At 69.0% G+C, this 113149-nt stretch carries 104 protein-coding genes and 3 tRNA genes (1 of these 107 cut by a window edge); 60 read left to right on the top strand and 47 right to left on the bottom strand.

The annotated features are described in order from the left end of the window. The 7 genes from D1610_RS12775 to D1610_RS12745 all read right to left on the bottom strand — a co-directional run. Positions 1 to 9169 carry the 5' portion of a filamentous hemagglutinin N-terminal domain-containing protein gene (locus D1610_RS12775; RefSeq protein ID WP_118864579.1) on the bottom strand. 1394 nt of this gene lie to the left of the window's left edge, so only the first 9169 of its 10563 coding nucleotides appear in the window; it begins with the start codon at positions 9167 to 9169; its stop codon lies beyond the left edge, outside the window. Positions 9170 to 9192: 23 nt separating this feature from the next. After that, the gene (locus tag D1610_RS12770; RefSeq protein WP_222927009.1) at positions 9193 to 10881 is read right to left on the bottom strand and encodes a ShlB/FhaC/HecB family hemolysin secretion/activation protein; all 1689 of its coding nucleotides are present in this window, start codon (positions 10879 to 10881) and stop codon (positions 9193 to 9195) included. Positions 10882 to 11159: 278 nt separating this feature from the next. Further along, positions 11160 to 11236: transfer RNA gene (locus tag D1610_RS12765), tRNA-Arg, on the bottom strand. A 35-nt stretch (positions 11237 to 11271) separates the two neighbouring features. Further along, the gene (locus D1610_RS12760) at positions 11272 to 11682 is read right to left on the bottom strand and encodes a DUF1178 family protein (protein WP_118864577.1); all 411 of its coding nucleotides are present in this window, start codon (positions 11680 to 11682) and stop codon (positions 11272 to 11274) included. Then, complete coding sequence (locus D1610_RS12755; protein ID WP_118864576.1) at positions 11679 to 12506, bottom strand: carbon-nitrogen hydrolase family protein; 828 nt, start codon at positions 12504 to 12506, stop codon at positions 11679 to 11681. The genes D1610_RS12760 and D1610_RS12755 overlap by 4 nt, the downstream gene beginning before the upstream one ends. Further along, on the bottom strand, positions 12503 to 12760 hold the full coding sequence (gene grxC / locus D1610_RS12750; protein WP_118864575.1) for a glutaredoxin 3: 258 nt from the start codon (positions 12758 to 12760) through the stop codon (positions 12503 to 12505). The genes D1610_RS12755 and grxC overlap by 4 nt, the downstream gene beginning before the upstream one ends. A gap of 34 nt (positions 12761 to 12794) precedes the next feature. Then, on the bottom strand, positions 12795 to 13592 hold the full coding sequence (locus D1610_RS12745; RefSeq protein ID WP_342768348.1) for a ComF family protein: 798 nt from the start codon (positions 13590 to 13592) through the stop codon (positions 12795 to 12797). Between D1610_RS12745 and D1610_RS12740 the strand changes: the two genes are divergently transcribed. Further along, on the top strand, positions 13564 to 14403 hold the full coding sequence (locus D1610_RS12740) for a methyltransferase domain-containing protein (RefSeq protein WP_245942219.1): 840 nt from the start codon (positions 13564 to 13566) through the stop codon (positions 14401 to 14403). The two genes, D1610_RS12745 and D1610_RS12740, sit on opposite strands and share 29 nt — an antisense overlap. Here the strand turns inward: D1610_RS12740 and D1610_RS12735 are convergent. Beyond that, on the bottom strand, positions 14400 to 14804 hold the full coding sequence (locus D1610_RS12735; protein ID WP_118864672.1) for a (deoxy)nucleoside triphosphate pyrophosphohydrolase: 405 nt from the start codon (positions 14802 to 14804) through the stop codon (positions 14400 to 14402). The two genes, D1610_RS12740 and D1610_RS12735, sit on opposite strands and share 4 nt — an antisense overlap. Before the next feature lie 72 nt (positions 14805 to 14876). Between D1610_RS12735 and D1610_RS12730 the strand changes: the two genes are divergently transcribed. Further along, complete coding sequence (locus tag D1610_RS12730; protein WP_118864574.1) at positions 14877 to 15050, top strand: Flp family type IVb pilin; 174 nt, start codon at positions 14877 to 14879, stop codon at positions 15048 to 15050. Between the two features lie 131 nt (positions 15051 to 15181). After that, the gene (locus D1610_RS12725) at positions 15182 to 15349 is read left to right on the top strand and encodes a Flp family type IVb pilin (protein ID WP_118864573.1); all 168 of its coding nucleotides are present in this window, start codon (positions 15182 to 15184) and stop codon (positions 15347 to 15349) included. A gap of 67 nt (positions 15350 to 15416) precedes the next feature. On the opposite strand, the gene D1610_RS12720 is transcribed toward D1610_RS12725, so the two are convergent. The 5 genes from D1610_RS12720 to D1610_RS17135 form a co-directional block, all read right to left on the bottom strand. Continuing rightward, the gene (locus D1610_RS12720; protein WP_484378252.1) at positions 15417 to 16883 is read right to left on the bottom strand and encodes a M48 family metalloprotease; all 1467 of its coding nucleotides are present in this window, start codon (positions 16881 to 16883) and stop codon (positions 15417 to 15419) included. An 82-nt stretch (positions 16884 to 16965) separates the two neighbouring features. Next, positions 16966 to 17913, bottom strand: a complete 948-nt coding sequence (locus tag D1610_RS12715; protein ID WP_118864572.1) for an acetyl-CoA carboxylase carboxyltransferase subunit alpha — start codon at positions 17911 to 17913, stop codon at positions 16966 to 16968. A 12-nt stretch (positions 17914 to 17925) separates the two neighbouring features. Further along, a complete protein-coding gene (locus D1610_RS12710; RefSeq protein ID WP_118864571.1) occupies positions 17926 to 18831 on the bottom strand; it encodes a tyrosine-type recombinase/integrase in 906 nt (301 codons plus the stop codon). Positions 18832 to 18833: 2 nt separating this feature from the next. Continuing rightward, on the bottom strand, positions 18834 to 20645 hold the full coding sequence (locus tag D1610_RS12705; RefSeq protein WP_118864570.1) for a hypothetical protein: 1812 nt from the start codon (positions 20643 to 20645) through the stop codon (positions 18834 to 18836). After that, positions 20626 to 20763 (bottom strand): hypothetical protein, encoded by a 138-nt coding sequence (locus tag D1610_RS17135; RefSeq protein ID WP_182466824.1) that lies wholly within the window; start codon positions 20761 to 20763, stop codon positions 20626 to 20628. The genes D1610_RS12705 and D1610_RS17135 overlap by 20 nt, the downstream gene beginning before the upstream one ends. Before the next feature lie 75 nt (positions 20764 to 20838). Here D1610_RS17135 and D1610_RS12700 point away from each other — a divergent pair, with 75 nt between their 5' ends. Both D1610_RS12700 and aroB read left to right on the top strand, forming a co-directional pair. Beyond that, positions 20839 to 21408 carry a shikimate kinase gene (locus D1610_RS12700; protein ID WP_118864569.1) on the top strand — a complete coding sequence of 190 codons (570 nt, stop codon included), beginning with the start codon at positions 20839 to 20841 and terminating at the stop codon, positions 21406 to 21408. 282 nt (positions 21409 to 21690) lie between these two features. Further along, the gene (aroB, locus tag D1610_RS12695; protein ID WP_118864568.1) at positions 21691 to 22788 is read left to right on the top strand and encodes a 3-dehydroquinate synthase; all 1098 of its coding nucleotides are present in this window, start codon (positions 21691 to 21693) and stop codon (positions 22786 to 22788) included. Between the two features lie 390 nt (positions 22789 to 23178). On the opposite strand, the gene D1610_RS12690 is transcribed toward aroB, so the two are convergent. Next, complete coding sequence (locus D1610_RS12690; protein ID WP_118864567.1) at positions 23179 to 23397, bottom strand: hypervirulence associated TUDOR domain-containing protein; 219 nt, start codon at positions 23395 to 23397, stop codon at positions 23179 to 23181. A gap of 77 nt (positions 23398 to 23474) precedes the next feature. Here D1610_RS12690 and D1610_RS12685 point away from each other — a divergent pair, with 77 nt between their 5' ends. Beyond that, positions 23475 to 24656: a glycosyltransferase family 4 protein gene (locus tag D1610_RS12685; protein ID WP_118864566.1), complete on the top strand. Its 1182-nt coding sequence runs from the start codon at positions 23475 to 23477 to the stop codon at positions 24654 to 24656. Positions 24657 to 24736: 80 nt separating this feature from the next. Here D1610_RS12685 and D1610_RS12680 read toward each other — a convergent pair whose 3' ends face one another. Next, a complete protein-coding gene (locus D1610_RS12680) occupies positions 24737 to 25021 on the bottom strand; it encodes a DUF2218 domain-containing protein (RefSeq protein WP_118864565.1) in 285 nt (94 codons plus the stop codon). Then, a complete protein-coding gene (locus D1610_RS12675; RefSeq protein ID WP_118864564.1) occupies positions 25018 to 25569 on the bottom strand; it encodes a PadR family transcriptional regulator in 552 nt (183 codons plus the stop codon). Before D1610_RS12675 ends, D1610_RS12680 begins: the two co-directional genes overlap by 4 nt. Before the next feature lie 115 nt (positions 25570 to 25684). Here D1610_RS12675 and D1610_RS12670 point away from each other — a divergent pair, with 115 nt between their 5' ends. The 18 genes from D1610_RS12670 to D1610_RS12590 all read left to right on the top strand — a co-directional run bounded on the left by D1610_RS12670 (position 25685) and on the right by D1610_RS12590 (position 40462). Further along, positions 25685 to 26986 carry a replication-associated recombination protein A gene (locus D1610_RS12670; protein ID WP_118864563.1) on the top strand — a complete coding sequence of 434 codons (1302 nt, stop codon included), beginning with the start codon at positions 25685 to 25687 and terminating at the stop codon, positions 26984 to 26986. A 163-nt stretch (positions 26987 to 27149) separates the two neighbouring features. Continuing rightward, positions 27150 to 28421 (top strand): mechanosensitive ion channel, encoded by a 1272-nt coding sequence (locus D1610_RS12665; protein WP_118864562.1) that lies wholly within the window; start codon positions 27150 to 27152, stop codon positions 28419 to 28421. An 8-nt stretch (positions 28422 to 28429) separates the two neighbouring features. Then, positions 28430 to 28771, top strand: a complete 342-nt coding sequence (locus tag D1610_RS12660; RefSeq protein ID WP_118864561.1) for an MmcQ/YjbR family DNA-binding protein — start codon at positions 28430 to 28432, stop codon at positions 28769 to 28771. Further along, positions 28686 to 29615 carry a hypothetical protein gene (locus D1610_RS12655; protein WP_245942217.1) on the top strand — a complete coding sequence of 310 codons (930 nt, stop codon included), beginning with the start codon at positions 28686 to 28688 and terminating at the stop codon, positions 29613 to 29615. The genes D1610_RS12660 and D1610_RS12655 overlap by 86 nt, the downstream gene beginning before the upstream one ends. A 19-nt stretch (positions 29616 to 29634) precedes the next feature. Continuing rightward, positions 29635 to 29710: transfer RNA gene (locus tag D1610_RS12650), tRNA-Thr, on the top strand. 57 nt (positions 29711 to 29767) lie between these two features. Beyond that, positions 29768 to 29938 (top strand): hypothetical protein, encoded by a 171-nt coding sequence (locus D1610_RS17130; protein ID WP_182466822.1) that lies wholly within the window; start codon positions 29768 to 29770, stop codon positions 29936 to 29938. Between the two features lie 47 nt (positions 29939 to 29985). Then, positions 29986 to 30684 carry an endonuclease/exonuclease/phosphatase family protein gene (locus D1610_RS12645; protein ID WP_118864560.1) on the top strand — a complete coding sequence of 233 codons (699 nt, stop codon included), beginning with the start codon at positions 29986 to 29988 and terminating at the stop codon, positions 30682 to 30684. Next, entirely contained in the window at positions 30685 to 32946 is a 2262-nt protein-coding gene (locus D1610_RS12640; protein WP_118864559.1) for a patatin-like protein, read from the top strand. Between the two features lie 62 nt (positions 32947 to 33008). Further along, positions 33009 to 33335: a LapA family protein gene (locus D1610_RS12635; RefSeq protein ID WP_118864669.1), complete on the top strand. Its 327-nt coding sequence runs from the start codon at positions 33009 to 33011 to the stop codon at positions 33333 to 33335. Continuing rightward, a complete protein-coding gene (gene pyrF, locus D1610_RS12630; protein WP_118864558.1) occupies positions 33332 to 34006 on the top strand; it encodes an orotidine-5'-phosphate decarboxylase in 675 nt (224 codons plus the stop codon). The genes D1610_RS12635 and pyrF overlap by 4 nt, the downstream gene beginning before the upstream one ends. 21 nt (positions 34007 to 34027) lie before the next feature. Next, positions 34028 to 34267, top strand: coding sequence for a hypothetical protein (locus D1610_RS12625; protein ID WP_118864557.1), 240 nt, complete (start codon positions 34028 to 34030; stop codon positions 34265 to 34267). Positions 34268 to 34313: 46 nt separating this feature from the next. Continuing rightward, a complete protein-coding gene (locus D1610_RS12620; RefSeq protein WP_118864556.1) occupies positions 34314 to 34664 on the top strand; it encodes a GFA family protein in 351 nt (116 codons plus the stop codon). 130 nt (positions 34665 to 34794) lie between these two features. Continuing rightward, positions 34795 to 35427, top strand: coding sequence for a phosphoribosylanthranilate isomerase (locus D1610_RS12615; RefSeq protein ID WP_118864555.1), 633 nt, complete (start codon positions 34795 to 34797; stop codon positions 35425 to 35427). Beyond that, positions 35424 to 36653, top strand: coding sequence for a tryptophan synthase subunit beta (gene trpB / locus D1610_RS12610; RefSeq protein ID WP_118864554.1), 1230 nt, complete (start codon positions 35424 to 35426; stop codon positions 36651 to 36653). The genes D1610_RS12615 and trpB overlap by 4 nt, the downstream gene beginning before the upstream one ends. After that, a complete protein-coding gene (gene trpA / locus D1610_RS12605) occupies positions 36650 to 37450 on the top strand; it encodes a tryptophan synthase subunit alpha (RefSeq protein WP_118864553.1) in 801 nt (266 codons plus the stop codon). The genes trpB and trpA overlap by 4 nt, the downstream gene beginning before the upstream one ends. Beyond that, a complete protein-coding gene (accD, locus tag D1610_RS12600; protein WP_118864552.1) occupies positions 37447 to 38301 on the top strand; it encodes an acetyl-CoA carboxylase, carboxyltransferase subunit beta in 855 nt (284 codons plus the stop codon). Before trpA ends, accD begins: the two co-directional genes overlap by 4 nt. Positions 38302 to 38439: 138 nt before the next feature. Then, positions 38440 to 39738, top strand: coding sequence for a bifunctional folylpolyglutamate synthase/dihydrofolate synthase (locus D1610_RS12595; protein WP_118864551.1), 1299 nt, complete (start codon positions 38440 to 38442; stop codon positions 39736 to 39738). Between the two features lie 295 nt (positions 39739 to 40033). Next, the gene (locus tag D1610_RS12590; RefSeq protein ID WP_245942215.1) at positions 40034 to 40462 is read left to right on the top strand and encodes a DUF6628 family protein; all 429 of its coding nucleotides are present in this window, start codon (positions 40034 to 40036) and stop codon (positions 40460 to 40462) included. Here D1610_RS12590 and D1610_RS12585 read toward each other — a convergent pair. Next, on the bottom strand, positions 40407 to 41801 hold the full coding sequence (locus D1610_RS12585) for an AmpG family muropeptide MFS transporter (protein ID WP_118864550.1): 1395 nt from the start codon (positions 41799 to 41801) through the stop codon (positions 40407 to 40409). The two genes, D1610_RS12590 and D1610_RS12585, sit on opposite strands and share 56 nt — an antisense overlap. Before the next feature lie 66 nt (positions 41802 to 41867). Between D1610_RS12585 and D1610_RS12580 the strand changes: the two genes are divergently transcribed. Together D1610_RS12580 and D1610_RS12575 are read left to right on the top strand one after the other, a co-directional pair. Further along, complete coding sequence (locus D1610_RS12580) at positions 41868 to 42998, top strand: aromatic ring-hydroxylating oxygenase subunit alpha (RefSeq protein WP_118864549.1); 1131 nt, start codon at positions 41868 to 41870, stop codon at positions 42996 to 42998. A gap of 15 nt (positions 42999 to 43013) precedes the next feature. Beyond that, positions 43014 to 43760: a prepilin peptidase gene (locus D1610_RS12575; protein ID WP_118864548.1), complete on the top strand. Its 747-nt coding sequence runs from the start codon at positions 43014 to 43016 to the stop codon at positions 43758 to 43760. On the opposite strand, the gene gspN is transcribed toward D1610_RS12575, so the two are convergent. The 14 genes from gspN to D1610_RS12505 form a co-directional block, all read right to left on the bottom strand. After that, on the bottom strand, positions 43757 to 44425 hold the full coding sequence (gene gspN, locus D1610_RS12570; RefSeq protein WP_182466821.1) for a type II secretion system protein N: 669 nt from the start codon (positions 44423 to 44425) through the stop codon (positions 43757 to 43759). The genes D1610_RS12575 and gspN overlap by 4 nt on opposite strands. Continuing rightward, a complete protein-coding gene (gspM, locus tag D1610_RS12565) occupies positions 44425 to 44901 on the bottom strand; it encodes a type II secretion system protein GspM (RefSeq protein ID WP_118864546.1) in 477 nt (158 codons plus the stop codon). The genes gspN and gspM overlap by 1 nt, the downstream gene beginning before the upstream one ends. Further along, complete coding sequence (gene gspL, locus D1610_RS12560) at positions 44898 to 45989, bottom strand: type II secretion system protein GspL (RefSeq protein WP_118864545.1); 1092 nt, start codon at positions 45987 to 45989, stop codon at positions 44898 to 44900. The genes gspM and gspL overlap by 4 nt, the downstream gene beginning before the upstream one ends. After that, positions 45986 to 46981, bottom strand: coding sequence for a type II secretion system minor pseudopilin GspK (gspK, locus tag D1610_RS12555; RefSeq protein WP_118864544.1), 996 nt, complete (start codon positions 46979 to 46981; stop codon positions 45986 to 45988). Before gspK ends, gspL begins: the two co-directional genes overlap by 4 nt. Continuing rightward, positions 46978 to 47754: a type II secretion system minor pseudopilin GspJ gene (gene gspJ / locus D1610_RS12550; protein ID WP_118864543.1), complete on the bottom strand. Its 777-nt coding sequence runs from the start codon at positions 47752 to 47754 to the stop codon at positions 46978 to 46980. Before gspJ ends, gspK begins: the two co-directional genes overlap by 4 nt. Continuing rightward, on the bottom strand, positions 47754 to 48149 hold the full coding sequence (gspI, locus tag D1610_RS12545; protein WP_118864542.1) for a type II secretion system minor pseudopilin GspI: 396 nt from the start codon (positions 48147 to 48149) through the stop codon (positions 47754 to 47756). The genes gspJ and gspI overlap by 1 nt, the downstream gene beginning before the upstream one ends. Next, positions 48136 to 48591, bottom strand: a complete 456-nt coding sequence (locus tag D1610_RS12540) for a GspH/FimT family pseudopilin (protein ID WP_182466819.1) — start codon at positions 48589 to 48591, stop codon at positions 48136 to 48138. Before D1610_RS12540 ends, gspI begins: the two co-directional genes overlap by 14 nt. After that, entirely contained in the window at positions 48566 to 48982 is a 417-nt protein-coding gene (gene gspG, locus D1610_RS12535) for a type II secretion system major pseudopilin GspG (protein ID WP_118864541.1), read from the bottom strand. Before gspG ends, D1610_RS12540 begins: the two co-directional genes overlap by 26 nt. An 11-nt stretch (positions 48983 to 48993) precedes the next feature. Continuing rightward, the gene (gspF, locus tag D1610_RS12530; RefSeq protein ID WP_118864540.1) at positions 48994 to 50217 is read right to left on the bottom strand and encodes a type II secretion system inner membrane protein GspF; all 1224 of its coding nucleotides are present in this window, start codon (positions 50215 to 50217) and stop codon (positions 48994 to 48996) included. Further along, positions 50210 to 51733: a GspE/PulE family protein gene (locus D1610_RS12525; protein ID WP_118864666.1), complete on the bottom strand. Its 1524-nt coding sequence runs from the start codon at positions 51731 to 51733 to the stop codon at positions 50210 to 50212. The genes gspF and D1610_RS12525 overlap by 8 nt, the downstream gene beginning before the upstream one ends. An 8-nt stretch (positions 51734 to 51741) precedes the next feature. Next, entirely contained in the window at positions 51742 to 53862 is a 2121-nt protein-coding gene (gene gspD, locus D1610_RS12520; RefSeq protein ID WP_118864539.1) for a type II secretion system secretin GspD, read from the bottom strand. Positions 53863 to 53891: 29 nt separating this feature from the next. Beyond that, positions 53892 to 54683, bottom strand: coding sequence for a type II secretion system protein N (locus D1610_RS12515; RefSeq protein WP_118864538.1), 792 nt, complete (start codon positions 54681 to 54683; stop codon positions 53892 to 53894). 94 nt (positions 54684 to 54777) lie between these two features. Further along, positions 54778 to 57507 (bottom strand): TonB-dependent receptor domain-containing protein, encoded by a 2730-nt coding sequence (locus tag D1610_RS12510; protein WP_118864537.1) that lies wholly within the window; start codon positions 57505 to 57507, stop codon positions 54778 to 54780. Positions 57508 to 57587: 80 nt separating this feature from the next. Further along, the gene (locus tag D1610_RS12505; RefSeq protein WP_118864536.1) at positions 57588 to 59120 is read right to left on the bottom strand and encodes a hypothetical protein; all 1533 of its coding nucleotides are present in this window, start codon (positions 59118 to 59120) and stop codon (positions 57588 to 57590) included. Between the two features lie 223 nt (positions 59121 to 59343). On the opposite strand from D1610_RS12505, the gene D1610_RS12500 reads away from it, so the two are divergent. From D1610_RS12500 to D1610_RS12475, 6 genes are all read left to right on the top strand, one after another. Next, entirely contained in the window at positions 59344 to 59799 is a 456-nt protein-coding gene (locus D1610_RS12500; protein ID WP_118864535.1) for a MaoC family dehydratase, read from the top strand. An 88-nt stretch (positions 59800 to 59887) separates the two neighbouring features. Beyond that, entirely contained in the window at positions 59888 to 61468 is a 1581-nt protein-coding gene (locus D1610_RS12495) for a putative bifunctional diguanylate cyclase/phosphodiesterase (RefSeq protein WP_118864534.1), read from the top strand. Next, positions 61465 to 62202 (top strand): LysM peptidoglycan-binding domain-containing protein, encoded by a 738-nt coding sequence (locus D1610_RS12490; protein ID WP_118864533.1) that lies wholly within the window; start codon positions 61465 to 61467, stop codon positions 62200 to 62202. Before D1610_RS12495 ends, D1610_RS12490 begins: the two co-directional genes overlap by 4 nt. Positions 62203 to 62278: 76 nt before the next feature. After that, positions 62279 to 63952: a protein kinase domain-containing protein gene (locus D1610_RS12485; protein ID WP_118864532.1), complete on the top strand. Its 1674-nt coding sequence runs from the start codon at positions 62279 to 62281 to the stop codon at positions 63950 to 63952. Continuing rightward, positions 63952 to 64968: a type VI secretion system-associated FHA domain protein TagH gene (gene tagH, locus D1610_RS12480; protein WP_118864531.1), complete on the top strand. Its 1017-nt coding sequence runs from the start codon at positions 63952 to 63954 to the stop codon at positions 64966 to 64968. Before D1610_RS12485 ends, tagH begins: the two co-directional genes overlap by 1 nt. Before the next feature lie 17 nt (positions 64969 to 64985). Then, complete coding sequence (locus D1610_RS12475) at positions 64986 to 65684, top strand: PP2C family protein-serine/threonine phosphatase (RefSeq protein WP_118864530.1); 699 nt, start codon at positions 64986 to 64988, stop codon at positions 65682 to 65684. Positions 65685 to 65778: 94 nt separating this feature from the next. Here D1610_RS12475 and D1610_RS12470 read toward each other — a convergent pair whose 3' ends face one another. Continuing rightward, on the bottom strand, positions 65779 to 66864 hold the full coding sequence (locus D1610_RS12470) for a PLP-dependent cysteine synthase family protein (RefSeq protein WP_118864529.1): 1086 nt from the start codon (positions 66862 to 66864) through the stop codon (positions 65779 to 65781). Between the two features lie 97 nt (positions 66865 to 66961). Here D1610_RS12470 and D1610_RS12465 point away from each other — a divergent pair, with 97 nt between their 5' ends. The 13 genes from D1610_RS12465 to D1610_RS12410 all read left to right on the top strand — a co-directional run bounded on the left by D1610_RS12465 (position 66962) and on the right by D1610_RS12410 (position 80369). Next, the gene (locus tag D1610_RS12465) at positions 66962 to 68458 is read left to right on the top strand and encodes a CoA-acylating methylmalonate-semialdehyde dehydrogenase (RefSeq protein WP_118864528.1); all 1497 of its coding nucleotides are present in this window, start codon (positions 66962 to 66964) and stop codon (positions 68456 to 68458) included. Positions 68459 to 68461: 3 nt separating this feature from the next. After that, positions 68462 to 69046: a hypothetical protein gene (locus D1610_RS17125; RefSeq protein ID WP_182466818.1), complete on the top strand. Its 585-nt coding sequence runs from the start codon at positions 68462 to 68464 to the stop codon at positions 69044 to 69046. A gap of 8 nt (positions 69047 to 69054) precedes the next feature. After that, positions 69055 to 69636, top strand: coding sequence for a hypothetical protein (locus tag D1610_RS17535; RefSeq protein WP_182466817.1), 582 nt, complete (start codon positions 69055 to 69057; stop codon positions 69634 to 69636). Next, on the top strand, positions 69633 to 70574 hold the full coding sequence (locus D1610_RS12455) for a polysaccharide deacetylase family protein (RefSeq protein ID WP_245942212.1): 942 nt from the start codon (positions 69633 to 69635) through the stop codon (positions 70572 to 70574). Before D1610_RS17535 ends, D1610_RS12455 begins: the two co-directional genes overlap by 4 nt. Next, positions 70571 to 71716 (top strand): acyl-CoA dehydrogenase family protein, encoded by a 1146-nt coding sequence (locus D1610_RS12450; protein ID WP_118864525.1) that lies wholly within the window; start codon positions 70571 to 70573, stop codon positions 71714 to 71716. Before D1610_RS12455 ends, D1610_RS12450 begins: the two co-directional genes overlap by 4 nt. A 160-nt stretch (positions 71717 to 71876) precedes the next feature. Then, positions 71877 to 72917 carry an enoyl-CoA hydratase/isomerase family protein gene (locus tag D1610_RS12445; protein WP_118864524.1) on the top strand — a complete coding sequence of 347 codons (1041 nt, stop codon included), beginning with the start codon at positions 71877 to 71879 and terminating at the stop codon, positions 72915 to 72917. A gap of 103 nt (positions 72918 to 73020) precedes the next feature. Next, on the top strand, positions 73021 to 73797 hold the full coding sequence (locus D1610_RS12440) for an enoyl-CoA hydratase (protein ID WP_118864523.1): 777 nt from the start codon (positions 73021 to 73023) through the stop codon (positions 73795 to 73797). Positions 73798 to 73902: 105 nt separating this feature from the next. Further along, a complete protein-coding gene (gene mmsB, locus D1610_RS12435; RefSeq protein ID WP_118864522.1) occupies positions 73903 to 74775 on the top strand; it encodes a 3-hydroxyisobutyrate dehydrogenase in 873 nt (290 codons plus the stop codon). Positions 74776 to 74833: 58 nt separating this feature from the next. Further along, the gene (locus D1610_RS12430; RefSeq protein ID WP_147414331.1) at positions 74834 to 75292 is read left to right on the top strand and encodes a hypothetical protein; all 459 of its coding nucleotides are present in this window, start codon (positions 74834 to 74836) and stop codon (positions 75290 to 75292) included. Between the two features lie 76 nt (positions 75293 to 75368). Continuing rightward, the gene (locus tag D1610_RS12425) at positions 75369 to 76193 is read left to right on the top strand and encodes an alpha/beta fold hydrolase (protein WP_118864520.1); all 825 of its coding nucleotides are present in this window, start codon (positions 75369 to 75371) and stop codon (positions 76191 to 76193) included. A 457-nt stretch (positions 76194 to 76650) separates the two neighbouring features. Further along, entirely contained in the window at positions 76651 to 77934 is a 1284-nt protein-coding gene (locus D1610_RS12420; protein ID WP_118864519.1) for an MFS transporter, read from the top strand. Beyond that, the gene (gene cysK, locus D1610_RS12415; protein ID WP_118864518.1) at positions 77931 to 78848 is read left to right on the top strand and encodes a cysteine synthase A; all 918 of its coding nucleotides are present in this window, start codon (positions 77931 to 77933) and stop codon (positions 78846 to 78848) included. The genes D1610_RS12420 and cysK overlap by 4 nt, the downstream gene beginning before the upstream one ends. A 225-nt stretch (positions 78849 to 79073) precedes the next feature. After that, the gene (locus D1610_RS12410) at positions 79074 to 80369 is read left to right on the top strand and encodes a cell wall hydrolase (RefSeq protein ID WP_118864517.1); all 1296 of its coding nucleotides are present in this window, start codon (positions 79074 to 79076) and stop codon (positions 80367 to 80369) included. 40 nt (positions 80370 to 80409) lie between these two features. Here the strand turns inward: D1610_RS12410 and D1610_RS12405 are convergent, their stop codons facing one another. Genes D1610_RS12405 through hisI form a run of 6 tightly spaced genes read right to left on the bottom strand, consistent with a single transcriptional unit; the run spans position 80410 to position 85467 of the window. Beyond that, positions 80410 to 81864, bottom strand: a complete 1455-nt coding sequence (locus D1610_RS12405) for a PH domain-containing protein (RefSeq protein WP_182466816.1) — start codon at positions 81862 to 81864, stop codon at positions 80410 to 80412. Further along, positions 81861 to 82349 (bottom strand): PH domain-containing protein, encoded by a 489-nt coding sequence (locus D1610_RS12400; RefSeq protein WP_118864515.1) that lies wholly within the window; start codon positions 82347 to 82349, stop codon positions 81861 to 81863. Before D1610_RS12400 ends, D1610_RS12405 begins: the two co-directional genes overlap by 4 nt. A gap of 9 nt (positions 82350 to 82358) precedes the next feature. Beyond that, complete coding sequence (locus tag D1610_RS12395; protein ID WP_118864514.1) at positions 82359 to 84161, bottom strand: acyl-CoA dehydrogenase C-terminal domain-containing protein; 1803 nt, start codon at positions 84159 to 84161, stop codon at positions 82359 to 82361. Positions 84162 to 84170: 9 nt separating this feature from the next. Then, on the bottom strand, positions 84171 to 84584 hold the full coding sequence (locus tag D1610_RS12390) for a MerR family transcriptional regulator (RefSeq protein ID WP_118864513.1): 414 nt from the start codon (positions 84582 to 84584) through the stop codon (positions 84171 to 84173). A 32-nt stretch (positions 84585 to 84616) separates the two neighbouring features. Beyond that, positions 84617 to 85111: a hypothetical protein gene (locus tag D1610_RS12385; protein WP_118864512.1), complete on the bottom strand. Its 495-nt coding sequence runs from the start codon at positions 85109 to 85111 to the stop codon at positions 84617 to 84619. Further along, positions 85108 to 85467, bottom strand: a complete 360-nt coding sequence (gene hisI, locus D1610_RS12380; RefSeq protein ID WP_118864511.1) for a phosphoribosyl-AMP cyclohydrolase — start codon at positions 85465 to 85467, stop codon at positions 85108 to 85110. The genes D1610_RS12385 and hisI overlap by 4 nt, the downstream gene beginning before the upstream one ends. Before the next feature lie 345 nt (positions 85468 to 85812). On the opposite strand from hisI, the gene purF reads away from it, so the two are divergent. Together purF and D1610_RS12370 are read left to right on the top strand one after the other, a co-directional pair. Beyond that, on the top strand, positions 85813 to 87270 hold the full coding sequence (purF, locus tag D1610_RS12375; protein WP_118864510.1) for an amidophosphoribosyltransferase: 1458 nt from the start codon (positions 85813 to 85815) through the stop codon (positions 87268 to 87270). After that, entirely contained in the window at positions 87267 to 87974 is a 708-nt protein-coding gene (locus D1610_RS12370; RefSeq protein ID WP_118864509.1) for an SDR family NAD(P)-dependent oxidoreductase, read from the top strand. The genes purF and D1610_RS12370 overlap by 4 nt, the downstream gene beginning before the upstream one ends. 156 nt (positions 87975 to 88130) lie before the next feature. Here the strand turns inward: D1610_RS12370 and D1610_RS12365 are convergent, their stop codons facing one another. The 5 genes from D1610_RS12365 to D1610_RS12345 are packed head-to-tail and all read right to left on the bottom strand — an operon-like array spanning position 88131 to position 94708. After that, the gene (locus D1610_RS12365; RefSeq protein ID WP_118864508.1) at positions 88131 to 89108 is read right to left on the bottom strand and encodes a GGDEF domain-containing protein; all 978 of its coding nucleotides are present in this window, start codon (positions 89106 to 89108) and stop codon (positions 88131 to 88133) included. Between the two features lie 51 nt (positions 89109 to 89159). Beyond that, positions 89160 to 90341, bottom strand: a complete 1182-nt coding sequence (locus tag D1610_RS12360) for a serine hydrolase domain-containing protein (RefSeq protein ID WP_118864507.1) — start codon at positions 90339 to 90341, stop codon at positions 89160 to 89162. Then, on the bottom strand, positions 90338 to 91606 hold the full coding sequence (locus tag D1610_RS12355; protein ID WP_118864506.1) for an SAM-dependent methyltransferase: 1269 nt from the start codon (positions 91604 to 91606) through the stop codon (positions 90338 to 90340). Before D1610_RS12355 ends, D1610_RS12360 begins: the two co-directional genes overlap by 4 nt. Positions 91607 to 91663: 57 nt before the next feature. Next, entirely contained in the window at positions 91664 to 92698 is a 1035-nt protein-coding gene (locus D1610_RS12350) for a 2-oxoacid:ferredoxin oxidoreductase subunit beta (RefSeq protein WP_118864505.1), read from the bottom strand. 18 nt (positions 92699 to 92716) lie between these two features. After that, positions 92717 to 94708: a 2-oxoacid:acceptor oxidoreductase subunit alpha gene (locus tag D1610_RS12345; protein ID WP_118864504.1), complete on the bottom strand. Its 1992-nt coding sequence runs from the start codon at positions 94706 to 94708 to the stop codon at positions 92717 to 92719. 189 nt (positions 94709 to 94897) lie between these two features. Between D1610_RS12345 and D1610_RS12340 the strand changes: the two genes are divergently transcribed. The 7 genes from D1610_RS12340 to D1610_RS12310 all read left to right on the top strand — a co-directional run bounded on the left by D1610_RS12340 (position 94898) and on the right by D1610_RS12310 (position 101657). Beyond that, on the top strand, positions 94898 to 95872 hold the full coding sequence (locus D1610_RS12340; protein WP_118864503.1) for an alpha/beta hydrolase: 975 nt from the start codon (positions 94898 to 94900) through the stop codon (positions 95870 to 95872). Between the two features lie 145 nt (positions 95873 to 96017). Next, positions 96018 to 96506: an RNA pyrophosphohydrolase gene (locus D1610_RS12335; protein ID WP_118864502.1), complete on the top strand. Its 489-nt coding sequence runs from the start codon at positions 96018 to 96020 to the stop codon at positions 96504 to 96506. A 55-nt stretch (positions 96507 to 96561) separates the two neighbouring features. Further along, positions 96562 to 97536: a DUF481 domain-containing protein gene (locus D1610_RS12330; RefSeq protein ID WP_118864501.1), complete on the top strand. Its 975-nt coding sequence runs from the start codon at positions 96562 to 96564 to the stop codon at positions 97534 to 97536. A 277-nt stretch (positions 97537 to 97813) separates the two neighbouring features. Further along, positions 97814 to 99004: a hydrolase gene (locus D1610_RS12325; protein ID WP_245942210.1), complete on the top strand. Its 1191-nt coding sequence runs from the start codon at positions 97814 to 97816 to the stop codon at positions 99002 to 99004. Next, positions 99001 to 100005: an arginine N-succinyltransferase gene (locus D1610_RS12320; RefSeq protein WP_118864499.1), complete on the top strand. Its 1005-nt coding sequence runs from the start codon at positions 99001 to 99003 to the stop codon at positions 100003 to 100005. Before D1610_RS12325 ends, D1610_RS12320 begins: the two co-directional genes overlap by 4 nt. A gap of 114 nt (positions 100006 to 100119) precedes the next feature. Then, the gene (locus tag D1610_RS12315) at positions 100120 to 101373 is read left to right on the top strand and encodes an N-succinylarginine dihydrolase (protein WP_118864498.1); all 1254 of its coding nucleotides are present in this window, start codon (positions 100120 to 100122) and stop codon (positions 101371 to 101373) included. Positions 101374 to 101438: 65 nt separating this feature from the next. Continuing rightward, positions 101439 to 101657 carry a hypothetical protein gene (locus D1610_RS12310; RefSeq protein WP_118864497.1) on the top strand — a complete coding sequence of 73 codons (219 nt, stop codon included), beginning with the start codon at positions 101439 to 101441 and terminating at the stop codon, positions 101655 to 101657. Between the two features lie 317 nt (positions 101658 to 101974). Here D1610_RS12310 and bla read toward each other — a convergent pair whose 3' ends face one another. Next, complete coding sequence (gene bla, locus D1610_RS12305; RefSeq protein ID WP_182466815.1) at positions 101975 to 102853, bottom strand: subclass B3 metallo-beta-lactamase; 879 nt, start codon at positions 102851 to 102853, stop codon at positions 101975 to 101977. 146 nt (positions 102854 to 102999) lie between these two features. Between bla and gcvA the strand changes: the two genes are divergently transcribed. From gcvA to D1610_RS12280, 5 genes are all read left to right on the top strand, one after another. Beyond that, positions 103000 to 103872: a transcriptional regulator GcvA gene (gene gcvA / locus D1610_RS12300; protein ID WP_245942209.1), complete on the top strand. Its 873-nt coding sequence runs from the start codon at positions 103000 to 103002 to the stop codon at positions 103870 to 103872. Then, positions 103869 to 104414, top strand: a complete 546-nt coding sequence (locus D1610_RS12295) for a (2Fe-2S)-binding protein (protein WP_118864495.1) — start codon at positions 103869 to 103871, stop codon at positions 104412 to 104414. The genes gcvA and D1610_RS12295 overlap by 4 nt, the downstream gene beginning before the upstream one ends. Positions 104415 to 104614: 200 nt before the next feature. After that, entirely contained in the window at positions 104615 to 106126 is a 1512-nt protein-coding gene (gene cysS, locus D1610_RS12290; protein ID WP_118864494.1) for a cysteine--tRNA ligase, read from the top strand. 426 nt (positions 106127 to 106552) lie between these two features. Next, positions 106553 to 107488 (top strand): D-2-hydroxyacid dehydrogenase, encoded by a 936-nt coding sequence (locus D1610_RS12285; RefSeq protein WP_118864493.1) that lies wholly within the window; start codon positions 106553 to 106555, stop codon positions 107486 to 107488. Between the two features lie 229 nt (positions 107489 to 107717). Continuing rightward, on the top strand, positions 107718 to 109091 hold the full coding sequence (locus D1610_RS12280) for a class II 3-deoxy-7-phosphoheptulonate synthase (protein ID WP_118864664.1): 1374 nt from the start codon (positions 107718 to 107720) through the stop codon (positions 109089 to 109091). Here the strand turns inward: D1610_RS12280 and D1610_RS17115 are convergent. Genes D1610_RS17115 through D1610_RS12270 form a run of 3 tightly spaced genes read right to left on the bottom strand, consistent with a single transcriptional unit; the run spans position 109088 to position 112525 of the window. Beyond that, a complete protein-coding gene (locus D1610_RS17115) occupies positions 109088 to 109261 on the bottom strand; it encodes a hypothetical protein (protein WP_182466814.1) in 174 nt (57 codons plus the stop codon). The genes D1610_RS12280 and D1610_RS17115 overlap by 4 nt on opposite strands. Next, positions 109258 to 110409 (bottom strand): PepSY-associated TM helix domain-containing protein, encoded by a 1152-nt coding sequence (locus tag D1610_RS12275; protein WP_118864663.1) that lies wholly within the window; start codon positions 110407 to 110409, stop codon positions 109258 to 109260. The genes D1610_RS17115 and D1610_RS12275 overlap by 4 nt, the downstream gene beginning before the upstream one ends. A 13-nt stretch (positions 110410 to 110422) precedes the next feature. Next, the gene (locus tag D1610_RS12270) at positions 110423 to 112525 is read right to left on the bottom strand and encodes a TonB-dependent siderophore receptor (protein WP_222927007.1); all 2103 of its coding nucleotides are present in this window, start codon (positions 112523 to 112525) and stop codon (positions 110423 to 110425) included. A gap of 208 nt (positions 112526 to 112733) precedes the next feature. On the opposite strand from D1610_RS12270, the gene D1610_RS12265 reads away from it, so the two are divergent. Next, a tRNA-Glu gene (locus D1610_RS12265) sits at positions 112734 to 112809 on the top strand. Positions 112810 to 113149 lie beyond the last annotated feature (340 nt).

Genomic DNA, 113149 nt, shown 5'->3' with positions numbered 1-113149 from the left:
GGATCGCGATGCTCGCGGCGGACAGCGAGCCGACGCCGACCGCGCCGCTCGCGTTGAGCGTGGCCGCGCCCGATGCCGTGCCGGTGCCCAGCGCGATCGCGCCGGCGGTGGCGTCGAGATCGATGATCCCGCCGCTCGCCGCGATGCTCGTCACGTCGATTGCATCGCCCGAGATCGTCACCCCGCCCGCGCCGTTGGCCGTACCGAGCAGAACGGTGTCGCCCGCCGTCACGGTCAACGCATTGCCCGCGCCTCCCGCGGCCAGGTCGCCGCGCGTGCCGGCCGCAGCGCCGGACACCTGCCCGGCGGCGGTCACCGCCAGGACGCCGTTGGTCGCGCTTACCTGCGCCAGCCGCGCATCGCGGCCGGCATCGATCGAAACCGCGCCGCCGGCGGTCAGCCCGGTCGAGACCAGCACGTCGCGCGCCGCGTCGAGCGTCGCCGTGGTGCCGGCCGTGCCGTTGACCGCAACATCGCCGGTCGTGCCCGTGACGGTGAGCGCGCCGCCGCTGGTCGCGGTGCCGATCGCCACCGATGCGCCGGTCGAGGCGATGCTCGATCCCTCGAGCGTGCCGATGGCGGTCGCGCTGCCGGAGGTCGTCACCGCAGCGCCCGTCGCGTCGATCGTGGCGGCGGTGAGCGCACCGCCCGCCCCCACCGTCGCCGCGCCGCCGCTGGTCAGCGTGGTGATCCCGACATCGCCGGTCGCATCGACCAGCGCGTTGCCCCCCGCTGCGCCCGTACCGAGGGTGAGGTTGCCGCCCGTTGCCGAAACGTCGAGCAGGCCCGCGGCCTCGGCCGTGGCGATGTCCACGCTCTGGCCGGTCACGGTGACCGCGCCGCCGGTGCTCTCGACCGCCGCGATCGTGACCGCCCCGGTCGCCGTCGCCGAAGCGTTGCCGGTGCTGGTGAGCGAAGTCGTGATCGTCAGCGGACCCGCTGCGTTCAACGTCGCCGTCGTGCCGGCCGTGCCGGTGCCGAGCGTGAGGCCGCCACCGGTCGACGTCAGGGACAGCGCACCTGTCGTACCCGCGGTGGTGACGTTCACCGATTGGCCCGTCACCGCCGCCGATCCCGCATCGATCTCCCCGATCGTCGCCGCGGCCGCGGCGTTGGCCGTCAGCGCGCCGGTGATGTCGAGCAGATCGGCGTCGAGCGCGCCGCCGGCGTCGATCGTCGCCGATCCCGCAGTGAGCGTGCCGATATCGATCGCGCCCGTCGCATCCACATCGGCCAGGCCGCCTGCGGTGCCGCCCAACGAGAGACTGCCGCCGGTCGCCGAAACATCGAGCAGCCCGTTCGCGCTCGCCGTGGTGATATCGGCGCTCGCAGCGGTGACGGTCACGTCGCCGCCGGTGCTTTCGATCTCCTCGATCGTCGCCGCGCCCGTCGCTGTTGCCGATGCATTACCGGCGCTGGTCAGCGAGGTCGTGATCGTCAGCGGACCCGCGGCGCTCAGCGTCGCCGTGCCGCCGGCGGTGCCCGTGCCGAGCGTGAGGCCGCCGCCGGTCGAGCTAAGCGCCAGCGCGCCTGTCGTCGCCGCGGTGGTGACGTTGACCGACTGGCCGGTCACCGCTGCCGATCCCGCGTCGATCGTGTCGATCGTCGCCGCGCCGCTTGCATTGGCGGTCAGCGAACCCGCGATGTCGAGCAGATCGGCGTCGAGCGCACCGCCCGCGTCGATCGCCGCCGAGCCGGCGGTCAGCGTGCCGATATCGATCGCGCCGGTTGCGTCGAGATCGGCCAATCCGCCGGCGGTTCCGTTGGTCAAGGACAGGTTGCCGCCGGTCGCCGAGACATCGAGCAACCCGGCAGCATTGGCCGCGGTGATGTCGGCGCTCGCCGCCGTCACCGTGACGTCGCCGCCGGTGCTGGTGATCGCCGCGATCGTGGCGTTGCCTACCGCGCTCGCGCTGGCGAGGCCGCCCGCCGTCAGCGATATCGTGATCGTCAGGTCGGCGGCCGAATTCAGCGTCGCGGTGGTTCCCGCGCTGCCGGTTCCCAGCGTGACGTTCCCGCTGGTCGAGGTGAGCGCGAGGCTGCCCGGCGTCGAGATGTCGGCGATGTCGATCACCGCCGAGGTGATGCTGATCCCGCCCGCGTTCAGGTTGGCGATGTCGGTCAACCCGCCCGCGTTGGTCGATACCGCACCCACGGCGGTGAGCGTCGTGCCCAGTATGTCACCGCCCGCGGTGAGCGACGCGCCCGCGCCGCTGTCGAGCGTGGTGAACAGGATGTCGCCCGACGCGCCCAGCGTCATCTGGTCGCCCGACGTGCCGGTGCCGATCGCGAGGTCGCCCGCGGTCGCGTCGAGATCGAGCGTGGCGCCGGCATCGATATCGGCCACGTCGATCGCGTTCGCGGTGATGTCGATCAGGCCGCCCCCGTTCACCGTCCCGAGTAGCGCGGTCCCGGCGATGTTGCCGGTGATGTCGCCGCCCACGGCGGTCGCGGACAGGTTGGCGCGGCCGCCGCCAAAGGCGGTGAGATCGCCGCTGGTCGTGGTGACGGCGATGTCGCCGCCGGTGGAAATGACCGGCGCAAGCGCCGCCGACGCGCCGGTGATCGCGATGTCGCCCGATGCGGTCAGCCCCGTCGAGACCGCCACAGCGCCGCTCGCGTTGATCGTCGCCGTCGCCGCGCTGCCGGTGCCGAGCGTCACGCCGCCGGCATTGCCGGTCAGCGACAGCGCGCCCCCAGCCGTCAGGTCGGTCGCGTCGATGCTGCCGGCGGTGACGCCGAAATCGGTCGCCGCGCTGCCCGTGCCGAGCATCGCCGCGCCGCCCGCGGTGACGCTCACCGCGCCGCCGGTCGAGCTGAGATCGGCGCGCGCGGCGCCGTCGCCCAGCAGGTCGCCGGCGGCGTTCACCGTCAGCAGACCGGTCGCCGTCGCCGTATCGACACGGACATCGCCCGCGCCGGTCGTCTGCAGCGTCACCGTGCCGCCGCTCGCCGTGCCGACCGAAAGGTCGCCCGCGTTGGCGCTGGCGTCGAGAGCGCCGGCTGAGGTCGCCAGGCTGTCGAAATCGACCGAGCCGCCATTCACCGTCAGGCCCGCATTGGCGTTGACGGAAGTGCCGGTGATCGCACCGGCCGAGGTGAACGACGCGGACGCCGCCTGCACGCTGTCGGCGAAGGCGATCGAGCCGCCATTCGCCGTGAAGGCTCCGCCGATGGTCGCCGGCCCGCCCACCGTCAGGGCGCCGCTGCCGGCGTTGAGCTCGGAGAAGCTGTCCGAATTGACCGATCCGGTGGTCACCGCGCCATTGCCGAAGATGCCCAGCTCGGCGCTGAAATCGAGATCGCCCGTCGTCACGCCGCCGCCGGTGACGAGCGCGTTGGGTAACCCGCCGCCGCCGATCGCCGACTGGAAGGTGCGGCCGGAAACGTCGCCGAACACCAGCACGGGCGCGGCGTCCACCGCTTCGACGCGGATCGCCGAGGTGCGGCCCGCGCCGCCCTGGATGACCGCGTCGCCGAACGCCAGGCTGGAGCCCGCGCCCAGCACGAGCGTCAGCAGCTCGCCCTCGCCGCCGCTGCTGTCGGAACGCAGCGTCAGCCCGGCCCCGCCGGTGAGCGCGCCGCCGGTCGCCTCGATCCGCACCGCGCCCGCCGCCTGCTGCAGCTCGGCGTCGCCGTCGACGCCCAGCGCCACGCTCGCGCCAGTCACATCATAGTCGCCCCCGGCGGTGATGTTGCCGGCGACGGTCGCCGCCAGCGCCGCGCTCACCCCGATATTGCCCGCCGCCGTGGCTGTGCCGAGTGTCGTGTTGCCGGCGGTCGAGGTCAGACTCACCGCGCCGCTGCCCGATGTGGCGTCGTCGACGGCCAGGTCGCCGAGCGCGGTCAGGGTCACCCCGGTCTCGCCGTCGACAGATCCGAGCGTCAGGCCGCTTGCCGTCGCGTTTAGCGTCAGCGAGCCGTTGATCGCGTTGAGCGTCGTCGCGTCGATCGAGGCGGCGGTGATGCCGATATTCTGGCTCGCGCTCACCGTGCCGAGCATCGCCGCGCCCGCCGCCGTCACGCTGACGCTGTCGCCCGTCGAGCTGAGATCGGCGCGCGCGCCGGTGTCGCCCAGCACACCGCCGACCGAGTTGACCGTCAGCAGCCCCGCCGCCGTCGCCGAATCGGTCAGCACATCGCCCGCGCCGCCGGTCGTCGCGAGCGTCGCCGCGCCTCCCGAGTTGACGGTTCCGATCGCGAGATCGCCCGCCGTGGCGGTGGCGGTGATTGGTCCCGCGGTCGCCGTCAGGCTGGCGATGTCGATTGATCCGGCGGAGAGAGAGGCCGAAGTGGCCGCCTGCATCGCGCCCGCCGTCAGCGCGCCGGAGAGATTGGCGGACAGGAAAGCGCCGGAATTGGCGGCGCCGTTCAGCGTCGCCGATCCGCCCAGCAGGTCGATGCCTCCGACCGCCGTCAGCGCTCCGGCGTTCGTGTCCGCGCTATCGAGCCGGATGAAGAAGCCCGAATCGATATCGCCCACGGTGATGGTGCCAGTGGTGCGCAGCACCACCTCGCCGCTGAAATCGAGGTCTCCCGTGACGAGCGTGCCGCCGCCGAGATTCAGCGAATTAGTGAAGGTCGTGACGCCATTGAACGATTGTAAGGTGCTGCCCGACACATCGCCGAAGGTGACCGACGGCGCCGCATCGACATAGTCGACGCGCACCAGCGAGGAGCGGTTGGCGCCGCCCTCAATGCTCGAAGCGGCGTCGAACGCGATGCCGGACCCCGCGCCCAGGATGAAGCGCACCGCCTCGCTGCCGGCATCGTCGCTGTTGCTGCGCAGCGTCAGGCCCTGCCCACCGGTGATGGCGCCGCCATTAGCGGTGACGGTTACGCCGCCGGCCGCCTGCTGCACCTCCGCATCGCCATCGACGCCGAGGTTCACGCTCGTCCCGATGACGCTGTAGCTCCCGCCCGCGGTCACATTGCCCGTCACGTTCGCGGCCAGCGCCGCATTCACCGTCACGTCGGTTCCGGCCGACGCGGTGCCGAGCGTCACGTTGCCCGCGGTCGAGGTCAGCGCGACCGCGCCCGCCGCCGATGTCGCGCCCGTGGCGCTCAGATCGTTGAGCGCGGTCAGGCTGACGCCCGCCTGGCCCGAAACATTGCCGACCGCCAGGCCGCTCGCCGTCGCGTCGAGCGTCAGCGAGCCGTTGGTCGCGGTGAAGCCGGCGCCGCTGATCGACCCGGCGGTGACCGCGATATTCTGGTTGGCGAGCAGCGTGCCCAGCGTCGCCGCGCCCGATGCGTTGACGGCGATGTCGTTGACCGTCGCCGTCAGATCGCCGGTCGTGACGTCGCCCGCGGAAGCGATGAGCGCGATCGCCGATGCGCTCAACGCGCCGCCGGTGAAGTCGCCCGCCGACAGCGTGACCGCCAGCGCACCGCCGGTCGTCACGTCGCCGACCGTGACATCCGCGTCATGCGTGATGGTCGCCGCGGCTGCACCGTGCCCCGGCAATATTTCCGCCAACACCTGCGCAGTGACGTCACCCAGCGTGATCGTCTGGCCGTCGTTCGCCCGCACGCCCACCACCGCGCCTGTCGCTTCCAGCGTAGCCGCGCCTGCCGCGATGCCGCCCGCGCCGTCCAGGATCAACCAGTTTCCGAAGGCGGTGTTGCCGCTGTTGCTGCGCAGCGTCAGCCCCGTCCCGCCCATCAGCGAGCCCACGGTTGAGGTAATGTCGACGATCCCCGCCGCCTGCTGCGTTTCCGTATTGCCGTCCACGCCCAGCGCGACATTGGCCGCCGAGACCCGATAGTCGCCGCCCGCGGTAACGTCGCCGCTGATCGTCGCCGTTCCCGTCGCTTGCGCGTCGATGCTCAGTCCCGCGCTCAGGGCGCCGACGTCGAGGTCGCCCGCGCCCGCGATGAGCGTCATCCCGCCCGAATTGGCGTTGATCGAGACCGCGTCGATCGATCCGGCGAACACCTGCACGCTGCCCGTCACATCGACCGTGTCGAGCGTCGCTGCGCCGCCGGTCAAGACCGTGAGGTTCCCCGTGCCGGTGGCGCCGCCGCCGAAGCCGATCGCGCCTGAGCCGGTGCTGGTCAGTGTCGCGCTGGCGCCCAGCGTCACCGCGTCTCCATAGCTCTGCCCGCCGGTGGTCGTCACCGCGCCGCCGTCGATCGCGGTGGTGCCGCCCGCATCGGTGGTGAGCGAGGCGAGCGCGGTCGTGCCGCCCACCGCACCGCCGAACCTCGTCGCGCCGGTGGTGTTGACCGTCAGCGCCTGCGCGCCGTCGACCGTGCCGTCCAGCTCGATGGAGCCGCCGCCGGTGCTGGCCAGCGTCGTCGCCGCGCCCAGCAGCACGGCGTCGTTGTAGCTCTGCGCGCCCGTGGTCGTGATCGCGCCGCCCAGCGTCGTCGTGCCGCCCGCATCGGTGGTGAGCGAGGCGAGCGCGCTGGTCCCGCCGACCGCGCCGCCGAAGCTCGTCGCGCCCGCGGTGTTGATCGTCAGCGCCTGCGCGCCGTTCACCGTGCCGCCGAAGCCGATCGCGCCGCCGCCGGTGCTGGCGAGCGTCGTGGATGCGCCCAGCGTCACCGCATCGCCGTAGCTCTGCGCGCCGCTGGTGGTGACCCCGCCGCCGTTGATCGCGGTCGAGCCCGTCGCGTCGGTGGTGAGCGAGGCGAGCGCCGTCGTGCCGCCGACGGCGCCGCTGAACGTCGTCGCGCCCGCGGCGTTGACCACGAGCGCCTGCGCGCCGTTGATGGTGCCGTTGAAGGTGGCGTCGGTCCCGGCGGTGATCGTCGTCGCTGCGCCAAGCGACAGCGGCCCGTCGATCGTCACCGATCCGTTCGCCGCGCTGATCGTGCCGCTGTCCGAATCGATCGTCCCGCCGCCGGTCGTGGCGAGCACGATGTTCTCGCTGGTCGACGTGACGGCGTCGAGCAGCGTGAGGCTGCCGCCGTTCTGCACGGTGATGCTGAGCGTGCCCGGCGCCGTGATCGCGCTGCCCAGCGTAAACCCGCCGCCGGTGTCGACGATGGTGAAGTCGCTGCCCGCACCGAGCAGGGTCGGATTGAGGCTCGCCGCGCCGATGAAGTCGAACGCGGTGACCGAGTAATCGCCGCCCACGGTGATGCCGCCGCTGGCGGAAACGTTGCTTGCTCCGGCGTCGAGCGTCACGTCGTTGGCCGCGGTCACGTCCGCGTTGAACGTGATCGCGCCCCCGCTCACATCCAGATTGTTGAGCGCGGTGCCCGACCCCACTGCCGCGTTGAACGTGCTGCCGGTGGCTGCGGCCACGGTCAGGTCCTCCCCCGCGACGCCGGCGTCGCCATCGACCGTGCCGTTGAAGATCACATTGCCGGAAGCGCTAACCGATGTCGCGGCGGACACCGTCACCGCGCCATTGACGACGACGCTGCCGTTCACGCCGTCGATGGTGTTGCCGTCGAATGCGATGGTGGCGCCGGTCAGTTCGACGCCCGTGTCTCCCGTCACGTCCCCGAAGCCGAGCGCGCCGCCGGCGGACAGGATCGCAATTCCGTTGCCGGCGACCGCGTTGCCGCCGATCGCGACGTCGCCGCCGCCATCCACGTCGACGAGGCCATCGGTCGCCGTGAGCGAGGCCAGGGTGACATTGCCGCCCGCCTGAACCCGGATGTCGTCGGCGGCAAGGAGCGCGCCGGTCGCGTCGACCGTGCCGGCCGCCGCGCTGATGTCGATGTCCTGGTTGACGCCCGTCACCGTCGCGTCGCCCAGCGACACATTGCCGGCATTGCTCGCCAGGACGAGCGAACTGACAAGGTCGACCGATCCCGCGGTCACGTCGCCGTCGCGCGTGATGCCATTGACGAAGGCGCCGGCGCCGAACGCGCCCAGCAGGCTGCTTGCGCTCACATCGCCCAGGGCCACCGCGTTGGAGGCGGCGCGCGAGCGAATCTGCACGCCGGACTGGCGGTTGTCGCCGCCGCGCAGGCTGCTGCCCGCGGCGAGCAATATGTCTCCACCGGTCGTGCCGCCCGTGGCAAGCGTCAGTGCCTCGCCGCCCACGCCGTCCGCGTTGGCGAGGATGTCGAGCGTCGCGTCCGATCCGATATTGCCGTTGTCGGTGCGGATATCCACCGCCCCTTCCGCCGTCCAGCCGCCCGACAGGTTCACATCGGCGCTGCCCACGAGCAGGATGCCGCTGCCCGCGCCGTTCACGTCGAATGTGCCGCCCACGGTCGCTTCGACGGTGCCGCCGGTATTGGTCGGCCCCTTGGTCACCGGCCCGGCATTGTTGCCGGCCATCAGCACGATGCCGTTCGGTGTCGCGGCGGCGGTGTTCGCCGTCACCGATCCCGAGACGTTGAGCAGCACGTCGGTCATGTCCGCGGCGGCGACGGCGAGATAGACATGGCGGCCGGCGATGTCGCCGCTCACCGTCTGGGCGGCGCCGACCGTGGTGCCCGCCTCGATCGTCACCTGGAGCGGGCTGCCGATGGCGAGCCCGTAGTTCAGCGTGACGTCGCTCGCGGAGATCAGCGCCACGTCCCGGAATACCGGCGCCGCGCCGCCCGGCCCGTCCGGATCGAACGCCGTGTTCAGCGTGCCGTCCATGATGATCTGCGGGGCGACGAGCACCAGGCCGCGATTCCCGGCCTTGGTGGTGATCGTCGCACCATTGGCGACCTCGATGGCGGCGCCGGCCACCGTCGCCGGATCGAGATCATAGACGCCCGTTGCGGCGCCCGCGACGAAGTCCGCCGCGTCGATGTCGAGCGCCGTCACCACCAGCGAGCCGACATTGATGTTGGCTCCCGAAGAGAACATCACGCCGTTGGGGTTGTAGATCCAGACCGCGACATTGTCCGCCGACAGGAGATTTCCGGCGATGCTGGATTGCCCGCCCGCCGTGACGCGGTTCAGGACCGCCGCCGATGTCCCGATGCTCGAATCGAAATTGACCGTGCCGTCCGCGGAGATGTCGAAGTTCGTCCAGTCGATCACCGAACCGACATTTGCGCCCAGATCGATCTCCAGGTTGGTCGGCGTCCCGTCGGCGTTGCCGGCTCCGCCGCCATTGAAGGTGATGCCCACGCCCGAGACGACGGTGGCGCCGCTCGGCGTATCCTGCGCCTGCGCGGCCGCGCTGAAACCCATCAGGCTTCCCGCAAGCGCGGTGGTCAGGACCAGCTTCGAGCGGAGCGGCGAGCGGCGGATCATCGAAGTCATCACTTTACTCTCCCCGGGGCGCGTCAGCGCGCGCCCGCCCTGAATTGCAGCGTCAGCGACACCAGCACCCGGTCGGTCGGCGGCGCGGCGTCGATCGTCAGCGCCTTGTCCTCGGGCTTGGCGTAGGTCACCTCGAGGAGCATGCGATTGGGCAGCGTCACGCGCACGCCGCCGCCCCACGAACCGAAGTCGCGATCGACCTCGGTTGAACCCGGATCGAGATTGGTCAGCCAGACCTTGTCGTAGAAACCGAAGGCCTGAACGCCGAAATCCTCGCCGACCGGGATGTTCGCCCGCACCTCTCCCCGCACGCCGACCGCACGGTCGCCGCTGTTGGCGCCCGGATCATAGCCGCGGCCGATGGTCAGGTTGCCGAGGCTGAATTCCTCGTAGTTGAGCAGGGGATCGTCGGTCCATTGCGCCCGCGCCGAGCCGGCAAGGCTGAAGATCGGGCCGACGCCGATCACCGCATCGGCATCCGCGCGCACCACGAACGCCTCCGAATTGCCGGCGATGCGGCTGGCCTGGAAGCTGCCCTGTGGCGTGGCGTCGAAGATGTCGAAGCCCTTCCTGAGCTCGACCCCGCCCTCGATCGAGAAGCTCACCCCGGTCTGCGCCGGCGGCGTGCGGTAGTCGCCGTCGAGCCTCAGATAGCCGATGCGCAGCTTGTCGAGGTTGAGCAGCGTGCCCGAGCCGCCGCTGAACACGCGCGTGTCCTGATCGACATAGTCGAACCCGCCCGAGAGCGCGACGTTGGTGGTCAGCGACCGCACCAGCGGATGGCGCAGGTCGACGCCGGCGATCAGCGTGTTGGTGCGCAGATCGAGCACGTCGAGATCGGGCCGCGACCAGGCGTAGGTGAACCGGCCGCCCAGCGTCGTGCCCGACGAATTCAGCCCGAAGATATGGCCGATCTGCGCGATCTTCTGCTCTTCGAAATCGACCGTCGATTGCGCGCCGACATAGGTGACGTCGGACAGGCCGGTCAGCCCGTAGGCCTCGGCGCGCAGATAGACGGTCTCGCGCCCCAGCTGGCGCGAGTTGTAGTTCTGCGCGTTCGCCAGGATGGCGAAGGGGCGATAGGTGATGTTGAGATCGCCGATCACGTCGCCCGGCGCGGTGCCGGCGGGTCGCAGCGCCAGCTGCACGTCGAGCCCCGGAATGTCGCCCGCCAGCAGCAGCGCGCGCTCGGCGTCCTTCTCGTTGAGCGGATCGAGGCTCTTGAGCTGCTCGACCCGCGCCGCGAGCGTGTCGGCATAGGGCCCCGGCGTGCCGCGCACGCGCACTTCGGTCAGCCGCGCGGTGATCACATGGAGCTGCAGCGTGCCGGTGTCGATATTCTGCGGCGGGATCTGGACCGAGGCGATATAGCCCGAGCGCGCCAGGGCGGCGTTGGCCGCGTCGCGGATATCGCAGACCACCTTCAGCGGCTGTGCGCCCGTCGCATGGTCGACGCCCGACAGCGCCTCGGCGATCTCCGGCTGGACCGGGCTCCCGTCGGGCCGGGCGTAGGTGACCGCCGAAAGGTTGAGCGTCAGCTCCGATCCCTCGAACGGGCAGGTCGATCGCACCACGGCCTCGCGCGAATCGACCGAGACGTTGGGCGCCGCGGTCTCCTCGGGCGCGGGCGGCGTCACCTCCTCGCGTGAGGGAATGCCCTGGGTCGGCGGCGGCGTTTGCGCTGAAGCCGGTGCGGCGAAAACACTGGCCACGAACGCGGCAAAACCCGAACCGCAGACGAATTGGGTCCGCGCGTTGGCGATACGACGCATCAATTGTCCCCCCGGACGCGAAGACCGGTTGGTCCTTACGCCACAATCACGCCGATCGTTGCCGGCCTCGGTCAGGCTGTTGCCCTGATGCGTCCCGTGGCGAGTCGGCTCGCCCTCGCGAGGAAGACTAGCGCCGCCGCTCGCGCCAAGTCAACGATTTGGCACGACTTAAGTATAGGCGAATAACGACTTCGCCGGATCGGAGTGCGGCGGATGGGTGGTGCCCCGGGAGAGACTCGAACTCCCGACCTGCGGTTTAGGAAACCGTTGCTCTGTCCTGCTGAGCTACCGGGGCACTGAGGCGGGCGTTACCGGGGCGGCGCGCGCGAATCAATTGCGCTCGTCGGGCGGCACCACCGGCAGCGGCAGCGGCGCGACGGGAACGCCGTCGGCGACCAGCGCCTTGGCCTCTTCGGGCGTGGCCTGGCCGTGGATGCGAGCGTGCGGCGCCTCGCCGTCGTGCATCGCCCGCGCCTTGGCCGCGAAATCCTTTCCGACCCACTGCGAATCCTCGAGCGCCCGCGCCTGCGCCTTGGCGAGCGCGCGCAGCGCCGTCTTGGGATCGGGCGTCTCGCCCGTGCCCGACAGCCGCGCCGCGGTCACCGCCTTCTCCACCCCGCTGTCGCCGCACACCGGGCATTCCACCAGCTTGCGCGCGCGCTGATCCTCGAACGCGTCGGAAGAGGCGAACCACGCCTCGAACACATGGCCCGTGCCGCAGCGCAGGTCGAACGCGATCATGCGGCCACCTCGACCGGCGGGATCGCACGGCGGTGCGCGCGCACCGGCACGCGGCTCCGGGCCTCGGCGATACGCGCCGGGTCGATCTCGGCAAAGCCCAGCCCGGCGCCCTCGCCCATGTCGAGCAGCAGTTCGCCCCAGGGATCGACGCACAGCGAATGGCCCCAGGTCGCGCGGCCGTCCTCATGCTCGCCGCTCTGCGCCGCGGCGATGACGAAGGCGTGGTTCTCGATCGCCCGCGCGCGCAGCAACACCTCCCAATGCGCCGCGCCCGTCGGGCGGGTGAAGGCGGCGGGAACCGCCAGAACGTCCGCCCCCGCATCGGTCAGCGCCGAAAAGAGCGACGCGAAGCGCAGATCGTAGCAGATCGAAAGTCCCACCCGGCCCACCGGCGTATCGACCGCCGCCGCGCGCTCGCCCGCGCGATAGGCGCTCGATTCGCGCCAGCTCTCCCCGCCCGGCAGATCGACGTCGAACATGTGCAATTTGTCGTAGCGCGCGCGGATATCGCCGCTGCCGTCAATGACGAAGCCGCGATTGGCGAGCGCGCCGTCGGGCCGCCGCAGCGCGAGCGATCCCAGATGCACCCAGACGTCCGCCTTCGCCGCCGCCTCGCGCACCGCCGCGAGCACACGATCCTCGCCCTCGGTCACGATATTGGCGGCGGCGCGCGCACGATTGCGATCGAGCAGCCCGGACATTTCCGGCGTGAACAGCATCGCCGCGCCGCCCGCCCGCGCCGCCTCGATCGCCTCGGTCAAGGTCGCGGCGTTGGCGGCGGGGTCGGTGCCGCTGGTCATCTGGAGAATGGCGGCGCGGGTCATGCGGCGAGCAGCGAATCCAGCCTGCCCTCACGGTCCAGCGCGGCGAGGTCGTCGGACCCGCCGATATGCGCGCCATCGATGAAGATCTGCGGCACGGTGGTGCGGCCTTCGGCGCGCTGGATCATCTCGGCGCGCTTCGGCCCGCCCAGGGTGATGTCGAACTCGGCATAATCGACGCCCTTGCCGTCGAGCAGCCGCTTGGCGCGCGCGCAATAGGCACAGAACGCCTTGGTATAGATTTCCACCGTCGCCATTGCCGTCTCCGAACGCTGCCACATCCTCATGTCGTCAATCGTCGCCACTGTGCAAGACCCGCGCCCAGGCGAGCACGATCACGCGCTTTGCGCCGGCGCGCTTCAGCGCCCGTGTGCAGGCATCGGCGGTGGCGCCAGAGGTATGAACGTCGTCGACCAGCAATATGGTCCGCCCCTTGATCTGCGCCGCCGGATTCACCCGGATCGCGCCCCTCAGCGCCTTGGCGCGCGCATCGCGGCCAAGCCCGCCGAGCATCGGCGTGCGCTTGACGCGGCGCAGCGCGTCGACGGCCACCTCCAGCCGTTGCATCCTGCCGATCGCCCGCGCGATCAGCGCCGCCTGGTTGAACCCCCGCCCCCAGATGCGCCAGCGGTGAAGCGGCACCGGCACCAGCAGGGCGTCCGGAACGTCGGCGTGGCGCTGCATCAGCCGCGCGACCAGCACCGCGATGCCCGTCCGCCCGCCATGTTTCAGCCGCACCGCAAGACCGCGGGCGACCTCGCCATAGGCGACCGCGGCGCGCACCCCGTCGTGCCGCGGCGGCTGCTCCATGCAACGCGCGCAGAGCGCGTCTTCGCCGCGATCCTGGTCGAACGGCGCATGGCAGGCGGCGCACCAGGGCGGTCCGAGAAAGCGCAGGCTGCTCCAGCATTCGCCACACAGGCTATGGTCGCTCGCGACGATCGCTCCGCATGCGGGGCAGCGCGGCGGCAGCGCACTGTCGAGCGCGAGGCGAAGCGGTGCGGCGAAACGAAACATCGCCGCCTTGTCCGACGGCGCGCGCATCGGCACAAGCGCCCGCGTGACGCCGCCCGAGATATTCGACCGCACCGCCCGCCGCCTGCGCCGCGACCGCATGGCGCCGGCATGGCGCGACCATGCCTTTCTGCGCGACTGGATGCTGGAAGGGCTGGCGGATCGCCTCTCCCTCGTGAAGCGCGAATTCCGCCACGTTCTGAACCTCGGCTGCTTCGACGGCGCGCCGATCGCCGGCCTTCCGGCCGATGCGAAGGTCGCGGGGCTCGATCCCGGCTTCGCCTTCGCGCGCGCCGCCGGCGGCGTGCAGGGCGACGAGGATCGGCTCCCCTTCGCCGACGGCAGCTTCGATCTGGTCGTCTCCGCGGGCGTGCTCGACCAGGTGAGCGATCTTCCCGGCGCGCTCGCCCTCGCCCGGCGCGCTCTGAAGCCCGACGGCCTGTTCCTCGCCGCCTTTCTCGGCGCCGGTTCGCTCCCCGCGCTGCGCGCCGCGATGCGCGCCGGCGATGGAGAAAGAGCCGCGGCGCGCCTCCATCCCCAGGTCGATGTGCGCAGCGCCGGCGATCTCCTCGTCCGCGCCGGCTTCGCCCTGCCCGTCGCCGATGTCGAGACGATCGAGGTCCGCTACGCGTCATTGTTCGGCCTGGTCCGCGATCTCAGGGGCATGGCCGGGACCAGCATGCTGCACGATCGCGCGCCGCTCACCCGCACCATCATCGCCCGCGCCGCCGCTGCCTTTGCCGACCTCGCCGAGCCGGACGGCAAGGTCCGCGAGCGCTTCAATGCGATCGTCCTCACCGCCTGGTCCCCAGCTCCTTCGCAGCCCAGACCGGCGAGACGCGGCAGCGGCGTCAGCCTTGCGGAGGCGCTCAAGCCGAAGAGCTAGACGAGCGCCTCGATCAGTCCGATCAGCGGGCGGTCGGCCGGCGGCATCGGCAGCGCATGCAGCTCGACCGGGCGGACCCATTTGAGCGCCGCCGCCTCCAGGGCTCGCGGCGTGCCGCGCCACTTTCGGCAGATATAGAGCAGCAGCAGCAGGTGCCGATCGCCCAGCGCCTCGCTGGCGAACGCCGCAGGGGCCAGGCACGCAGCGTCGGTGGCGATGCCCAGCTCCTCTTCCAGCTCGCGGATCAGACAGGATTCGGGCGTTTCGTCCGGCTCGAGCTTGCCGCCGGGAAACTCCCACAGCCCCGCCATCGATTTGCCCTCGGGCCGCTGCTGCACCAGCAGCCGGCCGTCGCGGTCGATCAGCGCCGCCGCCGTAACGATCAGCGGAGCGCCGTTCATCTTCGTCACCTGTTAACCTCCCCGGCGTTACCCTGTGGGGCTATTGGTGCAAGTGGGGGCGATAGGCGAGCGATGATTGGGGGGCTGCGCAGACTGGTCGGTAATCGCCGCGCGGCGACGGCCGTCGAATACGGCCTGATCCTGTCGCTGATCGTGCTGACCATCATGGGCGCGCTGCAGATCCTGGCCGGGGAGACCACCGGCATGTGGAACAATGTTTCCGAAAAGGTGCAAACCTCGCGCTGATCGCCGCCTGGCCGCCGCCGCATCAGTTTAAGTCTTTGGCAACTTCTTCGTCTTAATCCTGAGGGCGTCAGTCCGGTCTTCGCCCGGCCTGACCGGGAAGTTGAAGCTTGAGACACATCAGGAGACCAGTGATGAAGACCATTCGCAAGATGTTCGCCGACAAGAAGGGCGCGACCGCCATCGAGTACGGCCTGATCGCCGCTCTGATCGCCGTTGCCGCGATTGCCGCGATGCAGGGCCTGGGCAACCAGCTGAAGACCACCTTCTCCAACGTTTCGACCAACATGAAGGCTTCGTAAGCTTTCACGTCGATACGCTGAAACGGGGCGGCGGACTTTCGGGTCCGCCGCCCTTTTCGTTTGCGCGTCAGTAGACCACCAGCTTCACCCGCTGCCCGGCGCGCAGCGGCTCGCTCTGGCCCAGCCCGTTAAGCACGAGGAAGCGCTCCAGCTGTTGATCGGCATAGGCCATGCGTCGCGACAGGCTCTGCGCCGTATCGCCCGCGCGCACCGTCACCACGTCGATCCGTCGCGCGCGAATCTGGCCCGCTTCGGCCGTGGAAAGGCGCCGAACGCTCTGGAACATGCCGTTGAAGACGCCCGCCTGGCCGGTGGGGGTGATCGCGACGAAATGATAGGCTTGGCTTGACGAGAATTGATAGGCGAAGACGGTCACATCGACCTGGCCCGACTGGGTGCTCGCCCGCACCGTCGTATAGGCGGCCGGAATGCCGTTGACCGTGGTGGTGCGGACCTCATTCTGCGGCAGGCTCCCGCCCTCCCCCGCCAATGAGCGCAGCACGCCGCCGACATAGCTCGACAGATTGCCCGAATAGCGCGCGGTGGTGAACTGCGCCTGCCCGCCCTGCCCGCTGACGGTGACCGCAGTCGCGCCGTTGCTCAGGCCGAAGCCCTGCGGCGCGCTGAACTGCAGCCGCAGGTCGGGATGGCGGAAGGTGCGGCCGTCGACCACGCCTTGCCTGGGATCGTCGCCATAGAGCATGCCGTCGATCGCGGTCAGGAACGCGTCCGCGTTGCGCGTTCCGCCCGCCACGCCCGACGCTCGCGCGGTCTGCAGCGCGCGCTGGACGCGGCTGGCGGGATCGGGATGGGTGCTCGCCCATTCGGGCACCGAGCGCGCCGCGCCGCTGACGCGGGCATCGAGCGCGTTCTGCGCCGCAAGGCTCGCCAGCACCGTCGACATCGCGGTCGGATCGTAGCCCGCCTGCGTGAGGTAGCGGATCCCGAGATCGTCCGCCTGCAGCTCCTGCGAACGGGAGAAGCGAAGCGTCAGCAGCTGCGCGCCCTGGCCAATGCCCTTGGCGATCGTCTGTCCCAAACCTGAATCGCCGGCGACCGCGCCGACGATCAGCTGCCCGAGCGCGCCCAGCAGCGAATTCTGCGTGGCCGCGGATTGCCGCGCCGCCGAATGGCGCGCGGCGACATGGCCGACCTCGTGCCCCAGCACGCCCGCCAGCTCCGCCTCGTCGTTCATCAGCGCGGTCAGCTGGCGCGTCACGTAGACATAGCCACCGGGGATCGCGAAGGCGTTGTTCACCGGCGAGTTCAGCAGCGAGATGGTGAAGGCGCTCTGCGTGTTCGAAAGGCCGGATTGCACCGCGATCCGCCGCCCCACGCTCGTCACATAGGCCGCCTGCGGGCCCTGATAGAGCCCGCCGAACTCGGCGAGCAGCTGCGGATGCGCCTGCGCGCCCTGCTGCCGGTCGGATTGCGTGATCGGCTGCGCGGTGCCGCCAGACGCTGGTCCGCCCAGTCCGCCGAGCCCCGCCGCGCAGCCGGCCAGCGCCGTCGCCGCGAACAGCGCGGCCATCATCCTTCGAGTCATCGCAAATCCCCTCTTGGATCGTTTCGATTGCGTTATCGAATCAATCGCATGAGAGGCGCAGAGGTTCCGGTCAGAGCCGTCCCATCGCCAAGAACTTTTCCCGGCGGGCGCGCTTGAGCGAATCGCCGTCGAGTGCGCTCAGCTCATCCAGCGACTCGCCGATCGCGCCGCCCAGCGAGGCGATCGCCGCCGCCGGGTCGCGGTGCGCGCCGCCGGTCGGCTCGGCGACGATGCGGTCGATCACGCCCAGCGCCTTCAGGTCCTGCGCGGTCACCCGCATCGCCTCGGCGGCGTCGGCCGCCTTGTCGGCGGTGCGCCACAGGATCGACGCGCATCCCTCGGGCGAGATCACCGAATAGACCGCATGCTCCATCATCAGCACGCGGTTGCCCGCGGCGAGCGCCACGGCGCCGCCCGATCCGCCCTCGCCCAGGATGCAGGCCACCATCGGCACGCTCAGCCCCAGGCACATCTGGGTCGAACGCGCGATCGCCTCGGCCTGGCCGCGCTCCTCTGCCTGGATGCCCGGAAACGCGCCCGAGGTGTCGACCAAGGTCACCACGGGCAGCCCGAAGCGGTCGGCCAGCCCCATCAGGCGGATCGCCTTGCGATAGCCCTCGGGCTTGCCCATGCCGAAATTATGCTTGAGCCGGCTGGCGGTATCGTCGCCCTTTTCGTGCCCGATCACCACGCAGCGCCGCCCGCCGATCGTGCCGAACCCGCCCAGGATCGCCTGATCGTCGGCGAAGGCGCGGTCGCCGCCCAGCGGCATGAAGTCCTCGACCAGCGCCGCGACATAATGCTTGAAATGCGGCCGCTCGGGATGGCGCGCGACCTGCGTCTTCTGCCACGGCGTCAGCTTGGCGTAGGTGTCGCGCAGCAGCTTGTCGGACTTGGCCTGCAGCCGCGCGACGTCGGCCGAGATGTCGATCGCGCCGTCGTCGGCGGTCTCGCGCAGCTCGGCGATCCGGCCCTGCAGCTCGGCGATGGGTTTCTCGAAGTCCAGATAGGTGCGCATCGGAAGCGGCGGTTAAGGTTGGCGCGGCGGCGCGTCAATGTCGGCCAGCGGATGCCTGGCGTTCACAAGCTCGACGAGCCGCTTCGAATCGACGTGCGTATAGATCTCGGTGGTGGCGATATCGGCGTGGCCCAGCATCGATTGCAGCGCGCGCAGATCGGCCCCGCCCTCCAGCAGATGCGTGGCGAAGGCGTGGCGCAGCACATGCGGGCTGACGCGCTCCGGCGGAATCCCCGCCTCCGCCGCCAGCCCCTTGAGCATCTGATACAGCCGCACGCGCGACAAATGCGACTTGCCCGATGGAAACAGCCAGGCGCTGTCCCTCGGCACATGCGCCCGCCATTCGGCGACGGCGGCGCGCGCGCGATCGGAGATCGGCGCCATCCGCTCGCGCCCGCCCTTGCCCTTGAGGATCAGGAACGGCCGGTCGGGCGCGATGCCGCCCCGCGGCAGGCCGACCAGCTCGCTCGCCCGCAGCCCCGATCCGTAGAGCAACTCGACCAGCGCGGAGAGCCGCAGATCGAGAGGATCGGCCGGCACGCGCGCCATCCGCGCCGCGATCGCCGCGAACAGCGCGTCGACATCGCCATGTCCCAACACCTTGGGCAAGCCCCGCCGCGCACCGGGCCGGGGCAAGGCGGCGGAAGGGTCGTCGCCGCGCAGCCCCTCCTCATCGAGGAAGCCGAAGAAGCGCCTCAGCGCCGCAGCCTTGCGCGCGACGGTCGACCGCGCCAGTTCGCCCCAGCCATCCGCCAGCCGCGCGATGTCCGCCGCATCCGCCTCGCCCAACCGCCCGCCCAGCGCCTCCGACGCCAGCATCAGGTCGCTGCGATAGGCGGCGATGGTGTTCTTCGCCGCTCCGCTTTCGGCGCTCAGCATCTCGAGGAACCGCTCGATCAGGTCGCGGTCCGCACCCACGATCAGCCCCGCGCGATCGCCTCGGCGGCGATCATCCGCGCCTCGCCCTCCAGCCCGACGCGGCGCAATGCGGAGACGATGTGGAACAGCGCGAGCGGCGAAACGCCGCGCCAGTCGCGCGTCTGCATCCCCACCGCGGCCAGCACCAGCACCGTGCCCTGCTCCCCGCGCTCGGCCGCCGCCATGATCTCGCGCGTCCAGCTGTTCTGCGCGCCGAGCCCCGCCTGCAACGCGGCCGATGCGCGGCCCGCATCGTCGAAATCGAACCGCCCCAGCCCGGTCAGACCGGCGAGCAGCAGCGCCCCCTTGCGCGGATCATTGTCGGCATAATTGTCGAAATCGCCGTAGCCGACCTGCCCCTCGGCATCGGGATCGGCGACCGCGAGCATCGCCCAGCCGTCGCTGTCCGAGGCCACGAACTCGGCCCAGTCCATCGCCTGGATGTCGAGCCCCGCGCTCAGCATCGCCGCGATCAGCGCGCTGGCGTCGGCGGAATAGGTCTCGCTTGCCGGAATCCGCGCCGCCGCCCGCGCGGTCAGGATCGATCGGGCATGGCGCGCCTCGGGCGTCTCGACGCCGTTCCACAAGGCCCTGAGCGCCGTCATGCGGTCCTCGGCGCTGCCGACATAGGCGTCGCGCAGATCGCTCGCCAGCGCGCTTTCCTCCGGCGTCACATCCTCCGATTGCTCGGCCGCCGCGACCAGGTCGACATAGGCGATGTTGCTCAGCACGCCCATCACCGCCGCCGCCGCCGCGACGGGCACGCGCGCCGCCGCATCGAGCATCGGCGCCTGCGCGCGCCAGGCCTGGACATGCCGGCCGACCGTCTCGAACAAGGCGGCGGGGATCGCCACATTGGTCGCGGTCGCCAGGCCGTAGCGCCAGGCGGTCAGCTGATCGACATCGTCCCACTCGATGGTGACGGCGCGCCGGCCGTTGGCGCCGGCGCCGGTGACCTTCTCGGCGAGCAGCAGGTCGATCCCCGTCGCCAGCCGCTGCCGCCGCGCCTGGTCGATGAACTGGCCGGCGGTTCCCGGATCGCTGGTCAGCCCCGCGCACATCGCCTTGGCGAGCAGCCAGGACGGCTCCTCGCTCACCTCGCTCGCCGGATCGGCCAGCGGGCACAGCGCCGCCGGGTCGCCCTTGGCCAGCGCCGCCTGCATCGCGACCTGGAACAGCTTGGGGGTATATCGATCGGTATCGACCGCCTGGACGATCGCCTGGGCGGGCTTCGCCTCGCCCATGCGCAGCAGCAGCCAGGCGCGCTCGGCGGCGAAATCCGCGCCGTTGACACCGGAGGGCGTGTCGGTCCGCGACATCAGGGCGCGCCTCAGCGCGATCGACAGCCAGCGCGAGGCGATCGGCGCGTCGATCCGCCGCATCAATGCGGAGAGGAAAGCGCCCCGCGTCCGGCCATAGGCGTCGGCCTCGATGCCCTGCCCGTCCGGGCCGACCACGCCGACGCGCGCGGTCGATCGCCGCGAGGATGCGGGCAGCTCCGCCTTGCGCAACGCCTCGGCCAGCGCCTGCGCCGCCGCGGCCGCCTCCTCCTCGCTCTGCTCCTCCTCTTCCTCCTCGTCGGGTGCGGGAAGCGGCGCGCCGGTCGTCGGCGGCAGCAGCGGCGTCGGCTGGCCCGGCACGGGCTGCGGGGTCGGTGTCGGCGTCTGCTCGACCGGATCGCCGAAGCCCTCCGGCAGCAGCGATTCGGGCGCGTCCTGATCGCGATTCTGGCCGATCGCCGGCACGCCGAGCGCCGCCGCGCCGAGCGTCACCGCGATGGCGAGGATCGACGCCTTAGCGGCTGAGATTTTCAAGCGGCACCACCTTTTCGACGCGCGTCTGTGCCGTTTCGGCGTCGCGCCCGGCGAGCCAGAACAGCGCGCCTACGACCACGACGATGATCAGGATGAGGATAACAAGCGAACGCGACATCGAAATTTCCCGACAGATTTTGTGCGGACCGGCCTTTTGCCCGAGCCGCGCGCCCGCTGTATAGCCCCCGCCGCCATGCTGCAAAGTCCTCCTGCCGCGCCAGACCAGTCGAACGCCGTCCGCCCCACGCGCCCGATCGTGCTCGTCGGGCTGATGGGCGTGGGCAAGTCGACCGTGGGGCGCCGGCTCGCCGCGCGTCTCGACCTGCCCTTCGCCGATGCCGATCACGAGATAGAGGTCGCCGCCGACATGACCGTCAGCGAGATCTTCGAGCGCTATGGCGAGGCCTATTTCCGCGACGGGGAGCGCCGCGTCATCGCCCGGCTGCTCGACGGCGAGCCCAAGGTGATCGCCACCGGCGGCGGCGCGTTCATCCAGGAGCCGACCCGCGCCAGGATCCTCGAATCGGCCATCGCCGTCTGGCTCGACGCCGATGTCGACATCCTCGCCGATCGCGTCCAGCGCCGCGACACCCGCCCGCTGTTGAAGGGCAACGACCCCCTCGCCAAGCTCGGCGAGCTCGCCGCCGTCCGCAACCCGCTCTACGCTCTCGCCCCCATCCACATCCGCAGCGGCCGCGGCCCCCATGAAGCGACGGTGGACGCGATCATCGCGGCGCTAGGGGCGAACGGTTCAACCAAGTAACCGCCGCGGCCCCCGCGGACCTAAAATCCTCCCTCGCGAAGCGGGGGAGGGGGACCGCTCGAAGAGCGGTGGAGGGGGAATGCCACAAGGGATTCGCTCGCGGCGCTTCCCCCTCCACCAGCCTGCGGCTGGTCCCCCTCCCCCAGACAAGCTGGGGGAGGATTTAGCCGGGCCGCCACGGGCGCGTCATGCCGTGGCAACACGACCGTTCAATGGCTCCCCTCCATCGAACGCGCCGCCGGGGATGCATTTCCCCGAACATCCCGCTAGCGGGGGCTCGCCATGACCAGCCAGACCATCCCCGTCGCGCTCGGCGACCGCAGCTACGACGTCGTCATCGAAGACGACCTCCTCTCCCGCGCGGGGACCATCCTCGCGTCGCTGTCGCGCGGGCGGCGGATGGTGGTCGTCACCGACGAGAACCTCGCCGGCCATCTCGCCACGCTCCAGGGGTCGCTCTCCACCGCGGGCATCGACAGCGAGGCGATCGTCCTGACGCCCGGCGAGGGCAGCAAGAGCTGGGCGACGCTCGAATCGCTCACCGACCGCCTGCTCGATCTCGGCGTCGAACGCGGCGACCATGTCGTCGCGCTGGGCGGCGGGGTGATCGGCGATCTCGTCGGCTTCGCGGCGGCGATCCTCAAGCGCGGCTGCAGGTTCGTCCAGATCCCCACCACATTGCTCGCCCAGGTCGATTCGTCGGTCGGCGGCAAGACCGCGATCAACAGCCGCGCCGGCAAGAACCTGATCGGCGCCTTCCATCAGCCGAGCCTCGTGCTGATCGACCCCGCGACGCTCGACACCCTGCCCGGTCGCCAGGTCGCCGCGGGCTATGCCGAGGTGGTCAAATACGGCCTGATCGACGATCCCGCCTTCTTCGCCTGGTGCGAGGCGAACGGCGCGGCGCTGCTCGCCGGCGATCCCACCGCGCGCGCGCACGCCATCGCCCACAGCGTCGCCGCCAAGGCGCGCATCGTCGCCGCCGACGAACGCGAGACGAAGGACGTCCGCGCGCTGCTCAACCTTGGCCACACCTTCGCCCACGCGCTGGAGGCGGAGACGGGCTTTTCGGACAGGCTGCTCCACGGCGAGGCGGTCGCCGCGGGCATGGCGCTCGCCTTCGGCTTCTCGGCGGCGCGAGGGCATTGCCCGCCGGAGGACGCCGCCCGCGTCGCCGCGCATCTGCGCTCGGTCGGCCTGCCGGACGGCCTCGCCGCCTGCGGCATCGACGCCTCGGGCAAGACCCTTGTCGCGCACATGGCGCACGACAAGAAGATGGACGCCGGCACGCTCCCCTTCCTGCTCGCCACCGGCATCGGCGAGACCTATCTCGATCGCTCGGTCGCGCTGGCGGACGTGGCGGCGTTTTTGGATCGCTAGACACCCAAAAGCCGAAGCGGCAGGCGGTTTGGTGCTCCGCCCGATCGCCTTGCTCCGTCACCCGGACCTGTTCCGGGGTCCATGTCTCCCCACACGCCATCAGCGTTATGCGCGGAACGATGGCCCCCGGAACAGGTCCCGGGTGACAAGGAGAATTGGGCACGGCCAACGAAATTTCCCCTGTCCTACATGATCCAGATAGGTTATCGTCGTGGAATGTCACGCTCCACATCATCACGGCCGCGAATGATTCGGCACGATACTGAGCTGAATTTCAGCGGCGTGAAAAACCGCGCCGGACACTGAACATGCTGAAGTTCGCTCAAGCATGTTCGCCGGAAAATCGCACAAACCGGTCGTTTCCCATTCAACCGGTCGGTTGCATATCCTTCAGTCCCCACGAAGCTCGCTGCCCAGCTTCAGCGCCCTGGCGCCGTCCTCCTGCTCGACCAGATAGGCCGGATCGTCCTTCGATCCGTTGCGCACGATCCTGCTGCCGCCCAGTGTCCGCTGCACGCGCCGCTCGAAGCGCTCCGCCACCTTGCCGTGCGCCCGGGAGCCGGCCCATTGCCAGCTGACCGCCTGGCCCTTGCGAAAGCTGTTGGACATCGCGGCATCCTCCTCGCCCGCGCCAACCGCGCATCCGTCGCTTTCGTTCCGCCTCGCCGCCAGCTAAGGGCGCGACGATGAAGGTGACCGATCTGCGCATCGCGCTGTTCAGCGGCAACTACAACTATACCCGCGACGGCGCGAACCAGGCGCTCAACCGGCTGGTCGCCTATCTGCTGGCCCAGGGCGCGGCGGTGCGCATCTATTCGCCGACGGTGGAGCATCCCGCCTTCCCCGCGACCGGGGATCTGGTCGACGTTCCCGCGGTGCCGATGCCGTTCGGCCGCGGCGAGTACCGCTTCGCGATGGGGCTGCCCGCCAAGGTCCGCGCCGATCTCAGGAAATTCGCGCCGAACATGGTCCATGTCTCCGCGCCGGAGCTGCTCGGCCACCGCGCCGTCACCTATGCGCGGCGCCACCATCTGCCGGTGGTGGCGTCGGTCCACACGCGCTTCGAGACCTATCCCCGCTATTACAATCTCGGCTTCATGGAGCCGCTGGTCGAAAAGGGGTTGAAGCGCTTCTACAATCGCTGCGACGCGATCGTCGCGCCGTCGCGCTCGATGGCGGACCTGCTCGCCGAACAGGGGATGAACCCGCATATCGGCATCTGGTCGCGCGGGGTCGATCACCACATCTTCAATCCCGCGGCGCGCAGCCTCGAATGGCGCCGTTCGCTCGGCATCGGCGACGACGAGGTGGCGATCGGCTTTCTCGGCCGGCTGGTGCTCGAAAAGGGCCTCGACGTGTTCGGGGAGGCGATGCAGGCGCTTGCCGCGCGCGGCGTGCCGCACCGCGTCCTCGTGATCGGCGACGGTCCGGCGCGCGAGACCTTCGCCGCCCAGGTGCCCGAAGCGGTGTTCGCCGGCTTCCAGCGCGGCGCCGATCTCGGCCGCGCGGTCGCCTCGATGGACATCTTCCTCAACCCGAGCGTCACCGAGACCTTCGGCAACGTCACGCTGGAGGCGATGGCCTGCGCCGTCCCGGTCGTCGCCGCCGATGCGACCGGCAGCGCCAGCCTGGTCGAGGACGGCGTCACCGGCCGGCTCGTCCCCCCGCGCGACATCGCCGCCTATGCCGACGCCCTGGCGCATTACGCGACCGACGACGCCGCCCGCCGCGCCGCCGGACAAGCCGGGTACGACGCGGCGAAGGCCTATGGCTGGGACGCGATCAACCAGAAGGTCGTCGACACCTATCTGGAGGTCATCGCGCGGCGGTCGATGACCGACGCGCGAAACCCTCCCCGTTCGTCCTGAGCTTGTCGAAGGGCGGTCCTCCCTTGCGGCCCCCAGCAGGACAGGGCCTCGACAAGCTCAGCCCGAACCGGCTTGAAGGATCATTTCCAGTCGAACGCCAGCGGCGCCTCTCTGAAGGCGAAGCGGTCGAGATGCTCGGCTACGACGCGCCGCATCCGCCCCGCGTCCTCCCCGTCGGGCACGTCCAGCGTCACCGCCAACGCGTCTTCACGCGCCGCCAGCTCGGCAATCGTGCCGTTGGGAAAGGCGATGCGCCCCTTCTCGGCGTCGAACTCGACATGCATCTTGTGCGACCAATGCTTGCACAGCTGCTGCAGATAGCGGCTGGCGTTCGCGGTCGGCACCTCGGCAGAGGAACGGCTCATGCCTTCAGCCTCTCGATCTTCTGCGCCGCCTCGTCGATGATCGCGGAGGCCTGATGCAGCAGATCGGCATCGACATCGCCTTGGCCCAGCCGGTTCTGCAGCACGGTGCGCAGATTGCCCATCGCGCGCCGCACCGGCCCGCCATCGGTCCTGGCGCTGTGCCGGCCGATATCGGTGAGCCGCGCGATCAGCGCCTCGGCCTGCTCGGCCTGCTCGGCCAGGTGCGTCCTGCCCGCATCGGTCGCGGCGAACATCTTCTTGGCGCCCTCGGACCGCTCCTCGGCGATCAGCTCCATGTCCTCGAGCATGGTCAGCGTGGGGTAGACCACGCCCGGACTGGGCGCATAGGCGCCGCCGGTCATCGCCTCGATCTCGCGGATCAGGTCGTAGCCGTGGCGCGGCGTGTCGGCGATCAGCTTCAGCAGCACCAGCCGCAGCTCGCCGCCGTCGAACACCCGCCGTCGTCCGCGCCCATGCCCCATGCCGTGATGGCCATGGCCAGCGCCGAAACCGCCACGGCCACCACCGGCCCAACGGTCATATCCCATTCCAAATCGCATCATGATATCCCGTGAATAGTTACCGATCGCTCTAAGATATATCTTGATGCAGCACTTACAAGCCCCTGTGCGGAAGCGCCGGGAGAACTTATCTAGAACGACGATGGCAGACCTGTTCGCCCCCGCCGAAGCCGAAGCCGCCGTCGCGCAGACGGCGCCGCTTGCCGAGCGCTTGCGCCCGCGCGCGCTGGAGGAGGTGGTCGGGCAGGAGCATCTGACCGGCCCCGACGGCGCGATCGGGCGGATGGTCGCCGCCGGCCGTCTATCCTCGATGATCCTGTGGGGGCCGCCCGGCACCGGCAAGACGACCATAGCCCGGCTGCTCGCCGACGCCGTGGGCCTGCGCTTCGTCGCCATCTCGGCGGTGTTCTCGGGCGTCGCCGATCTCAAGAAAGCCTTCGCTGAGGCGCGCGAGCATGCCCGCATGGGCAAGCGGACGTTGCTGTTCGTGGACGAGATCCACCGCTTCAACCGCGCCCAGCAGGACGGCTTCTTGCCCTATGTCGAGGACGGCACCGTCACCCTGGTCGGCGCGACCACCGAGAATCCGAGCTTCGAGCTCAACGCCGCGCTCTTGAGCCGCGCGCAGGTGCTGATCCTCCACCGGCTCGACGCACGCGCGCTCGGCGCGCTGCTCGAACGCGCCGAGGCGCTCGAAGGCCGTCCCCTCCCCGTTACCCGGCCGGCGCGCGAGGCGATGATCGCCAGCGCCGACGGCGACGGCCGCTTCCTGCTCAACCAGGCGGAGACCCTGTGGTCGGTCGACCTGCCCGAACCGCTCGATCCCGCCGGCCTGTCCGCCTTCCTCCAGCGCCGCGTCGCGGTGTACGACAAGGATCGCGAGGGGCATTACAACCTCATCTCCGCGCTCCATAAGTCGCTGCGCGGATCGGACGCGCAGGCCGCGCTCTACTATCTCGCCCGCATGCTCACCGCAGGCGAGGAGCCGCTCTACGTCCTGCGCCGTCTCGTCCGCTTCGCGTCGGAAGATGTCGGCCTCGCCGATCCCAACGCGCTGGTCCAATGCCTCGCCGCGAAGGACAGCTATGACTTTCTCGGCAGCCCCGAAGGCGAGCTCGCCATCGCCCAGGCATGCCTCTACCTTGCCACCGCGCCCAAATCGAACGCCGCCTATGTGGCGCAGAAAGCCGCGTGGAAATCGGCCCGAGAGACGGGCTCGCTGATGCCGCCGCAGAACATCCTCAACGCGCCGACCAGGCTGATGAAGGACATCGGCTACGGCAAGAACTACGCCTATGACCACGATACCGAAGAAGGCTTCTCTGGCGCCAACTACTGGCCCGAGGAGATGACCCCGCAAACCTATTACCAACCCACGGATCGCGGCTTCGAAAAGCGGGTGGCGGAGCGGCTGGCCTGGTGGGAGGAGCTTCGCAGAAAATGATCGTCGCCCCTGCGAAGGCAGGGGCCGCAGTCGGCATATACTGGCGCTGGATGTGCCACGAACCGTGAGGCCCCTGCTTGCGCAGGGGCGACGCGCACGCGGAGCCTTTCGCGCGCCCGCCCGTTCGGTCATCATCGGCAGACACGAATAGAGGGGAACCAGCATGTACGGCTATGGCGACAATGTCCGGTGGGAGGTCGATTGGGTCGCGGTCCAGTCCTGGGGCCTCAAGATCCTCGCCGCCATCGCCATCCTCGTCCTCACCCATTTCGTCGCCAAGGCGGTGCAATGGGGCATCGCCAAGCTGGTCGACCGCATCCCGGCGCTCAAGCGCCATTGGAACACCTCGCCCGATCACACCATCGGCCAGCAGCTCGGCACGCTCGCTTATTGGCTGGTCTGGCTGGTCGGCCTGCTCGTCGCGCTGCAGCCGCTGGGTCTTAGCCAGGTGCTCGATCCGGTCCGCGCGCTGACCACCGAAGTGTTCGCCTTCCTGCCGCGCATCCTCGGCGCGGGCCTCATCTTCGTCATCGGCCTCATCGTCGCGACGATCCTGCGCCGCGTCGTCGAGGCCGCGCTCGCCGCCGCCAATGTCGACGGCTGGCTCGCCCGCGCCCGCATCGGCGAGGTGACCGGGACGCCCGCACCCGGCGCGCCGGCGATCTCGAAGACGATCGGCCTCATCGTGTTCGTCTCGATCATGCTGCTCGTCGCAACCGCCGCGCTCGAGGCGCTGGAGCTCGAATCACTGTCCGGCCCGCTGGTCAGCATCCTCGACGCCGTCGCCTATTTCCTGCCGCGCCTCGTGCTCGCCGGCATCGTCATCGCGCTCGCCTATTTCGTCGGGCGCTGGGCGAAGTCGGTCGCCGAGCAATTGCTGGCGAGCCTCGGCTTCGATCACGCGCTGCAAGGCTCGGGCATCGTTCCCGCCGGCGTATCGGGCGCGAAGATCGTCGGCACGATCATACTCACCGCGATCATGCTGTTCGCCGCGATCGCCGCGGTCGAGGTGCTGGAGATCGCCTCGCTGCAGCTGATGCTGATCCAGATCACCGATCTCGGCGGCCGCGTGTTGTTCGGCGCGATCATCATCGGCGTCGGCGTGTTGCTCGCGCGCATCCTCTCCGGGATCGTCGCCTCGACCAGCGGCGGGGACGGGTTCGCTCCCGCCATCGTCCGCTACGCCATCCTTGCGCTCGCCATCGCCATGGGCCTGCGCTTCATGGGGCTGGCTAATGAGATCGTCACGCTGGCCTTCGGCCTCGTCCTCGGCTCGGCGGCGGTCGCCTGCGCGCTCGCCTTCGGCCTGGGCGGGCGTCCGACCGCGCACAAGCTGCTCGAACGCTGGACCGAAGGCGGCGCGCGTCCGCAACCGCCCGAACCGCCGCGCGCGCCGCGCAAGCCGAAGCCGCCCATGCCGCCCGGCGACATCTGAGGGCGAAAATGAAGGACTGGAATGCGGTCACCGCCTACGCCCTGTCGCTGCCCGATACCGAAATGGCGAGCCATTACGGCTCGCCGGTTCCCAAGCTCAACGGCAAGGCGCTGGTCGCGCCCGGCCGCGAGGAGAGCAGCTTCTGCCTGATGGTCGCCCAGGCCGAGAAGGAGGTGCTGCTCGAAACCGATCCGGACACCTTCTGGGAGACCGATCATTATCGCGGTTGGCCCGCGATCCTCGTCCGCTACGGCACTGGCGCCGATGATCGCATCCAGACCTATATCCGGCGCCGCTGGTGGGACGTGGCGAAGAAGGCGCAGCGGGAGCGGTTCGGCGAGCGTCCCTGACCATTTCACCCGCTTCGCCGCGATCGACTGGTCCGGCGCGAAAGGTCACCGGCATCGCGGCATCGCCGTCGCGGCATGCGACCTTGGCGAGGACGCCCCGCGCCTGGTCGAGCCGCCGGGCGGCATCTGGTCGCGCACCGCAGTCCTCGACTGGCTGCTCGCCCGCCGCGATGAACCATTGCTCGTCGGCTTCGATTTCAGCTTCTCCGCGCCCTATGTCGCACGCGGCGCCCATCTGCCCGGCGAGACCGAAACGACCGATGCACGCGCGCTCTGGGCCTATGTCGATGCGCACAGTCCCGATGTCGATCTCGGCGCGGCAAGCTTCCTCGAAGCCCGGCGCGGCCGTCACTTCTATCTGGGCGCGGCGGACGGAGCAAAACGCGACTTCCTCCACTGGCGCGCCTGCGAGGTCTCGTCCGGCGGCGGCGCGAAGCCCTCGACGGTCTACGACGCGATCGGCGCGGCGCAGGTCGCCAAGGCCAGCTTCGCCGGCATGCGCCTGCTCCACCATCTTGCCGGCCGCATCCCCGTCTGGCCGTTCGATCCGCCGCCGGACAAGGGCGCGCTGGTGGTAGAAATCTATACGGCAATCGCCGCGCGCGCCGCCGGCCTGCGTAAGGGACTGAGCAAGCTGCGCACTCCGGAGGCGCTCGACGCCGCCCTCGCAGCGCTGGGTTCGCGTCCTCACGCCCCCCTTGCTGGCTATGACGACCATTCCACCGACGCGATCCTCGCTGCGGCCTGGCTCCGCGCCGGCGCCCGGCGACCCGAGCTTTGGCATCCGCCGGGCCTGACCGATGAAATCGCGCGAACCGAGGGCTGGACCTTCGGCGTAAGCTGACGCAATAGCGCGAGCGGACGCCGGTTTAGCTCAGCTGGTAGAGCAGCGGTTTTGTAAACCGAAGGTCGCGGGTTCGATTCCTGCAACCGGCACCACCCCAGCGCTTGCGACGAACTGGGGGAACCGTCCTTCGCCTCGTTCATTCCGCCAGGGTGAACCAGCCGTCCAAGGCCGAACGCGCCCGCTCCCGCGCCGTCCGGCTCCGCAATGAAGCCCGCAACTGCCTGTCGATCGCCGTCGGCGCGCGCGACCGGCAGTTCAGCGCCGATCTGATCGACGAGGCGTCGCGCCTGATCGCCCGCGCGCGCGAGCTCGCCGCCTGAACGAAAACAAGGCACCCATTTCCCCGGCGGCTCGTTACACATCACCAATGCCTTCGATCACCGTCGCCAGCTACAATATGCGCAAGGCCATCGGCACCGATCGCCGCCGCCGTCCGGAGCGCACGCTGGAGGTGCTGCGCGAGATCGATGCCGACGTCATCGCGCTGCAGGAGGCCGATCGGCGCTTCGGCCGGCGCGCGGCGGCGATCCCGCATCATCTGATGGACGAGCATAGCGACTGGAAGCCGGTGGATTTCGGCGTGCGCGCGCAGAGCCTTGGCTGGCACGGCAACGCCATCCTGGTGCGCAAGTCGGCGCAGCTGCTCGATTGCGAGATCATCCACCTGCCGGCGCTGGAGCCGCGCGGCGCGGTGATGGCCGATATTCGCGTCGGCGGTTCGGTGCTGCGCGTGATCGGCATGCACCTCGATCTTTCCGGCCTGTGGCGTCGGCGGCAGGCGCATGCCATTCTCGCGCACGTGCACGCATCGACCCGCCAGCTGCCCACGGTGATGATGGGCGATCTCAACGAATGGTCGGCCGGCGGCGGCTGCCTGCGCGACTTCGGCCGCGACATGGTCTGCGCGGCGACCGGCCCCAGCTTCCACGCCCGCCGCCCGATCGCGCGGCTCGACCGGATCCTCGTCTCGCGCGACATGACCATCGCCGATTCGGGCACGCACAGCTCCGCCGCGGCGCGCACCGCGTCCGATCACCTGCCCATCTGGGCCAAGCTCACGCTGTAGATGCGCGAAAAGGAGCTCCGTCTCGCGCTCGTCTGCTATGGCGGCATCAGCCTCGCGGTGTACATGCACGGCATCACCAAGGAGGTATGGCGCCTCGCCCGCGCCAGCCGCGCCTATCATGACGGCCTGGATCCCGCGACCGGCAGCCAGGGCGTCTACCGCGCGCTGATCGAGGAGATCGAGACCGCCGGCGAGATGCGGCTGCGCGTGCTGCCCGATATCATCGCCGGGGCGAGCGCGGGCGGGATCAACGGCGTCTTCCTCGCCCAGGCCATCGCTTCGGGCCTCAGCCTGGAGCCGCTGACCGATCTCTGGCTCGACATGGCCGATGTCGAGGCGCTGATCGCTCCCGAGGCCGCGCCCGGCTCGCGCTTCACCAAGATGTGGGCGATGCCGATCGCCTGGCTGGCCGCGGGCAACAGCGAAAAGGCGCTGGAAGACATCGACCCTGAAACGCGCGAGGAGGTGCGCGGCAAGCTCGCCCATTTCATCCGCTCGCGCTGGTTCGAGCCGCCCTTCGGTGGGCCGCAGTTCACCGGCATGCTGCTCGACGCCTTCGCCGCGATGGGCGAGAGCGAGCGCGGCCCCCGCCTGCTGCCCGACGGCCAGCCGCTCGACCTGTTCGTCACCGTCACTGACTTCCGCGGCTATCCCGAACGGCTGCGGCTCAACTCGCCGCCCGAGATCGTCGAGACCGAGCACCGGCTGACCTTCGGTTTCACCGATGGCGGCGTTGCGATCGACGCGTTGGCGCAGGACGCGGAGCTGGCCTATGCCGCGCGCGCGACCTCCAGCTTTCCCGGCGCCTTTCCGCCCTTCACCGTGGCCGAGCTCGACGCGGTGCTGAAGGAGCGCGGCGTGCAATGGGAGGGCCGCGAGAGCTTCCTCTCGCGAATCCTGCCGCGCCATGCCGCGATCAACGCGGCCGAAGGGGCGGTGCTGGTCGACGGTTCGGTGCTCGCCAACGCGCCCTTCCGCCCCGCGATCGACGCCCTGCGCGAACGCCCTGCGCGGCGCGAGATCGACCGCCGTTTCGTCTATATCGATCCGCGCCCCGGCCACCGCTTCGGCGCGCGCGCCGATACCCAGGGCGTGCCAGGCTTCTTCTCGACGATCATCGGCGCGATCTCGGAGATCCCTCGCGAGCAGCCGATCCGCGACAATCTGGAAGCGATCGAAGCGCGCACCCGGCGCATCGAGCAGATGCGCGGCGTGATCGAGGATATCCGGCCCGAGGTGGAGGCGCGCGTCGAATCGCTGTTCGGCACCACCTTCCTGCTCGACTGGCCGACGCCCGCCCGCCTCGCCGCATGGCGCGCCAAGGCGCAGGGCGCCGCGGCCAAACAGTCGGGCTTCGCCTTCGCCGCCTATGCCAATCTCAAGCTTGTCGGGGTGGCGGATTCGCTCGCCTCGATGATGCGGCGGATCGGCGGGGACGCCTCCCACGCCCGCCATCTCGCGCTGCGCGCCGCGATCGAGCGCACGCTCGCGGGCAGCCGCGCCGCCGATCCGGACGCGGTGCCGCTGCTGCGCGCGTTCGACATCGCCTTCCGCATCCGCCGGCTGCGCCTGCTCGCGCGCCGCCTGACCGAGATCGAGCAGGAGGCGACGCACCCCGCCCTCACCCTGCTGCGCGACGCGATCTACGACAGCCTGACTCCCTATCTGGAGGTCAAGCGCACCACGCACCACGCGCATCTGGCCGAGGAGATCGATTCGGTCGCCGAAGATGCGTCGCTGGCGATGGACGCGCTCGCCGCCTCGCTCGGCCTCGCCACGCTCGACGCGCAGGCGGACGAACGCCTCGCCGCCGCCTTCGCCGCCTTGCCAAAGGAGGCGCGCCGGCCGCTGCTGCTCGCCTATCTCGGCTTCCCTTTCTACGACGTCGCCACCCTGCCCCTGCTCCAGGGCGAAGGCCTTGACGAGTTCGATCCCGTCCGCGTCGACCGCATCTCGCCCGACGATTGCGGTTCGATCCGCCAGGGCGGCGCGGAGGCGACGTTGAAGGGCATCCAGTTCAACAGCTTCGGCGCCTTCTTCAGCCGCGCCTATCGCGAGAACGACTATCTCTGGGGTCGTCTCCACGGCGCCGAGCGGCTGATCGACATCCTCGTCTCGACCCTGCCGCCGGGCCGGACGCTCGGCCCCGGCCGCGTCGCCGCGGCCAAGCACGCCGCCTTCGTCGCCATCCTCGACGAGGAGCAGGACCGGCTAAGGGCGATTCCCGGCCTGATCGAGCAGCTGCGCACGGAGATCGGCTAGGTCTGGTCAAAGCGACGGGGCTCGAATAGGCTCGCCGTCACGTCCGCATGGAGAAATATTTGATGCAAGTCCTGCGCACGCTCTTCTGGGTGTTGCTCGCCGTCGTCGCGGTGGTGTTCGCGGTGAACAACTGGACCGTCGTGCCCGTGCGCCTGTGGGCCGGGCTGACGGCGGAGATCATGCTGCCGGCGCTGCTCGCGATCGTCTTCCTCGCCGGCTGGCTCCCCACCTGGCTGCTGCTTCGCGCCTCGCGGTGGCGGATGAAGTCGCGCCTGACCGCAAGCGAGCGCCAGCTCGCCGAGCTGCGCGGCCCCTCCGCCGAACCAACGCCGCTGCCCGCCCCCGCCCCCAGCGGCGTCCCCACCGCCGTGCCGCCGGGCGTCGCATGAGCTCGCCGATCTACGTCGCGCTCGACACGCCCGATCTCGAACGGGCGCGTGCGATCGCGACCCGCGTCCGCCACCATGTCGGCGGGATCAAGCTGGGCCTCGAATTCTTCGCCGCCAACGGCCGGTCGGGCGTGCGCGAGATGGCCGAGCTCGGCCTGCCGATCTTCCTCGATCTGAAGCTCCACGACATCCCCAACACCGTCGCCAAGGCGATCATGGCGCTCCGCCCGCTCGAACCCGCGATCCTGACCGTCCATGCCTCGGGCGGCCGGGCGATGCTGGAAGACGCCAAGGCCGCCGCGCCGCAGGGCACCAAGGTCGTCGCCGTGACGATGCTCACCAGCCTCGATGACAGCGACCTCGCCGCCACCGGCGTCGCCGGCAGCGCGCACGATCAGGTCATCCGCCTTGCCGAGCTGGCGAAAGCCTCGGGCATCGACGGAATCGTCTGCTCGGGCAACGAGGTCGCCGCCGCCAAGAAGATCTGGCCCAAGGGGTTCTTCGTCGTCCCCGGCGTCCGCCCGGCGAACGGCGAGCTGGCCGATCAGAAGCGCACGACCACGCCCCGCCAGGCGCTCGACGCGGGCGCGTCGATCCTGGTCGTCGGCCGCCCGATCACCCAAGCCGAAGATCCCGATCATGCGGCGCGCGCGATCGAGGCGACGCTTTAGGTTCGGCGGCCAGCCTCATCGATGAATCCCTGGCTTCGCTTCGGCCGAAGGATCGCGATCATCGTGGCGGCTGTCTGGATCAGCGGCTGGGCGATCCATCCCGGCGCGGGCGTGGCCGTCGCGGTCGGATCGATGATCTGGCTGGCGATCCGGTATGACAACCACACCGGGTCGCTCCTTCTTCTGACCTTGGTTCTTCTGGTCGTCCTGTTGATCATCCTGGCGCTGCTGATGTTCATGGTCGCCCGGGCGTCCGCTTGACCGGGGCGGAAGACTTGGAGAAACGAAGCCTTGAAGGAGATCGGGCATGACGTTTGAAGGAAGCTGTCACTGCGGCGCGGTGGCGTTCACCGTCGAGGCCGACGCCCCTGCCGAAGCGATGAGCTGCAACTGCTCGCATTGCCGCCGCAAGGGCTTCCTGCTCGCCTTCCTTCCCGCCGACACCTTCACCCTGACCAGGGGCGAGGATGCGCTGACCGACTATCTGTTCAACAAGCACAATATCCGCCACCGCTTCTGCGCCACCTGCGGCGCGCAGGCCTTCGCCGAGGGCAAGGGGCCCGACGGATCGGAGGTGCGGGCGATCAACCTGCGCTGCGTTCCCGCCATCGATCTCGATACGCTCACCATCCACAAGGTCGACGGCGCAAGCTTCTGACGCGCCGGGCAACGGCGCAGCGGAGCTGCGCCAAGCCGCACGAGGCGCGTCCGGCCGGCGGCGCATCAAGCGCCGACCGACGGCAGCACGGGATTTACTCCCGTGCTGCCCGCCGCATATAGGCCCAGCCATGCCACGCACCACCGCCAAGATCTGCGGCCTGTCCTCCGCCGCCACGCTCGACGCCGCGCTTCAGGGCGGCGCGAGTCATGTCGGCTTCGTCTTCTTCCCGCGCAGCCCGCGCAACATCTCGCCAGAAGAAGCCGCCGGTCTCGCTTCCCGCGTGCCCGATCATGTCGCGCGCGTCGGCGTGTTCGTGAATCCGGATGATGAACTCATCGCCCGCGCCATTCCCGCGATCTCGGCGATCCAGCTCCATCGAACCTCGCCCGATCGCGCCGCCGCGATCCGCGCGCGCTTCGCCCGTGAGACCTGGGCCGCGGTCGCGGTGCGCGCCCGCGCCGATCTTGAGGGCGCGCGCGATTATGCCGGCGCCGCCGACCGCATCCTCTACGACGCCAAGACGCCCGACGATGCGGCGCTGCCCGGCGGCATGGGCCTGCGCTTTGATTGGGCGCTGCTCGACGGGTTCGACCATCCGCTTCCCTGGGCGCTGTCGGGCGGGCTCGATGTCGGGAACGTGACCGAGGCGATCGGTCGCACCGGCGCGCGCCTGGTCGACGTCTCTTCGGGCGTCGAGAGCGCGCCCGGCGTCAAGGATGTGGACAAGATCGCCGCGTTCCTTAAGGCCGTCAGAACATGACCGTCCCCAACAGCTACCGCGCCCAGCCCGACGATCGCGGGCATTTCGGCCAGTTCGGCGGCCGCTACGTCGCCGAGACGCTGATGCCGCTGATCCTCGATCTGGAGGCGCACTACCGCGCCGCCAAGGCCGATCCCGCTTTCCAGGCGCAGTTCGACGATCTGCTCGAACATTATGTCGGCCGCCCCAGCCCGCTCTACCATGCCGAGCGGCTGACCGAGGCGCTCCGCGAAAGCGCGTCCGAGGGAATGGGAGCACAGGTCTGGTTCAAGCGCGACGAGCTCAACCACACCGGCGCGCACAAGATCAACAACTGCATCGGGCAGATCCTGCTCGCCATCCGCATGGGCAAGACGCGCATCATCGCGGAGACGGGCGCGGGCCAGCACGGCGTCGCCACCGCCACGGTCTGCGCGCGCTTCGGCCTCCCCTGCGTCATCTACATGGGCGCGCGCGACATGGAGCGGCAGCAGCCCAACGTGTTCCGCATGAAGCTTTTGGGCGCGGACGTGATCGGCGTCGAATCGGGCGCGCGCACCCTGAAGGACGCGATGAACGAGGCGCTGCGCGATTGGGTCGCCAACGTCCACGACACCTTCTACATCATCGGCACCGCCGCCGGGCCACATCCCTATCCCGAACTCGTCCGCGATTTCCAAAGCGTCATCGGCCGCGAGGCGCGCGCGCAGATGCTCGCGCGAACCGGCCGCCTGCCCGATCTGCTGGTCGCGGCGATCGGCGGCGGTTCGAACGCCATCGGCCTGTTCCATCCCTTCCTCGACGATGCGGATGTGAAGATGCTCGGCGTGGAGGCGGCAGGCCACGGCCTCGACAAGCAGCACGCGGCCAGCCTTGCGGGGGGGCGCCCCGGCATCCTCCACGGCAACAAGACCTATCTGCTGCAGGACGCCGACGGCCAGATCGACGAGGCGCACTCGATCTCCGCCGGCCTCGACTATCCCGGCATCGGCCCCGAACATAGCTGGCTACACGAAATCGGCCGCGTGCAATATGAGAGCGCGACCGATAGGGAAGCCCTCGACGCCTTCCAGCTGCTCTGCCGCACCGAAGGCATCATCCCCGCGCTCGAACCCTCGCACGCCATCGCGGCGGTGGCGCGCAAGGCGCGGAAAATGCGCGCAGACCAGATCATCCTCGCCAATCTCTGCGGCCGCGGCGACAAGGACATCTTCACCGTGGCAGAGGCACTGGGGGTGGCCATATGAGCCGTCTCTCAAGCGCCTTCGCAGGCAACCATCCCGCCCTCGTCACCTTCGTCACCGGCGGCGACCCTTCGCCGGCCGCAACCCCCGCGATCCTCGATGCGCTCGTCGCGGGCGGCGCGGACGTGATCGAGCTCGGCATGCCCTTCACCGATCCGATGGCCGACGGCCCGGCGATCCAGGCCGCCAACCTGCGCAGTCTCGGCGCGGGCACGACGACCGCCGACCTTCTCACCATCGCCAAGAACTTCCGCGAACGCCACCCGGACGTGCCGTTGGTGCTGATGGGCTACGCCAACCCCATGACCGTCCGCGGCGCCGACTGGTTCGCCGCGGCCGCGCGCGCCGCGGGCGTGGACGGGGTCATCTGCGTCGATATCCCGCCGGAGGAGGACGATGCGCTCGGCCCCGCGCTTCGGGCGGAAGGTCTGCACCTGATCCGTCTCGCCACGCCCACCACCGATGCCGAGCGCCTGCCCGCCGTGCTCGATGGCGCATCGGGCTTCCTCTACTACGTCTCGGTCGCCGGCATTACCGGGCTGCAGCAGGCGGCGCAGACCAGTATCGAGACGGCCGTCGCGCGCCTCAAGGCCGCCACCGATCTCCCCATCGCCGTCGGTTTCGGCGTACGCACGCCCGAACAGGCCGCGGCGATCGGCCGCGTCGCGGACGGCGTCGTCGTCGGCTCGGCGATCGTCGAGCTGGTCGGTCGGCACGGCGCGGATGCGCCCGCCGCCGTCACCGCCTATATTCGCACGCTCTCGGATGCGCTTGCGTCCGCAAGGAAAGTAGAAGCATGAGCTGGCTCACCCGCGTCCGCAACGCGCTGCCCTTCATTCCCAAGGCGCAGACTGCCGATCAGCTGTGGCACAAGTGCAAGGGTTGCGGGCAGATGATCTTCACCAAGGAATATGAGGAGAATCGCTCGGTCTGCCCCAATTGTCAGCATCATGGCCGGATCGGTCCGAAAGCGCGCTTCCGCCAGATTTTTGACGAGAACAGCTGGTCCACCCTCGCCGCGCCAAGGGTGACCGAGGACCCGCTCAAGTTCCGCGATTCGAAGCGCTACACCGATCGGCTGAAGGCGGCGCGGTCCGACACCGGCGAGCCCGACGCGCTGGTCAACGCGGAGGGCACCATTCTCGGGCGCCGCGCGGTGATCGGCGTGCAGGATTTCGCCTTCATGGGCGGATCGATGGGGCTCGCGGTGGGCGAGGCGTTCGTCAGCGGCGTCGAGCATGCCATCGCGGCCCGCGCGCCCTACATCATCTTCACCGCATCGGGCGGCGCGCGCATGCAGGAGGGCATCCTCAGCCTGATGCAGATGCCGCGCACCACCGTCGCCATCCAGATGCTGCAGGATGCCGGCCTCCCCTATATCGTCGTGCTGACCGATCCCACCTCGGGCGGTGTCATGGCGGCCTATGCCATGCTGGGCGACGTTCAGATCGCCGAGCCCGGCGCGACGCTCGCCTTCACGGGCCGCCGCGTGATCGAGAGCACCATCCGCGAAAAGCTGCCCGACGATTTCCAGACGTCCGAATATTATCGCGATCACGGCCTGCTCGACATGGTCGTGCACCGGAAGGACCTGCGCGAAACGTTGGGCCAGCTGATCGGATACCTATGCGGCGAGCGGAAGGCGGCGTGACGCATCCAGCTCTCTCCCCTTCAGGGGAGAGGGTTGGGAGAGGGGCAGTGTGTCTAGAATTCTCCCGTCCCGAACGCACGTCCATCGTCCTTCCCCTCTCCCCGGCCCTCTCCCCTGAAGGGGAGAGGGAGTAAGCCAGTGCCCGACCACGCCCGCTCCGCCTCTCCCGCCGTGCAGACCCAGCTCGACCGCCTCTGGGCGCGCTCGCCGGGCGCGGACGTGCTCGGCCTCGAACGCATCACTGCGCTCCTCGCGCGCATCGGCAACCCGCACCGCCGCCTGCCGCCCGTCTTCCATGTCGCGGGCACCAACGGCAAGGGTTCGACCTGCGCCTTCCTGCGCGCCGCGCTGGAGGCCGCCGGCCACCGCGTCCATGTCTATTCCAGCCCCCATCTCGTCCGCTTCAACGAACGTATCCGCCTGAGCGGAAAGCTGATCGACGACGAAACGCTCGCTCCCCTTCTCGCGGAGGTGCTGGATGCGGGCGAGGACATCGGCGCCAGCTTCTTCGAGGTCACCACCGCCGCCGCGTTCCTCGCCTTCACGCGCACGCCCGCGGATGCTTGCGTGATCGAGGTCGGGCTGGGCGGAAGGCTCGACGCGACCAACGTCATCCCCGATCCGGCGGTCTGCGGCATCGCCCAGCTCGGCGTCGATCACGAGGCGTTTCTCGGTCCCGATCCGATCGGCATCGCGCGCGAAAAGGCCGGCATCGCCAAGCCGGGGCGGCCAATCGTGATCTCCCGCTATTCCAGTGTCGTCACCGCCGCTATTCGCGAGGTCGCGGATGCGGCCGGCGCACCGGTGATCGACGACTGGCATTACACGACAGAGGCCGATCGCCTTCGCTATCGCGATGACGCCGGCACGCTCAGCACGCCGCTCCCGGCTCTTCTTGGCGCGCACCAGAGCGCCAATCTCGCGCTCGCCGTCGCCATGCTGCGCCATCAGGAGCGGCTGCCGATTGTCGACGGCGCGCTCGCAACGGCCGCCGAAGCCGCGATATGGCCTGCCCGCCTGCAAAGGCTCGGCGCAGGGCCACTGACCGCGCTCCTGCCCAGCGCGCAAATCTACCTCGATGGCGGCCACAACGCCGCTGCGGCGGAGGCTATTGCCGGCTTCCTCACCACGCAAGGCAGGCCCGCGCGTCTGATCCTGGGAATGCTCGCCAACAAAGATGCCCTCGGCCTGCTCGCGCCGATCGCGCCCTACGCCCGTTCGCTCCACGCGGTTCCGGTGCCGCATCACGATCACCACGATCCCGCCGCGCTTGCGCGAATCGCCGAAACGCTCGGTCTTGAGGCTTCCCCCGCGAGCGATCCGGCCGAAGCGATCACCGCCATCGGCAAGGACGACCAAGCGCCGCTGATCCTGATCCTCGGCTCGCTCTACCTTGCTGGAGGGGTTCTCGCGGCGAACGGCGAACTGCCCGAATAACGGCGAATCCCTTGATATCCGTCGCCCCTGCGCAGGCAGGGGCCGCTGTGTTTGTGGCAGATCCTACCATCGCGCTTGCCGCCTGAGGCCAGCGCCGGGCCGGAGTGCCTCCCAGGCAATCCATGTGCACGTGGGACGTGCACAACCCGACACTCCTGTGCAGGGGCGACGGTTAGAAATGCCGCATGTCCGGCTCACCTTCCCGACAACACTACCCAGCGCATGCCCCATTATTGCGATTGACTATCAATAGCGGATCAGCATGATGTGCCTCGTCCCAACGAGAAGGCTCATCATGACCGCCGTCACCACCCATTTCGACGCAGCCCTTCCCGCCCCGCTTCCCTTCGACGACGCAGGTCGTGTGCTGCTGTTCGCGATGCGCCGCATGGCCTCGGGCGGGCTCGACGACGCGCATGCCGCGCACATCCTCTTCATCCGCTTCCGCATGGGCTATCGCCGCCCGCTGGTGCTGCTGCGCGCGCTGATGCTGGAGCTGTCGCGCACCGCGCGTCAACCGATCCAGGTCGCCCCGTGCTGCTGCCCGCGCATGACCGCGGCGGAGGCCACGCTGATCGACACGATCCGCATCGCCATCCTCGATCCCCATGCGGCGCACGACATGGTGTCAGACGTCGCCGGCACGCCCGACTGCCTCGGCGCGCTCACTACGGCGCAGGCTGTGTCGGAGGCCTTTGCGGACGGCGGTCTTCCGTTGGCGTAACTTCGCCGTCCGCCCGCGCGTCCCCTGCGCCTTCGGTGCCGGCGCTGCCGATCGAGCTGTCCGCCAGGCCGCTTCGGATCATCCACCAGAAGAGCAAGATACCGGGCGCTGCGGCGGCGGTCGTCAGCAGGTAGAAATTTACATAGCCCATCGCCTCCACCATCGCGCCGGCCGTCGTTCCGGTCAGCAGACGGCCGACGATGCTCGAGGCGGCCGAAATCAGCGCATATTGCGCAGCGGTGAAGCGCAGGTCGGTGAGCGCGGAGAAATAGGCGACCACGGTGACGCTGCCGATCCCGCTCGCGAAATTCTCGAACGCCATCGTCGCGGCCAGCCCGGCATTGCTGTGTCCTGCGCCCGCGAGCAGGGCGAAGCTGAAGTTCGATACGCCCATCAGCACCAGGCTCAGCAGCACCGATCGCTTCAAGCCGATCTGCGCATAGAGCCAGCCACCGACGAAGATGCCGGCCAGGAACGCCCAAAAGCCTACCCCGACGTCCCACAGCGCGATCTCGTCGTTGGTATAGGCAAGATCGTCGAGCATGATGCGCAGCACCAGATTGGCGAGCGTGTCGCCGATCTTGTGGAGCAGGACGAACAGCAGCACGAGCAGCGCGCCACGCCGCTGGAAGAACTCGACGAACGGCCCGTAGACGGCCTTCAGCGCACCCGCCGCGCCCTTGCGTTCGGAAGGTTCGCGGTGCCGCTCGGGCTCGCCCATCAGCAGTGCGGTGATCATCGCCGGCAGCGCGAAGGCGGCGCAAGCCAGATACGCCGCCTCCCAACCCACTCGCGCCGCCAGGACCAGCGCGAGCGCGCCCGCGGAGACCGATCCGATCCGCCAGCCATATTGGAGCATGCCGGAACCCACGCCCAGCTGATACGGCTTCAATATCTCGATGCGATAGGCATCTATCACGATGTCGTAGGTCGCGCCCGCCAGCCCAACCAGGATCGCGGCAATCACCGTGGGCATGATGTCGTCGGGCCTTGGCGTGACCAGCGCCAGGTTCGCGACCGCCGCGATCACGAGAACGCCCGCCACCAGCATCCAGGAGACTCGCTGCCCCAGCCGGCCGATCACCGGCAGGCGCACGCCGTCGATGATCCAGGCCCAGAGGAATTTGAGGTTGTAGACGAGGAAAGCGAGCGTGAAGGCGGTGATCGTCGATTTCTCTATGTCCGACTGCGCCAGCCGCGTGGTCAGCGTCGAGGCGATCATCGCGAAGGGGAAACCTGACGAGGTGCCGAGGAAGAACGACGCGAGCGGCGCCTTCTCGACATAGGGCTTTACACCATCGATCCAGCTCTTCCGCGGGGTGACCACGCTACCATCCATACACTCTTGCCCCTTCGCGCTTCTCGCGTGACACTAGCGCGAAAACGCGGAGAGGATAGCCCGGCGATGAACGCCTTCACCCCGACCGAAGGGCAGATCGCCCTGGCCGAATCGCTGCGCCGCGGCGACCGCCGCAACGACCTCGCCGTCACCCATGTCGATGCCGCGGCCTATACCGATCCGGCGCGCCACATCGCCGAACAGGAACGGCTGTTCAGCCGCCTGCCGCTGGTCATCGCGCCCTCCGCACTCCTGCCGCGGAACAACATGGCGGTGCCGCATGACGGCTTCGGCAAGCCGCTGCTCGTCACCCGCGACGGAGAGGGCAAGGCGCACGTCTTCCTCAACGTCTGCCGCCACCGGGGCACGCGTCTGGTCGAGGGCGGCGAACCCGTCTGCCAGTCGCGCCTGGTCTGCCCCTATCACGCCTGGACCTACAAGACCGACGGCAGCTTGATCGGCCTGCCTCGCTCCGACGCCTTTCCTGGCCTCGATAAGGGCGATTTCCATCTGAAGCGCCTGCCGACGCTGGAGGCGGGCGGGATGATCTGGTTCGCCTTTGACGAGGCTGCCGACTTCTCCGAGGCGGCGCGCCTGGGCGAGGATTTCGACGCCTTCGCGCTCGCCGGGCAGCACCTCTTCCGCCGCCGTACGCATGAGGTTGCGGCGAACTGGAAGCTGATCATGGACGCGTTCCTGGAAAGCTATCACGTCCAGCGGCTCCATTCGAACACGATCGGCCCGTTCTTCCAGGACGGCATCGCCTCCGCCGACACGATCGGCGCACACCAGCGTTCGGCGGTGGGACGCGAGGCGGCGCTGGAAGCGCTCGCCGCGCGCGACTGGCCGACGCTCCGCTCGGCGATCACCTACACCTATCAGCTGTTCCCCGGCACGGTGCTGATCATCAGTCCCGACTACATGAACCTGATGGTGCTGATGCCCCAGGCGCACGACCGCGTGCTGGTCGAGGACTTCATGCTCATCCCGGAGCCGCCAGAGACCGAAAAGGCGCTGAAGCATTGGGAGAAGAGCTGGAATCTCCTCGATGAGGGCGTCTTCGCCGGTGAGGATTTCCGCGCCGCCGCGCTGGGGCAGCAGGGGCTGCAATCGGGCGCGATCGACCGGCTGACCCTCGGCACGATGGAAGCGGGCATCCGCAAGTTCCACGATTCGGTGGAGGCCGCGCTCGCCTGAGGCTAGGGCCGGCCGGTGACCGGCGATCTTCCTCCCATCCTGCTCGGCGCGCTGCTCGGCCTCGTCATCGGCAGCTTCGCCGCGACCGCCGCCGTGCGAATGCCGAAGGGCCGCAGCGCATTCGTGGGAAGATCGGCGTGCGACGGCTGCGGGCGCACGCTCGGCCCGAAGGACCTGATCCCGCTCCTCTCCTACGTCCTCGCGCATGGCAAGTGCCGCACCTGCAGCGCGCAAATCGATCCAATTCATATTCAGATCGAGATTGCCGCCGCATTGATCGGTGCATTCTCCGCCGCCCTGCTGCCGCCGCTGCCTGCCCTCGCCGCAGCACTGTTCGGCTGGACGCTGCTGACGCTCGCCGCGCTCGACCTGCGTCATTTCTGGCTGCCGGACCGGATCGTCCTGCCGCTCGGGCTTGCCGGCCTGGCGGTCAACGCCGCCGATATCGGGCCCGGCCTCACGACCGCGCTCATTGGCGGCGCGTCCGGGTTCGTCATCCTCTACGCAGTCGGAGCGATCTATTTCGCGCTGCGCAAGCGACGCGGGCTCGGCGGCGGCGATCCCAAGCTGCTCGGCGCGATCGGCGCCTGGGTCGGCTGGGCGCCGTTGCCCTTCGTCATGCTGGGCGCGGCGAGCCTCGGCATCGTCCTCCTGCTGCTCGACCGGTTGCGCGGCGGCGTGGTGACCGCCGTCACACGCGTCCCGTTCGGCGCCCTGCTCGCCGCGGCCGCCTGGCCCACGCTGATCGCAATCCTCCGTTAGAGCCGCCCGCTCCGCTCCAGCACTCCCGCGGAAAGGGCCGCGCCATCGCCTGCGATCTGAAGCCGCGCCTGCCAGCGCCCGTCGCCGAACAGCCGCAGGTCCAGCCGCTCGAGGCCCGAAGCGCCCTGCAGCGGCAGCAGCAGCGCGCCGCCGTCGCACCGCGCGCGCCCGGTCATTCCCTGCGCCAGCGACACGCCGGGCAGCGCAGCCGAAAGCTCGGCGCGCACCTGCCCCTCGGCCCGGTCGCAGACGCCATCGGCGAAGCGCGCCGAAACATCGGTCGCGATCAGCGCGCCCAGCGGCAGGCCTTCGAATAGCCCCTCGACCGGCAGCCGGCCTGAGACATCGTCGATCCCGGCGCCGTTGCGGCTGACGCTCACCGCGCCCCGCATGTCGCCGTCGCCCGACAGATCGAGCCGCACCCGCCCGACGAGCAACTGCACCGGCGACAGCGAAGCGTCGAGATCGCCCAGCGCCAACCCCCTCCAGCGCGCCTCGATCAGCCGCCCGGCCCAGACCGGCCCCCGCGCCTCGCGCGCGCTCAAGCCCAGCCGCTCGGCGTTCACCACGCCCAGGGCCATACGCAGCGGAAACAGCAGCACGATCGCGGCGGCGAACAAGGCGATCCAAAGTGCCCCGCGCCCCATCGTCAGCCTAATGCGCATCAGACCCCGCGCCCCTTCAGCCGCATCTCGGCGCTGACGGTCTGTCCCGAGCCCGCGCGCATCGCGAGCGAAACCGGAAAGATCCCTCGCCCGCGCAATCCGTCGATCCACGCGAACAGCGCCTGGGGCCGCGCGGCGGGAATGGCGACATCTACGGCATCGCTCCCGACGGCGCTCACCTGCGCGCCGGTAAATCCTGCCTCGGCCGCCGACTGCGTGACCACCTCCGCCAGCGGCGCCGGCAACCGTACCGCATCGTCGCGCAGCGATCGGATCGCCCCCACTTGTCGCGCGATCGTCGCCTCGGTCTCGAGCGCCTCGGCATGGCGGCGCTTGGCCGCGGCGAGCGCGTCGTTCACCGGCAGAACGATTCCCAACCAGACGATGACGATCGCCATCAGCGCACCCATGACGAGCAGCATGTACCGCTCGCGCTTCGTTCGGCCGGCGAACCAGGATTTGAGGTTGGCGGTCATCGGGCGCGCACCGTCAGTTCGACCCGCTGGCGGCCGTCCGCCTCGCTCGTCGGCCCAAGATCGACGTCGAAGCCATTGTTCTGGATTGCGTTCGCCGCCGTCGAGAGTGCCGGGGCGTTGGGCCCGGCCAGGATGATCCGCAAGCTGCCGTCCTCGCCATAATGTATCTGCGTCAGATCGACATCGGGCGTGTCCTCGAGCGCGCCCAGCACGCCGCCGGCCAGCGCGGAGAATCCGCCGCCCGCGCCCTGCAGGCCCGCCAGCCGCGCCGCCATCGACGTCGCCGGATCGCCGCTCTGCGCGCCCGGCGGCAGCGCCTGTCTCGCCAGCGCCTCGGCGCGCCGTCCGGCCGCGTCGGCCGCCAGGCTGTAATGCGCGATCCGCACGATCGACGTCGCGAGCACCAGCAGCGCGGCGACGCCGGCCAGCATCGCCAGCCTGCGCACCAGCTTCCAATCGACGCCGAGCCGCCGCGCCCGCGCGAACGCCCCCTGCCGCAGGTCGAATCCCGCATGGTCGAGCGCGCGGTCGAGCGGCTCCTCGGGCGCATCGGCGATCTCCGCACCTGCGAGGATCATCGGCGCTACGACGTCATCCTCGGCGAAAGCCGAATCGAAACCGCGCACTACCCGCATGCCGCCGATCGCGCCGCGAACGAAGCCCGCCACCGGCGCGGGCAATAGCAGCGGCGCCGGATGGACGACATGCGGATCATGACCAACCGTCGCCAGCCGCGCCAGCCATCCCGCCATCCGCGCCGGATCGATCATCGCCATCAGCCGCCGCCCTTCGCTATCGGCCGGGCCGAGTGCGACGTGCAGGCTGGCCGCCGGCGCCGCGCTCGTCTCCGCCGCCAGCAGCGTCGCCGCCGCACGCGCCTGCGCCGGCGCGAGATCAGGCAGCACGATCCAGTGCAGCGCCACCGACTCCGCCGGCGCGATCGCCGCCACGCGCATGTCCTCGCCAGGTGCGGGCGCCGAAACCGCATCCTCGCCCGCCTCCAGCTGCGCGCCGTCCCGCCACAGGGACCATGCCACGGGCGCGGCATCATCCTCGGGCAGATGCAGGATCAGCGTCGTCGCGCTCATCCTTCCTCGCCCCAGGACCGGCGCACCAGCTTCACCGGATCGGCCTCGGCATCGAACAACGCGGTCTCGCGCAGCTCGGCGCCGGCAAGCTCGAGCCGCACTTCCACCACGAACCAGCGGCTGCGGACCTGCGGCTGCGCGCGCACCGCGGCATCTGGTTCGAGCGCGCGCAACACCGGATGATCCCAGAACCGCACCTGGCTGCCGTAGCCGTCGACGGGCCGCTCGGCGATCACCGATCGCGCGGCTTCCACCGGCAGCCGTCCGTCGAACAGCATCGCCAGCAGCGGCGCCTGCCTTTCGGTCAGCGTGTTGACGTTGACCGGCGAAAGCCCGCCCACGGGAAGCGCGCAAATGAACGGCTTCAAACGTGCATAGATGTCTGGCGTCATCCCAGGAACAACGCGCAACTCGCTGACATCTAAAACAAAGCGATTGGCCGGCAGCATGGCCGGATCGCGTCCGGCATAGGCGGCGTCCTCCCCGCCCGACGGCGCGGGCACGCTGTCGCTGTCGATCCAGTCGGCCAGGCCCGCCGCGATCCGCGCGGCATCCCCCGGCCCCACGCCCAGGCTCGTCGCCAGCGCAACGAACTGCCGCAAGGCGATCGGATTGGCGACCAGCAGCGTGTCCGCCGGCGTGGCGCCCGGCGTCTCGCTTACGACGCTGTTGAGGTTGAAGCAGTTGCCGCCGTCGACCACCCCCGCCGAGCCCGAACCACCCGGAACGGGCAAAGCGCGCAGTGCCCCCTGCCAGCCGCCCGCCAATGTGGTCTGACTGGCATCGCGCGCCATCAGGTCAGCGATCTGCACCCTGGCGATCGCCTCCGCCGCGCGCGCATAGGCCCGCGCCTGCGCGTTGGCCGCACCGTTCACCGCCAGGCTGGTGGCCAGGCTGACTCGTTCGAGCAGCGTGGCGGCCAGCACGGACATCACCGATACCAGCAGCAGCACGCTCAGCAACGCGGCGCCTTCCTCGCGCGGTGGCGTCATGCCGCCACCATGAAGCGCTGGGTCAGGCTGCGCCCGCCGGCAAGGGTCAGGTTGATCTCGATCGCGCGCGGCAACAGCGTCGGGTCGACCGGATCCCAAACGTCGCGCCACCCCTCATCTGCCCGGTAGCGCGCGGTCGCTACCCTTACCCCCTCGACCAGCACCAGCGGATTTCCCGGCTCGCCGCCGTCCAACGCCGCGGCGGTCAGCCGCATCAGCCGCCCACCCTCCACCCGGTATTCGACCCGCTGCAGATTGGGCCGCGGATCGCCACCGGGATTGTCCCATCCGGCGCGCACCAACAGCGCGATCGGCCCCGCTCCGCCGCCGGCAAAGGCCGGTCGCTGCCCGGTCGGTCCGCCGCGCGTCGGCCGCGCCACGGCCTGCGCCATATCAGCGGACAGCAGCGCATGCGCCCGCCGCAATTGCGCCGAGGCGTCGAGCCGTTCCGCCACCCGCGCCTGGCTGTCGACGCCGGTCGCGAGCAACAACGCGCCGGCGCCCGCGATCATGCCGAACACCAGCAGCGCCACCATCAGCTCGACCAGCGTGAAGCCCTGGGCCGGCGCGGCTGGCCCTCCGTGGCGGCGAAATATCGCTGTCCTACATGCCGCCGTTTGTGTCAGTCTTGTGCTTGGCTCTTTGACATTGCCGCACCATAAGCGCCAAGCGCGTAACAATCGAACAAGCACGTGAAACGCAATTGCCGAACTGCTGCGACTTATGCGACGCACGCACGTGTCGGGCAGCGAATCGGTCAACACCGTCGGCATTATCCGGCCACCGATCTGACGACAGTCAACCGCGCGGCGGGCGGTCCATTCGCACCGGCTACAGCTATATCGATCCGCAGGATGCGGATATCGGCTGTGCGCGTCGTCCGACGTACCCAGCGCCAAGACAACCCTCCATTGATCTCAACGCCGTTCGTCGTCCCCAGCGGAGGCGCGACCGGATCGGCGAGCGCCTCGACGGCGACATTTTCCGCGACGATCTGCGCGATCAGCTTGCGATCGACCGTACCGGTGCTGGCGATGCTGACCCCTACCAGCTTCATCAGCGCCAGCGCCGCCAGGCTGAACACCGCCAGCGCGACCATCATCTCCACAAGGGTGAAGCCGTGCTCGGCGGAACGCCCAAAATGGCTGAAGCCGTTAGCCTTCGACATTGACGCTTCCATCGGCAGCTATCCGGACAGTCGCGCTCGTGCCGCCACTGGTCAGCATCACGGTTGCCGGGTCGGCGAGTCCGGTGGGGTCGAACCGCACCTCTCCAGCCGAACGATTGCCGAGCATCGCCCGCATGCCCTCGGGCAGCGCCGCTTGACGCAGCCCGCGCTGCTCCAGCGGCCGCATCACGCCGCCGCTGCGCTGGGCGAAGGTATAGCCGTCGCTGTTCACCACCAGAATGGTCGCCCGCCCATCGACGATTGCCAGATCGCGCGCGACCGTCGTGCGCGCCGCCAGCTTCTCGGCCGCACTGCGCACCGCACCGTCACCCGAAGGCATGCTCATCACCACCGCGCCCGCCGCCATGCCGATGATCGCGACCACGACCATCAGCTCGACAAGCGTGAAGCCTGAATCACTCCCAGTTGGTGATGTCGGCATTATCGCCCTCGCCGCCCTCGGCTCCGTCCGCGCCGTAGGACCAGATGTCGATCGGCCCGTGCGAGCCCGGATTGGCGTAGCCATAGGGCCGCCCCCATGGATCGTCCGGCAAGCGGCGGATATAGCCGCCGCGCCCGTCCGTGCTTTCGGTCAGCATCGCCAGCGTCGGCGGATAGGTCATCCGCTCCAGCCGGTACATCTCCATCGCCTGCTCGATCGTCGCGATATCGGCCTCAGCCTTCTTCCGCATCGCCACGTCCTGGCTGGGCAGCACGTTGATCACGACCAGGGTGGTGAGCAGCCCGATGATGACGATCACGACCATCAGCTCGACAAGCGTGAAGCCTTCCTCGTCATCCTCTCGCAAACTATTGCCAATGTTCTTCAACATATTGATATTCCTTAGAATTCTGCGAGATTCTGGAGCTGCAAGATGGGCAGCAGGATCGAAAGCACGATCGTCGCGACGATGCCGCCCATCAGCACGATGATGCCGGGTTCGAGCATCGACATCGCGGTGGCGGTGAAGGTATCGAATTCGCGTTCGAGATAATCGGCGGCGCGTTCGAGCATCCTGTCGAGCTGCCCCGCCGCCTCGCCCGATGCGATCATGTAGACCAGCAGCGGCGGGAACAGGCCCGATCGGCGGAAAGCGGCGGAAAGATTGCCGCCGCCGCGGATCGCCTCGACCGTCTCGGCAGTCGCGGCGCGCAATGCGCGGTTGTGGATCGTCGGCACGGTCAGCGCGAGACCTTCGACCAAAGGCAGGCGGCTCTCGACCATCGTCGACAGAGTCCGCGCCATCCGCGCGGCGTGGAGATCGCGGATCAAGCGGCCAAGCCCCGGCACGCGGAGCAGCCAGCGGTCGAACGCAAGCCGCGCCGCGGGCGCCTGCAACGCCCGCCAGACAAGAAAACCGAGCGCGGCGATGCCGACCAGGATCGCCCACCACCAATTCACCAGCGCATCCGAAATGCCCATGACGATACGCGTCAGAAGCGGCAGGCTCTGTCCGACATCCTCGAACTGCTGCACCACCTTGGGGACGACGAAGGTCATCAGCGCGACGACCACGGCGACGGCGACGAACGACAGCACGATGGGATAGGCCAGCGCGGAAAGCACCTTGCCGCGAATCTCCGCTTGGCGTTCGAGCAGCCCCGCCAGCCGCTCCAGCGCCAGCCCCAGCGTGCCCGACGCTTCGCCCGCCGACACCATCGCGCGGTAGAGCGGCGGAAAGCTCGGTTCCTCGCGCCGCATCGCCTCCGCCAGCCGCCGCCCTTCGGTAACGCCCAGATGCACCCGCCCGATCACGCCCTGCGCGGCCGGCTTTTCGGTCTGGCGCGCAATGGTGCGCAGCGCCTCCTCCAGCGGCGAGACGGCAACGAGCGTGGCCAGCTGGCGGGTGAACAGGGACAATTGCTTGCCCGACAGCCGCTCGCGGCGGAACCGCATCCGGCCGGCGAGCGAGGGCCCGGAGGGCGAAGCAGCGCCCTGCGCCAGCCTGAGCACATAGAGCCGCCGCGCCTCCAGAATCCCCCGCGCCCGGTCGAGACCGTCGGCCGAAACCCGCCCCGTCCGCTCGCGCCCGGCCCGGTCGATGGCCAGATAGTCGAACTCAGCCATCGGGGTCGCTGCGCGACACGCGCACCGCCTCCTCGGGCGTGGTGAAGCCGCCGCGCACCAGCCGCCGCGCCGCCGATCCCAGGTTGGGCGCATGGAGGAAGGCGTGGCGCGCGATGATCGCCTCGTCGCCGCCATCGTTGATCAGCCGGCGGATCGTCTCGTCGACGCGGATCGCCTCGAACACGCCGATCCGGCCCTTGAAGCCGGTGCCGTCGCATGAGGGACAGCCGACCGGCTCATAGACGATCGTCCCCGGATCGAACCCCAGCAGCGACGCGACCGCGGTCGTCGCCTGCACCGGCCGCCGGCAATCGGGGCACAGCCGCCGCACCAGCCGCTGCGCGATCACTGCGCGCAGCGTGGAGGCGAGCAGGAAGGGCTCGATCTTCATGTCGCGCATCCGCGTGATCGCGCCGACCGAATCGTTGGTGTGGACGGTCGACAGCACCAGATGCCCCGTGAGCGAAGCCTGCACCGCGATCTCGGCCGTCTCGCGGTCGCGGATCTCGCCGACCATCACCACGTCGGGGTCCTGCCGCAGGATCGCGCGCAACCCCGCCGCGAAGGTCAGCCCGACCTTCGCGTTGACCTGGGTCTGGCCGACGCCGTCGACGGCATATTCGACCGGGTCCTCGACGGTCAGGATATTGCGGCGGCCATCGTTGAGCTCGCGCAGGCCGGCATAGAGCGTGGTCGTCTTGCCCGATCCGGTCGGCCCGGTGACGAGGATGATGCCGTTGGGCTCCGACAGCGCGTCGAAGAACAGCTTCAACGTTGCCTCGTCCATGCCCAGCACATCGAGGCCGATCGCCGCCGTCTCGCGGTCGAGGATGCGCAGCACCACCCGCTCGCCGCCGCGGCTGGGCAAGGTCGAGACGCGCACGTCGAGCGCCTTGCCCCCCAATGTCAGCCCGATCCGCCCGTCCTGCGGCACGCGCCGCTCGGCGATGTCGAGCCGTGCCATCACCTTGATCCGGCTGACCAGCACCGGCGCGACGTGCGCGGGCATGCGCAGCGTTTCCTTGAGCACGCCGTCCATCCGCATGCGGACGACGAGGCCGCTTTCATAGGGCTCGACATGGATGTCGCTGACGCCCTGCCGCGCGGCATCGGCGATGATGCCGTTGATCAGACGGATCGCGGGGGCATCGTCCGCCGAATCCAGCAGGTCCTCGGCAGTCGGGATGTCGCTGGCGATCAGGTCCAGCCCGTCGCCCAGCCCCAGCGACCCCGCCGCCATCGCGGCCGCCTCGCCGTCCATCGCATAGCGTTCACTTAACAGCGCATCGAACCGAGCGGCATCGACGATCTCGACATCGAACGGCCGCCCCAGCACACGCCGCACCTCAAGCAGCGCGCGCGGATCGCCGCCTTCGCGGAAACCCACCGCGATTCGGCCTTCGCTGGCGTCGATCAGGACGGTTCCGAACTTGCGCGCATAGGCATAGGGGATCGAGACGATGACCGCCGCGAACGGCGCTTCTTCGGCGGCGACCAGTGCCCGTTCTCCCCCCATCGCGATCTTCATCGGACCGGCTCCGCTTGCGGCGCGCTCGACGGCGGCAGCGATACCGGCGCGATCACCGCGTCGGTCGGCAGCGGCGCGGGCGGGATCGGCGGGGCCGCGCCCATGTAATCGCGCACCAGTTCGTCCAGCGTCGGCTCGCGATCGGGCCGGGCGAGCAGCTGCTGGCCCCGCGCATAGCCGTAGCGCTGCTCGGCGATCCGCCGCGCGTCCGCCGCCGACCGCACGATCGTCGGGCGGATGAACACCATCAGGTTGGTCTTGGCGCGCTGCTTGGACGAGGACTGGAACAGCTTGCCGATGAGCGGAATGTCGCCGAGCAGGGGGATCTTCTCGAGCGTCCGCCGCTCATTGTCGTCGAGCAGCCCGCCCAGCGCGACGATCTGCCCGTCATCGACGATGATCGTCGTCTCGATCTCGCGCTTGTTGAGGATCAGCTCCTGGAAGTCGTCGCTCACCGGCCCGGCGATCGAGCTGACTTCCTGGCGCAGGAACAGCTTGATCGCGCCGCCGGCGTTGATCTGCGGCTTCACGTCCAGCTGGATGCCGACATTCTGTCGCTGGATGGTGCGGAAGGCGTTGTCGAAATTGCCGCTCAGCGCCTGACCTGTCGAAACCGGAATCTCCTGCCCGACCAGGATGCTCGCCTGCTTGTTGTCGAGCGTATAGAGCCAGGGGGTGGAGAGGATGTTGGACTGGTTGTCCGATTTCACCGCGTTGATGATCGCGCCGAACAGCCCGTCGCGGCCGACATTGGTGACGAAGCCGCCGATGCCGCCGGTCGCGCCCAGGATCGAGGCGGCGGCGGCCTGCTGCAGCTGGTTCGACAGCTCCGATCCGGTCGAGGTCGTCACGGTGTCGCCGTTGATCACGGTCGTGGTCTGATCGAGCTCGCGCGCGGCATAGGCGCCGGCGATCGTCGCCAGATTGGGTGCGGCGTTCGAATAGTTGGTGATGGCGAAGGGGATGCCGCTGTCGGGCGTGCCGCCCAGCAGGAACTGCACCCCCAGCCGCTTCGCCGCGACGTCCGAGATCTCGACGACGATGGCTTCGACCAGCACCTGCTCGCGCCGCACGTCGAGCTGGCGGACGAGGCTGCCGAGCTGCTTCTGCGCCTGCGCGGAGCCGGCGATGATGATCGCGTTGGCGCCCTCGAAGCGGGTCACCGCCACCGGCCCGCGCCCGACGACGCTCTGCGCGATGCCGGGCGTGGCGGCCTGGGGCGCGGCGACGGTCTGCTGCTGTACCGGCACTGCCGTGGTGGTCGATCCATCCTCACCGGTGGTACGCACAGGCTGCAGGGTCTCGACCGCTTGGGTCGGCGTCTGACCGATGAGCTGCTGCAGAACCGGCAATATCTGCCCGGCATCGGCATGTTCAAGGAACACGACCCGGATTTCCGCACCCGTTTCCGCCCGCGCATCCAATTCGCGTGCCATGTCGGCGAGCTTGGCGACGGTCGAAGGCTCGCCACGAATGGCGATCGCGTTGGAGGCGTCGACCGCGACCACCGACGCGCCGCCCCGTCCACCTTCGCCGCCGCCGACAAGCTGCTGCAGCGAGGTCGCGATCTCCCGGGCGCCGGCGTTGGTGAGCGGCACCAGCGTGGTCGCTGCCGCATCGGTGTCGATCCGCTGCAGAAGCTGCCGAATGCGCCGGATATTGTCGGCATAATCCGCCACCACCAGCGAGTTCGCCCCGCGATTGGCGGTGACCGATCCCTCACGGCTGACCAGCGGCCGCAATGTCTCGACCGCGCTGGTCGCGTCGATCGATCGCAGGCGGAACACCTCGGTGACGAAGCTGTTCTGCGCCGCGCCGCGACTGCCCACACGGCTGGGCGAGCTCGCCGCGACATCGGCCGGCTGAATGCGATACGATCCCGCCGTGGTCGGCACCGCGACGAGCCCGTTGGCGCGCAGCGTCGAGAGGAACACCTCGAAATATTCGGAACGGCTCAAGGGGCGATCGGTGGTGACCGAAACCTTCCCCTGCACACGGCTGTCGACGATGAAGGTGCGCCCCGTCACGCGCGCGGCATCCTGGATGAAGGCGCGGATGTCGGCGTCGCGGACGTTGAGCGTCTGCTGCGCCGGCACCGGCGCGGCGACACTGATCATCAGCGCCAGACACGCGGCGCGAAAACGGGTCAAGGCTGGAACTCCCGGCTGATCGTGATGCGCTGGCCGCCGCGCTCGATGTCCATCTGGACCGGACCCTCGCCGGCATTGGCGGCGACGGCCGTGGCGATGTCCTCGAGCGCGCGAACGCGTTCGCCGTTGACCCGCAGCAGCACGTCGCCCGCCTGCAATCCCGTCGCGGCGAAGGCGGCGGCGTCCCCGCCCGGCTGGATGGTCACGCCGGTGACGAGGCCGTTCTCGCTGCGCGGCGTCGCCGTCACCGCCCCGGCGATGGTCGCGACGCTCGGCGCGCTCGCAATGTCGGCGGCGGGTGCCGGGGCGGCATCGCCGCTTCCGCCCTGCGCCACATAGAGCTGCTCGTCGGCGCCTCCGCGCGCGATCACGACATGGTCCCAGGCGACCGCCTTCAGCGTCACGCCCGGCATGATCTCGTCGCCTACCGCGAAGCTTTGCTGTCCCTCGCCCGGCACCTCGATGATCGCCGATCCACCGCCCGACGCCTCGTTCATGCGGATGCCGAACAGCACCAGCTGCAGCGAGGTCACCACCGCCTCGCCCGCCGCCGGCTGGTTGCGGAAGAAGGGATCGAAGCCGGCGAAGCGCGACAGGTTGGCGGGCTGGACGATCTGTCCACGCGCCCAGTCGCCGATCGGCGTCACCGGCGTCAGCACCGCCCACACCAGCCGCGCCGCCAGCAGTGCGACCAGCGCCATCATCGCCAGCTCGGATGCGCGGTAGATCGTGATCGGCCTGACCAGCCGCACCAGTCTGCGCAATCGCCCATCCAGTTCCAGCCTCATCCGCGAATCCGCCCGTCCGTCCCTCTTGCGGGGACCGGCCTAGGGCGGATGCGCGACGATTCGGCGACGTCCGCGTGACGGCTTTGTTACGCTCTCAGAACTTGACCTCGACCCCAAGCGCCACGCTCGTTCCGACGTCATAGGTGTTGACGTCGATGCGCGAGCTGCCCGCCTCCTGGAACTCCTCATAGTCCTCGCCGGTGATGTTGCGCACCTCGAACTTGAAGCCCAACGTCGTGCCGAACGCCGGCACCTCCTCGCGTGCAACGAAGTCCAGCCGCAGGCCCGGCCGTTCGATGATGTCGGGCTCCTGCGGGTTGCCGAACGGCCCGCGGTTGGTCACCCGCTCGCTTGCATAGGTGAGGAGGAAGGTCTGCTGCGACACCCGGTCGGTGTTCTCCAGCCCGATCTGCAGATTGGCGAGGTGCTCGGACTGGCCGGTGAGCGGCGCGCCGTCGCGGAACAGGTTGGACGCCGCGAACACCTGGCCGGAGGAGAAGATCACCTCGTCGCCCTCGCCCACCTTCAGCTCGGACTTGCTGTAGGTATAGTTGCCGATCAGCACGAGCCGCCGGGGCGCGAAGAAGTCGCCGCCCATGCTGTCGAGCGGCACATATTTCACCACCTCCAGCTCGGCGCCGTATAGATCGGCCTGCGGCGCGTTGGCGAAGCTGGTCTGCAGCGAGCTTGACTGGCGGAAGGCGAACGCCTCGATCGGCCGGTCGATCTTCTTGTAGAAGCCGGCGAGGCTCAGCCGCTCACCGCGCCCGAAATACCATTCGTAACGCGCCTCGGCGTTGAACAGCTCGCTGTCGACCAGGAAAGGATTGCCGAAGAACTGCCGATCGGATTCGGTGTCCTGATAGACCTGAAAGGCGAGTTCGCGGAATTGCGGCCGGGCGATCGTCTTCGACGCATTGAGCCGCAGCTGCATGTCCTCGGCGAAGTTCCAGGTGATTGTCGCCGCGGGCAGCCAGTAATCATTCTCTATCAGCGTCGGCTCGATCCCGCCGACGCCCGCGCCGAGCAGGTCGACCGGGGTGACGAACTGGCGGCCATCCTCATAGCGTACGCCCGCTGTGGCGCTGACGCCGCTGCCGAAATCGGCCTCCAACTGGGCATAGCCGGCATGGACACGCAGACCGGCGTCATAGGCAGCGTTGCCCGCCTGCCCAGAAATCTCATTGAGCAGGATGTTGTAGGTATAGACGTTGAAGTCCGACAGCAGATAGTCGGGCCGCTGCTGCGCCACCGCCAGGCCCAGATCGCCGTCGGTCAGGTAGCGGAAGTCGCGCCGCACCGAGGTGCGCTCAGTGTCGCTGTAGGCATAGCCCGCGCTGAGCGACATCGCGAGCGGCGCGAACTTGTAGGTCAGGTCGACGCCGCCGGCCCAGACATCCTCGTTCAAATCGCTGAACGAGACCGTCGCCGACTGGCCCGGCCCTTCCAGGTTGTTGACGAAGTCGCCCGCGGTTTCGTCGAACACATAGCTGAAGCTCCGCTCATAGGGCGCCTCGCGCTGCGAATTGGCGTAAGTGCCGCGGACGTCGACGCCGAGATCGCCGAACTCGAATTCGCCGACCAGCTGCGTGTCGATCAGCTGGCGTTCGTACCAGGCAGTATTCTGCAGCGCCACTTGGCGGGTGTCGTCCACTGACAAGCCGTCGATGCCCAGCCCTATGCGCGTCTGCTTCAGCGTGTCGTGAATATAGAGGTTGGTCCAGCGGATCGTCTGCTCGCCGAACTCGATGCCGACGCCCAGCAGGCCATTCAACGTGATGCGATTGTCGGTCCGCACCGATCGGAAATCGACGTCGGGATTGAGCTCGTCGCCGCTGAACCCGCCGGTCACTTGCTGGATCGCGTCGCGCGTGCGCCAGCTGTTGCTGAAGCCCGCGGCCGCGATCACGCCGACGCGCGCGTCGTCGCCGATGTCCATCGCGGTGCCGGCGCTGATATCGGTGGAGAAGTTGGCCGGAATGTTGCGATTGGTCTGCGCGACCGTGGTCGGGGAATTGGCCAGGCTGGCGGTGACTGCTTGCAGCTCTTCGGTGGTGAAGTTGCCCGGCGTGATCGACATGCCGCTCTCCAGCGCGCGCTCGAACGCGCCCTGCGGGCTGCGTGTGCCGTCGTCATAGCCCAGCCAGTCGGTGTCGCTGCCGTAGTGGGTGTAGCCCAGCTCGAACGTCGTCTCGCTGTCGCCGCCGACACCGCCGCCGATCGTCAGGAAGCTCTCGGTGGGGATCGCCTTAGTCGTCAGGTTGATCACTCCGCCGCCGAATTCGCCGGGATAGTTCGCCGAATAGCTTTTCTGCACCAGCGCCGAGCCCAGCACACTGGTCGGAAAGATGTCGAGCGGAACGACGCGCTTGAGCGGCTCCGGGCTCGGCAGCGGCGATCCGTTGAGCAGCGCCAGCGAATAGCGGTCGCCCAGGCCGCGGACATAGACGAAGCCGTTGCCGACGACCGAAAGTCCGGTCACCCGCTGCAGCGCGCCGGCGATGTCGCCTTCGCCCGTGCGCGCGATGTCGGCGCTGGAAAGCACCGCGACGATCTCCGGCGTCGATCGCACCACATCGGGAATGTAGCGGCCGCGCACGACGATGTCGGGTTGGTCTGAGCCGCCGCCGGGGATCGAGACCTCCAGCTCGTCCTGCCCGCCGTCTTGCGCCGGCACTTCGGCGGCAGGCTGGCCCGGCAGCTCCTGCACCGCTGTCGTGCCTCCGGGCGTGCTGCTCGAAGGCGGCGGAGTCTGGCCCCAGGCGGGCGACGTCAGCGCGGTTGATAGTAGCAGAAGCGTGCCCAGCGTCAGCGGCGTGTTCATCGCGGAACCCTTGATATCTGTATGAAATGACGGGGCGGCGGCCCCCTTTGGTCCGCCGCCCCCAAGCCCACCCGAACGCGTCAGGCGTAGGAGGGCAGGCCGATGCAGTTGGAGTCGCTGCCGAAGTCAGCGGTCGTGGAATCGCAGGTCCAGCCGCGATACCAGGTGTCGGCGCTGTCCTTGACCGCGCCGATATGCCCGGCGTTGACGAAGAAGCTGCTCACCGGGGCGACGTCGAAATAAGGCACGGAGGTCTCGGTCGCGCCGTTTACGAAGCCGCCGGTCAGCGAAGCGGTGTAGCTGAGATTGTTGTTCGATCCGCTGGTGAACAGCGACTGGACGGCCGCGAGCGTGATGTTGCCGTCATCGTCGATCGGGGTCGAACCGCACTGCACCACCACCGAGTTGAATGCGGGCGGGCCGGCTTCGTCGGTGCCGCTCGTCTGCATCGTGCCCGCGCCGTCGATGTCGAAGCACTCGACGCCCGCGCGCGCGACCACCACCGAGTTGTACAGGCCGTAGTCGGCGCCGCCATGGATCAGGAAGCTGTTCGCGCCCACCGTCGAATTGTGCAGGAAGGTCGCGTTGGAGACGCGGATGTTCTGCCGCGGCGTGGTGTCCTCGCCGCCAGCCGAGTCGACCTCCATCAGGCGGTCGCCCGCGCCGGTGCGCTGCGCAACGATCAGATACTGGATGTTGCCCTTGTAGCCGACATCGGTATCGACGCTGTCGTCCGACGCGCCGGTCACGATCAGGTGGCGGAAATTATGCCGACCGCCGAAGAACTCGACGCCGTCGTCGGAGCTGTTGTGGACCTGGACATAGTCGAAATCGGTTCCCGATCCGACGCCGCCGGTGGTCAGGCCCTGCAGCTCGTTGCCCGCGCCGATGACCACGCCCGAATAGCGGATCTGGACGTAACGCAGGCTGCCGCTGTCGTCGTTTGCGGTCGCGCCGCCATAGAGCGCGTTGGTCGTGCCCTCGATCTGCGCCTGGCAATCGACCGACCCGCCCGGCACCGCGCCGATGCAGTTGCTGATCGGCGCACGGCCCAGCATCACCACGCCGCCCCACAACCCGTCCGAGGTGTCGCTCGCCGTGCCGAGCACGTTGGCGCGCGCGGTAAAGATGATCGGCCGGCTCGCAGTGCCCTCGGCGATCAGCTTCGATCCGCGGTTGACCACCAGGAAGTCGACACCCGACGCCGCGAACAACGTCACGCCCGGATCGATCGTCAGCGTCACCGCCGCGCCCGAACCGCCATCACCGCCCACGTCCGTGCCGACATCGACGCGGCCGGAGATCTGGTACAGCACGCCCTCGACACGCGGGATCGCGAGGTTTGAGGAGATGCGGCCGGTGATCGTGCAGACGCGGCGTGTGCCGTTGACGCTCTCGATCGTCCCGCCGTCGGTGCCCACAGTGCAGCTGGTCGGCACCGGCGTTGGTCCGGGCGTCGGTCCAGGGGTTGGCCCAGGCGTCGGCCCCGGGGTCGGTCCGGGCACGACGATCACGCCTTCGCCGGGCGAGGCGATTTCGTCCGCGCCGCACGACGCCAGCGCCGCGCTCGCCGCAGACAGCGCCAGGATCGTCTTGAACTTGTTAGAGGTCATCACCGTACTCCGCTCAGAAAAGGTGCGAGCGGACGGACGCGTGGCCGAATCGAGCCCCCTTCAGGCCCGCCCCTCTGCGAGCGGCCCTAGGAGCGGTGGTTGACGGTCTGATGCGAGCGGTGGGTCAATCACGGGACTCTGATGTGACGCTTGTGTGACGCCGGTTCACAAGGCCGCCCCGCGCTGTATGGATGGCAGGGGTCGGGATGGCGGAGTTTGGGTGATGGCGGGTCTGTGGTTCGACGAATTCCTGGTGGGCCAGCGCTTCAGCCATGAGATCCGGCGCACGGTGACCGAGATGGACAATATGCTGTTCTCCTCGCTCACCTATAATCCGGCGGCGATCCATATCGACCACGCCTATGCCGCGACCACCGAGTTCGGCCGGCCGCTGGTCAATTCGCTGTTCACGCTCGGGCTGGTGATCGGGCTGTCGGTGCAGGACACCACGCTCGGCACCACCATCGCCAATCTCGGCATGAGCGAGACGAGCTTTCCCAAGCCCGTCTTCCACGGCGACACGATCCGCGCCGAGACCGAGGTGAAGGCGCTCCGCCCCAGCGCCTCGCGCCCGGGCCAGGGCATCGTCACCTTCGAGCATATCGGCCTCAACCAGCGCGACGAGATCGTCGTGAAAACATCGCGCGCCGCCCTGATGATGGCGCGGCCGCAGGCGTAACGATCCGCGAAAATCCGCAGGTTTCACGCGCTTAACCGAAAATACGCATATGTTCGCCTAAACCGCCCGCGTGCCAACGGAGTAGCGCGTGGCGAAAGCGAGAAACCAGGGTCGCACCGGTCTGTCGGGGTGGGTCGAGCGCCACGCCGCGATGACGTGCATCTGCGCCGGCCTCGCCATCCCCGTCCCCGTCATGCTCAGCCCGGGCGACCATCCCGTCGCCACCGCCGCATCGCTGATCGCCGCGGCACTGGCGCTGGCCGGCGCCTGGCTGCGCGACCGCGCCTCGGCCCGTTCGCGCTTCACCGCCGATCCCGAGGCCACGCCCGACCCCCGCAAGGCGAACCGCCACCAGACCACGGGCCTCGCGACGCGCGAGCCGCTGCTCGCGGCGATGCGCGCCGATCTCGCCGCCGGCCCGTCGGGCGGCACGCTCGGGGTGGTCGAGTTCGTCGATTTCGACCGGTTGAACGGCTTCGATTGCGCGCTCGCCGACCGCGCGCTCGGCACGCTGGCCGACCGCGTCCGACGCATGATCGGCCCGCGCCGTCCGGTCGGGCAGATCGACCGCGCGCGCATCGCCATCTGGTTCGGCCGCGAATGCGACGGCGACACCGCGCGCGCCGAGCTCGACGCGATCCGTTACGCGCTCGCCGACGCGATCGAGCATGACGGCAGCACGATCATCCCCGATCTGCGCCTCGGGCTGGCGCACCGCGCCGCCGCCGAGGACACCGCCGAGCTGATCGTCACACGCGCGATCGCGTCGCTCGCCACCGGCGGCGTCGTCATGGCCGAGGCCGAGGCCGACCCGGAAGCGCAGGCCCGCCGCGCCTTCGTGCTCGAACAGGATCTGCGCCAGGCCGTGACGCGCGGCCAGCTCGCGCTGGTCTATCAGCCGCTGATCGACGGCGTGCGCCAGCGCGTCTGCGGCGCCGAGGCGCTGATGCGCTGGCAGCATCCCGAGTTCGGCCCGGTGCAGCCGACCGAGTTCATCCCGATCGTCGAGGCTGCGGGCCTTGCCGAGGAGATCGGCATGTGGGCGATGAACGCCGCCTGCCGCGAGGCGCGCGGCTGGCGCACGCTCGGCAAGGGCGATCTGTTCGTCGCGGTCAACCTTTCCGCCCAGCAGCTCCACCGCGACGACCTGCCCAAGATGATCGAGCGCACGCTCGCGCGCCATCGCCTTCCGCCCGCCGCCCTGGAGATCGAGCTGACCGAAACCGTGGCCGCCGGCGACGTCGCGCACATCCGCAGCCTGTTCGAACGGCTGCGCGCGATGGGGGTGCGTATCGCCATCGACGATTTCGGCACCGGCTATTCCAGCCTCAGCTATCTGCGCACGCTCGCCTTCGACAAGATCAAGATCGACCGCGAATTCGTCAGCGAGGTCGATACCCGGCGCGACAGCCAGGCGATCTGCCAGAGCCTGATCGCGCTCGGACGCGGCCTTGGCATCCGCGTGCTCGCCGAGGGAGTCGAGCGCCGCGAGGAGTATGAATGGCTCCGCCGCCACGGCTGCGGGCTGTTCCAGGGCTTCCTCTTCTCGCGCCCGCTGTCTCCCGCCGATTTCACCGCCTTCGTGCGCGATTCGGCCGCAATCACCCGCGCCACGGCGGTTTCGCCCGCGGCGCTGCAATCGCATGTCATCGAAAGGCTCACCGCATGAATTTCCGCTTCACCGCCGCGCGTCCGGCGATCCTGCTTGCCGCGGTCGGCGTCGCGCTCGCCGGCTGCGCGAGCAAGTCGGGCGGCCCGGCGGCGCCGGCAACGGTCCAGCCCATCGACAATGCAGACCAGATCGGCGACGTGATCGCCCGGCTGGAGCGCGGCGACGCGAAGGCGGCGAAGAAGTCGCTCGAGACGATGCGCAAGCGCGATCCCAACGATGCGCGCGCCGCGATGCTGCTCGAATCGATCACCGCCGATCCGCAGGAGATTCTTGGCGCCCGATCCTTCGCCTACACCGCGAAGGCCGGCGACACATTCCCCGCGCTTGCGCAGCGCTTCCTCGGCAATCGCGACAAATTCTACGCGCTCGCGCGCTATAACGGCTTCGACAATCCGTCAGCGCTCGCCGCGGGCCGCGCGCTGCGCATTCCCGGCGAGGAGCCCCGCGCGGCCCCGCCGCCCGCGCCCAAGCCTCGCCCCACCCCGCCGCCGGCATCGAAGCCCGTCACCCCGCCGCCCGCCGCCAAGCCCAAGCCGGCGGCCCCCGCCGCCAACCCGGCGCTTGCGCGCCAGCTCCGTTCGCAGGGGCTTGCCGCGCTCAATCGCGGCGAGGTCGACCGCGCCGTGGTGCTGCTGCACCGGGCGCTTGCGGCCAATCCGGGAAGTGCCGTGATCAAGGCCGATCTGACCCGCGCCCAGCGCATCAGGAAGACGGTCAAGGCGCGCCGCTGACACGCACACCTTGTCTTAACGCCTCCCCGCTAAGCCTTTGAACCGGCGTGGGGGCGCCACGGGTCACGGGGACGTTATGGAGCGTATCGGACGTTACGAGATCGACGCGCGGATCGGCGAGGGCGCGATGGCCGACGTCTATCGCGCGCATGATCCGGACATCGCGCGCGCGGTCGCGATCAAGGTGCTCAAGCCCGAGTTCCGGCGCGATCCGGACATCGTCCGCCGTTTCCTGCGCGAAGCGCAGGCGGCGGGCATGCTCAGCCACGCCAATATCGCGACGATCTTCGACGTCGGCGAGACCGGCGGGCTCGCCTATATCGCGATGGAATGCGTCGAGGGACGCGGCCTCGACGAGCTGATGAAGGACGGGCGGTTCCCGGCCGAGCGCGCGCTGAAGATCGCGCGCCAGCTCGCCGACGCGCTCGCCTATGCGCACAGGAACGGCATCGTCCACCGCGACATCAAGCCGTCCAACATCCTCCTCGCCGATGCGAACACGCCCAAGCTGCTCGATTTCGGCATCGCCCGTTTCGGCCAGGAGGCCGCGACCGAGCGCGCCGCGCTTGCGACCCAAGTCGGCCAGGTCATCGGCACGCCGCGCTATATGAGCCCCGAACAGGCGATGGGCTTGCCCGTCGACGCGCGCTCGGATCTCTTCTCGCTGGGCGTCGTCCTCTATGAAATGGTGACGGGCAAGACCGCGTTCACCGCGACCGGCCTCGCCACGCTCGCCATCCAGATCGCGCAGGCCGATCCGGCGCCGATCGAACGCAGCGTGCGCGATTGCCCCAAGGGCCTGAAGTTCATCATCGAGAAACTGCTGGCGAAGAAGCCCGAAGCGCGCTTCCAGTCGGGCGACGAGCTGCGCGACGCGCTGCAGCGCGAGCTGGACGCGATCACCGCAGACGAGCCGGTCAAGCGCCGCGGCCTCGCGCTCAAGGTCAAGCTGCCGCTGATCCTGGGCGCCGCCACCGCCGGCGCGCTCGCGCTCAGCACCTCGATGGTGCTCGACCGCCAGTCGGAGACGCTGGAGCGGATGACGCTCACCTCGGGCAGCTCGATCACCGGCTTCGTCACCAGCAACGCGGCGGTCTATGCCGCCAGCAACGCCGGGCTGCCGCCCGAGATGCAGGATTGGGTGCCGCTGCAGGCGTTCGTCGCGACCGCGGTGCGCAACGAGAATGTCGCGCGACTCGTCGTCACCGACGATCGCGGGGTGATCCGCGCGGCCAGCGATCCGCGGCTGCAGGGCAAGCGCTACGTAGCGCCCGGCGGCGAGACCAAGGTCGGCAACGCCACCCGCACCGCGCAGGGCTATCGCTTCGTTCGCCCGATCACCTATGCCGGCGCGGAGTTCGGCAAGGTCGATCTGCTGCTGAAGCGCGACGAGCTGGATGCGGCGATCGCCAACACGCGCATGCTGCTGATCGCGCTCGCGGTCGTGGTGATGGGGATCGTCCTCGCCATCGGCCTCGCCAGCGCGCAGATGATCTCGCGGCCCGTCCGCCGCCTGCGCCGCGCGCTCGACGATGCGGCCAAGGGCGATCTGGCCTTCCGCATCTCGCATCGCCGCCGCGACGAGCTGGGCGGGCTGATGGACGCGTTCAACCGCATGGCGGCGGCGATCGAGCCGCGGCTGGACCGCGAGGAGGACGCCGCCGCGCTGCTCCACACGCGCATCTCGACCGCCGCGCCTGCGCCGACGCCCGCGCCGCGCGCCACCACCTTCGGCAAGAGGGCGGCCTGATGTACGTCTTCCGCCTGTTCGAGAAGGACGACGAGGTCAATCCGGTCGACGCGCGGATGCTGCGCGAGGGCGTCATGCGCATCGGCCGCGATCCCGCGTCGGACTGGGTGATCACCGATCCCGAATGCGAGATCAGCCGCGCGCATTGCGAGCTCCATGCCGGGCCCGACGGGCTGACGCTGCGCGCGCTCGGCGCCAACGGCGTCTATGACGCGGAGACCGAGGCGCGCTTCGCCGACCGCGCCGATGTCGCGCTCGCGGTGCCGCGCGCGATCCGCTTCGGCCGTTACCGCATGGTCGCCGAGCATGCGCCCGATGCGATGCTCGATCCGGCCGCCGCCGGCCGCACGATGGTGCTCACCCCGCCGCTCGGCACGTCGGTCGAGGTGCCGAGCGACTGGGACGATCCGGTGATGATCACCGCACTGGGCGAGGAAGGATCGCTGCTCGAGGCGTTTTGCGAGGGCGCGGGGCTCGACGTCTCGGCCTTCTCGGCGGAAAGCCCGGCGGAGATCATGCGCCGCGCCGGCGCGGTCTATCGCCAGATGGTGCTCGGCGTCGGCGATCTGATGTCCGAGCGCGACCGCGCCCGCGCGCAATATCGCCTCGCGCTCACCACCATCGGCGGGGCGGACAACAACCCGTTCAAATGGGCGCCGACCCAGCGGCTCGCGATCGACCTGCTGATGGCGGGCGAATCGAGCTTCCTGTCCGGCCCCGCGGCGCTCAAGGCGAGCTTCTCCGACGTGAAGCGCCACCTCGTCGCGACCTTCGCCGGCTTCAAGGCGTCGATCGAGACCGCCGTCGCCGCGTTCGATCCCGCCAAGGTCGAAAAGGCGGTCGCCGGCAAGAGCTCGCTGCTCAAGAGCAAGGCCGCGCTCGCCTGGGAAGAGGCCGGCGAACGCCACGCCGATCTCGCCCGCCAGCTGAACGAGGGCGAGGACGGCAGCCTCAACCAGGCGTTCGTCGATGCCTATGGCGAGACCGTCTCCAGACTGTCGCGCGACGCCAAGTGACGCTACACGCCCCCATCATGCAGCCGCGCCCAACGCTCACGGCGCGCTCGGCGGCGCGCACCCATGTCGGCCGGGTCCGCCAGGTCAACGAGGACCGCCTGTTCGACGCGCCCGAATCGGGGCTGTGGGCCGTGGCCGACGGCATGGGCGGCCATGTCGGCGGCGGCGCGGCGGCGACCGAGGCGATCCGCGCGCTGTGCGCGCTCTCCTGCCCTGTGACGATCGACGCGATCGAGGCCGCGCTCGCCTCGGCGCATGAGGCGGTGCACGGCGCGGGCGACGAGCGCGGGACCACCGTCGCCGGGCTGACCTTCTCGGGCGGCGAGGTCACCGCCTTCTGGATCGGCGACAGCCGCGTCTATCGCCTGCGCGATGGGCGGCTCGAACAGCTCACGCGCGATCACAGCCTGGTGCAGGAGCTGGTCGACAGCGGGACGCTCACCCCCGAACAGGCCGCGCGCCATCCGCACGCCAACATCATCACCCGCGCGATCGGCATCGACGCCTGGACCGCGCCGGACAGCACGGTCAGCGAGGCCCGGCCGGGCGACCGCTTCCTGATCTGCTCGGACGGGCTTTCCAGCCTTGTCGCGGGCGATGCGATCGCCCGCTTGCTGGCGCAGGAACCCGCATCCGCGGTCGATTCGCTGATCGCCGCCGCGCTCGATGAGGGCGGTACGGACAATGTGACGGTGGTGGTGGTGGCGATCGCCTAGGTCCATCGCCCCCGCGAAGGCGGGGGCCGCTCAGTTTGTGGCGCATCCGGCTTCGCGTGTGCCGACAGCGGCCCCTGCCTGCGCATGGGCGACGCTATTCCATCCGCCCGTTCGCGAAGAACGCCTGCACCTTCGCCTCCCACGGCGCGACGTCGATCCCGCACGCCGCCAGCCAGCCGTCGTTGAAATAGGTCGAGGCGTAGCGCGCGCCGTCGTCGCACAGGATCGAGACGATCGATCCCGCCTCGCCCGCCGCCGCCATCCCGGTCGCGATCCGCGCGCAGGCGATCAGGTTGGTGCCGGTCGATCCGCCGCAGCGGCGTCCCAGCCTGAGGCTCAGCACGCGGGCGGCGGCGATGCTCGCGGCGTCGTCCACCACCTCCACCCGGTCGATCACGTCGGGGATGAAGGAGGGCTCGACGCGCGGCCGCCCGATCCCCTCGATCCGCGACATCCCACCAGTGGCCACCGTCACCGATCGATCCGCCCAATGCCGGTGGAACACCGAAGCCTCGGGATCGGCCACGCAGATCCGCGTCGCATGCCGGTTATACCGCGCGAACCGCCCGATGGTGGCGGATGTGCCCCCCGTCCCCGCCCCGCAGACGATCCAGCGCGGGATCGGATGCGGCTCGCGCGCCATCTGCTGGAAGATCGATTCGGCGATATTGTTGTTGCCGCGCCAGTCGGTCGCGCGCTCGGCATAGGTGAACTGGTCGAGATAATGCCCGCCCAGATCGGCCGCGAGCCGCTCCGCCTCGGCATAGACCGCCCCGCCATCGTCAACGAAATGGCACCGCCCGCCCTGGAACTCGATCGCTGCGACCTTCTCCTGGGCGGTCGTCCGCGGCACCACCGCGACGAAGGGCAGCCGCAGCATCCGCGCGAAATACGCCTCGCTGACTGCGGTCGATCCGCTCGACGCCTCGACGATCGTCATCCCCTCGCGCACCCAGCCATTGCACAGCGCATAGAGGAACAAAGATCGCGCCAGCCGGTGCTTCAGGCTCCCCGTCGGATGGCTCGCCTCGTCCTTCAGATACAGCGCGATATGCGGCAGCGCGGGCATCTCCACAGGGATCAGATGGGTATCCGCCGAACGCGTGTAATCCGCATCGATCCGCCCGATCGCCCAGCGCACCCAATCGCGGCACGGCGCGTTATTGCTTCCATGGTCCATCAAGCGGCCATAAGCACCGTCTCGCCGGATCGCCAGAGCCGCCCTTGAGATTTGGTATCACCCGCGACTAGAAGGCCGCCAAAGAGAGGAACCCCTTTTGCGCATCATCGATCATTTCATCGCCGGCGGCCACACCGGCGCCGCCGCGCGCCATTCCGACGTGTTCGATCCCAACACCGGCCAGGTCCAGGCGCGCGTCCCGCTCGGCACACAGGCCGATCTCGACGCGGCGATCGCCAGGGCGCAGGCGGCGCAGCCCGGCTGGGCGGCGACCAACCCGCAGCGCCGCGCGCGCGTGATGTTCGAATTCAAGCGGCTGGTCGAAGCGAATATCGACGAGCTTGCCCAGATGCTCTCCTCAGAACACGGCAAGGTGATCGCCGATGCGAAGGGTGATGTGCAGCGCGGGCTCGACGTCATCGAGTTCGCCTGCGGAATCCCGCATGTGCTGAAGGGTGAATACACCCAAGGCGCCGGCCCGGGGATCGACGTCTATTCGATGCGCCAGCCGCTCGGCATCGGCGCGGGGATCACCCCGTTCAACTTCCCCGCGATGATCCCGATGTGGATGTTCGGCGTCGCCATCGCCTGCGGCAACGCCTTCATCCTGAAGCCCAGCGAGCGCGACCCCTCGGTCCCCGTCCGCCTTGCCGAGCTGATGCTCGAGGCCGGCGCGCCAGAAGGCATCCTCCAGGTCGTCCACGGCGACAAGGAGATGGTCGACGCGATCCTCGACCATCCGGCGATCAGCGCGGTGAGCTTCGTCGGCTCGTCCGACATCGCGCACTATGTCTATCGGCGGGGCGTCGACGCCGGGAAGCGCGTCCAGGCAATGGGCGGGGCGAAGAACCACGGCATCGTCATGCCCGACGCCGATCTCGATCAGGTGGTGAACGACCTCTCCGGCGCCGCCTTCGGATCGGCCGGCGAGCGTTGCATGGCCCTCCCCGTCGTCGTCCCCGTCGGCGACAAGACCGCCGACGCGCTGCGTGAAAAACTGATCCCGGCGATCGAGAAGCTACGCGTCGGCGTCTCGACCGATGCCGAGGCGCATTACGGCCCGGTGGTCAACGCCGCGCACAAGCAGCGGGTGGAGAACTGGATCCAGACCGGCGTCGACGAAGGCGCCGAACTGGTCGTCGACGGCCGCGGCTTCGCGCTGCAAGGGCATGAGCAGGGCTTCTTCATCGGCCCCAGCCTGTTCGACCGCGTCACGCCTGACATGGAAAGCTACAAGGAGGAGATCTTCGGCCCCGTCCTCCAGATCGTCCGCGCGGCGGATTTCGAGGAGGCGGTCGCCCTCCCCAGCCAGCACCAATACGGCAACGGCGTCGCCATCTTCACCCGCAACGGCCACGCCGCGCGCGAATTCGCCGCCCGCGTCAATGTCGGCATGGTCGGCATCAACGTGCCGATTCCGGTGCCGGTCGCCTATCATACCTTCGGCGGCTGGAAGCGCTCGGCCTTCGGCGACACCAACCAGCACGGCATGGAGGGCGTGAAGTTCTGGACAAAAGTCAAGACCATCACCCAGCGCTGGCCCGACGGATCGCCGGACGGATCGAACGCGTTCGTCATCCCGACGATGGGTTAGGAATTGGCTCTCGTCCTCGCCCTTACGCTTCAAGCGGTGGCGCCCACATGCGCGGTCCTTGATCCGGGTGATGGTAGCGCCGGCCGCTTCATCTGCACGTCGATCGCGCGCAAGGCGGCCGACTCCCAACTACTGCATGGCCCCGGAATCGCGTGCAGCCGGCACTTCGCCTTTGCCCTGCGCCGTGGGGACCGGCTGCGCGCCGAGCGTCGACGATCGGGAAGTTTCCTGAACGTGATAGAAACATCGACGGGAACGATCCGGTTCGGCGATGAGGATTTCTGGCCGAATGATGGAACGCGCTGGCGCGTGCCCGTGGATTGGTTGCCGGGATTGCATCGCCATGCGTCGGAGTCCCGCGGCGATGCGGGCTTACCCTATCATCTCGTGGACGCCTCGGGGCGATATGTGCTGCCCGGTATCGACGGCGGCGCGTTGACGGGAGATGCGCGAGATGCCGCCGTCCTTAGCCGCATCTCGACGCGAAGATCCGATACCGTATGCGATTGGACGATTGACCTCGGTACGATCGGCTCCATGGATGATGCCGATGCTCCGGCTCCGCACGGCGCGACCATGCAAAGATGAGGTGTGTAATGCGTAACCTGACGATGACCGCGCTGGCCCTGGCGCTCGCCGCGTGCGGCGGCGAGCCGGCGAACCAGACGCTGCCCGCCAACGACGCCCTGCCGGCCAGCAATACCGGCGCGGAAACCGACGATGCGGTGGCTGACCCTGCGGACGACACGCCGGCCCCCACCCCCGAGGATTCGGACACGCCAGCGCCCGCGCCCTCACCTGCCCCGACGCCTGCTCCGGCGCCCGCAGAACCGGGAGAGGAACCCGAAGACACCGCCACCGTCACGATACCAGCACAGCTGCGCGGGCGTTGGGGCCTGACCCCGGCCGATTGCACTTCGACCCGCGGCGACGCCAAGGGGCTGCTGCGGATCAACCGCGACACGCTGCGCTTCTACGAGTCGCGCGGCACGCTCGCGCGCGTGATCGAGCGCGACCGTTCGCGCATCGTGGCCGAGTTCGCCTTCACCGGCGAAGGCCAGACCTGGACGCGGCGCGTGCTGCTCGACGGGCAGGATCGCGGCCGCACGCTCGTCCGCCGCGAATATGGCGAGGACGCCATGCCCGGTGCGCTCCGCTACCGGAAATGCGAGGCGTGAGGGCGGCCGCGTTCTGGCTGGCCGCGCTGTGGGCGGTGTTCGCCCTCGCCGCGCCCGCCGCCGCGCAGAAACGCATCGCGCTCAGCTTCGATGACGTGCCGCGCCACGCCGGCGCCTTCCTCACCCCCGACGAGCGCACCGAGCGGCTGATCGCGGGCCTGAAGGAGGGCGGCGTCGATCAGGCGGCGTTCTTCGTCACGCCCGGCAACCTCGAAAAGCCCGACGGCGAGGGCGGCGAAGCGCGGATCGACGCCTATGTCCGCGCCGGCCACGTCATCGCCAATCACAGCTACAGCCACAAATGGCTCTCGCGCACGCCCGCCGCCGACTATATCGCCGATATCGATCGCGCAGCCGCCTGGCTGAAGGGGCGCGCAGGCTATCGTCCCTGGTATCGCTTCCCGTTCCTTGACGAGGGCCGCGGCGATCTCGCCAAGCGGGCCGAGGTGCGCGCCGCGCTCGCCCAGCGTGGGCTCGCCAACGGCTATGTCACCGTCGACAATTACGACTGGCATCTCGATGCCCTCGCCAACGAGGCGAAGCGCGAAGGGCGCGAGATGGACATGGCGGCGCTGCGCGATCTCTATGTCGAGACATTGGTCGGCGCGGCGAATTTCTATGATCGCATCGCCCGCGAGGCGCTGGGCCGCCAGCCGGCGCAGGTGCTCCTCCTCCACGAAACCGATCTCAACGCCATGTACATCGCCGATGTCGTCGCCGGGCTGCGCAAGGACGGCTGGGAGATCGTCACCATCGACGAGGCGTATCGCGATCCGATCGCCGCGCGCGAGCCGGACGGCTGGTTCACCAATGGCGGCCGCGTCGCCGCGCTTGCGCAAGACGCCGGCGGCGCGCCAAAGGACCTGATCGATCCGCGCACCGATGAGGATGTGCTCACCGCGCTGTTCCAGGCGCGCGTGCTGAAGGACAAGCGATGACCACCCAGTTCGACCTGACCGACGAGCAGCGCCAGATCCAGGACATGGCGCGCGCCTTCACCGCCGATCGCATCACCCCGCATGCGGCGGAATGGGACGAGAAGCACCATTTCCCGCGCGATGTGATCAAGGCGTCCGCCGAACTCGGCTTCGCCTCGATCTATGTCAGCGAGGAAGCGGGCGGGATCGGGCTCGGGCGGCTGGAGGCGGCGCTGATCATGGAGGCGATGGCCTATGGCTGCCCCTCCACCTCCGCGTTCATCAGCATCCACAACATGGCGTCGTGGATGATCGACCGGTTTGGATCGGAGGCGGTGAAGGCGAAATACCTCCCCTCGCTGGTCACGATGGAAAAGATCGCCAGCTATTGCCTGACCGAGCCCGGATCAGGCTCCGACGCAGCGGCGCTCAAGACCAAGGCGGTGCACGACGGCGACGATTTCGTCGTCACCGGATCGAAGGCGTTCATCTCGGGCGGCGGCGCCAACGAGGTCTATGTGACGATGGTCCGCACCGGCGAGGACGGGCCGAAGGGCATCAGCTGCCTCGTCATCGAGAAGGACATGCCCGGCGTCAGCTTCGGCGCCAATGAGCGGAAGCTCGGCTGGCGTTCGCAGCCGACCGCACAGGTCAATTTCGACGGGGTGCGCGTGCCGGCCGAGAACCTGGTCGGCGGCCTGGGCGAAGGCTTCCGCATCGCGATGATGGGGCTGGACGGCGGCCGCCTCAACATCGGCGCCTGCTCGCTGGGCGGCGCGCAGCGCTGCCTCGACGAGGCGATCGCCTATACGAAGGAGCGCAAGCAGTTCGGCAAGCCGATAGCCGATTTTCAGAACACCCAGTTCATGCTCGCCGACATGGCGACCGAGCTGGAGGCGGCGCGCGCGCTGCTCTACCTGGCGGCCGCCAAGGTGACCGCGAACGCGCCCGACAAGACCAGGTTCGCCGCGATGGCCAAGCGCCTCGCCACCGACACCGGCTCGGCGGTGGTCGACCGCGCGCTCCAGCTCCATGGCGGCTACGGCTATCTGCAGGATTATCCGATCGAGCGCTTCTGGCGCGACCTGCGCGTCCATTCGATCCTCGAAGGCACCAACCAGGTCATGCGCATGATCGTCGGGCGGGAGCTGACGCGGCAATGATGAAGAACATGAAAATCCTCCCTCGCGAAGCGGGGGAGGGGGACCGCCGAAGGCGGTGGAGGGGGTTTCGCCACATACGGTCCGCTCGCGGTCGCCCCCTCCACCATGCCGCTGCGCGTCATGGTCCCCCTCCCCTTCGCTGCGCGATGGGGAGGATTGCATGACCGAAGACCTCACCACACACGTCGAAGGCCCCACCGGTCGCATTCGCCTCAACCGGCCCAAGGCGATCCACGCGCTGACCACGGCGATGTGTGAAGGCATATTGGAGGCACTGGAAGCCTGGCGTGCAGACGACGCGGTCCGCTGCGTCCTGATCGACCATGCCGACGGCCGCGGCTTCTGCGCTGGCGGCGACATCCGCATGCTGGCGGCATCGGGCGCGAAAGACGGCGGCGAGGCGCGCCAGTTCTTCCACACCGAATACCGCATGAACCACCGGCTGTTCACCTATGTGAAGCCGACCATCGCCTTCATGGACGGCATCACCATGGGCGGCGGCGTGGGCATCTCGCAGCCGTGCCGCTACCGGATCGCGACCGAGAATACGCGCCTCGCCATGCCCGAGACCGGCATCGGCCTGTTCCCCGACGTCGGCGGCGGCTGGTATCTCTCGCGCCTGCCCGACCGCATCGGCCAGTATCTCGCGCTCACCGGCCATCGGCTGGGCGGCGCCGAATGCCTCGCGCTCGGCCTCGCCACGCATTTCCTCCCGGCCGCGGCGCTGGAGGAGGCCAAGCAGCGCATCGCCGGCGGCGAGGCGGTCGAGACGGTGCTGACGGATCTGTCGGCCGACCCCGGCGAGGCGCGCATCCTCACCCACCGCGAGGACATCGCCCGCCTGTTCGCGTTGGACCGGCTGGAGGAGGTGTTCGCCGCGCTGGAGGGGGATGACGGCGCGTTCGCCGCCGAAACGCTCGCCACGCTCAAGACCAAATCACCGCAGACGATGAAGGTCAGCCTCAAGCTCCTGAAGGACGGCGCCGGCATGCAGGATTTCGCCGACGAGATGCGCCAGGAATATGCCGTCGGCAGCCGCGTCGTGCAGCGCCACGATTTCCTCGAGGGCGTCCGCGCGGTGATCGTCGACAAGGACAACGCGCCGAGGTGGGACCCCGCCACGCCCGAGGGCGTCAGCGATCACGTCATCGACCAGATCTTCGCGCCGCTTCCCGCCGATGAGGAGTGGACGCCCGGATAAGCCCGTCGCCCCTGCGCATGCAGGGGCCTCAGGCGGCAAGCGCGGATAAGCGTGCGCCACAAACCCAGCGGCCCCTGCCTTCGCAGGGGCGACGGAGAATGAAATGCCCGACTACCAGACCATCCTCGTCGAACAGCGCGGCCCCGTCACGCTGATCACCTTGAATCGCCCGCAGGCGCTCAACGCGCTCAACAGCCAGGTGTTAGCGGAGTTGATCGCCGCACTCGAGGCGTTCGACGCCGAAGATACGCAGGGCTGCGCCGTCCTCACCGGCAGCGAGAAGGCGTTCGCCGCCGGCGCGGACATCAAGGAGATGCAGGCGATGGGCTTCGCCGAGATGTACGGCACCAACCATTTCGGCGGCTATGACCGCATCACCGCGACGCGCAAGCCGATCGTCGCCGCGGTCGCCGGCTACGCGCTGGGCGGCGGCTGCGAGCTGGCGATGATGTGCGACTTCATCCTCGCGGCGGACAATGCGAAGTTCGGCCAGCCCGAGATCAAGCTCGCCGTCTCCCCCGGCATGGGCGGATCGCAGCGCCTCGCCCGCGCGGTGGGCAAGGCCAAGGCGATGGAGATGTGCCTCACCGGCCGGATGATGGACGCGGAAGAAGCCGAGCGCTCGGGCCTCGTCAGCCGCATCGTCCCCCTCGCCGATCTGGTCGAGGAAGCGGTCAGGACCGCCACCACCATCGCCGGCATGGCCCCGCTCGCGGTCAAGGCCAACAAGGAGATGGTCGACGCCGCCTATGAGACGACGCTCGCCCAGGGCATCCGGTTCGAACGCCGGCTGTTCCACGGCCTGTTCGGGACTGAGGACCAGAAGGAAGGCATGGCGGCGTTCGTCGAGAAGCGGCCGGGGAAATGGACGGGGAAGTAACAAACGTCGCCCCCGCGAAGGCGGGGGCCTCAGTCGGCACACGCGACGGCCGGTGTGCCACAAACACAGCGGCCCCCGCCTGCGCTGGGGCGACGGAGTAAAGACATGGCACGCATCGCATTCATCGGGCTCGGCAATATGGGCGGCGGCATGGCCGCGAACCTGGCCAGGGCGGGGCACGACGTTCGCGCCTTCGACCTGTCGCCCGAAGCGCTCGATCGCGCCAAGGACGCCGGCTGCCTGCCCGTCGCCTCCGCCGCAGAGGCGGCCGAGGGCGCCGAGGCGATCGTCACCATGCTCCCCGCGGGCAAGCATGTCGAACAGGTCTACGCCACCCTGTTCGACGCCGCGCCCGCCTCCGCGATCCTGATCGACTGCTCCACGATCGACGTCGCCACCGCCAAACGCGTCGCTGCCGCCGCCGAAGCCAAGGGTCTTGTCGCGGTCGATGCCCCCGTCTCGGGCGGCATCGCCGCGGCCAACGCCGGCACGCTCACCTTCATGGTCGGCGGCAGCGCCGAAGGCTTCAAGCGAGCCGAGCAGATTCTGGCCAAGATGGGCAAGGCGGTGATCCACGCCGGCGGCAACGGCGCGGGCCAGGCCGCCAAGATCTGCAACAACATGCTCCTCGGCGCGACGATGATCGCCACCTGCGAGGCCTTCGCGCTGGCGCGGAAACTCGGGCTCGATCCGCAGACCTTCTATGACATCTCCTCGGTCTCCTCGGGCCAGAGCTGGTCGATGACCAGCTATTGCCCCCTGCCCGGCGTCGGCCCCGAAAGCCCGGCCGATCGCGGCTATCAGGGCGGATTCGCCGCCGCCCTCATGCTCAAGGACCTCAAGCTGTCGCAGGAGGCCGCCCAGGGCGCGAACGTCGCCACCCCGATGGGCACGCGCGCGACCGAGCTCTACCAGGCCTTCGCCGACGCCGGATCGGGTGGGCTGGATTTCTCGGCGATCATCGATACGCTCGATTGAAACGCGCCCGGCCGTCCGCGCGTTGACCGGCCCGACCAACAGCACAGGAATCGCCCATATGCGCCACGCCCTCCTTCTCGCTCCCCTGTCCGCGCTGGCGCTCGCCGCGTGCGGCGAGCAGCCGACGTCGGAGAACACCGCGATGCTGCCGCCGGAGAACGAGATGGCGGCGATGCCCGCCGAGCCGATCCTGCCGCCGCAGGATATCCCGCCGTCGAACGAAACCGCCGAGACCGACGATCCCTTCGCCGGCCGCTGGACCGGGCCCGAGGGGCTCTACGCGCAGATCACCCCCGCCGCCACGCCGGGCGCATACACCGTCGAGATGCAGTACACGCTCGACGACAGGGGCAAGTTCACCGCCACGCGCGAGGGCGATACATTGAAGCTCACCCGCGCCGGCCAGTCGGTCACCATCACCCCCGGCGACGGCAACGCGACCGGCATGAAATGGCTCGCCGGCAAGCAGGATTGCCTCGTCGTGGTGGCCGGCAGCGAGGGCTATTGCCGGGATTGATCCGGCTCATATCGGGGAAACACTCACGCCGCGATGCGTTCACCGCGCAATCCAAACCCAACCGGAGTGCGCCCCCATGCCCTATGTCTCGACCCGCGACGGCACCGATCTCTACGTCAAGGAATGGGGCGAGGGGCGCCCCGTCGTCCTGATCCACGGCTGGCCGCTCTCGGCCGACAGCTGGGACGATCAGATGCAGGCGCTCGCGGAGAACGGCTTCCGCGCCATCGCCTATGATCGCCGCGGGTTCGGCCGCTCGGACCAGCCCTGGCACGGCTATGACTACGACACGCTGGCCGACGACCTCGCCGATGTGATGGAAGAGATGGACGCGACCGAGGACGTCGCGCTGGTCGGCTTCTCGATGGGCGGCGGAGAGGTCGCGCGCTACATGTCGCGCCATGGCGGCGCGGGGGTGACGCGCGCTGCGCTGGTCGCCTCGGTCGTGCCCTATATGCTCCAGACCGACGACAATCCCGACGGCGTGCCCCAATCGACGTTCGACCAGATGACCGAGGGCATGAAAAAGAGCCGCCCGCATTTCTTCCGCAACTTCTTCAACGATTTCTTCGGCGTCGGCTATATCAGCAGCCCGATCTACGAGGAAACGCTCGACTGGGCGTGGCGGCTCGCCATGCAGGCCGGGCGCAGACCGACGCTCGCCTGCGCCCAGGCCTTCGCCACCACCGACTTCCGGCCCGATCTGCCGCATTTCCGCGTGCCGACGCTGATCATCCACGGCACCAGCGACAAGACCGTGCCGATCGACACCTCGGGGCGCAAGGCGGCGGAGGGCATCGCCGCGGCGCAGCTGGTCGAATATAACGGCGCCCCGCACGGCCTGTTCGCGACCGAAGGCGAGCGGCTGACGGGCGACCTGCTCACCTTCCTCAAAGGCTGATCCGATAGGCAGCCTTGCGCGCACGCAACGATTTTGCTCCCGTCCAAGGCTGTCCTACATCGAACGAGTATGACATGGGGCCAGCGTGACGATCGCCCCCGGCCACCCTGCACTTCCCGTCGCCCCTGCGAAGGCAGGGGTCTCCTCCGCTTCCCCTGGGGCGGATTGAGTTGGCTTTGGGAGCATATTCCACCTTTTTCCGTCACCCCGGACTTGTTCCGGGGTCCATCGTGCCGCGAGCGTCGCGTCCACGCCTCTTATTTCTTCCCAAGCCGCTTGATGGACCCCGGAACAAGTCCGGGGTGACGGGGAATTTAACGTGGCCCAGGTGCTGCAGCGCCAAATATCGATCGGCCCTAGTGCCTCATCGCAATGCATGCGCAGATGAGTCCCGTGATTGGGCTTTTCACAATGCGCGCCAGACACTGAACATGCTGAACTTCGCTCCGCCCGCCCGATGACACCCCGCTCGCTCCATCCCCTACGCATCGCCAATTTCCGCGCCTATTGGCTGTCGCGCTTCGCCGGGACGATCGCGATCAGCGCGCAGGCGATCATCATCGGCTGGCAGGTCTACGGCCTCGCCCGCGAGACGATGGAGATCCGTGAGGCGGCGTTCCTGCTGGGCATGATCGGCCTCGTCCAGTTCGTGCCCCTGTTCCTGCTGACCCCGATCGTCGGGCTGGTCGCCGACAGCGTCGATCGGCGCTGGATCGTGCGCGGCACCACCGCGCTTCTGACGCTCAACGCCGCGATGCTTGGATTGCTGACCTGGCTCGGCGATCTCAGCCTGCCCTTCCTGTTCGGCGCCGCGATGTTCGTCGGCATCGCGCGCGCCTTCTCGGGGCCGGCCTATTCGGCGCTGGCGCCCAATCTGGTGCCGCGCGAAAGCCTGCCCACGGCGATCGCGATCAGCTCGATCGCCTGGCAGACCGGAACCATCGCCGGGCCCAGCGTCGGCGGGCTGCTCTACGCGATCCACCCGGACGTCGCCTATCTCACCATCTCGGCCCTGTTCGTCTGCGCGCTCGGGCTGATGTTCCTGATCGGTCCAGTGCCGCAGCCGCCGGTGCAGAAGGACCGGCGTCCGCTCCACCGCATCCTCGATGGCTTCGCCTATGTCCGCAGCAATCGGCTGGTCCAGGCGACGATCACGCTCGATCTGTTCGCGGTGCTGCTCGCCGGCGCGACCGCGCTGCTGCCGATCTTCGCGCGCGACATCCTGCATGTCGGCGCGAGCGGGCTCGGCTTCCTCGCCGCCGCGATGGGGATCGGCGCCGCCTCCACCGCCCTGTGGTTCTCGTTCCGGCCGATGAAGACCAATGTCGGCGTGAAGATGCTGATCGCGGTCGTCGTCTTCGGCCTCGCGATCCTCACCTTCGGGTTGTCGAAGATCTTCTGGCTGAGCTTCGTCGCGCTGGTGATCGCGGGCGGGGCGGATATGGTGTCGGTCTATGTCCGCTCCTCGCTGATCCAGCTGCACACGCCCGATGCGATGCGCGGCCGCGTCGGCGCGGTGTCGCAGCTCACCATCTCGGCCTCGAACGAGCTGGGCGAGGCGGAAAGCGGGCTGCTCGCCTCGCTGCTCGGGCCGGTCGGCGCGGTGGTGTTCGGCGGGGTGGGCGCGATCGCCGTCACCCTGCTATGGTCGCGCCTCTATCCCGAGTTGAGGCTTGCAAAGACTTTCGACCCGCCCGACATCCTCGAAACCCCGCCCATCCACGGAGTAGCGCAGCCATGAAGGCCAACACCATCCTCGATACGATCGGCAACACCCCGCATATCCGCGTCCAGCGGCTGTTCGGAGAGGCCGAGGTGTGGATCAAGTCCGAGCGGTCGAACCCCGGCGGGTCGATCAAGGACCGCATCGCGCTGTCGATGATCGAGGCGGCGGAGAAGGACGGCAGTCTGAAGCCCGGCGGCACGATCATCGAGCCGACCAGCGGCAACACCGGCGTCGGCCTCGCCATGGTCGCCGCGGTCAAGGGCTACAAGCTGATCCTCGTCATGCCCGAAAGCATGTCGGTCGAGCGGCGCCGGCTGATGCTCGCTTACGGCGCGACCTTCGATCTCACGCCCAAGGAGGGCGGGATGAAGGCGGCGATCGCCCGCGCGCTCGAACTGGTCGAGCAGACCGACAACAGCTGGATGCCGCAGCAGTTCGACAATCCCGCGAACATCGAGGTTCATCGCCGCGCCACCGCGCACGAGATCCTCAAGGACTTCGCCGAATCGCCGATCGAGGTGATCATCACCGGCGTCGGCACCGGCGGCCACATCACCGGCGTCGCGGAGGTGCTCAAGGAGCGCTGGCCGAACCTGAAGGTCTATGCGGTCGAGCCGACGCTCTCGCCCGTCATCTCGGGCGGCGCGCCGGGGCCGCACCCGATCCAGGGCATCGGCGCGGGCTTCGTGCCGGCCAACCTCCACACCCAGGCGATCGACGGGGTGATCCAGGTCGAGCCCGCCGATGCGAAGGAGATGGCGCGGCGCGCGGCGCGCGAGGAGGGCCTGCTCGTCGGCATCTCCTCGGGCGCGACCCTCGCCGCGATCGCGCAGAAGCTGCCCGAGCTCGCCGGCAAGCGCGTGCTGGGCTTCAACTACGACACCGGCGAGCGCTACCTGTCGGTCCCCGATTTCCTGCCCGAGCAGTAAGCGCTGAGCAGACCGCTAGCGCGATCGACATTCAGCTGGCCATGGGGCGCATACACTCCCTTCCCGTCACCCCGGACTTGTTCCGGGGTCCATGGTTCCACAAGGGTGGCGTTCGCTCCTCCTGCTTCTGCCGTGCGGCGCGATGGACCCCGGAACAAGTCCGGGGTGACGGGGGGATTCGCATTCACCTGTCTCCACTAACCGCCGATCAGTCGCAGACCGCGAATGCATGATCGGACCACCCAGGGAGTCATCCAGCCTCCGCCCGGCATGCGCGCGGTGGTGGGGCTGGTCGCGCTCGCCACCATCGCCGCGATCGTCGCGGCCTGGCTGCTGACGCCGATCGCGCCGCCCACTGCGCCGCGCCGCGCGCTGGCCGTCCAGCCCGTCGTGCCGCCGACCGTCGTCCCGCCGGTCGAGCCGATCGAATATGCCGATGTCGATCCCGACACCGCGCGCGAGATCAACGCCGCGGTGCCCTTCTCGACCGATCCCAATCCGGCGGCGCGGCCCCTCATCCTCAAGCAGCCGGAGCTCGACCGCACCCGCGCGCAGGACTGCCTCGCCGCAGCGATGCTCTACGAAGCCGGTTCGGGCGATCCCGAGGGCCAGCGCGCGGTGGCGCAGGTGGTCATCAACCGGATGCGCCACCCGGCCTTCCCCGCCACCATCTGCGGCGTCGTGTTCCAGGGCCAGGAGCGCAGCACCGGCTGCCAGTTCACCTTCACCTGCGACGGCGCGCTGCTGCGCATCCCCCGGCCCGAGGCGTGGGAGGACGCGCGCAAGCGCGCGGGCGCGATGCTCGACGGCGCGGTGTACAAGCCCGTCGGCCATTCGACCCATTATCACACCGATTGGGTGGTGCCCTATTGGAGCTCGAGCCTCGACAAGGTCGTCGCGGTCAATACCCACCTCTTCTTCCGCTGGACCGGCTGGTGGGGCACGCCGGGCGCCTTCCGCGGCCGCCATGCCGGGCCGGAGCCCGTCGTTCCGAAGATCGGCTTCCTCTCCGAAGCGCATCGCGCCGGCGTCGAGGGCCAGGAGACGCTGATCGACGCGCTCGACGTGGCGGCGCTTGGCGTTCAGCCGGTGCTGCAGGACGGCCAGGGCACCTTCGTCATGCTGTTCGACAGGCGCTTCTCCGCCAACGACTTCCCCGCGCTCGCCGCCTCGGTCTGCGCCGATCGGCCTTTCTGCAAGCTGTTCGCCTGGTCGGACCGTGCCAGGCTGCCTCGCGAGCTGCCGCTCACCGACGCACAGACCGCCACCGCTTCCTTCACCTATCTGCGCAACCGCGCCGCCAAGTTCGAACGCGCGCTGTGGAACTGCGCGGAGCACAAACGGCCCAACCCCAACGAATGCATGAAGCCGCGCCTCATCCTGCCGACGGCGCAGACGCAGGGTTTCAGGCTCGAACCCGCCGCCAAACGCGCCTCCGTGCCCGAACCTGCGCCCGCCCCGGCAACGCCGCCCCTGGTCGGCCCGCCACCAGTGCAGCGCACCATCGAACCGGGACGCTGACCTGCCTAACCTACAATCGTCACCCCGGGTGGACCGGATATCACCGCCGCGTCCGCAATTCCCCCGCCAGCGCCCAGGCGTCGCCCAGCCGGATATCGTGCACCGTCGGATCGCTGAGCACCCCCGCGCCCGCGGTGTCGGGCAGCACGCTCGCGGTGCCCAGCCGCCGCTGCAGCCAGCTCCGCCGGATCGACACCGCCTGCACGTTTCTCACCGGCACGATCCACATCTGCCGCGTCAGCACGCCGCGCTGGACGAACAGCCTGTCGCCCGGCAGCCCATAGCGATGGAAGCGCCGCCTCAGCATCGCCACGGCGAGCAGCGGCGCGAGCAGGGTCAGCGCGAACAGCACCGGCGGCAGGAAGATGCCGCCGATGAGGATCGCCACCAGCGGCAGGCCCACCAGCCGCGCCAGCGCGCGCCAGACATGCCCGCGCGACACCTGCCTCAATTCCGCCGGGTCGGGCCGCGCCCAGCCGAGCGGCGCGAGCAGCGCGTCGATCTCCGCGTCGCGCGCGAACGGCGCGGCCTCCTGCCGGCCGCTCGCATCGCCGCTGCCGCCCAATGTCTGCAGCTTCAGCCCCGACCAGCCCAGCGTCCGCCGCACAAGTCCGTTCTCGACCAGCGCCAGTTGCACACGCTTCAACGCGATCACCGCCTCGGTGTGCGTCACCAGCCCGCGCACGCGGCGGAAGCGCCCGCCCTCGTCGGTCAGGGTGAAGCCGAAATCGCGCAGCACCGTGCGCACCACGCCGGCCACGACGCCCAGCGCCGCGAACAGCAGCGCCAGCGATACCCACGCGCCCACCGCCAGCCCCGCGGCGATCTCGCGCGCCTCGGCGTCGCCATTCTCGCTCAGCCAGTCCCACACGTCGAACGACACGAAATCGTCGACATATTGCAACGCGCCGAAGATCACCGCGAGCCACACCAGCGAGAAGTTGAACAGCCCCCACAGCAGCACGCGCGGGAAGGGCATGGCGAACAGCACTTGTCCCTCGACCGGCGCTGGCGCCTCCTCGCCCGCCGCTGCCGCCTCCGCGTGATGCGCCGCCGCCGCGCGGCCGCGGATCACCCCGCGCAGCCGGTGCGCCTCGGCCAGGCTGACGCTGTCGAGCGCGCCCTCGTCCTTGCCCGCGCCGCCGGTCTCCAGGCTCACCTTGGCGAGGCCGAAGATGCGCGCGAGCAGCTGCTGCTCGATATCGACATCCTGCACCCGGTCGAACGGGATGGTGCGCCGGTTGCGGCTCAAGAGCCCGCTCTCGATCACGACCGCGTCGCCGGTCAGCGCATAGGTGAAGCGCCGCCAGGCGAGATAGCGGACGAATCCCGCCACCAACGTCGCGACGATCGCCAGCCCGATCACATAGAGCAGGTTGAAATCGGAGGTGACCGCCAGGATCGCCGGCAGGCCGAGCAGGGTCGAGGGCGCGCCGCGGATGATGCTGGTCAGGACGGTGGCGGGGTGCAGCCGCCGCGGCGCATCGCCGCTCACCACGGGTCGCCGCGGATATGCTGCCGGATCGTGTCGCGCAGCCCCTCGGCGGTCTCGCGGGTGATCCCCGGCAGCACCACCGTCGCATGCGCGGTGCCCGCGGTGTGGACGATCAGCCGCGCGACGCCGAAGGCGCGCTCCAGCGGCCCTTGCGCCACATCGATATGCTGCACGCGCGCGAGCGGCACGATGGTATGCACCTCGGTCCACACGCCCCAGCCGACATGCAGCTCGTCCTCGGCAAGCGCCCAGCCCCAGGCCTGCCAGCGCCGCCGCGGCGCCACCGCCACACTCCACAGCGCGACCAGGCCGACGACCACGAACGCCGGCCACCACGGCCAGCCCAGATTGTCGTTGAGCACCATCCCCAGCCCGAACCCGCCCGCCGTGAGCAGCAGCGAGGGGATCAGCGCGGCGACGTGCATCACCCGGCGCTGACCGGGTTCGAGCGGGGTGAGCGCGGGCGGTGCGGGTGTGCTGTCCATGTAATGCGCTTATGCAGCGCGGAACATCTCCGGTTCAAGCGCCATGATCGACTCGGCCCCGCCCTCGATCTTGCGCCTGAGCGCACCCGCATCGGGCAGCAGCCGCTCGCCGTAGAAGCGCGCGGTGACCAGCTTCGCCTCGTAGAATTTGGCGTCGCCGCCCCCGGCTTCGAGCGCGCGAGCGGCGGCGAGGCCCATGCGCAGCCACATCAGCCCGACCGACACCAGCCCCATCAGGTTCATATAGCTGTACGCGCCCGCGCCGACATGCTCCGGATTCTGCATGCCGTTCGCCATGAACCACATGGTCGCCGCCGTCAGCTCGCCATTCGCCTTCTCCAGCCGCTGGGCGAAATCGCCCATCCGCACATGGTCCTTGGCCGCCGCTGTCTCGGCATCGACCAAAGCGAACAGCGCCTGCACCGCGCGGCCGCCCTTCTGCGCCAGCTTGCGGCCGACCAGGTCCATCGCCTGCACACCGTTGGTGCCTTCGTAGATCATCGCGATCCGCGCATCGCGGACATATTGCTCCATCCCCCATTCGGCGATGTAGCCATGCCCGCCATAGACCTGCTGCGCATCGGTCGCGATCCGGTAGCCGGCGTCGGTGCCGAAGCCCTTGATCACCGGCGTCAACAGGCTGATCAGGTCGTCGGCGGCCTCGCGCTCCTCCTCGGTCTGCGCCTTATGGGAGAGATCGACCTGCAGCGCCCCCCACAGGCACAGCGCGCGCAGCCCCTCGGTCAGCGCCTTGGCCTCCATCAGCATCCGGCGGACATCGGGATGGACGAACAGCGGATCGGCCTTCTCGTTGGGCTCCTTCGGCCCGGTCAGCGCCCGCCCCTGCCGCCGGTCGCCGGCATATTGCACCGCGTTCTGATAGGCGACCTCGCCGATCCCCAACCCCTGCAGCCCCACGCCCAGCCGCGCGACGTTCATCATGATGAACATCGCGGCGAGCCCCTTGTTCTCCTCGCCGACCATCCAGCCGGTGGCGCCGTCATAGTTCATCACGCAGGTCGAATTGGCGTGGATGCCCATCTTGTGCTCGATCGACCCGCACGCCACCGCGTTGCGCTCGCCGAGCGAACCATCCGCGTTCACCAGGAACTTGGGCACCACGAACAGGCTGATGCCCTTGGTCGATTCGGGCGCGTCGGGGGTCTTCGCCAGCACCAGGTGGATGATGTTGTCGGTCAGGTCGTGCTCGCCCGAGGAGATGAAGATCTTCGTGCCGCTGATGCGGTAGCTGCCGTCCGCCTGCGGCTCGGCGCGGGTGCGGATCAGGCCGAGATCGGTGCCGCACTGCGGCTCGGTCAGGTTCATCGTCCCGCCCCATTCGCCCGATACCATCTTGGGGAGATAGGTCGCCTTCTGCTCGTCCGATCCCTTAGCCAGGATCGCCGCCGCCGCGCCGTGGGTCAGCCCGGGATACATGGCGAAGGCCATGTTGGCGGAGATCATATATTCCTCGAACGCGGTCGAGACGACGTGCGGCAGCCCCTGCCCGCCGAACGCCTCGGGCGCGGACAGCGTCGACCAGCCGCCCTCGCGGAACTTGGCATAGGCTTCCTTGAACCCGTCGGGCGTGGTCACCGATCCGTCGGCATGGCGCGTGCAGCCCTGCTGATCGCCCGAATGGTTGAGCGGGAACAGCACCTCCGCGACGAACCGCCCGCCCTCGTCGAGCACCGCATCGACCAGCTCCGCCCCGGCATTCTCGAAGCCCGGCAGGTTGGCGTAGCGGTCCAGCCCGATCACCTCGCTCAAGATGAAGCGCGTATCGCGCACCGGGGCGGTGTATTGCGGCATGATGATCTCCTAAGTGGCCCTGCCCTCGAGCAGGCCGATGAATTCCTCGATCTCGTCGATCGCCGCGTCGATGTCGCGGCGCTGCGCCTTCAGCGCGCCGACATGCTCGCGGCACTTGCCGATCGTGGCGACGCGCTGCGTCTCGCGCCCGTCGCCCAGGTCGTAGAGGTCGATCAGCTCGCGGATCACCGTCAGGCTGAACCCTACCCGCTTGCCGCGCAGGATCCACGCCAGCCGGGCGCGGTCGCGCTGCGAATAGATGCGCGCGGTGCCGCGCCGCTCGGGCGCGATCAGCCCCTCATCCTCATAGAAGCGCAGCGCGCGCGCGGTCACGCCGAACTCGGCGGACAGATCGGAGATGGTGAACTGCTCGCGATCCGGCAGCCGTGGCATTTCGATCGCAGCATAGGCGCGCGCCGTCATGTCGTCCTTCCTACTTTCCGTTTACGCTAACGTCAATCTCCGCCGCACAGCAACCCGCCCTGCTGCCCGCGCATCGCCCGCACCTCGGACGCGGCGTCGCTCAGCCGGTCGACCGTCATGCCGGCGAGCGAGGCGGGCGCGTCGCAAAACGCGGCGCAGCTCGCCGGCAGGCGGCCGGGAAAAGCGAGCTTCGCGCCGTCGAAGCGCGCGGTGAAGCGGCATCCGTCCGCACCTTCCAGCATGATGTCGATATCCTCGCCGTCCTGCCGCGCGGTCCCCCGCGCGGTGCAGCCCAGATCGCCGCCATAGGCGACATCGACGCCCAGGCGGAGGTCCCCGTCCCGCTCGATCACGCACAGGCTGTCCGCGCCACGGCCATAGGCGCCCGCCACGTCCAGGCTCTCGGGATCGGGGATCACGCCGCGCGCGATCGCCGCCTCCTCCAGCCGCTCGCCGGCGCTCTCGCCCGATGCGATGCCGCCGTCGCACGCCGCCAGCAGCAGAAGCGCCGCCGTGGCGATCCTCACAGCCGCTCCAGCCGGTCGCCCGCGATCCGGCGATAGAAGCAGCTCGCCTCGCCGGTGTGGCAGGCCGGGCCGGCGGGCTCGGCGATCACCCACACCGCGTCCTGGTCGCAATCGATCCGCATCTCGATCACCTTGAGCACATTGCCCGAGCTCTCGCCCTTCTTCCACAGCCGCTGGCGGCTGCGCGACCAGAAATGCGCCTCGCCCGTCGCATAGGTCGCCGCCAGCGCCTCGGCGTCCATATGCGCGACCATCAGCACCGCGCCCGATCCGGCGTCGGTCACGACGGCGGTGATCAGCCCCGCCGCGTCGAATTTGGGATCGAGCTCCAGCCCGGCTTCGCGTTTGTCGTCCATGACCGGAGAAATAGAGCGCGCATCGGCAAAGGTCACGCCCGGCATCTTGCCATCAAATGGAGAGCCATACCCTCCCGGTTCTATGCAATGGAGAGCCATACCCTCCCCGTCACCCCGGACTTGTTCCGGGGTCCATCGGGCGGCTGGGCAGGCGCTGGAGGGGTGAACGCCACTCTTGCGGCACCATGGACCCCGGAACAAGTCCGGGGTGACGGGGGGCGGGCTGTTCACGACATATCCTACCCAACTGAACATCAGGCATTTTCCACGAATGATGACAAAAGGGCGACAAACCCCCTTCGGCTCCCTATATGGCGCGCACCCCCCAATGATCCGGCCGCAGAGATGCTGACGACCAACCCTTTCGATGACGACAAGCTGCGCGAGGAATGCGGCATCTTCGGCGTCGCCCAGGCGGAGGGCGCGTCCGCGCTCGTCGCATTGGGCCTCCACGCCCTGCAGCATCGCGGGCAGGAGGCCGCCGGCATCACCAGCTTCGACGGCCAGCACTTCCACACCCACCGCGCGATGGGCCATGTCGCCGGCAATTTCGACCGCGACGAGATCATCCGCGCATTGGCCGGCACCATGGCGTGCGGCCATGTCCGCTATTCGACCACGGGGGAGACCGCCCTCCGGAACGTCCAGCCGCTCTACGCCGATCTCGCCTCGGGCGGCTTCGCGGTGGCGCATAACGGCAACATCTCGAACGCGATGAAGCTCCGGCGGGAGCTGGTCCGCCGCGGTTCGATCTTCCAGTCGACCAGCGATACCGAGACGATCATCCACCTCGTCGCCACCTCGCATTACCGGACCTTGCTCGATCGCTTCATCGATGCGCTGCGCCAGGTCGAGGGCGCCTATTCGCTGATCTGCATGACGCCCGAGGGCATGATCGCCTGCCGCGATCCGCTCGGCATCCGCCCGCTCGTCATGGGCCGGCTGGACAAGTCGGTGATCTTCGCCTCGGAAACCGTGGCGCTCGACGTCGTCGGCGCGACCTTCGAGCGCGAGGTGGAGCCGGGCGAGCTGGTCACGGTGCAGAATGGTGAGGTCAAGTCGATCCGCCCGTTTGCCACCGTCAGTCCTCGCCCCTGCATCTTCGAGCATGTCTATTTCTCGCGCCCCGATTCGATCGTCGCGGGCGAATCGGTTTACTCGGTGCGCAAGGCGATCGGCGCGGAGCTCGCCATCGAAAGCCCGGTCGACGCCGATCTGGTCATCCCGGTCCCCGATTCGGGCGTGCCTGCGGCGATCGGCTATGCCCAGCAATCGGGCATCCCGTTCGAACTCGGCATCATCCGCTCGCACTATGTCGGCCGCACCTTCATCCAGCCCGGCGACAAGGTCCGGCATCTCGGCGTCAAGCTCAAGCACAACGCCAACCGCGCGCTGATCGAGGGCAAGCGGATCATCCTGATCGACGATTCGATCGTCCGCGGCACCACGTCGCTCAAGATCGTCCAGATGATGCGCGACGCCGGCGCGGCGGAGGTGCACATGCGTATCGCCAGCCCGCCGACGCGCCACAGCTGCTTCTACGGCGTCGACACGCCGGAGCGCACCAAGCTGCTCGCCGCGCAGCACGACGTCGCCGGCATGCGGGAGTTCATCCACGCCGACAGCCTCGCCTTCGTCTCGATCGGCGGGCTCTACAAGGCGCTGGGCGAGGCGCGCCGCGCCGACATCCACCCGCAATATTGCGACGCCTGCTTCACCGGCGATTATCCGACGCGGCTCACCGATCAGGATGAGCTCGCCCCCGCCGACCAGTTCTCGCTGCTAGCCGAAAAGACCGCATGACCGATCATCTGAAGGACACGCTCGCCCTCGTCACGGGGGCGAGCCGGGGGATCGGCGCGGCCACCGCAAAGGCGCTCGCTGCGGCGGGCGCGCATGTCATCCTCACCGCCCGCACCGCCGGCGGGCTCGAGGAGGTCGAGGACGCGATCCATGCGGCCGGCGGCAGCGCCACCATCGCCCCGCTCGACCTGACCGACGGCAGCAGCATCGGCCGGCTGGCGCAGGCGGTGGCCGATCGCTGGGACGCGCTCGACACATTGGTCCTCAACGCGGCGATGCTCGGCTCGCTTGGTCCCGTCCCGACCGCCGACCCCAAGGAATTCGCCAGGGTGATGACCTTGAACGTCACCGCCCAGCAGGCGCTGATCGCCGCCTTCGATCCGCTGCTGCGCAGGTCGAAGCGCGCCCGCGTCATCGCCGTCACGTCGAGCGTCGCCGCCCGCCCGCGCGCCTATTGGGGCGCTTACGGCGCCTCCAAGGCCGCGCTGGAAACGCTCGTGACGGCCTATGGCGAGGAGATGCGCAACCTCTCCCAGGTCCGCACCGCCATCCTCGATCCCGGCGCCACCCGCACCCAGATGCGCGCCCGCGCCTATCCCGGCGAGGACCCCGCGAGCGTCAAGCAACCGGAGGTGGTCGCCGAGGCGATCGCCGATCTGCTCGCCCATGATTTCGAGACGGGCCACCGCGTCAGGCTGGATTGAGCACCGGCTTCAACGACGGGGTCGGCATCCCACCCTGATCCTCCCCATGCGAAGCAGGGGGAGGGGGACCACCCGAAGGGTGGTGGAGGGGGCAAGCCACAGGGGGCTGCGCTGCGTGGTGAAGCTCCCACCATGCTTCGCAGGTGGAGGACCTATCTAAGCCGCCAGCACCCGGTCCTTGCCCGCCTCTTTCGCCGCATAAAGCCGCTCGTCGGCCCGCTCCAGCGTGTCGCCCTCCTCCACCGGCGCGTCGGGCGGCGCGGCCTCGGCGACGCCGGCCGAAAAGGTGATGCGCCCCAGCGGCTGGTCGGTCTCGCGCAGCCGCATCCGCCGGTCGCCCACCGTCTCGCGCGCCTTGTCGACGATCGCGGTCGCCGCGGCGACGTCCAGCCCCTCGAACAGCACGACGAACTCCTCGCCGCCCCAGCGGCCGGTGAAGTGCGGCGCGCAGGCCTCGGCCAACGTGCTCGCCACCGCCTTCAGCACCCGGTCGCCGACGCCGTGGCCCCAGCGGTCGTTGATCAGCTTGAAGTCGTCGATGTCGATGATCGCAGCGGACCAGCGCGCCTTCGCAACCACCAGCCGCTCGATCTCGGCGTTGATCCCGCGGCGGTTGGGCAGCCCCGTTAGGTGATCGGCCATCGCCTCCAGCCGCGCCTCCTCCAGGTCGGCGCGCAGCTGGATCGCCTCGGCGGTCGCGTCGGCCAGCTGCTTCTCGGCGATCGCGGTGCGCTCGATCATCGCCGCGGCCACGTCGCGCAGCGCGATCCGCCCCTCGGCGACCGCGTCGAGCTGGTCGAGATTGGCGGCGATGTCGCGGCCGAACTCCCCGGTGGCGCGCGCGGTCTCGGCGGTCAGGTCGACCAGCCGCAGCGCCTGGCGCCGCACCGCATTGGCGATCGCCTCGGTCCGTCCGCCGTCGGCGCGGCCGAAGCCCTGCGCCGCCATGATCGCCTCGACCTCGCTCTGGCTGATCCGCACCCGCCCGTCGACGATCGCCGAGACGGCGCGCGCGACCTCCTCATCCTCGCCGGTGAGGAAGAGATAGCCTAGCGCATAGTTGACCGGCAGCGGCTCCAGCCGCTGCTCCTCCAGAAAGCCGATCACCTCTTCGGCCAATTGCCTGTTCTGCATGATGCCCCTCTTGTCGTCCGCGCCCGCCTCCCCCGGCCGCGAATGCCGTCTTCAATCCGCCGCCGCGATCAGCCTGCCGAAAAAGGCCAGCCGCGCCGCGCCCAGCTCGGGCCCGGTCGCCTTCGGCCAGGCGGCCGATTGCGCGATGACGATGCGCTTCGCCGGATCGACCGTGATCGCCTGCCCGAATATCCCCTGCGCGCCGTAGCGGCCCTGCGGATAGGTCCACCACTGATAGCCGTAGCCGAAGCCCGGCCGCCCGGTCTGGGCCTTCGCCGCGGTCGCGTTGGCGAACCAGTTGTCGGGCACCACGCCCTTGCCGCCCTCCAGCGCGAACTGCCCCATGCGGGCATAGTCGCGCAGCGAAACCGACATGCAGCACCCGCCCAGGTCCTGCATCGTCCCGTCGATCATCCAGAAGGCGTCCTGCTCCATCCCATAGGGCCGCCACACCTTCTCGCTCAGATAGGCGGCCAGGCTCTTCCCCGTCACGCGGGTCACCAGCACGCCGATCAGATTGGTCTCGCCGGTCTTGTAGACCCATTTCTCGCCCGGCGGCGTGGCGCGCGGCAGCGTGCGCATATAGGCCACAGTGGGATCGACCCCGGGCGGCACCTCCGCTGCGTACATCTTCGCCACGTCCGAATTGGGATCGGTATAGTCCTCGTTCCACCGCACGCCGGAGGTCATCGTCAGCAGCTGCTCGACCGTCACCCCGTCATAGCCCGATCCCGCCAGTTCCGGGATATACCGCGTGACGGGATCGGAAAGTGACTTGATGGAACCGTCGCGCACCGCCGCGCCCACCAGCGTGGAGGTGAAAGACTTGGCCACCGAAAAGCTCGTCCAGCGCCCTTCGGGGCCATAGCCGAAGGCGTATCTCTCCAGCCGCACCTTGCCGTCCTGCAGCACGATCAGCCCGGCGACGTTGTTGGCCTGCATATAGGCGTCGACCTCCGCGTCGCCGATCGCGAGCGGCGCCCCCGCCGGCAGGGTGCGGACATTGCCGCCCGCGGTCACCCGATGCCCCGGAAAAAGCGTCTCCATCGCGCGGAACCGTTCGAAGCGCTGCGCCTGCGCCCAGAACAGGATCTCCGCGCCGGCGGATTTCATCTGCGCCTGGTTTTCGGCCGTCAGCGGCTTGCCGACCAGCGGCGCCTCGGCAACCGGCGCATCGCCGACGCTCGCGCAAGCCCCCAGCAGCAGCGCCAGCGCCGTCCCCCAAATCCTCATGCAGCCCCCTTCTTCACCAGCGTCACCTGGGCGACGTCGATGCCGCCGCCCCGGAATCCGCCCTCGCAATACATCAGATAATATCGCCACAAATCCACGAAATCACGATCGAATTCATGCGGCAGCCGCCCCTCCTCCACCGCCGTGTCGAAGGCGATGCGCCAGCGCCTGAGCGTCTCGGCGTAATCGAGCCCGAAGCCGTGCCTGTCACGCCATTCCAGTCCCCGCGCCTCGGCCAGCGCGCGGAAGCGGCTTTCGGAAAGCAGCATGCCGCCGGGAAAGACATAGGCCTGGATGAAATCGACGCTCCGGGCATAGGCCTCGAACACGTCGTCCTGGATCATGATATACTGGATGGCGGCGCGTCCGCCCGGCCTCAGCCGCGCGGCGATCGCGTCGAGATAGGCGGGCCAATATTGCCGCCCGACCGCCTCCACCATCTCGACGCTGGCCACCGCGTCGTAGCTGCCGGTCGCGTCGCGATAGTCGGTCAGCTCGATCGAGACGCGGTCCGCCACCCCCTGCGCTTCCGCCGCGGCGACCGCCACCGCGCGCTGGCTGGGCGAAAGCGTCAGCGCGGTGACATGCGCCCCATGCTCCTTCGCCATGTGGCAGGCGAGCGCCCCCCAGCCGCAGCCGATCTCAAGCACCCGCGATCCGGGCTTGAGGTCGAGCCGCCCGGCCAGCCGCTCCATCTTGCGCAGCTGCGCGTCGGTCAGCGGTTCGGCCGGGTCGGCGAAGATCGCGCTCGAATAGCTCAGCGTGGGATCGAGCCAAGCGGCGTAGAAGTCGTTGCCCAGGTCGTAATGGAAGGCGATGTTGCGCCGCGCCCCGCCGCGGTCGTTGCGCCGCAGCCAGTGCCGCGCGCGCCGCATCAGCCGCGGCCAGCCCTTGGGCCGCCCGCTCGCGCCCAGCGGCACGCGGTTGCGCATGAACAGGTCGAACAGCGGCACGGGGTCGGGGCTGGTCCATTCCCCCTTCGCCCAGGCGACGTACCAGCCCGCCGATCCGTCGAACGCCAGCCGCACCAGCGCGCGCCAGCTCGCAAGGCCGACGATCGCCACCGGGCCGGGCGCACGCCCGCCGAGCAGCCGCGTCCGCCCATCGGGCAGCGTCGCCTCGACCGCGCCCGTCTCCAGCCCGCGATCGATCCGGTCGAGCATCTTCTGGAACAGCGGCTCGAACAGCGCCAGCCAGCGCCCGCCGCGTCCCGCCGCCCGGTGGACGGCGGTGCGGCGGCCGCGATTGGTCGAAGGCGCGTTCATGTCCCTCCCATGCGCCCAACCGGCGCTCCGGGACAAGACCGAACCGGCGGGCGCCTGTCAGATGACGTGCGGCTGCTTTTCGACCTGCCAGGTCTGCCCCTTGGCGACCAGCTTCTGCAGGTCGGCCGCCTTGCCCTGCGCGGCGGCGCGGTTCTGCTCGACCACCGCGCTGTCGAAGGTCGGGCGCGGATCGTCGTAAAGCACGCCCAGCGCCATCGGGAACGGCCCGAACGGCATCTCGACCAGCATGTGCGCCACCGCCCGGTTCCTGACGTTGTGGACGATCACGCCCGCCGCCTGCCAGTCGCCGTCCGCGACATCGATCACCTTCAGCGACAGCGTCTCCATGTCGAGCGCCAGGCCCTTCATATCCTTGTCGAACAGCATCGGCTTGCCGTCCTCCAGCCACAGCTGCCCGGTCGCCGCATTGGCCTTTTCGGTAAAGGGGGCGAACACGTCGTCATTATAGACGATGCAGTTCTGGAAGATCTCGACGAACGCCGCGCCCTTGTGCGCATGCGCCGCCTTCAGCACCGCCGGCAGGTTCTTGTGCACGTCGATCCCGCGCGCGACGAACCGCGCGCCCGATCCCAGCGCGAAGGCGCAGGGGCTGGCGGGCCGGTCGACCGAGCCGAACGGCGTCGACGGGCTGCGCGTCCCGACGCGGCTCGTCGGCGAATATTGCCCCTTGGTCAGCCCGTAGATCTCGTTGTTGAACAGCAGCACCTGGCAGTCGAGGTTGCGGCGCAACAGGTGCATCGTGTGGTTGCCGCCGATCGACAGCGCGTCGCCGTCGCCGGTGATGATCCACACGTCCAGCTCGGGATTGGCCAGCTTGACCCCGGTCGCCACCGCCGGCGCGCGGCCGTGGATGGTGTGGAAGCCGTAGGTCTCCATATAATAGGGGAAGCGGCTGGAGCAGCCGATGCCGCTGACGAAGACGGTGTTCTCCGGCTTCACGCCCAGCTCGGGCATGGTGCGCTGCACCGCCTTCAGCACGGCATAGTCGCCGCAGCCGGGGCACCAGCGCACCTCCTGGTCGGACTCCCAGTCCTTGGGGCTGGTCTTGGCGATCGGGGTCATGTCGTTCATGGAGCTGGGACCTTCGGGTCAGGCGGACTGGGGCGACGTCGCGCCCTCGCCGGCCTTGTTGTGTCCGTCGTCATGGCCGGACATCGGTTCGGGAAGCTGCGTGCGGTCGGCGGGAAGCTCGCCGCCCTCGTTGCCGGCTATGCCGTCGAAGCAGGCGGCGATCGCCGCCTCGATCTCGGCGATGCGGAAGGGCTGGCCGGAGACCTTGTTGAGCGGCGTCGCGTCGACCAGATACTGGTCGCGCAGCACGGTCTTGAGCTGGCCGGTGTTCATTTCCGGCACCAGGATGCGGTCGTAACCGGCGAGCAGCTCGCCCATGTTCCCCGGCATCGGCCAGATGTGGCGGATGTGGATGTGGCTGACGTCCAGCCCCTGCTTGCGCGCGCGGCGCACCGCCATGTGGATCGGCCCGAAGGTCGATCCCCAGCCGACCACGGCGAGCCTGCCCGAAGCCTCGCCCAGCGCGACGTCCTGATCGGGCACGTCGATCCCCGCCACCTTGTCGCGGCGAAGCTCGGTCATCGCCTGGTGGTTGGCGGGCGAATAGTCGATATTGCCCGTCCCTTGCGCCTTCTCGATGCCGCCGATGCGGTGGAGCAGCCCCGGCGTGCCCGGCTTGACCCAGGGCCGCGCCAGCTTCTCGTCGCGGCCATAGGGCAGGAAGCCGCTCTCGGGCGCCTGGGTGAGGAAGCTGACGGGGAACGGCGCGTAGCCCGCCATGTCGGGCACCTTCCACGGCTCCGCGGCATTGGCGATATAGCCGTCGGTCAAGAGCATCACCGGGGTCATATATTGCGTCGCGATCCGCACCGCCTCGATCGCGCAGTCGAATGCGTCGGCGGGGCTGCGCGCGGCGATCACCGGCATCGGCGCGTCGCCATTTCGCCCATAAACAGCCTGATATAGGTCGGACTGCTCGGTCTTGGTGGGAAGCCCGGTCGAAGGCCCGCCGCGCTGCGAGTTGATGATCACCAGCGGCAGCTCGGTCATGATCGCGAGCCCGATCGCCTCGGTCTTGAGCGCGATGCCCGGCCCCGAGGAGGAGGTGACGCCGAGCGACCCGGCATAGGACGCGCCCAGCGCAGAGGCGACCGCGGCGATCTCGTCCTCCGCCTGGAAGGTGGTGACGCCGAACTCCTTCAGCCGCGACAGGTGGTGGAGGATCGCCGAGGCGGGCGTGATCGGATAGCCGCCGAAGAACATCGGCAGATCGGCAAGCTGCGCGCCCGCGACCAGCCCGAGCGAGATCGACTCGGCGCCGGTGACGGTGCGGTAAAGCCCCGGCTCGACCGGCGCGGCGGGCACCGAATGCTGGGTGATGTCGCCGCCGATCTCCGCGGTTTCGCCATAGGCATGGCCGGCGTTCAGCGCGGCGATGTTGGCTTCGGCCAGCTCGGGCTTCTTGGCGAACTTGGCCTTGAGCCAGTCGACGATCGGCTGGCGGTCGCGATCGAACATCCACAGCGCCAGCCCCAGCGTCCACATGTTCTTGCAGCGCAGCGCTTCCTTGTTGCCCAGGCCGAAGGGCTTCACCGCGTCGAGCGTCAGCTGCGAGATGTTGAAGCTCAACAGCTGCCACTTCGACAGGCTGCCGTCGCTCAGCGGATTGACGTCGTATTTGGCCTTGGCGAGGTTGCGGTCGGTGAACTCGCCCTCGTCGGCGATGATCAGGCCGCCGGGCTTCAGCGCCTCGACATTCACCTTGAGCGCCGCGGGGTTCATCGCGACGAGCACGTCGGGCGCGTCGCCCGCGGTCTCGATCGCGGTCGATCCGAAATTGATCTGGAAGGCGGAGACGCCGAACAGCGTGCCCTGCGGCGCGCGGATTTCGGCGGGGAAGTCAGGGAAGGTCGCCAGATCGTTGCCCGCGAGCGCGGTCGCCAGCGTGAACTGGCCGCCGGTCAGCTGCATGCCGTCGCCCGAATCCCCGGCGAAACGCACTACGATGGCTTCGGGTACGGGATTGGCGGCGGCCTCACTGGGGGTCACCTGATGCGCGGCTGTCGCCATTATGTCGTCGTCCTGCGGTAAGCTTTATATCGTGCCTGCGTCTCTACGCCCGCACGGCCTTCACCCCAAGGTAGAAAATGGCGCGGCGCGGACAACCTCGGCTTGGCCTCTTTCCCGCCTCGTCACGCCGCAACGGGTTTTCTTTGGCTACCGAACGGCTAAGCAAAGAGCTCGTAAGGAGAGCCGCCGATGACCGAGCCTTTCGTCCGTCCCGATGTCCAGCAGTTCCTCGCCTATCTCAACGCGCTGCCGGGACCGAAGATGCACGAGATGGACGCGCCCTCCGCCCGCGCGGTCTATCGCGCGATGAAGGACGTGGCCGATCCGCCCGTGGGCGATCTGGCGGTGATCAGGGACCTGACCATTCCCGGCCCGGCGGGCGACATCCCCGCGCGGCTGTTCGACGCCAGGGAAACGCGCGAGCCGGGGCCGGCGATGGTCTTCTTCCACGGCGGCGGCTGGGTGATCGGCGATATCGACACCCATGCCAGCTACTGCGCGGAGGCGGCGCGCGTGCTCGACATGCCGGTGGTCTCGGTCGACTACCGCCTCGCGCCCGAGCATCGCTGGCCCGCCGCGCCCGACGATTGCGAGGCGGCGGCGCGCTGGGTGGCGGAAAGCCCGGCGGCGCTGGGGCGCACGGTCACCGGTTTGGTCTTGTCGGGCGACAGCGCCGGCGGCACGCTGACCATCGTCGCGGCGATCGACCTGCGCGACCGGCCCGCGGCCGTCCCCGTGATCGCCCAGCTGCCGATCTATCCGGCGGCGGACATGGCGCGCGACTATCCGTCCTACGAACAGTTCGCCGAGGGCTTCCTGCTGACGCGTGATGCGATGACGTGGTTCGACGACGCCTATCGCGCCGATCTGACCCACCTGCGCGGATCGCCGATGAACGCCGATCTGGCCGGGCTGCCGCCGGCGGTGATCATCACCGCCAGCCTCGATCCGATCCGCGACCAGGGCCGCGCCTATGCCGGCGCGCTCGCCGCGGCGGGCGTGCCGGTGGTGTACCGCGAGGCCGTCGGCAACGTCCACGGCTTCATCAACGTCCGCCAGGCGATCCCGTCTAGCCAGGGCGACGTGGCGGGCTTCCTGGCGGCGGCCAAGGCGGTGATCGCCGAGGCCGAGGCCAACCGCGTCATGGCCCAGGCGGCGGGGTGAAATCCTCCCCGCTTTGCGGGGAGGGGGACCATGCGCAGCATGGTGGAGGGGGCTCTCCACCACCGCCTTGCTCGCGGCCGGCCCCCTCCACCAGCCTGCGGCTGGTCCCCCTCCCCGTGCCGGGGAGGATCTTGAGGAAGTGAGCATGACCGACCCCACCTCCCTCCCCTACCGCCCCTGCGTCGGCGTGATGCTGCTCAACAGAGAGGGTCAGGTGTTCGTCGGCCAGCGGCTCGACAACAAGCTGGAGGCCTGGCAGATGCCGCAGGGCGGGATCGATCCCGGCGAGGACGCCGAGGCCACCGCCATCCGCGAGCTGGGCGAGGAAACCGGCATCGCGCCCGAGCATATCGAGATCGTCGCGCGCGCGCCGGAGGAGCTGTTCTACGACCTTCCGCAAGAAATGATCGGCAAGATCTGGGGCGGCCGCTATCGCGGCCAGCGGCAGATCTGGTTCCTAGCGCGCTTCACCGGCCGCGACAGCGACATCGACATCCGCACCGCGCACCCCGAATTCCGCGCGTGGAAATGGGCCGACGCGTCCGAGCTGCCGCACATGATCGTGCCGTTCAAGCAGGCGCTCTACCGGCAGATACTCGCCGCCTTTGCCGGCCATTTGGCGGATAAATCTTAACCGGCGCGGTCCGGTGCCTTTTCATGGTCAAAATCGCTGCCTAACGAGCGTCGCCATGTACCGTTTCGCCATCCTCCCCGCCCTGCTGCTCAACGCGAACGCGCCGGACAGCAGCCAGATCGCGCAGACGGAAGCCGATCTGGTCGCGATCGATCCCGGCCAGGGCCTACCGCGCGCGCCCCGGATCGAGCCGGCGCGCATTCCGCCGGAGGTGCGCGCGATGGTCGACGCGGCGCTCGCCAGCGGGAATGAGGGCGAGGTCAACACCATCGTCAAATATGCCGTGAAGGCGGCGCCCGACTTCACCAAGGAAATCCGCGCGCTGGCCAACAAATGGCGCGACGATCGCGAGCAGCAGCGCGTCGCCCATATCCGCGGCGCAAGCGCGTTCGATCTGTGGAACGGGCGCGGCGAGGTCGGCGGGTTCCTGACCACCGGCAATACCGAGAATGTCGGGCTTTCCGCCAAGTTCGACCTGACCCGCGAAGGGCTGCAATGGCGCCACCGTGTGTTCGCCAACGCCGATTACCAGGAGAGCCTGGGCGTCGTATCGCGCGAACGCTACGCGGTGGGCTACGAACCCAACTACAAGTTCGACGACCGGCTCTACGCCTATGGCGCGGTGCTGTACGAAAGCGACCGCTTTCTGGGCTATTTCGACCGCTATTCGGCATCGGCGGGTGTCGGTTACGGCCTGATCCGCGAACGCGACATGTCGCTCGACATCACCATCGGCCCGGCCTTTCGCCAGACCAACTATACCGTGGAGCCTTTGGAGAACAGCGTCGGCGGGCGCGGCAGCATGGATTTCAACTGGAACATCGCGCGCGGGCTGAAATTCACCCAGGACGCCTCGGCCTATGTCCACACGATCAACTCGACGATCAGCGCGACGTCGGGCATCGAGGCCAAGCTGATCGGCCCGCTTTCCGCGCGCCTTTCCTACAACCTGCAATATGAAAGCGTGCCCGCGGCGGGGCGCACCTCGGTCGACACGATCAGCCGGGCGGCGCTGGTCTACGACTTCTAGGCGCGCCTAGCGTTCCCCGTTGTCGATTGCCTCATTATCATCCGTCGCCCCTGCGCAGGGCCCCCAGCAAAGTATTACTTTGCTGGGAACCCAAGGCAGGGGCCGCTGGGTTTGTGGCGCAACCGATGTTGCATATGCCGACGGCGGCCCCTGCCTTCGCAGGGGCGACGAGTTTGAGTTGGTGGGAACGCGGCGCAATATTTCGACACGAACGCCGGGGGGTTACGGAAACGCATCCAATCGCGCTAGACGCGGGCGGATGAGAGGACTTTCGACGATGGAGGCGGATGCGGTCGCGTTCGCCCGAAGCCGCCCGATGCTGGAGAACACCCAAGGCTGGGCGGCGATCAACAGCGGCACGCGCAACATGGGCGGCCTGGCGCAGCTGGCCGCGGGGCTGGCCGACGCCTTCTCGGCGCTGCCCGGCGAGCTGCGGCTGGTCCAGCCCGCGCCGGTCGAGGCGGTCGATCCCGACGGATCGGTGCGCGTATTGGAGCATGGGCGGCACCTGCACCTGACGGTGCGTCCCGAGGCGCCGGTGCAGATGCTGTTCACCGGCCATATGGACACCGTTTTTCCCGCCGATCATCCCTTCCAGGCGCAGCAATGGCTGGAAGAGGGCGTGCTGAACGGGCCCGGCGTCGCAGACATGAAGGGCGGGCTCGCGCTGATGCTCGCCGCGCTGGAGGCCGTCGAGACCACCCCTGCAGCAGGGCGGATCGGCTATGAGGTGGTGATCAATTCGGACGAGGAGACCGGCTCCTTCTCCTCCGCCGCCCTGCTCGCCCAGGCGGCGCGCGGCAAGGTTGCGGCGCTGACCTACGAACCGGCGCTGCCCGACGGCACGCTCGCGGGCGCGCGCGGCGGCACGGGCAATTTCTCGATCGTGGTGCGCGGACGGAGCGCGCATGCCGGGCGCAATCCGGAGGACGGGCGCAACGCCGTCGTCGCCGCCGCCGCGCTGGCGGTGCGGCTGGCCGGGGCCAAGGGGCCAGGCCTCGCGGTCAACCCGGCGCGGATCGACGGCGGCGGGCCGAACAACGTCGTCCCCGATCTCGCCGTGCTCCGGATCAATTTCCGCCCCGCCTCGCAGCAGGAAATTGCACACGCCCAAACCGAAATCGATGCCGCGGTCACCGCGGTCGCGGCGGCGCATGAGGTGAAGATCGAGGTGCATGGCGGCTTCAACCGCCCGCCCAAACCGATCGACCCCGGCGCCGAAAAGCTGTTCGGGCTGGTCAAGCAAGCCGGCGCCGACCTCGGCCTCGATATCGGCTGGCGCGATACCGGCGGGGTGTGCGACGGCAACAACATCGCCGCGTGCGGCGTGCCCGTGGTCGACACGATGGGCGCGCGCGGCGGGGCGATCCATTCGGCGGACGAATTCCTTATCGCCGACAGCCTGGCGGAGCGCGCGGCGCTGTCCGCCGTCACCATCCTGCGCATCGCCGAAAAGGGCGCCGCATGAGCTTCGTCATTCGCGCCGCGCACGAAGGCGATCTGCAGCCGCTTTACGAGATGGCCAAATTGACCGGCGGCGGCTTCACCAACCTGCCGCCTGAAAAGCCCGCGCTCCGCGCCAAGCTCGAACGCTCGGCCGAGGCGTTCGCGCGCGGCGATGTCGATGATCCGCGCGACGAGCTGTTCGTGCTGGTGCTGGAGAACACCGAGACCGGCGAGGTGCGCGGCACCTGCCAGCTGTTCACCATGGTCGGGCAGCGCTGGCCCTTCTACAGCTACCGCATCGGCACGCTCACTCAGCACAGCCAGGAGCTCGCGCGCACCTTCAAGGCCGAGATGCTGACGCTCTCGACCGATCTCGAGGGCGCGAGCGAGGTGGGCGGGCTGTTCCTCCACCCGGGCGAGCGAGCGGGCGGGCTGGGACTGCTGCTCGCCCGCAGCCGCTACCTGTTCATTCGCGCCCACCGCGCGCGCTTCGGGAACCGCATCCTCGCCGAGTTGCGCGGGGTGATCGACGAGGCGGGCGGCTCGCCCTTCTGGGACGGGCTCGCCGGCAAGTTCTTCGGCATGACCTTCCAGGAGGCCGACCAGTTCAACGCGGTCCACGGCAACCAGTTCATCGCCGATCTGATGCCCAAGCACCCGATCTACACCGCGATGCTCAGCGAGACCGCACGCGCCGCGATCGGCATGCCCCACCCTTCCGGCCGCGCGGCGATGCGGATGCTGGAGAATGAGGGCTTCGCCTTCGAACGCTATATCGACATCTTCGACGGCGGCCCGACGATGACCGCGATGACCGACGGGGTGCGCAGCATTCGCGACGCGCGCGAAGGCATGGTGAGCGCCCTGAACGGCGGCGGCGAGGATGCGCTGATCGCGACCGGCCGCCTCGCGGATTTCCGCTGCGCCTATGGTAAGATCGGCAAGGGCGTCACGCTGGACGAGGCGAGCGCGGCGGTGCTGGGCGTAAAGCCCGGCGACAGCGTGAGCTACATCGCAAGATAGCGCGTCGCCCCTGCGCAGGCAGGGGCCGCTGTCGGCATATGCAAAGCCGATTGCGTCCCAAACTCAGCGGCCCCTGCCTTCGCAGGGGCGACGGTTGTGGCTATGGCACAGCCCATGCTCCAGGAAATCAACTTCGACGGCATCATCGGCCCCAGCCACAACTACGCCGGCCTCTCCCCCGGCAACCTCGCGGCGACAGGCAATGCGGGGAAAATCTCGCATCCCCGCGCGGCGGCGCTGCAGGGCATCGCCAAGATGCGCGCCAATGTCGAGCTGGGGCTGGCGCAAGGCATCTTCCTTCCACTCGACCGGCCCGACGCGCGCTGGCTGGCGAGCCTCGCCACCGATATCGCCACCGCCGAACCGCACCTCGCCGCGCAGGCGATGAGCGCGTCGGCGATGTGGGCGGCCAACGCCGCCACGGTCTCCCCCGCCCCCGACGCGGCGGACGGCAGGTGCCACCTGACCGTCGCCAACCTCGTCACCATGCCGCACCGCAGCCATGAATGGCCGGGCACGCTGGCGCAGCTCAAGCTCGCCTTCGCCCATCCCGCCTTCGCGGTGCATCCGCCCGTCCCCGCCCCTTTCGGAGACGAGGGCGCGGCCAATCACATGCGCCTCACCCCCGCGCACGGCGAGCCGGGCGTGGAGGTCTTCGTCTACGGCGTCTCGGGCGGACCCTTTCCGGCGCGCCAGCATATCGAGGCGTCGAAAGCGATCGCCCGCGCGCACGTGCTCGATCCCGCGCGCACCTTGTTCGTCGAACAGAATCCCGACGCCATCGCCGCCGGCGCGTTCCACAACGACGTCGTAGCGGTCGCGAACGCGAATGTGCTGTTCGCCCACGAGCTGGCCTTCAAGGACAAATCCGCATTTTACGCAGAGCTGCGCGATCGGCTGCCCGAGGTGGCGATCGTCGAGGTGCCCGCCGATCGCGTCAGCCTGGCGGACGCGGTCCGGTCCTATCTGTTCAACGCCCAGCTGGTCACGCTTCCGCAAGGCGGAATGGCGCTGATCCTGCCGACCGAATCGCGCGACAACCCGCGCGTCTGGAGCTGGCTGGAGGAGATGGTCGCCGGCAACGGCCCGATCCGCCGGCTGGTGCCGGTCGACGTGCGCGAGAGCATGTCCAACGGCGGCGGCCCCGCCTGCCTGCGTCTGCGCGTCGTAGCGGACCCCGCGACGGTCGATCCGCGTTTCCTGGTCAATACGGCAAAGCTTGACCGGATCGCCGCGGTGATCGCCGCGCACTGGCCCGAGACGATCGAGCCCGCGCGGCTGACCGATCCGGCATTGATCGCCCGGATCCGCGCCGCCCGCCGCGCGCTTGCCGAGGCGCTCGATCTTGTCGGGATTCTTGACAGTTAACCAAGGATCCTAACCCGAAAATACGCATTTTCGCGGCTGGCCCAAGGCTTGCTTAACCTTTTCACATGTTCAAGCGTATCGCCCGCCTCTTCACCATCAAGACCAAATTCGAGGCGTTCCTCGTCATCTACGGCCTCGGCCTGGGCGCGGTGGAGCGCGGGCTGCACTATCAGCAGCAATATCCCGGCGCCTTCGGCTGGCTCCTCTTCGCGCTCTGCCCGATCGCCGTGTTCATGGCCGGCGCGAAGATATTGGAAGCGGTGGAACTGCGGCGGGAGCGCTGACCTCCGTCACACTTTCCGTTCCGTCTCCCCGGGCTTGTTCCGGAGTCCATCTCTCCACGGGCTCTGCATGCGCTTGGGGCACGCTGGATGCCGGAACAAGCCTGTCCTGAGCCTGTCGAAGGGTCCGGCATGACGGGGATGATTGCAGATGGCGCTCGGCAACAACGCCAAAAAACAAGTAAGCCCCGTCGCACGAGGCGGCGGGGCTCCCTTGTCTCTCTGGACCGAAGTCCTGAGAAGACGATTGCTCTTTCTTTCGATCAAGCCAGTGAAAAACGGGCGGCGTACGGATCGGTTCCACGCCGCCCTTAAATTTTTCAGCTCTCGTCCGGCGCACCGCCGGCACGCTGCCGCGCCAGCTCCTTCTCGAACGCGGCGCGGGCGTCCGCGATGGTCTTCTTGCACGCGGCGGGATCGACCAGTGCGCCGGACGCCGCCTTCTCGGCGAGCCCGATCGTCTCGATATGTCCCGCCAGCACGATGTCGCACGGCAGCGAGGCCATGCGATCGAAGCTCGCCGCATAGTCCTCCGCGATCCCCGGATAAGCGGCGTTGTCGACCAGGTCGTAGCCGGGCGCGCTGGTGCCGCACAGCACGACCACATCGGCCCCGCCCGCCTTCATCGTCCAGGTGGTGCAGCCTTTGGTGTGGCCGGGCGTGACATGCGCCGTCAGCACCGCGCCGCCCAGTTCCACCGTTTCGCGATCGCCGACGATCCGGTCCGCCCGCACCCGCGGATAGGCGAGATCGTCGCCCCAGGTGAAATCGCCGCGCCCGCCCGCCGCCATCAGCGCGGCATCGGCTTCGCTCGCCACCAGCCGCGCGCCGGTCTTCGCCTTGAGCGCGGCGACCCCGCCGACATGATCGGCATGCGCATGGCTGGTGAGGATGATCTTCACATCGGAGATGTCCATGCCGAGCGTCTTCAGGTTCGCCTCGATCTGCGGCAGCGTCTGGGCGAAGCCCGTATCGATCAGGATGATCCCATCCGGCGTCTTCACCGCATAGGCGCTGACATTCTTCGCGCCGACATAATAGAGGTCGCCGGCGATCTTGAACGGCCGCTGCGGCGCGTTCCACGGCACCCAGCTTTCGAGCAGCGGCTGCGGCGCCTCGATCTGCGCGACATCGGCCGGGCCGGGGGCGGCGTTGGCGAGCTCCCCCTCCGGCGTGCACGCGGCGGTTGCGGCCAACATGCCAAATAGCCAATAAGCTTTGCTCATGTAGAACTCTCCGGCCGACCATCGGCAGCCGCTTTTTCGTTGGATCAGGCCGCCATCGCAAAGGATGATGCTTCGTGCCAGCCCCTATATTTTCTCATGGCGGGCTCGACCTTACCGACGTGTCCCTGAACGCCCTGCGCGCGTTCGAAGCGGCGGCGCGGCACCTCTCCTTCACCCGCGCCGGCCTGGAATTGTCGGTGACGCAGGCGGCGGTGAGCCATCAGGTGAAGTCGCTGGAGGCGCGGCTGGGCGCGCCGCTGTTCCGCCGCACGGCGCGCGGGCTGGTGCTGACCGACGAGGGCCATGCGCTGCTGCCGACGCTCACCGAAGCGTTCGAGCGGATGTCGCGCGTGCTCGGCCAGTTCCACGGCGGGCGCCTCAAGGAGGTGCTGACGCTCAGCGTCGTCGGCACCTTCGCGGTCGGCTGGCTGCTGCCGCGGCTGTCCGCCTTCCGCGCGGCGCACCCGAACGTCGACCTGCGCCTCCTCACCAACAACAACCGCGTCGATCTCGCGGGCGAGAGCCTGGACTATGCCATCCGCTTCGGCGACGGCGTATGGCCGGGCTGCGAGGCGGAACGGGTCGCGCCCGCGCCCTTCGCGCCGCTGGCGTCGCCCGCGCTCGCCGAGAAGCTGCGCCGGCCGGCCGATCTGGCGGAGGTGCCGCTGCTCAGATCCTATCGCGTGGAGGATTGGCCGCGCTGGTTCGCCGCCGCGGGCGTCTCGGGCGTCACCGCGCGCGGGCCGCTGTTCGACAGCTCGTGGATCATGGTGCAGGCGGCGGTGCTGGGCGAGGGCGTCGCGCTCGCTCCCCCGTCGATGTTCGCGGGCGAGATCGCGGCGGGGCGGATCGTCCAGCCCTTCGCGGTTCAGGTGGATGCGGGCGCCTATTGGCTCGCCCGCCTCAGGAGCCGGCCGGTGACGCGCGCGATGGCGGCGTTTCGCGGATGGCTTGCGGACGCGCGCGGCGCTGGGCATGACAGCGCGGCATGACCGCCTTCACCGTCAACAACCAGCCGGTGCGATACCGCATGGACCCGGAGACGCCCCTGCTCTGGGCGCTGCGCGACGCGTCCAACCTGACCGGCGCCAAATATGGCTGCGGCACGGGCGATTGCGGCGCGTGCATCGTCGACGTCGACGGCAATGCGGTGAAGAGCTGCCAGATCTCGATCGCCGCCGTGGAAGGCGCGTTCGTCACCACCGTAGAAGGCCTGTCGCGCGACCGCTCGCACCCGGTGCAGCAGGCGATGGTGGCGGAGAACGCCGTCCAGTGCGGCTTCTGCACGCCGGGCATCGTCATGGCGGCCTCGGTGCTGCTCAAGAAGAACGCCAACCCGTCAGAGGCCGAGATCGAGGCGGCGATCACCAACCTGTGCCGCTGCGGCGTCTATCCCCGCCTCGTCCGCGCCATTCAGCGCGCCGCCCGCGTCCAGGCCGGCCGCGAAACCATCGCCGCCGCCCCGCCCCCGGGAATCGACCCGGCTGACGCGGCTAGGGCGGTCCCGGCGCTGACGCCCGGGCCAGCAAGATAACCCGCCCATAACCGTCACCCCGGACTTGTTCCGGGGTCCATCGTGCCGCGCGCGCCCAGGCCCTCAGATGGCACGCATCCCGCGCCACCTGCTACCTCCCGTCCAGCGGCACGATGGATGCCGGAACCAGTCCGGCATGACGTGTTGGTGAGGAAGTCTTCCCCTTCCCCCCCGCTTCCCCGCTGGCTAAACGCCGGCGCATGACGACCGGCGCGCCCCTCAAACTCTACAACTCGCTCACCCGCCAGCTGGAGGCCTTCCAGCCGATCGATCCCGCGCAGGTCCGCGTCTACACCTGTGGCCCCACCGTCTATAACTACCAGCATATCGGCAATATGCGCGCCTTCCTGTTCGCCGACACGCTCGGCCGCGTGCTGCGCTGGAAGGGCTACAATCTCAAGCACATCATCAACATCACCGATGTCGGCCACCTCACGTCGGACGCCGATGCCGGCGACGACAAGATGGAAAAGGCCGCGGCGGCGCAGGCGAAGTCGATCTGGGAAATCGCGGCGCACTATACCGAAGCGTTTAAGCGCGACGTCGCCCGCCTCAACATCACCCCGCCCGCCGAATGGACCGTCGCCACCGATCACATCCCGCAGATGATCGACTTCGCCAGGAGGATCGAGCGGGACTGCTACGAGATCGAGGGCGGGCTCTATTTCGACACCTCCAAGGTGCCGAACTACGGCAGCCTCGCCCGCGCCGCGACCGACGAGGGCGAGAGCCGGATCGATCCGGTCTCGGGCAAGCGCAATCCGGCCGATTTCGCCATCTGGCGCAAATCTTCCCCCGGCGAGCGGCGCCAGATGGAATGGGATTCGCCCTGGGGCAGGGGCGCGCCCGGCTGGCATCTCGAATGCTCGGTGATGAGCCTCCAGCATCTCGGCCACCCGTTCGACATCCACACCGGCGGCATCGACCACCGCGAAATCCACCACCCCAACGAGATCGCCCAGAACCAGGCCTATTGCAGCTGCGCCGACACCGGCGCACGCCTCTGGATGCACAACAATTTCCTGGTCGATCGGGGCGGCAAGATGTCCAAATCGACGGGCGAGTTCCTGACGCTGCAGGTCCTCGTCGACCGCGGCGTCCATCCCCTCGCCTACCGCCTGATGTGCCTCCAGGCGCATTACCGCAGCGAGCTGGAGTTTACCTGGGAAAGCCTGCTCGCGGCGCTGACGCGGCTGAAACGGCTGGTCCAGACGGTCGAAAAGCTGCGTGGTCAAATCCTCCCTCGCGCAGCGGGGGAGGGGGGCGTAGTCGGATCAAATGACCTGCCGGGGGCAGGTCATCCGACGGAGCCGGGTGCGTCAGCGCACCCGTGGGCGCAGCACGGTGGAGGGGGCTTGGAGCGCCTCGACCAAGCCGTCTCGGACGACCTCAACACCGCTCAAGCTCTTCCGGCGCTCGAAGAATTGCTCTCTGACAAGAGCCTGGCACCAGCCGACCGCCTCGCCACCCTGGAATCCTTCGACACCATCCTGGGCCTCAACCTCACCACCCTCACCCGCGCCGATCTCCGCGTCCGCCCCGCCGCCGCAACCATCGACGAACCCGCCATCGAAGCCCGCCTCGCCGAGCGTCGCGAGGCCCGCGCCGCCAAGGACTTCGCTCGCTCCGACGCGCTTCGCGACGAGCTCGCCGCCGCCGGCGTCGAGGTGATGGACGGCGATCCGCTCGGCTGGGACTGGAAGCTCGCCTAAATCCTCCCTCGCGCAGCGGGGGAGGGGGACCGCCAGCCGCAGGCTGGTGGTGGAGGGGGCTTGAGCTGTCACATCCCGATCGCCAATGCCCCCTTTCCTACATGGCAATGTTCTTCTATTGTTCCGATTCGCGGGTGTGATCGCCCGCCGCTCTTTGACGCTGTTAGCTCCGCCTCGTCCTGTGTCCCGACGCGTGCCTCGCCGTGTTCAGCTCGCGCGCGCCAGACGCTGAACATACTGAACTTCGTGTAACAATAGAACAATTTCGCGTAACGAAACTGCGCAACACCTGCGACTTATGCGACGCAAGCGGCCAAGGCCGCCGCTCGGCCCTCGCCCCCTCCGCGGGCTGTCCGGCGCTTCCTGAGACCAACCCTGACCAACCCGGAGCTTTCGGCTGTGCTCGCCATGCGCTAGGCCTCCGCCATGAAAGCCGTGCTCCCCGCCCTCGCCCGCCCGCTGATCGAGCCGCAGCTTCCGGCCGATCTCGCCGTCCACTGGTTCGCCTCGCGCGCCGATGCGGCGGAGGCGATCGTCGATGCCGATATCGCCTGGGTCGATGTCCAGGGCGCGGAGGACAGCGCCGCCATCGCCGCCAGGGGCGAGCGCCTCAAATGGCTGTTCACGCTCCGCGCCGGGATCGACGCCTATGACACCGCGCTGCTCCGCTCGCGCGGCACGGTGATGACCAACGGCACCGGCATCAACGCGGTCGCGGTCGCCGAATATGCCGTGCTCGGCATGCTCGCCGCGGCCAAGCGCTATGACGAGGTTGTGCGCCTCGCCGACCGCCACGAATGGACCACCGCCGCGCCGGGCACGGTCGAGCTCGCCGGCAGCCGCGCGCTGATTGTCGGCTACGGCACGATCGGCCGGCTGATCGGCGAGCGACTGAAGGCGTTCGACGTGGCCGTCACCGGCGTCACCCGTTCGGGCCGCGACGGCACGCTGACGCCCGATGCGTGGAAGCCGCGCATCGCCGAATTCGACTGGATCGTCCTCGCCGCGCCCTCGACCGGCGACACCGCGGCGCTGATCGGCGCCGACGAGCTCGCGGCGATGAAGCCCAGCGCCTGGCTGATCAACATGGCGCGCGGCGACATGGTCGATCAGGAGGCGCTGATCGCGGCGCTCGACGCGCGGACCATCGCCGGCGCGTTCCTCGACACCGTCGATCCCGAGCCGCTCCCGGCCGATCATCCCCTCTGGTCGGCGCCCAACGCGCTCCATTCGATGCATCTCTCGGGCCGCAGCCAGACGACGATGTTCCAGCGCGCGGTGGCGCTGTTCGTCGAGAATCTGGAGCGTTTCCGCGCAGGACAGCCGCTGCGCAATACCGTGGACCTCGACGCCGGCTACTGACTCCGTCGCCCCTGCGCAGGGCCCCCAGCAAAGTATTACTTTGCTGGGAACCCAAGGCAGGGGCCGCCAGGTTTGTGGCGCATCCGAACGCGCGCTCGCCGCCGGAGGCTCCTGCCTTCACAGGAGCGACGGCGAAGCCGTTCGATCACCGTCACAAGTTTTCCGCAATTGCCTCCGCGCGCGCGCTGGCGCATGGAAATTGCCGACACCGATTGATTGGATGACGCACATGGCCGCCAACTGGGCCCCCGAGAGCTGGACGAAGCACGAGGCGCGCCAGCTGCCCGACTATCCGGACGCCGCCGCGCTGGGCGCGGCGACCGATCAGCTCGCCACCTATCCGCCGCTGGTGTTCGCCGGCGAAGCGCGCAACCTGACCGCCGATCTGGCCAAGGTCGCGGAAGGCAAGGCGTTCCTGCTCCAGGGCGGCGACTGCGCCGAGAGCTTCGCCGAGTTCCACCCCAACAACATCCGCGACACCTTCCGCGTCATCCTGCAGATGGCGGTCGTCCTCACCTATGCGTCGAAGCTGCCGGTGGTGAAGGTCGGGCGCATGGCCGGCCAGTTCGCCAAGCCGCGCAGCGCGCCGACCGAGACGATCGATGGCGTCGAGCTGCCCAGCTACCGCGGCGACAACGTCAACGATATCGCCTTCACGCCCGAAGCGCGCCACCCCGATCCGCAGCGGATGGTGCGCGCCTATTCGCAGTCGGCGGCGACGCTCAACCTGCTGCGCGCCTTCGCCTCGGGCGGCTACGCCAACCTCCATCAGGTCCACCGCTGGACGCACGACTTCATGGGCCGCAGCCCATGGGCCAAGAAATATGCCGAGACCGCCGACCGCATCGGCGAGGCGCTCGATTTCATGGCGGCGTGCGGGATCAACCCGGACACCGTGCCGCAGCTTTCCGCCACGCAGTTCTACACCAGCCACGAGGCGCTGCTGCTGCCTTACGAGCAGGCGCTGACCAGGCAGGATTCGCTCACCGGCGACTGGTACGACACCTCGGCGCATTTCCTCTGGATCGGCGACCGCACCCGCTTCGAAGGCTCGGCGCATGTCGAATTCCTTCGCGGCATCGGCAACCCGATCGGCATGAAGTGCGGGCCGAGCCTGGAGCCGGACGCGCTGCTGCGCATGCTCGACACGCTCAATCCTGCGCGCACGCCGGGCCGCATTACGCTCATCACCCGCTACGGCCATGACAAGATAGAGGCGGGCCTCCCTCCCCTCGTCCGCGCGGTGCAACGCGAAGGGCATCCGGTGGTGTGGAGCTGCGATCCGATGCACGGCAACGTCATCAAGGCGGCGAACGGCTACAAGACGCGCCCGTTCGAGCGCATCCTGGCCGAAGTGCGCGGCTTCTTCGCGGTCCACCGGGCGGAGGGCAGCTTCGCCGGCGGCATCCATGCCGAGATGACCGGACAGAACGTCACCGAATGCACCGGCGGCGCGGTCGACGTGACCGAACAGTCGCTCGCCGACCGCTACCACACCCACTGCGACCCGCGCCTCAACGCCAGCCAGAGCCTGGAGCTCGCCTTCCTGCTCGCCGAGATGCTCAACCTGGAGATGGAGGAGCGGCGCAAGGCGGCGGCCTAGCGCCTCAGCGCCCACACCGTCAGCAGCGCCATCACGCCGAGCGTCAGCCAGGACAGCGCGTCCATCGCGCCGTCGCCGAGCAGCGCGGCGACGAGACCGACGGCGCTTGCCGCCGCCAGCAGCACGGGGACGCGGTATACCCGCCAGAGGCCGGTCCGCGCCTTGCTCATGCCCCGCCCCGCGCGAGCTTGCCGGCCTCAAGGATCTCGCTCACCCGGCGATCGGCCGGGCCGCCCGCGCGGCGCAGCCAAAGATAGAGCCCGCTCACCAGCACGACGATCGTCGCCAGATCGAGCAGCGCCCAGATGATCTTCAATGGCAGCCCGCCATAATCCCCGAAATGCAGCGGTTGCGACAGCAGCAGCGTGGTGATGTACCACGGCACCGCCGGCTGGGCGGTCACCTCGCCCGTCTCCACATCGACCAGCACCGGCTTGACCAGCCGCTCGGTGATCGGCGTGTCGCCGTGGAGGAAAACGCCGTAATGATGCTCGCCGCTATAGCCGGTGCCGGGATAGCTCACGAAGGCCGGCGTCATCCCCGGCGCCGCCGCCCTGGCCGCGCGCACCGCCGCGTCGATCGAGGCGAAGCGCTCGGGCCGCGGCTTGCCCTGATATTGCGCGGAGAACTCGGCGATCGCGCTCGCCTGCCATTGCTGCTGCAGCGGCAGCGCCAGCGTGTTGATCGCCCCGGTCAGCCCGACGACCAGCGCCCAGGCCAGGGTGATCGCGCCGATCAGATTATGCAGGTCGAGCCATTTGAGCCGCCTGCTCCCGGTCTTGCGCACCGTGCCGAAGTCCAGCTTGCGCATGAACGGGCCGTAGACGACGATGCCGGAGACGATCGCGGCGGCGAACAGCAGCCCCATTGCGCCGAGAAACAGCATCCCGGCCAGTCCCATGAACAGGTCGGTATGGAGGCGGAAGATGAACATCATCACCCCCTCGTCCAGCCCCGCCTTTCCCAGCACCGCGCCGGTATGCGCGTCGAGCAGCGTGTAGCTCATCTCGGCTACCGCTGCGTCGGGCCGGGGGCCGGTGTTCACATAGACGATCGGCGCATGATCGTCCCAACCGAGGAACAGCGGCACGTCGCCCGGATGCTCCTTGAGCGCGGCCGTCATCAGCGTGTCGAGATTGGCGGGCGGCGTGCCGGGCGCGACGGCGGCGGGTTCCGCCATATAGGAGGTCGCGTGGTCGATCTCCTCCCAGAAGATCAGCGGCAGCCCGGTGATGCACAGCAGCAGCAGGAACACCGTGCAGATCAGGCTGGTCCATTTGTGGACCAGATACCACGCCTTGATCGATCGCCGCGTCACGCCGCCCTCCCCTTCAGAACCGGAACGCCAGCGTGCCGACGACCGACCGGCCATTGCCGGTGAAGCAATCGCCGAAAGCGCGGCACGGCGCGAAATATTCCTTGTCGAACAGGTTGGTGGCGTTGATCGACAGCGTCCAATCGCGCCATGCGACCGAAGCCAGCGCATCGGCGAGCGTATAGGACGGGGTGACGAGCGAGCCGGTGGTGCCCGTCGACAACGTCTCCCCGACATGGCGCACGCCGCCGCCCAGCTCCAGGGCCACCTCGGGAGTCAGCGCGAAGGTCTTGGCGGCCCATAGCGAGGCGAGCGTCTTGGGCGTATCGCTCAACTGCACGCCGACCTCGGGCGCGAAGCTGCTCTCGGTGACCTCGACCTCGTTGTGGCTGAACGCGGCCGTCAGCGTGACGTCTCCGGGCACGACATAGCTGCCCTCCAGCTCGATTCCGCGAGACTTGATGCGGCCCGTCTGGATAAGGTTGAGGACATTGTCCGGATCGTTGATCGGCCGGTTGGTCTCCTCGATGTCGAACACGCTCGCGGTCAGCAGCACCCCGCGCATCGGCTGGAACTTCACGCCCGCTTCATATTGCCGCCCGCGCTGGGGCACGAACGCCTCGCCGCCGAAGTTGAAGCCCGCGACGGGCAGGAACGCCTCCGAATAGCTGACATAGGGCGAGACGCCGCCGCCGATCTCGCCGATCAGGCCGGCACGGAAGGTGGTCGCCTCGTCCACCCGCTGCGGGTCGGATCCGGTGCGCGACACCGCGCGGTCGCGGCGCACGCCGACGACCAGCGTCACCCGGTCGGCGTAACGGATCTGATCCTGCAGATAGAAACCCAGCTGCGTGTTGACCTGATAGGGATCGTCGAACAGCGGCGCGTCCTCGACCCCGGTCGAAACCGGATCGTAGACGTCGATCGGCGTGGTGAGCCCGCTCCCCGATTTCGAACGCTGGCGGAAATCGGTGTAGTCGATGCCGGCGAGCAGCTTGTGGACGAACGGCCCGGTGGCGAAGTCGAACTGCAGGTTGGTGTCGCTGGTCAGCGTCTCGACATGCTGCTGGGTCGCGTAGATGAAGCGGTTCACCACCCGATCGTCGGCGTCGATGAAGGGGTCCTGCGGATTGGTGTAGCTGTCGGGATAGATTTCCTGGAAGAAGGTGTCGCCGTCCAGAAAGCGCAGGCTGGTCCTGAACATGATCGTATCGGAGAAGCGGTGCTGGGCCAGCAGCGTCATGGTATATTGATCGGCGTCGAGCCGGTCCTTGTCGGGATCGCCGAGGAAGGTCGAGATGTCGAGCCGCCGGTTGCCGCTCGCGTTGAGCGATGCGGCGACCGGCAGGAACTGCTGGGTGGAGGCGCCGCGATCGCGCTGATAGGTGCCGAGCAGCGCGATCTCGGTATCCGGCCCCGGCCGCCAGGCGAAGGAGGGCGCCAGCACCACGCGGTCGTCGCGGACGAAATCGGTCTGGGCGCCGGCGTCGCGCACCAGCGCCACCAGCCGCCCGGCGAAATTGCCCTCAGCATTCAGCTGACCGCCAATATCGATCGAGGCCTGTTTGCGGTCAAAGCTGCCATATTGCAGCTTCACCTCGCCGCCGAGCGGCGTGAACTCGGGCCGCTTGCTCACCATGTTGACGATGCCGCCATTGGCGCCCTGGCCGTAGAGCACCGACGCGGGGCCGCGCAGCACCTCGACGCGGTCGAGCGTCTCGACGTCGATGCGCGGCAGGACGATGTAATTGAAGATGCGGCGCATCCCGTCGAGATACTCGACCGGGTTGAGCCCGCGAACCAACGACCCGTCACTGCGGCTGTCGAGGCCGAAGGGCTCTGCGGTGACGCCCGCCGAATAGCGCAGCGTCTCCTGGATGTTGCGCGCGCCGCGATCGAGATAGAGTTCGCTCGGGACCACGCTGATCGCCTGCGGCGTCTCGATGATCGGCGTGTCGGTCTTGGTCGCGGTGGTCGCGGATTCGCCGATGACGACGATGTCGTCGCCGGGGGCGCTATCGGCCTCAACCTGCTCGTCCGATTGCGCCGCAGCCGCCGTGCCCAGCGAAATCGCGAGGGCGAAGGCGCTGACGCGTGAAAACCAAACCCGAACCATCATTCCCCCGAACTGCTATTGCGACGAGTTCGCAGCCCGTACGGTTGTTGCGAGGCATTTGCAACAACCGTACGGGCTTTTTCATCCGGACCTGATGTCAGGGCCATTGGCCCTCGCCCCGCTGCATAGCGAACGACGGACTACGTCACCGATGTCGCCGCTTGACGCCCCTCCCCCATCCCCCTAAATGCGCGCCCTTGCCGTCGCGCGCGGCCCCTTCGTCTAGCGGTCTAGGACGTCGCCCTCTCACGGCGAAAACACGGGTTCGAGTCCCGTAGGGGTCACCACGGCATTTTCCCGAAGAGTGTCGAAGGCACATCGAAAGGCGGCTGTTCCAGCGACCTTTTCATGGCTGATCCGTCGCGGCGAAGCGGCGCCGCCGCATGTCGGCGATCTGATGCTGTGTCTAATGGCCCGTCTGCGGCCGGAAGAAAGGCCGCTCGCCGTTTACCGAGCTTGGCGTTGGTTTCCGGCTTCTGGTTGTGCCGTCTTTTCCCCGGTTAAACATATGTCGGTTTTTCCTGATTGGGGGTGTGGGTGAGCGGAGGTTTGCCTTTTGGAGGCGGTCGGGGGTTGGGTGATGTTGGGGATATTTGCGGGGCTTGGGGCTGGGCTTGAGCGTGGTTC

The sequence above is a fragment of the Sphingomonas gilva genome (assembly GCF_003515075.1).
GTDB lineage: Bacteria > Pseudomonadota > Alphaproteobacteria > Sphingomonadales > Sphingomonadaceae > Sphingomonas > Sphingomonas gilva.
The sequence above is the reverse complement of the archived record's forward strand: the minus strand, read 5'-3'. Positions and strand labels throughout refer to the sequence as shown.

What these genes read in the sequence shown, in the direction of transcription:
- D1610_RS12330 (WP_118864501.1), top strand. Translation starts at nt 96,562, where the DNA reads ATGTACCGTTTCGCCATCCTCCCCGCCCTGCTGCTCAACGCGAACGCG.
- gspN (WP_182466821.1), bottom strand. Translation starts at nt 44,425, where the DNA reads ATGCGCATTAGGCTGACGATGGGGCGCGGGGCACTTTGGATCGCCTTG.
- D1610_RS12685 (WP_118864566.1), top strand. Translation starts at nt 23,475, where the DNA reads ATGAAGGTGACCGATCTGCGCATCGCGCTGTTCAGCGGCAACTACAAC.
- D1610_RS12270 (WP_222927007.1), bottom strand. Translation starts at nt 112,525, where the DNA reads ATGATGGTTCGGGTTTGGTTTTCACGCGTCAGCGCCTTCGCCCTCGCG.
- D1610_RS12700 (WP_118864569.1), top strand. Translation starts at nt 20,839, where the DNA reads ATGCTGCAAAGTCCTCCTGCCGCGCCAGACCAGTCGAACGCCGTCCGC.
- D1610_RS12410 (WP_118864517.1), top strand. Translation starts at nt 79,074, where the DNA reads ATGCATGATCGGACCACCCAGGGAGTCATCCAGCCTCCGCCCGGCATG.
- D1610_RS12735 (WP_118864672.1), bottom strand. Translation starts at nt 14,804, where the DNA reads ATGAACGGCGCTCCGCTGATCGTTACGGCGGCGGCGCTGATCGACCGC.
- gspL (WP_118864545.1), bottom strand. Translation starts at nt 45,989, where the DNA reads ATGAGCGCGACGACGCTGATCCTGCATCTGCCCGAGGATGATGCCGCG.
- D1610_RS12285 (WP_118864493.1), top strand. Translation starts at nt 106,553, where the DNA reads ATGAAAGCCGTGCTCCCCGCCCTCGCCCGCCCGCTGATCGAGCCGCAG.
- D1610_RS12625 (WP_118864557.1), top strand. Translation starts at nt 34,028, where the DNA reads ATGAATCCCTGGCTTCGCTTCGGCCGAAGGATCGCGATCATCGTGGCG.
- D1610_RS12280 (WP_118864664.1), top strand. Translation starts at nt 107,718, where the DNA reads ATGGCCGCCAACTGGGCCCCCGAGAGCTGGACGAAGCACGAGGCGCGC.
- D1610_RS12450 (WP_118864525.1), top strand. Translation starts at nt 70,571, where the DNA reads ATGACCACCCAGTTCGACCTGACCGACGAGCAGCGCCAGATCCAGGAC.
- mmsB (WP_118864522.1), top strand. Translation starts at nt 73,903, where the DNA reads ATGGCACGCATCGCATTCATCGGGCTCGGCAATATGGGCGGCGGCATG.
- gspF (WP_118864540.1), bottom strand. Translation starts at nt 50,217, where the DNA reads ATGGCTGAGTTCGACTATCTGGCCATCGACCGGGCCGGGCGCGAGCGG.
- D1610_RS12580 (WP_118864549.1), top strand. Translation starts at nt 41,868, where the DNA reads ATGAACGCCTTCACCCCGACCGAAGGGCAGATCGCCCTGGCCGAATCG.
- D1610_RS12360 (WP_118864507.1), bottom strand. Translation starts at nt 90,341, where the DNA reads ATGAGGATTTGGGGGACGGCGCTGGCGCTGCTGCTGGGGGCTTGCGCG.
- D1610_RS17115 (WP_182466814.1), bottom strand. Translation starts at nt 109,261, where the DNA reads ATGAGCAAGGCGCGGACCGGCCTCTGGCGGGTATACCGCGTCCCCGTG.
- D1610_RS12665 (WP_118864562.1), top strand. Translation starts at nt 27,150, where the DNA reads ATGTACGGCTATGGCGACAATGTCCGGTGGGAGGTCGATTGGGTCGCG.
- D1610_RS12490 (WP_118864533.1), top strand. Translation starts at nt 61,465, where the DNA reads ATGAATTTCCGCTTCACCGCCGCGCGTCCGGCGATCCTGCTTGCCGCG.
- D1610_RS12365 (WP_118864508.1), bottom strand. Translation starts at nt 89,108, where the DNA reads ATGCAGAACAGGCAATTGGCCGAAGAGGTGATCGGCTTTCTGGAGGAG.
- D1610_RS12675 (WP_118864564.1), bottom strand. Translation starts at nt 25,569, where the DNA reads ATGGGATATGACCGTTGGGCCGGTGGTGGCCGTGGCGGTTTCGGCGCT.
- D1610_RS12585 (WP_118864550.1), bottom strand. Translation starts at nt 41,801, where the DNA reads ATGGATGGTAGCGTGGTCACCCCGCGGAAGAGCTGGATCGATGGTGTA.
- D1610_RS12730 (WP_118864574.1), top strand. Translation starts at nt 14,877, where the DNA reads ATGATTGGGGGGCTGCGCAGACTGGTCGGTAATCGCCGCGCGGCGACG.
- D1610_RS12725 (WP_118864573.1), top strand. Translation starts at nt 15,182, where the DNA reads ATGAAGACCATTCGCAAGATGTTCGCCGACAAGAAGGGCGCGACCGCC.
- D1610_RS12505 (WP_118864536.1), bottom strand. Translation starts at nt 59,120, where the DNA reads ATGACCTCTAACAAGTTCAAGACGATCCTGGCGCTGTCTGCGGCGAGC.
- D1610_RS12680 (WP_118864565.1), bottom strand. Translation starts at nt 25,021, where the DNA reads ATGAGCCGTTCCTCTGCCGAGGTGCCGACCGCGAACGCCAGCCGCTAT.
- D1610_RS12615 (WP_118864555.1), top strand. Translation starts at nt 34,795, where the DNA reads ATGCCACGCACCACCGCCAAGATCTGCGGCCTGTCCTCCGCCGCCACG.
- D1610_RS12390 (WP_118864513.1), bottom strand. Translation starts at nt 84,584, where the DNA reads ATGACGGCGCGCGCCTATGCTGCGATCGAAATGCCACGGCTGCCGGAT.
- pyrF (WP_118864558.1), top strand. Translation starts at nt 33,332, where the DNA reads ATGAGCTCGCCGATCTACGTCGCGCTCGACACGCCCGATCTCGAACGG.
- trpB (WP_118864554.1), top strand. Translation starts at nt 35,424, where the DNA reads ATGACCGTCCCCAACAGCTACCGCGCCCAGCCCGACGATCGCGGGCAT.
- D1610_RS12315 (WP_118864498.1), top strand. Translation starts at nt 100,120, where the DNA reads ATGCTCCAGGAAATCAACTTCGACGGCATCATCGGCCCCAGCCACAAC.
- D1610_RS12430 (WP_147414331.1), top strand. Translation starts at nt 74,834, where the DNA reads ATGCGCCACGCCCTCCTTCTCGCTCCCCTGTCCGCGCTGGCGCTCGCC.
- D1610_RS12645 (WP_118864560.1), top strand. Translation starts at nt 29,986, where the DNA reads ATGCCTTCGATCACCGTCGCCAGCTACAATATGCGCAAGGCCATCGGC.
- aroB (WP_118864568.1), top strand. Translation starts at nt 21,691, where the DNA reads ATGACCAGCCAGACCATCCCCGTCGCGCTCGGCGACCGCAGCTACGAC.
- gspJ (WP_118864543.1), bottom strand. Translation starts at nt 47,754, where the DNA reads ATGCCGACGGTGTTGACCGATTCGCTGCCCGACACGTGCGTGCGTCGC.
- gspI (WP_118864542.1), bottom strand. Translation starts at nt 48,149, where the DNA reads ATGTCGAAGGCTAACGGCTTCAGCCATTTTGGGCGTTCCGCCGAGCAC.
- cysS (WP_118864494.1), top strand. Translation starts at nt 104,615, where the DNA reads ATGACGACCGGCGCGCCCCTCAAACTCTACAACTCGCTCACCCGCCAG.
- hisI (WP_118864511.1), bottom strand. Translation starts at nt 85,467, where the DNA reads ATGGACGACAAACGCGAAGCCGGGCTGGAGCTCGATCCCAAATTCGAC.
- D1610_RS12335 (WP_118864502.1), top strand. Translation starts at nt 96,018, where the DNA reads ATGACCGACCCCACCTCCCTCCCCTACCGCCCCTGCGTCGGCGTGATG.
- purF (WP_118864510.1), top strand. Translation starts at nt 85,813, where the DNA reads ATGCTGACGACCAACCCTTTCGATGACGACAAGCTGCGCGAGGAATGC.
- D1610_RS12445 (WP_118864524.1), top strand. Translation starts at nt 71,877, where the DNA reads ATGACCGAAGACCTCACCACACACGTCGAAGGCCCCACCGGTCGCATT.
- bla (WP_182466815.1), bottom strand. Translation starts at nt 102,853, where the DNA reads ATGTTGGCCGCAACCGCCGCGTGCACGCCGGAGGGGGAGCTCGCCAAC.
- D1610_RS12425 (WP_118864520.1), top strand. Translation starts at nt 75,369, where the DNA reads ATGCCCTATGTCTCGACCCGCGACGGCACCGATCTCTACGTCAAGGAA.
- D1610_RS12670 (WP_118864563.1), top strand. Translation starts at nt 25,685, where the DNA reads ATGGCAGACCTGTTCGCCCCCGCCGAAGCCGAAGCCGCCGTCGCGCAG.
- D1610_RS12345 (WP_118864504.1), bottom strand. Translation starts at nt 94,708, where the DNA reads ATGGCGACAGCCGCGCATCAGGTGACCCCCAGTGAGGCCGCCGCCAAT.
- D1610_RS12720 (WP_484378252.1), bottom strand. Translation starts at nt 16,883, where the DNA reads ATGATGGCCGCGCTGTTCGCGGCGACGGCGCTGGCCGGCTGCGCGGCG.
- D1610_RS12515 (WP_118864538.1), bottom strand. Translation starts at nt 54,683, where the DNA reads ATGAGGCTGGAACTGGATGGGCGATTGCGCAGACTGGTGCGGCTGGTC.
- gspM (WP_118864546.1), bottom strand. Translation starts at nt 44,901, where the DNA reads ATGACCGCCAACCTCAAATCCTGGTTCGCCGGCCGAACGAAGCGCGAG.
- D1610_RS12635 (WP_118864669.1), top strand. Translation starts at nt 33,009, where the DNA reads ATGCAAGTCCTGCGCACGCTCTTCTGGGTGTTGCTCGCCGTCGTCGCG.
- D1610_RS12525 (WP_118864666.1), bottom strand. Translation starts at nt 51,733, where the DNA reads ATGGGGGGAGAACGGGCACTGGTCGCCGCCGAAGAAGCGCCGTTCGCG.
- D1610_RS12590 (WP_245942215.1), top strand. Translation starts at nt 40,034, where the DNA reads ATGACCGCCGTCACCACCCATTTCGACGCAGCCCTTCCCGCCCCGCTT.
- D1610_RS12400 (WP_118864515.1), bottom strand. Translation starts at nt 82,349, where the DNA reads ATGGACAGCACACCCGCACCGCCCGCGCTCACCCCGCTCGAACCCGGT.
- D1610_RS12500 (WP_118864535.1), top strand. Translation starts at nt 59,344, where the DNA reads ATGGCGGGTCTGTGGTTCGACGAATTCCTGGTGGGCCAGCGCTTCAGC.
- tagH (WP_118864531.1), top strand. Translation starts at nt 63,952, where the DNA reads ATGTACGTCTTCCGCCTGTTCGAGAAGGACGACGAGGTCAATCCGGTC.
- D1610_RS12755 (WP_118864576.1), bottom strand. Translation starts at nt 12,506, where the DNA reads ATGACCCGCGCCGCCATTCTCCAGATGACCAGCGGCACCGACCCCGCC.
- D1610_RS12485 (WP_118864532.1), top strand. Translation starts at nt 62,279, where the DNA reads ATGGAGCGTATCGGACGTTACGAGATCGACGCGCGGATCGGCGAGGGC.
- D1610_RS12295 (WP_118864495.1), top strand. Translation starts at nt 103,869, where the DNA reads ATGACCGCCTTCACCGTCAACAACCAGCCGGTGCGATACCGCATGGAC.
- D1610_RS12620 (WP_118864556.1), top strand. Translation starts at nt 34,314, where the DNA reads ATGACGTTTGAAGGAAGCTGTCACTGCGGCGCGGTGGCGTTCACCGTC.
- D1610_RS12510 (WP_118864537.1), bottom strand. Translation starts at nt 57,507, where the DNA reads ATGAACACGCCGCTGACGCTGGGCACGCTTCTGCTACTATCAACCGCG.
- accD (WP_118864552.1), top strand. Translation starts at nt 37,447, where the DNA reads ATGAGCTGGCTCACCCGCGTCCGCAACGCGCTGCCCTTCATTCCCAAG.
- D1610_RS12470 (WP_118864529.1), bottom strand. Translation starts at nt 66,864, where the DNA reads ATGGACCATGGAAGCAATAACGCGCCGTGCCGCGATTGGGTGCGCTGG.
- D1610_RS12540 (WP_182466819.1), bottom strand. Translation starts at nt 48,591, where the DNA reads ATGCCGACATCACCAACTGGGAGTGATTCAGGCTTCACGCTTGTCGAG.
- D1610_RS12690 (WP_118864567.1), bottom strand. Translation starts at nt 23,397, where the DNA reads ATGTCCAACAGCTTTCGCAAGGGCCAGGCGGTCAGCTGGCAATGGGCC.
- D1610_RS12715 (WP_118864572.1), bottom strand. Translation starts at nt 17,913, where the DNA reads ATGCGCACCTATCTGGACTTCGAGAAACCCATCGCCGAGCTGCAGGGC.
- D1610_RS12320 (WP_118864499.1), top strand. Translation starts at nt 99,001, where the DNA reads ATGAGCTTCGTCATTCGCGCCGCGCACGAAGGCGATCTGCAGCCGCTT.
- D1610_RS12475 (WP_118864530.1), top strand. Translation starts at nt 64,986, where the DNA reads ATGCAGCCGCGCCCAACGCTCACGGCGCGCTCGGCGGCGCGCACCCAT.
- D1610_RS12370 (WP_118864509.1), top strand. Translation starts at nt 87,267, where the DNA reads ATGACCGATCATCTGAAGGACACGCTCGCCCTCGTCACGGGGGCGAGC.
- D1610_RS12420 (WP_118864519.1), top strand. Translation starts at nt 76,651, where the DNA reads ATGACACCCCGCTCGCTCCATCCCCTACGCATCGCCAATTTCCGCGCC.
- D1610_RS12395 (WP_118864514.1), bottom strand. Translation starts at nt 84,161, where the DNA reads ATGCCGCAATACACCGCCCCGGTGCGCGATACGCGCTTCATCTTGAGC.
- D1610_RS12355 (WP_118864506.1), bottom strand. Translation starts at nt 91,606, where the DNA reads ATGAACGCGCCTTCGACCAATCGCGGCCGCCGCACCGCCGTCCACCGG.
- gspD (WP_118864539.1), bottom strand. Translation starts at nt 53,862, where the DNA reads ATGATCAGTGTCGCCGCGCCGGTGCCGGCGCAGCAGACGCTCAACGTC.
- D1610_RS12310 (WP_118864497.1), top strand. Translation starts at nt 101,439, where the DNA reads ATGTTCAAGCGTATCGCCCGCCTCTTCACCATCAAGACCAAATTCGAG.
- trpA (WP_118864553.1), top strand. Translation starts at nt 36,650, where the DNA reads ATGAGCCGTCTCTCAAGCGCCTTCGCAGGCAACCATCCCGCCCTCGTC.
- D1610_RS12760 (WP_118864577.1), bottom strand. Translation starts at nt 11,682, where the DNA reads ATGATCGCGTTCGACCTGCGCTGCGGCACGGGCCATGTGTTCGAGGCG.
- D1610_RS17535 (WP_182466817.1), top strand. Translation starts at nt 69,055, where the DNA reads ATGCGTAACCTGACGATGACCGCGCTGGCCCTGGCGCTCGCCGCGTGC.
- grxC (WP_118864575.1), bottom strand. Translation starts at nt 12,760, where the DNA reads ATGGCGACGGTGGAAATCTATACCAAGGCGTTCTGTGCCTATTGCGCG.
- D1610_RS12340 (WP_118864503.1), top strand. Translation starts at nt 94,898, where the DNA reads ATGACCGAGCCTTTCGTCCGTCCCGATGTCCAGCAGTTCCTCGCCTAT.
- gspG (WP_118864541.1), bottom strand. Translation starts at nt 48,982, where the DNA reads ATGTTGAAGAACATTGGCAATAGTTTGCGAGAGGATGACGAGGAAGGC.
- cysK (WP_118864518.1), top strand. Translation starts at nt 77,931, where the DNA reads ATGAAGGCCAACACCATCCTCGATACGATCGGCAACACCCCGCATATC.
- D1610_RS12655 (WP_245942217.1), top strand. Translation starts at nt 28,686, where the DNA reads ATGATCGCATCCAGACCTATATCCGGCGCCGCTGGTGGGACGTGGCGA.
- D1610_RS12350 (WP_118864505.1), bottom strand. Translation starts at nt 92,698, where the DNA reads ATGAACGACATGACCCCGATCGCCAAGACCAGCCCCAAGGACTGGGAG.
- D1610_RS12640 (WP_118864559.1), top strand. Translation starts at nt 30,685, where the DNA reads ATGCGCGAAAAGGAGCTCCGTCTCGCGCTCGTCTGCTATGGCGGCATC.
- D1610_RS12440 (WP_118864523.1), top strand. Translation starts at nt 73,021, where the DNA reads ATGCCCGACTACCAGACCATCCTCGTCGAACAGCGCGGCCCCGTCACG.
- D1610_RS17135 (WP_182466824.1), bottom strand. Translation starts at nt 20,763, where the DNA reads ATGTCGCGTTCGCTTGTTATCCTCATCCTGATCATCGTCGTGGTCGTA.
- D1610_RS12325 (WP_245942210.1), top strand. Translation starts at nt 97,814, where the DNA reads ATGGAGGCGGATGCGGTCGCGTTCGCCCGAAGCCGCCCGATGCTGGAG.
- gspK (WP_118864544.1), bottom strand. Translation starts at nt 46,981, where the DNA reads ATGACGCCACCGCGCGAGGAAGGCGCCGCGTTGCTGAGCGTGCTGCTG.
- D1610_RS12660 (WP_118864561.1), top strand. Translation starts at nt 28,430, where the DNA reads ATGAAGGACTGGAATGCGGTCACCGCCTACGCCCTGTCGCTGCCCGAT.